Below are 114,435 nucleotides of genomic sequence, written 5' to 3' on the forward strand. Positions count from 1 at the left end.
CGGCGACGGGCAAGCCGATCGTCGTCGTGCTCAAGAACGGCCGCGCGCTCGCGCTGGCGGGCGCGGTCGCGCAGGCGCCGGCGATCCTGGTGAGCTGGTTCCTCGGCACCGAAACCGGCACCGCGCTCGCCGACATCCTCTACGGCGCGCACAGCCCGTCGGGGCGCCTGCCGATCAGCTTCCCGCGCGCGGCGGGCCAGGTGCCCTATTATTACAGCCACAAGCAGACCGGGCGCCCCAATCCCGACGGCCCGCTCGCCGAATACAAGACGCACTATCGCGGCATCCCCAATTCGGCGCTCTATCCGTTCGGGCACGGGCTGACCTACAGCCGGATCGACTATGCCGATCTGCGTCACGAACCGACGCTCGCCTGGGACGGCACGCTCACCGTCGAGGCGACGGTGCGCAACACCGGGTCGCGCGCGGCCGAGGAGGTGGTTCAGCTCTATATCCGCGATCGCGCCGCCAGCATCACGCGGCCGGTGCGCGAGCTGAAGGCGTTCCGCAAGGTCGCGCTCAAGCCGGGCGAGGCGACGACGGTGCGCTTCACGCTGCGCCGCGACGATCTGCGCTTCGTCGGTCGCGACAATCACTGGACGGCCGAACCGGGCCGCTTCGACCTGTGGGTCGCTCCCTCAGCGGAGGCCGACGGGCTGCACGGCAGCTTCGATCTGGCCGCCGCCTGACCCACGGTCCCCCGCCTCGCCGCCGCCCCCCTGGCGGCGGGGCGGGTTCGGGCCGGGCGGGTTCGGGCGCACTGCCCTCCTGCCCGCCCTCCTGCCCGCCCTCCTGCCGCCGGCCTTCCCGCCGGCCTGACCGCGCGCGGGGTCAGCGGCGCAGCGGGTTGGCGAACATCAGCGCCACCGATGCCGCGATGCCGGTCAGCGGCACCAGCGCCACCGCCAGCGCCAGCGCGGCGATCGTCGCGGGCGCCTGCGCGCCGTGGCCGTGCCAGCCGATCGCGCTCAGCACCAGCCCGAACAGCCCCGTCGCCAGCCCCATCGCGATGCGCTGGAGCAGCGCGGCGAGCCCGAACACGCCGCCTTCCAGCCGCATCCCGCTCGCGCGCGCGCCCCATTCGACCGTGTTGGGCAGCATCGCCCAGAACACGATGTGCATCCCGATCAGCAGCAGTTGCGCCGCCGCCAGGAACAGCCGCATCTCGCCGACGCGCTGCGCCGGGGCCAGCGCGAACCCCGCCAGGATCAGCATCAGCGGCACCGCGACGAGCATCCAGGTCAGGGTGCCGCCCGCGCGGCGACAGATCAGCGTCCACACCGGCACCGCCAGCGCCGCGACCAGCCCCATCGTCGCCAGCGCGCCCTGCCCCGCCGCCTCGTCGCCCAGCGCGTATTTGAAATAATAGAGCACCGACTTGGACAGGAAGGTCGCGGCGATGATCACCGCCACCATCGCGGCGTTGAGCGCGACGAAGGCGCGGTTGCCCGCCAGCGCGGCAAAGGTCGCGCGCAGCGACGGCGCGGCGGGACGCGCGGCCTCCGCTGCCGCCCCCGCTATCTCTGCCGCCCCCGCTGCCTCTGCCGCTGCCGGGCCGCTCGCGTCATCGGCGGGCACGCGTTCGGGCACCCCGCGCGCGACCGCGATCAGGATCAGCGTTCCCGCCGCCGCGAACAGCATCGCCGCCGCGGCATAGGCGGGGGCGCCCTCGCTGCCGGTCAGCCATCGGCCGATCGGCACCGTCCCCAGGCTCACCGTCACCATCGCCGCGGTGCCGAACGCCATCCGCATCCCCGCGATCAGCGCGCGGTCGCCGCTGTCGTCGCTCACGCGCGCGGTCATCGCCAGATAGGGGATGTTGACCGCGGCATAGGCGGTGCGGAACATCAGGTGCGTCGCGAACACGACGATCCCCGCCGCGCTCCCCGCCCAGCCGGGGGGCAGATAGGCAAGCGCAAAGCTCAGCCCCAGCGGCGCCGCGCCGATCATCAGGTACCGGCGATAGCCGCCGTCGCGGTGCCGGTCGGCCCATACCCCCACCGCCAGGCTCGCGACGCCGTCGAGCACCAGCGCGGCCATATAGGTCAGCGACGCCCATCCCACCGCCAGCCCCAGCGCCTCGGTGTAATAGAACAGCAGGAACAGCATCGCGCTCTGCCAATAGAGGTTGAACGCAAAGTCGCCGAACGCGAACAGCACCAGCGCCGCGCGCGGGGTGCGCGGAGCGTCGCTCATCGCGCCGCCACGCCAGGAATCGGGGCATGGACCGCGCGTTCCTCCGAACGGCGGCAATCGGCACCGGAACGGCACGAAATGGCGATGATTTTGCTCCCGAAACCCTGTTTTCGCCGGCGAACGACGTCTTTCGTCCGCCCATTGAGCCCATGATGACCGCCCCCGCCCCCGCTGACAACCGGGGGCGATCGACGCCGCGCGCCTATCCCATGGCAAGGCCCGGCCGGCCGGCATGCACCGTGAAATCGGCAAGCCGGTACGCCCCGCTTTGCGGATCGGCGGGGTTTTCCAGCCCCACGAAGCGCACCGCGCACTGATCGGCAGTGATCGTCGCCGAGGCATAGCCGCGCACCTGATTCTCGCCATAATGAAACCCGGCGACACGACCGACGGTGCGCTTGAACAGCGGATCGTGGTTCTTGCTCGTCATCGATCCCCCGACGAACTCGGCCGCGATCGGCGCCGCCTCCGGCCGATCGGGATCAAGCAGATCCGCCGCGGCAAAGGCATGGATATCGCCGCTGAACACCAGCGGATTCGCGATTTTCGCGTCCCGCCAATGCCGCAGGATACGCTCGCGCGCCGCGGGATACCCCCCCCAATTGTCGAGCGTGTAGAGATCGGGGGCCGAATCGGGATGCTGCGGGTTGAGCCGCGGGCAATCGGCCATCAGCGTCTGCTGCACGAGCACGTTCCAACGCGCGCGCGACGTTTCGAAGGCGTGGTTCAGCCAGCGCTCCTGCGCCGCCCCCAGGATCGAACGCTTCGGGTCGCGCCGTTCCGGGCAGTCCGGCACCATGGACAGGTAACGCCGGTGCTGCGCTTGCAGTTCAGGCGGCTGGCAAGGACGCGGGCTGCGATACTGGCGGTCGTCGATCAGCTGGAACGCAGCCAGGCTGCCCCATTTGAGCGTTCGGTACAGCGGCATCGCCGCCCCGTCGGGCCGGTTGGCGTACCGCAGCGGCATATGTTCCCAATAGGCCCGATAGGCAGCCGCCCGGCGGCGCAGGAACGCCGCAGGATCGCCATTGCCTTCGTCGAGGTCGTTCGCATAGTCGTTCGCGACCTCGTGATCGTCCCAGATCACGGCCCACGGCGCCACATGATGCGCCGCCTGCAACAGCGGGTCGCGCTTATAGGTCGCATAGCGCACGCGATAGCCTGCCAGGTCGAAAGGCTCGGGATTGAGGTGGATTCGAACGTCCTGCGACGGTGCATTTTCGTAGATGTAATCGCCAAGAAATAGCACCAGGTCGGGGGCTTCGGCCGCGATTAGCCGATGCGCGGCATAATGGCCCGCCTCGAACTTCTGGCACGAGCCGAAGCAGAGCCGCAACCGATCCACGCTTTCGCCGAAAGCGGGGGCAGTGCACGTCCGCGCGACCGGGCTCGCCTCGCCATTGGCGATGAACCGATACCAATAATGGCGTCCCGGCCGCAGCCCTCGAACCTCGACATGGACCGAATGTGCCCAACGCGGTTCTGCCCATGCCGTCCCATGCGCGATCAGCCGGCCGAACCCGGGATCCTCGGCGACTTCCCAGCGCACCGCCACGGCACGGGCAGGCATGCCGCCATCGTCGGCAAGCGGCTCGGGGGCAAGCCGGGTCCACAAGACCATGCCGTCCGGCATGGGCTCGCCCGACGCCACGCCCAGCGAAAACAGCGACGCCCCGGAAAAACCGGCGGCACGCGTCGCCGTGAGGATCAATCCCGCCGAGCCCGTTGCGCCGAAAGCGCGTAGCACCCCGCGACGATCAAGCCGGGTTCCGGAATCGTCTTGCATTGCAGCTGTCCTTATCGATGGAGCCGGATCTGGTTGCCGTGCCGTTCCGCACGCAGCCCGAAATTCAGCCGAACGGCGTCGAGAAATTCGGCGGGATTGTTCGTCAGAAAGCGGCCGCCCAGCCGCAGCCGGGCCGCATCCGGGTCGGCCAGGACGATGGGGGTGCGCAGATAGCGGTTATATTCGTCCACCGCCTCTGCCAGCGTCTGCCCATCGAAGATCAATTCGCCTTCAAGCCACGCGGCGCGGGCACGGATCGCATCCTCGGCAACCGGGCGCAGCGACGCCTTTCCAGCTTCAGAAACCGAAACACCCTGTCGCGGCTTCAACCACAGCGGACCGGCCGCGCCCCGCCGCGCGACCAGTTCAGCGCTGCCATTGATCGCGACAATGTCCGCCTGACCCGACGAGAGCAACCGCACGTCGAAGGCGCCGGCACCGAAGCGGATCGTCGCGGGCCCGGCGTGGAGCGCACAGCCAAGCGCGCCGGCAGCCAGATCAATATGCAGCTGGCCGCGATCGAGCCGGATCTCGATCCCCTCATCGCCGCGCCACCAGCGGAGCCGGCTGGAGGTATTCAGATCAAGGCAAGCCGCCTCGTCGACATAGAAACGTTTACGCTCGCCGATCGCGGTCTCGACATCATGGGCAGCGGCGCGCTGGATCGCGATCACCGCTCCGGCGGTGGCAGCGACAGCGCCGAGCCCGGCGGCCCGGAGCAGACGGCGACGTGCCGGACGCGGTGGGAGATCCTCGCCGACGACGCTTTCGTCTGCACGCGACACGCCGCGCGCATGCGCGAGCCGGTCGAGCTGGCGCCAGCTCTGGTTGATCCGAATGAAGGCGATGGCATGTGCCGGATCGGCGGCGCGCCAGGCTTCGAACGCCGCTCGGTCCGCGCGGCCGCAATCGAGCGCCGCCAGCCATTCAGCCGCTTCCTCCTCGATCCGCTCCTGATCCTGCCGCTCGCTCAAAAAGAACTGCCCGCCCGCCGATGTCCCGATGATCTATGTCCGATGCGCGACATCGGCGAAACCGCCATCGCGCATCTCAGGCTTTTCGCTTGGCCCGCGCCGGCACGCGGGGCGGCGCGCCCTCGGGCGCGACGGCGGCCATTGCCCGGGTCAGCGCCAGCGCGCCGCGAGCGAGATGCTTTTCGACCGTCGAAAGGCTGATGCCCAGCCGCGCCGCGATCGCACGCGGCGGCATTTCCTCGAACTTGCGCAGCAGAACGACGCGACGGCACATCGGCGGCAATGCGTCCACCGCGGCGATCATCCGAGCCAACTCCTCCCGCCCGGCGACAACGGCAAAACTGTCCGGCGCGGGGTCGGGGAACTCCAGTTCCTCGAGCGCGGCGAACTGCCGCATCGGCACGATGCGCGCGCGGCGCATCCGCTGGAGGGCGCAATTGCGGATCGTCCGCACCGCATAGGCTGAAGGATTGGCGATGCCTTCCCACGCCGACAATGCAAGCAGCTGCGCATAGGCCTCGTGGAGCAGGTCGCGTGCCTCTTCCTCGCCGGGCGCCCAGCGCCGCGCCTGGCGCAGCAGCTCGGCCTCATGTGGCAGAATGGAGGACGCAAACCATGCGTCGATCGGGCGAAGCCAGGACATGAAGACGCCTGCGAAGGGAAGAATGGTCCTGCCTAGGCACCGATTGATACGGCGCTGTGACAACCGGCGTTTTCGCAGCGGAAATCGTTGCCTTGCCGCCCGCAGGAGCGGCAAGGCAACAGCCCTATTTTGCCACGCGCGGCTTGAATACCAAGCCCAACCAAAGGGTGCGGCCGACCGGATATCGGGTCTGGAGCAGTTCACGATCCTGGCCAAGATGCGCCTTGAACGGCGCCTTGGTCAGATTCTGGACCTGTGCGGTCGCCTGAATCCAGGGTTTGACGTAGACGCTCGCCTGCAAGTCGATCTGGTCGCGCGTGTCCTGCCAAACATCGCGCCATGCCGCACCGGAATCGACTGAGACCGGCGACGCGCCGATATGGTTCCAAGCAAAGCGCACATTGGCCGGCCCGCTCGAATAGAAGATCGACGCGTTGTAGATGTGCCCGGGCTGATTGAACAACGCCCCGATACGACGGGTCGCGCCATTGCCCATGATGAAATCGAACCGGCCGTCGAGCCAGGTGGCGTTGAGCGAAACCCCGAGGTCCTTTAGCGGCCCCGGAAGGAACCCGAGCTTGTCCTTGATCGCCTGGATCTCCAGGCCCTTGACCGTCGCCGAAGACGCGTTGACCGGCTGTGACACCGTCGCACTCTGGTAGGTCGTGCCTTCGAAGGCATAATTATTATAGGTGATCGTCTTGTTGAAGATCTCGTCCTTGATATCCTTATAGAATATCGCCGCCGACACGAGACCTCCCGCGCCGACATACCATTCGGCTGCCATGTCGTAGTTCCACGCGCGCCGCGGCTTCAGGCCCGGGTTGCCCTGACTGATGCTCAAGATGCTGGCCGGCGATCCGTCGGGGTTGGTGACGGCGTTGACCGAATAGGTGGTGGTGGCACCATATTGCCCGTAATCGGGGCGGCCGATCGTCTCGCTGACGCCCGCACGAAGCTTGATCCGCTTGTCGACGTCCCAGACAGCGACGGCAGAGGGCAGCGCATATTCATAATCGCGGCGGCGATGGATCAGCGCACCCGTACCGTTGGCATGCGTGGTGACGTCCACCGTCGCACGATCATATCGCACGCCCGCCTGGATGTTGAAGGCCGCACCACGCAGGCGAATCTGGCCATAACCGGCCGTCACCGACTCCCGCAGGTCGAAATAGGCGTTGTTGCCGTCGGCGACCCGTGCGTTGTTCTGGCGAAACCATTCGGGATGCGCGTTAAGTACGCCTTGCGCCTTGGCAGCGTCGATCAGGTAGAAGTTGATGCCGGGCGCCATGATCGGAACCAGCACGGTCGGCCGGGCATATTGGTCCAGATTGCCGATCGACACCGCCGACGCGGCATCCTTTGCAAACCATTCGCGATAGTTGAGGTCGTTCTCGACCTTGGTGAGCGTCTGGTTGACGCCCAGGTTAACGCCCCAACCGCGATCATGCTCGCCGAAATTCCAGCCAAGATCGCCGCGCAATGTGCGTACCGTGTTCCGGACATCCGATATGATGTTTCGCCAATAGCGCGGGCCGTAGTTGGCGGGATCGGTCGCGGCCGCGGCGTCGTTCATCGCCAGGACCGGAAGGCCGTCGACCACGCGGTAGCTATAGCCATAGGCTGGCTGGTTCGAGGTCGCGGCCGAGGCGGCGGTGATCACCATGCCGGTGTTCCACTTATACATCCAGCGGTTCTGGTTGTAATGCGCGTCCGAATCCGACACCCCGACGCGCAGGTTCAGCCGATCCGCGATGGCGTAGCGCGCGTGGCCGTTGAGAAACCAGGTCCGCCGGGTCTCGGGCTGCGCGACAAGGCCGAGCTGATAATTGCCGCTGTTGAGCTTTCCGGTGTCCGGCGTGGCGCCGGGAGTGTAGGCTGACGCAGGAAGCGCGAGTGCCTCGTAGCGGTCCTCGTCCGAACGCTCGTGATAATAGCCTGCAAAGATCGACGCTTCGAACCGATCGTCCGGGCGGAACTCGATCTTGCCGTTGGCACTATAGCGCTCACGCTGCACGTCAAACGCATAGTCCTGCACCCTCACCGGGACAGCGCGCCCGGTCGACACAGCGAAATTGGCAGTCTGGGCGCCGGCGGCGGTATAATAGGTCCAGCCCGCACCGCCGGTATCGCCGGGCAGGCTGGCCAGGGCAGAGGCCTGCAACCGCTGATATTCGCCCGATAACACGATGCCCAGCGTATCGCCGATCTGTGCGGCGCCCGTCGCGCTCGCCCGGATATTGGCGCGCCGATCAGGCACGACCTTGCCGTCCTGCGAGGTGCCGCCGGCAAGAAACTGCGCGGTCAGGAAATTACCCGTGTCGAAGGCGCTCTTCGAGACGAGGTTGATCTGCCCACCCAGCGCGTGCGGATCATACTGCGCCGTGACGGTCTTGATCGCCTGGATTTCGCTCACCAGCGTCGCCGGGAGCATCGCAAGCTGCGCACCGCGGTAGCTTGCATCGGCGCTGGCGACTTGCGCTCCGTCCACCGTCACCAGATTGTACCGGCTGTCGAGGCCGCGGATCGTGACATATTGGTAATTGTCGTGCCCGCGCGTCGAATCGCGTTCGGAGATTACCGAAAGGCCCGGAATGCGACGTGCCGCCTCGACGATATTGACGTCGGGCAGTTGCGCAACCTCGTCCTGACTCACCGCGTCGATCAATTGGTCGCTGTTACGCTTGCTGGCAAGCGCACGGCGGTTTGACAGGCGATAGCCGGTGACAAGGATCTCCTGCCCCTCTTCCGCTGCCGCAACCGGCTCGACGCCCCCCGTCTGCTGCATGGCCGCGACGAGAACGATATGGTCGGGCGCCGATACCGCAATCCTGAGTTCGGTATCGGCGATGAGTTGCCGCACAGCTTCGGCGACGGTCATCTGCCCGCGAAGCGGCGCGACGCGACGGATCGACGCGCGATCATAGGGAAAGGCGATCCGCACGCCCGATTGCCGCGCCACTTCGTTCAACGCCGCGGCGAGATTCCCTGCCGACACATCGAAACGAACCCGCTGGATCGCAGTCGCCTGCACGCCGACCGGCACGGCCATCGCGGCAATACCCGAAAGCAGTGCCACGCAAATCGAACGACGAAACATCGGCGAACCCCTCCCTGACGACCCATTGCCGCCCTTGCCGAACCGATGCGCGAGCCGACGAGAACCGCCACCTGCCGCGCAAAGAAATTGCGGGCTTGCCGCAAGGCGGGGGCCAGCCGCGAAGGGCTAAGAAAAGCTGCGGTTCGCCGCAATCGGCCGGGCGAAGCATCGACTTCGCCCGGTTCGTTTTTTATCCCCATACGGACCGGGCGCGGACCCGCCCCAAGCGTGAAGGAGGTGCCCCATGTCGTTGCGGTTGCTCGTTTCCTTCGGCCTCGCGCTGGTCGCGGCGCCGGGCGTGGCACAGGCACAGATGATCAGCCCGATGCTCTATGAAGGGCCGCGGATCGCGCTTCAGGACCATGCCGACCGCTTCGCGCCCGACGCGGGCGAGCCGCGGGCGCGCGCGCAGGCTGCGGTCGATCCGGCCGCGCTGCGCTATACGCCGTCCAGGGCGCGCCGGGCCGCCAATCTCGCCCGCTTCGTCAGCAAGACGCGCGCGGCCGATCCGGCCGGGGCAGCCGACCTCGAACGCATGTTCGCCGGCGGCGACATCATCGAGAAGATCGGAGGCGCGCTCGCCCCCTATGGCATGCGCGTCGACAATCTTGCCGATGCCTATACGGTCTATTGGGTCAATGCGTGGCAGGCGACGCGCGGCACCAACGCCGAAACGTCGCGCGCGACCAATGCCGCGGTGCGCGCGCAGGCGGCGCGGGCGCTGGGCGCCACGCCCGAGGTGATGCGCGCCGGCGACGCGACGCGGCAGGAACTGGCGGAATCGCTGTTGATCCAGGCGGCGCTGATCGACGCGGCGGTGACGCAGGCACGCGGCAATCCCGAACGGCTCCGCGCGATCGGCAATGCCGTCGCCAAGGGCGCGCGCACGATGGGGCTCGACCTGCAGGCGGTCGAGCTGACCGAAGCGGGCTTCGTGCCGGCGCGGCGAACCGGTCGGGCGGAAACCCGCCGCGCCCCGCAGCCCGCGACGACGGGAAGCGGCGCCCGCTATGCGCTGCTCGCGGTCGCGGCCGGCGGCGCGGGCGTCGGCGGGTGGATGCTGCGCGGGCGCGCGCGCGCCGCCTGACGGGCCTCAGCCCGCGGCGGGCGGCGCGATCAGCGTCGGGAGGAGCGAGACGAGCAGATCGCGCGCGGCCTTGTCGTCCTGACCCAGCATCCGGCGCAGGTGCGGCCCGATCAGCGCATCGCCGAACGCGACGATCGCGATCAGCAGCACGATCGAACGGATGCGCGCCTCGCTGTCCGGCCCCTGCGCCACGCGCGCGCGCACCGCGCCGACCAGATCGTCGACGGCACCCCCAAGCGTCTGAAAATGCTCATGTTCGCGCGCGAGCACCAGCCATGCGGCAAGCGGCGCCGCGCCGCCTTCGCCAAAGGCTTCGAACACGCGATCGACCAGCCGCGCGGGGGCGTCGGCATCGACGCCGATCGCGCTGACCGCATCGCCGAGCGCGTCGCCCAGATCGCGGATCATGCGTTCCATCAGCGCGGTCTGAAGCCCCGCCGCCGAACCGAAATGATGGATGACATTGGGGTGCGACATGTCGATCGCGCGGCCGACATTGGCGAGCGTCACCGCCGCCGGTCCCTGGGCGATCAGCAACGCGCGCGCGGCCGCCAGCCCTTCCTCGCGCGCCTGTTCGGCGCTGCGCTTGCGGCGCTTGACGCGCCCGTTGCCCCCCGTCCGCGCGGCCGCCGCCGCGGCGCTGCCCTGATCACCGTCCATACGCCGCTTGTGCCGCGTTCGACGCGCGGTTTCCATCCCGCAGCGCCCCGGAGGCGCCCAACGGCAAGACGAATGCCGCAATCGCCGCCCCGAAACCGCCGTTCGACGGCCCGGCCGCGTCCAAACCGCGCAATCCGCAGCGCAATTCGCGCCGTTCGCGCGAACGCGATGACGCACGACCGCGGCTCGACCGCGATTCCGCCGTTTCGGAGACTTTCGCATCCATTTCGGATGAAAAAACCGAATCGTCAAAAAATCGATCCCCCCTCCCCGCCGCGTCCCGCGTCATACGGTGGGGGTCGAGCGTGCTCACAACCGACCCCAGGACGGGGCAGCAATAAGGACGCCCCGCACCACCAAGGAGAGGAAACATGATCAAGAAGATCCTGATCGCCGGCGCCATGGCTGCGTCGGCCGCGTTTCTGGTTCCGCAGGCCTCGGCGCAGACCTTCTCGCCGACCGGGTCGTTCACGCTCGCCAACACCGGCGGCGCGATCAAGGTGCAGAAGGGCATCACGCTGAGCTGCAATCTGAGCGGCGGCGGTTCGGTCGATGCCTCGGGCAACGCCAGCGTCACCAGCCTGGCGCTGAGCGGCGGCACGCTGAACATTTGCGGCAGCATCTCCTTCACGGGCACGCCCTATGTGGTGAGCGGCGTGTCGCCGAGCACGGTGACGATCAACGGCATGGTGGTGACCGCGATCACCGGCAACTGCGCCGGCAACCTGACCGGCAGCTACAACCAGTCGACGGGTATCCTCACCTTCACGGGCGCGACGCTGCCGTCGACCTCGGGCGGCAGCCCGTGCACGATCAACGGTCAGGTCAAGATTTCGCCGACGCTGACCTTCTGATCGCGTGAATGCAGGCGTCGGCCGGGTTGCGCCCCCACGCGACCCGGCCGGCGTCGGCTCCCCTTCGATCCCCTTGCCCGGGCGGCAACCGGGGACCGGCATGCGGCGCACGCGCTTTGCGACCCGGCGCGCGCGCCCCCGGCCCTCGCCTGTCCGGGCCTTTTTTGTTCGAGCGCGCGGTCATGCCCGCCCGCAGGCCGCGATCCGGAGCGCAGGCCGAACCGGCGCACCGACCGCGCCGCGCCCCGCATCCAAGGGAGACGAACGCATGATCCGCGCGACCTGGATCGCCGCCGCAGCGATTGCCGTGTCACCGGCGCTTTCGGCAGCGGCAGCACCGGCGGCGGCGCAGGCTTTCTCACCCGCGGGGCCGTTCAGCTTTACCAACATCACCCCGATCACGGTGAGCGCCGGACTGACGCTGACATGCGACCTGTCGGGCACCGGCATCGTCGATGCGTCGGGAAATGCGGCAGTTACGAGCGCGACCTTTTCGCCGACGGCGAGCCTTTGCCCGTCGGTGACGGTGACGAGCCTGCCGGTGGCGGTGACCGGCTCTGCGCCCGCCGCGACGGTGACGCTCAACGGCGTGATGGTGACCGCGATCACCGGCCGCTGCTTCGGCAACCTGACCGGCAGCTGTAGCGCCGTGTTCGGGATCGTCACCTTCACCAACGCGTCGATCCCGTCGATCTCCGGCGGCGCCGCATGCCGGATTTCGGGCAAGCTGCGCGTCACGCCCGCGCTGACCTTCTGACCGGACGCGGGCGGCGGCGCGAACGACCGTCAGGCGACGCCCAGCCGACCGCGATCGCCCGCGCGCGGCGGCGCGGCGGCCTCGTCGGCAGGGATGAAATCGGCGAGGTCGGCCGCCTCGAAAAAGGGTCGGATCTCGATCTCGGCATGGCCGGTGCCGGGATTGGGGCAGCGCTGCGCCCAGTCGAGCGCCTCGTCCATGTCGCGCACCTGCCAGATCGCGAAACCGGCGACCAGCGCCGACGCGGGCGTGAACGGGCCGTCGATCACCTCGCGCCGATCGCCGTCGAAACGGACGCGCTTGCCAGCCGCGCTCGGACGGAGCCCCGCGGCGGCGACGAACACCCCCGCCGCGACGAGTTCGTCGGTAAAGCGGTCCATCGCCGCAAAGGTCGCCAGTGCCTCGGGCGTCGGGTCGAGCCCGGCTTCGGTGCCGTCATTGGCCTTGAAGAACACGATCACGCGCATCGTCGATCCTCCCGTCGGCGCCGCCGATGCCGGCGGCATCCCCGCGACAACGCGCCGAGGATGCGCGCGGCTGCACAATCGCGCAAGCATCGGATCGGGGCGGAGGCGGTGCGAACGGTTCGCAGGTGGCGGGAGCGCGATGGCGGGAAGATACGCTATTGCTAGTCATTTGCAGTCCGCGAGGGCGTGGCGGATGCGGCGGGGCGGCGTGACGGGCCGGATGGCGGGGGATGGAGCGGATAGCAGCGGGATGGAGCGGACGGCGCGCGGCGCGATCCCTGTGACCTATCCGTTCGCTTCGACGCCTTTGCGAAAGCGCGCATCCGAGCCTTTACGGGCTTCGAGGCGGATGCGCCGATGCGCCAGCCCGAACGTCAGCGGGACGCCGACGACAATGGTGCCGACGATCGCTTCCGGGACGCCGGGTCGCCATCCGGAAAGCAGGGCACCGCCGTAAACAAGGATGAAGAACAGCGTCCATGTGAACGCTGCGGCTTCTTTCGCGACCGACGGCCGCCCGGCGTAGCAGCGCCGATGCGCGACGCGCCAGAACATAGCCCTCATGCCGTTCCCCCCGATGCATTGCCATGCAGCATTGTCGCGGTTTCCCGTTCGACCATCAAGCCGATCGGGCGACCGGCATTGCGCGAATAGATTGGACGGGGTGATCGCCGTCGCCGGTCACCCCTTTTCGGAGGAGCTATCCCATCGGAGGGCCAAGAAGAGCGACGTCCCCGGTCTCGTCTGCCGCAATCGTTACACGCCGAGTTCGAAGTGTGGCCGGGGAGCCGTCCCCCCACTCTTCGACGAGGCGCGTCTTCGTCATTGGGCGCGAGCCGCTTTATGCGCGATGCGCGCACCGCGATCGTGGCGGTGCCAGCCCCTGGACGATGCAAAGGATAGGATGGATGTTTGGCAAGAATCTGATCGCCGGCGCCATAGCAGCGTCGGTCGCGCTTCTCGTTCCGCAGGTCTCCGCGCAAACCTTTTCGCCGACCGGGCCGTTCACGCTCGCCAACGTCAGCGGTCCGGTCATCGTCTCGAAGGCCGTCCCGTTGAGTTGCAGCCTGACCGGCGGCGGCTCAGTCGATGCTTCGGGAAATGCCACCGTCACCAGCATTCTTTGCGGGGCCAGTTACTTTTCCGGTTTTCCCTATACGGTCAGCAGCACTGCACCGGGAACGATTACCATCAACGGCGTTATCGTGAGCGGGGTGTTCGGGGGTGAGTGCGCCGGCAACCTGACCGGCGCATACGACGCCTCCACCGGCATCATCACCTTCAAGGGGGCGACATTGCCGCCGACAACGGGCGGAAACCCCTGCAAACTTTACGGCTCCGTGCGAATTTCGCCGGCACTGACTTTCTGATCGGTGGAGCGGGTGAAGGCCGGGGGATGGGGGGCCCCGCCCCTGCGCTGCCGGTGACGCCGATGAACGAAAGCGGGGGAGCGGCTCGACGGCGCTTGTGCGGCGGCGCCGGGTGGCGGACAAGGTGTTCGCAGCCTGAAAAGCCTGTTGATGGGCAAGCGTGGAGGTTTCGGTGTCGCTTCGGTGCTTTTTTGCGGCATGGGTCACCGCGTGGGTCACGGCGATATTCCTGCCGAGCATGATGATCGCATTCCTTGGCCTTTCCCCGGCGGCAGCGGCGCTGGGAACGGGATTGACCCGGCTGGGCGCAACCACATGGAAGGTTGCCGACGATGTCGGGCCGGCCGTCAAGCTGATGATCGGCGGCCTGCTCCTGGCCGGCCAGTTCGGGCTGGGACGGATGCCCCCCACCACATCCGGCGCGCGCTATGCGGCCAGCATGGCAATCGGCGTGGTCGCGGTGGCGGCGGTTATTGCATGGGCGCCGATATCCTTGTCACGCGGCTTCGCGGCAGCGTTGACGGGTACGCGATTTTCCGCGTCGACCACGCCGATCTACTTGCTTGGCGGCGCGCTTGCCGGTTTTCTGTTCGTTGTGAGCGCAGACCGATGTGCTCGCCTGCGCATCGACCGGGACTCCGTTCCGCCGCCGCCGGGGTGAACCCGGCACGGCGATCGCGCACAAGCCGGCCGGCGCGGCGGGAATGTCGTCGTCATCGGTCCAATGGCTGAGGCCGTGCCATGCCCTGCGCTCGGCGTCGCGCAGGCGACATCACCGCCGTCGATGACGGGCCGCAGCATCGCGATCGGGAAAGTCACAGCGGCAGACTGCTGCATCCAGGCCGTCCGCAATGCCGTTCATGGGCGCGGGCGTGCCGGCAGCCCTCCCGGCGGGTGCGGCGAGGTGCGATGCAGGCGCAGGCGGCGGACCGATGCAAGCGTTCGCGGGACGCGCCGGGGCAAGCGGCGCGGCACGCCATGTCGACGACCGTGATGGAAGATGCCGTCGCGACGAAGCCCGTCGCCGAACGCGGCCACGACGGGTGCGACGACGTCTCTTTCCTGCCGCACGTCCGGCGGCACCGTCCGGCCGGTTGGAGCTGCCCCCGCGCGGAACGCCCGGAGCGTTCCGGGTTATCGGCCCGGCGCCACGATGCACAGCTCCGCCGACGATCCTAATGGCGATGCCCTGAACGTTCAACCGCCGGCGCGCTTGCGTCGGTGAGGCCGCCCCCCGCGCCAACGCCCGCAACGTAACCGGTTATCGGCCGGCAGCCTCGATGCGCGGCCTCGCGAAAAGGATAGAATGGCGCCGGCTTGCCTTCAAGTCGGCACCGCGGCGGCGTCATCGCCTTGCTGCGCTGAACGCAAAGCATAACCCCCCGAACCACGACATATCCGGCCTGCGCCCGCGGTCACGGTGGCGTCCTGCGCGCGGCGGAGAAGGATCGGCCCCTGCGCGAAGGCGCGGTGCGATCGACCGTGGCGGGCCTCGTCGGCAACGGCGAAAGCATCCGATTCGAGCGCCCGACCTGCGGCGTCGAGGGTCGACGCGGCGAGGCCAGCGCGCCCATCGCGCAGCCGGGCGGGCCGGTCGCCCGGGCAGCTTGTCGGCGGCCGCGCGTGAACGGCGCCTTCATCGGCGGCCGCGCGACCTGTTTCCGGGACGGCGGGCGGGCGATGCGGATCGCGGATGGGCGGCGACGGCGCGTCGACAGGTCGACACGTCCTCACCCGCCGAAGCCGGGCGGTCGGGGACGGCGCAGCGGGGCGAGGCAGGCGGGTTGGCGGAACGGGGAGGAGCGCGGCGGCGGCCGGACGGCCGGGCTCGTCGCGGATGAGGCGGCAGCGTGTCGGTGAATGTGCCGCAATCCTTGCCATTGCGTGTCGACGCCGCGAGTGCGAACGCGCATATCGGGTCGGGCGGCGGCAGGCGAAGGGGGACGCGAATGAACGGCGACAGCGGGCGGACGGCAGTGCGGCAACGGGACGGACGCGGCGCGCGGCGGCGATCGGCGCGCGGCGGGGAACGGGGCGCACCACCGATCGTCGCGGCGCTGCTGGCGGCGCTGGCGCTGGCCGGAACCGCGCCCGCGGCGGCGCGGCCGGCGGGTGCTGCCGGGACGGCGGCGGGCGCAGCGGCGGCGGGCACAGCGGCGGGCGATGCCGCGGCGGCGCGGGCGATGGCGGCGCGGGTGACGATCCGGCGCGACGGGCACGGCATCGCGCATATCCACGGCAAGAGCGACGCCGATGCGGTGTTCGGGATGAGCTATGCCCAGGCCGAGGACGATTTCGCGCGGATCGAGCGCAACTATCTGGTCGCGCTGGGGCGGCTCGCCGAGGCCGAGGGCGAGACCGCGCTGCGCCAGGACCTGCGCCAGCGGCTCTATGTCGACGAGGCCGATCTGCGCCGCGACTATGCCCGCGCGCCGGGCTGGCTGCGCGCGCTGATGGATGCGTGGGCGGCGGGGCTCAACCACTATCTGGCGACGCACCCGGCGGTGAAGCCGCGCGTGCTCACCCGGTTCGAGCCGTGGATGACGCTTGCCTTTTCGGAGGGGAGCATCGGCGGCGACATCGAGCGCGGGATCGAGCTGGCGCCGCTGGGCGCGCTCTATGGCCTCGACGCGGGCGGGCAGGTCGCGATGCGCGCGGCAGCGCCGGGCGTGGCGGGGATGCCGGGCGTGGCGGGCGTGCCGGTGATGCCCGAGCCGCAGGGATCGAACGGCATCGCGGTCGCGCCGGGGCGCACGCGCGACGGCCATGCGCTGTTGCTCATCAACCCGCACACCTCCTTCTATTTCCGGTCGGAGGCGCAGGTGACGAGCGATGCCGGGCTCGACGTCTATGGCGCGAGCACCTGGGGGCAGTTCTTCGTCTATCAGGGGTTCAACCGCCACGTCGCGTGGATGCACACGTCGAGCGGGGTCGACAATATCGACGCGTTCGCCGAGACCGTGGCCGAACGCGACGGCAAGCGCGTCTATCGTTACGGCGACGCATGGCGGCCGGTGCGCGAGCGCGCGATCGTGCTGCGCTATCGCACCGCGACCGGGGCCATGGCCGAGCGGCGCGTGACCGCGCTGTTCACGCATCACGGCCCGATCGTGCGGCGCGAGGGCGACCGGATGATCGCGGCGGCGATGATGTGGCGCCCGCTCGCCGCACTGGAGCAATCCTATCTGCGCACGCGGGCGCGCAGCATCGCCGCGTTCGTGCGCGTTTCGGAACGCCGCGCCAATTCGTCGAACAACACCATCCTCGCCGCCGCCGACGGCAGCATCGCCTATCTCCACCCGCAGTTCGTGCCGGTGCGCGACGACCGGTTCGATTATCGCCGCCCCGTCGACGGCAGCGACCCGGCGACCGACTGGAAGGGGCTGCACCGGCTCGACACGCTGCCGATGCTGGTGTCGCCGAAGAGCGGGTGGATCGCCAACACCAACAACGCGCCGTGGAGCGCGGCGGGCGCGTCGAGCCCGCGCGCGGCCGATTTCCCGCGCTATATGGACCAGTTCGGCGAAAACCCGCGCGGCATCCATGCGACGCGGCTGCTGGCGGCGGCGGACGCGCTGACGCCCGACACGCTGCGCGCGCTGGCGTTCGACCCGGCGCTGCCGCTGTTCGAGGCGCAACTGCCGCGGTTGCGGCGGGCGTTCGACGCGCTTCCCCCCGACGATCCGCGTCGCGCGACGCTGGCCGAGCCGGTCGCCGCGCTCGACCGCTGGGACCGCAAATGGGGGCTCGAATCGACCGCGATGACGCTCGCCGCCGCCTGGGCCGAGGCGCTGTGGCGGCGCGAGCTGCCCAAGGCCAATGCGGCGACGATGCCGATCTTTGCCTATCTCGACACGCGCACCGCCGATGCCGACCGCGTCGCAGCGCTCGACGAGGCGGTGGCGCGGCTGACGCGCGACTGGGGGAGCTGGCGCGTGGCGTGGGGGCGCGTCAACCGCTTCCAGCGGATCGACAACCGCATCCCGCCGCATTTCGACGACGCCGCGCCGAGCATCCCGGTGGCGTTCGCGTCGGGCAATTTCGGGTCGCTCGCGTCGTTCGCGACGGTGCGCCCGGCCGGGGGCAAGTGCCAATATGGCGTGAGCGGCAACAGCTTTGTCGCGATCGTCGAGATGGGGCCGCGCGTGCGCGCCTGGGGCGTTTCGGTGGGCGGCGAGAGCGGCGACCCGCAATCGCCGCATTTCGACGACCAGGCGCGTCTTTATGCCGAAGGGCGGTTCCGGCCGATCCTGATCGACGAAGCGGCGCTGCGCGACCTGCCCGCCTATCACCCCGGCAGCACGCCGCCGGGGCGGGCAGTGACCAACATCGTTCCCCCGCCGACACGCTGCGGCGACGATTAACGGGCGACGACGACTAAAGAGCGGCGACGACGGCGGCGCGGCGGCGGACGGCTGGCGCGACGCGCGGCGGCGGACTATCGCGCTGCGGACCCGCGCGGGGCGGGACGAGGGAGCCGATGAACCGATCGCGATTGCTGGGGGTGCTCGCCGTGGCGGCGATGCTGGTGCCGGGGACGGCATGGGGCGAGGCGCGGTTCGACGCGCGGACGCGGATCTTCCGGCTCGACGGCGGCGGCGTCACCTATGCCTTTCGGATCAACGCCGCCAACATGCTCCAGTCGGTCTATTGGGGCGCGCGGCTGGGCGAGGACGACCCGCTGGCGGCGCCCGAGCTGACCGGGCACAGCGGTTTCGACGTCGTCACCAACGTCGTGCCGCAGGAATATGCCGGACAGGGCGGCGGCCTGTATGCCGAACCCGCGCTGAAGGCGACCTGGCCCGACGGCAATCGCGACCTGGTGCTCGTCTATCAGGACCACCGCATCGAGAAGGACGCGATCCGCGTCACGCTGCGCGACATCGACCGCGCGCTGCGCGTGACGATCGACTATCGCATCGACCCCGACACCGGCGTCGTCGCGCGATCGGCGGTGATCGAGAATGGCGGCCCCACCGACGTGCGGATCGACCAGGCGGCGGCCGCGGGGCTGACGCTGCCCGTCGCGCAGGATTACCGGCTGCATTATTCGACCGGGCGCTGGGCCGCCGAATGGACGCGGCAGGAACGCCCGCTGCGCGCGGGCGCGACCGTGCTGGAAAGCCGGCGCGGATCGACCGGCAGCCAGAACAATCCGTGGTTCGCGATCACGCGCGCGACGACGACCGAGGAGAGCGGCCCCGCCTGGATCGGCGCGCTGGCGTGGAGCGGATCGTGGCGGATCACGATCGACCAGGACGTGACCGGGCGCGTGCGGATCGTCGGCGGGTACAATCCGTTCGATTTCGCCTATCGGCTGAAGCCGGGGATGCGGCTGGAGACGCCGACGCTCTATGCCGGCTATTCGGACGAGGGCATGGGCGGCGCGTCGCGGCTGTTCCACCGGTTCCAGCGCGACCATGTGCTGCCGCGCCGCGACGGGCGCGTGCCGGTGCGCAAGGTGCTGTACAACAGTTGGGAAGCGACCGGGTTCGACGTCGGCGAGGCGCGGCAGATCGCGCTGGCCGAACGCGCCGCGACGCTGGGCGTCGAGCGTTTCGTGATGGACGACGGCTGGTTCGGCGCGCGCAACAGCGACCGCGCGGGACTGGGCGACTGGCAGGTCAGCCCGAGCAAGTTCCCGCACGGGCTGAAGCCGCTGATCGACCGGGTCAAGGCGCTGGGCATGGATTTCGGGCTGTGGGTCGAGCCCGAGATGGTCAACCCCGACAGCGACCTGTATCGCCAGCACCCCGAATGGGTGATGCAGTTCCAGGGCCGCCCGCTGACGCAGGGGCGCAACCAGCTGGTGCTCAACCTTGCCCGCACCGACGTGCGCGACCATGTGCTGAAGGTGCTCGACGACCTGTTGCGCGGCAACGACATCGCCTTCCTCAAATGGGACTATAACCGCAACTGGTCCGAGCCGGGCTGGCCCGACGCCGACGTCGCCGACCAGCAGACGCTGTACGTCGCCTATGTCCGCAACCTCTACTGGATCATCGACGAACTGCGGCGGCGCCATCCGGGCGTCGAGATCGAGAGCTGTTCGGGCGGCGGCGGGCGCGTCGACCTGGGCATCATGGCGCGCACCGACCAGGTGTGGCCGTCGGACAATAGCGACCCGCTCGACCGGCTGGAGATCCAGGACGGCTATAGCCAGGCCTATACCCCCGCCGCGATGATGGCGTGGGTGACCGACAGCCCCAACTGGGTCAACGGACGGCGCACGACGCTGGGCTTCCGGTTCCTGTCGGCGATGCAGGGCGGGCTGGGCATCGGCACCAACCTGACCAGGTGGGGCGACAACGAGTTCGCGATCGCGCGGCGCTATATCGACACCTACAAGCGCATCCGCACGACGGTGCAGACGGGGGCGCTCTATCGGCTCAACCGGCCGGGCGACGCCGACGCGCGCTGGACGACGCTGTACGTCGCGCCCGACCGGCGCCAGGCGGCGCTGTTCACGCTCGTCGGATCGACGCACAAGCTCGACACGATGGCGGCGATCGCGCTGCGCGGGCTCGACGCCGCGGCGCATTATCGCATCGAGACGATGGACGGCCAGCCGCTGCCCGCCACCGTCCCCGAACGCGCGAGCGGCGCCTATTGGATGCACCACGGCGTCGACGTGACGCTGCGCGGCGACTTTCAGGGCATGGGATTCATCCTGACGCGCGTCGGGGGGTGAGCGGGCGCGCGCGCCCCGCCCGGCCCGCGCCGCGGCAAGGTGTCGTCGCCCCTTGCGAACACCCCCGCGGCAACCGTGCCGACCGGCGGCGGGCGAAGGTTCCGCGCCGCGATCAGCCCGGCGTCGCGACGGCGCCGAGCCCCCGTACCAGCGCGTCGAACACGGTGCGGTAGCGCGCGCCGTGGCGCAGATCCTCATGCATGACGATCCAGGCCGACAGCGCAAGGTCGAGCGCGTCCGGCAGCACGCGGACGAGCGCCGGATAGCGCGCGGCGATCGCCGTCTGGCAGATGCCGATGCCGAACCCGGCGCGGATCGCCGCGAAATGCGCGGCGTCGCCGTCGACGCGCAGCGCGAACCACGAGCGGTCGATCCCCGGCAGGTGACGCATCGCCGCGCGGATGAAGGGGGTTTCCTGATCGAAGCCGATCAGGTCGTGGCCGCGCAGTTCGTCGAGCGACGCCGGCGTGCCGCGGCGGGCCAGATAGTCGCGATGCGCGTGGAAGCCGATCGGAAACGTCCCCACCCGCCGCGCGACGAGCGCCTGTTGCGCGGGTTCGACCATCCGCACCGCAATGTCGGCGCGCCGCTGAAGCAGGTCGTCGACCGCGTCGGAAAGGACCAGTTCGATCACCAGGCCGGGATGCGCGCGGCGCAGCCCGGTGAGGATGGGCGGAAGGTGCATGACGCCGACCGCCTGGCTGGCGCTGATCCGGACCACGCCCTGAACCGCGTCGGGGCGCCCGGTTCCGGTGCGCTGCAACGCCTCGGCCGCGGCGACGAGCGCGTCGGCATGCGGGCGCAGCGCCTCGGCCCGGTCGGTAGGCGACAGGCCGCGCGGCGTCCGCACGAACAGCGCGCCGCCCAGCGCGGCCTCGAGCGCGTCGATGTGGCGCGCGATGCTGGGCTGGGTCAGCCCGAGCCGCCGGGCGGCGGCCGACAACGACCCTTCGCGCAGCACCACGGCGAAACTGCGATAGACGTCCCAACTGGGCGAGCTGCTCATCGAAATACGTATAGCCGATATTCCCATTTCGGCAATTTCCGTTGATCTGACAGCGCCGCATTTGCGTCCCCATCGAACGGATGGAGGCGACGATGACGGAACCAGCGATGACGGAACCGACGGCAACGGAACGGACGGCGACGGAACGGACGACGGCGGAACGGACGACGGCGGAACGGACGGCGTTGATACTGGGCGCGACCGGCGGGATCGGCGGCGCGATGCTGCGGCGGCTGCGCGCCGGCGGATGGCGCGTCCGCGCGCTGACGCGGCGGCCCGCGGCGCTGGCGCCAACATGCGAGGCGATCGAAGGCGACGCGATGGACGCGGGCGCGGTGCGCGCCGCCGCACGGGGCGCGACGCTGATCGTTCATGCGGTCAATCCGCCGGGTTATCGCGACTGGGACCGGCTGGTGCTGCCGATGCTCGACAACAGCCTGGCCGCAGCGCGCGACACGGGCGCGCGCATCCTCCTGCCGGGCACCGTCTACAACTATGCCCCCGACATGGCCGGGCCGATCGGGGAGACGGCGCCCCAGCAGCCGGCGACGCGCAAGGGCGCGATCCGCGTGATGCTGGAACGGCGGCTGGAGGACGCCGCCGCCGCGGGGCACGCACGGGTGCTGATCGTCCGCGCGGGCGATTATTTCGGCCCCGGCGCCGCGAACAACTGGTTCGCGCAGGCGCTGATCGCGCCCGGCGCGCGGCCGCGGGTGATCCGCAACCCCGGCAGGCCGGGCATCGGCCACCAATGGGCGTACCTGCCCGACGTCGCCGAGACGATGGCAAGACTGATCGAGGGACCGCCCCTTCCCGACTTCGCGCGCTTTCACATGGACGGGCATTGGGATGCCGACGGCACGCAGATGGTGTCGGCGATCGCGACCGCGCTCGGCGCCCCGGCCGTCCCGATCCGGCGGCTGCCATGGTGGCAATTGCGGCTGGCGAGCCTGTTCGCCACGACGCCGCGCGAGCTGATGGAGATGCGGTACCTGTGGCAACGACCGCTCCGCCTCGACAATGCGCGGCTGGCGGCATGGCTGGGCGCCGAACCGCACACCCCGCTGGCGGCGGCGGTGCAGGCAACGCTGACCAGCCTGGGCGCGGCGCGCGGATGTCCCGGAGCGACGACATGAGCGCGCACGGCGACGCTATCGCCGCGCGCGTCGGGCTTGCTAAGGCTGGGGCAACGCCCGTCGGACCGAGTCGGGCAAGGGGGTCGCCAACAACCGGAGTTCATCCGCATGTCGCTTTCGGAACGTCATTCGCGCGCGCGCCATATCGTGCGCCGCGCCATCGCCGCGCTGATGCTGGGGGGGCTCCCGGCCGCCGCGGTCGCGCAGGGCTATTCGCCGCGCGAGACCTTTGCGCCGTTCGACATGGGGCAGCCGGTCAACGCCTATCGCTCGGCCAACGGGCTGCCCGGTCCCGCCTATTGGCAGAACCGCGCCGATTACCGCATCCACGCCACGCTGGACGAACAGGGCGGCCCGGCGCTCAGCGCGACCGAGGAGATCCGGTACACCAACAACAGCCCCGACACGCTGACGGTGCTGTGGCTGCAGCTCGACCAGAACCTGTACCGCGCCGACAGCCGCGGCGGCTATGCCGGCGGACGCGCACGGCCGGCATCGACCGAGGGTTTCGTCATCGACAGCGTCGAGGTGGCGAGCGGCAAGGGCGCGTTCGTCCCCGTCGCCACGCTGATCGACGACACGCGGATGCGCGTCGACCTGCCCGCGCCGCTGGCCGGCAAGGGCGCGGCGGTGACGTTGCGCATCCGCTATCATTTCACCATCCCCGGCGAATGGGGCGGCCGCATGGCGTGGGGCAAGGCCAAGGACGGCCCGATCTATGACCTTGCCCAATGGTATCCGCGCATGGCGGTGTATGACGACGTGCGCGGGTGGGACACGCTGCCGTACCTCGCGCAGGAATTCTATCTCGAATATGGCGACTTCGATTACTGGGTGACGGTGCCGAGCACGATGCTGGTCGCCGGATCGGGCGAGCTGGTGAACCCCGAAGCGGTGCTGACCGCCACGCAGCGCGCGCGGCTGGACAAGGCGCGCACCAGCGACGCGACGGTGATGATCCGCGCGCCCTCCGAAATCGCCGACCCCGCCAGCCGGCCGCGGCGCGACGGCACGCTGACCTGGCATTTCCGCATGAAGAACACGCGCGACGTGGCGTTCAGCGCGTCGCCGGTGTTCGCGTGGGACGCGGCGCGCATCAACCTGCCCGACGGCAAGTCGGCGCTGGCGATGTCGCTCTATCCCGCCGAGAGCCAGGGGCGCGATCGCTGGGGCCGATCGACCGAATATCTGAAGGACGCGGTCGAGAATTTCTCGAAGCGCTGGTTCCCCTATCCCTGGCCCGCCGCGATCAACATCGCCGGGCCGGCGAGCGGGATGGAATATCCGGGCATCGTGTTCGACGGGATCGACGATGCGGGCAAGGACCTGTTCTGGATCACCGCGCACGAGATCGGCCACAACTGGTATCCGATGATCGTCGGTTTCGACGAGCGGCGCGACGCGTGGATGGACGAGGGATTCAACACGTTCATCGACGTGTATGAATCGGACGATTTCAACCATGGCGAATACGGCCCCAAGCGCGACAGCGAGTTCGCGCGCGGCGGCGGCAATCCGGTGGACGAGATCCTGCCGGTGCTCGCCGATGCCGCGGCGCCGCCGATCCTGAGCCGCGCCGACACGGTGACCGAGAAATACCGCCACGCCGTCACCTATTTCAAATCGGCGCTGGGGCTGAAGCTGCTGCGCGAGGAGATCCTGGGGCCGGCGCGGTTCGACCCGGCCTTCCGCCGCTTCACCGCCGCCTGGGCGTTCAAGCATCCGAAACCCGCCGACTTCTTCCGCGCGATGGAAAGCGAGGCGGGCGAGGATCTGAGCTGGTGGTGGCGCGGCTGGTACGCGAACAACTGGACGCTCGACCTGGCGGTGGAGAAGATCGCGCCGGTGGGCGGCGACCGCGCCCGGGGCACCGCGATCACCGTCGCCAGCCGCGACCGGCTGGTGATGCCGGTGACGCTGCGCGTCGCCTTTGCCGACGGCAGCCGGACCGACTATCGCCTGCCCGCCGAAAGCTGGATCCGGCAGGCGGCGACGACGATCACGATCGCGCCGGGCAAGACCGTGGTGCGCGCGACGCTGGACCCCGAACACCGCATCCCCGACCGCGACCGGTGCAACGACCGCCGGGCGGCGAGCGCGGGCTGCCGTCCCCGCCCCCCCCCCCCCCCGCGGCGCCGTGCCGCCGCGGGGGTTCAGCAGGGGCCGATCACGATCGTGTCGGCGCGATGCGTGACGCAGCCGCCCGCGACCGCCGCCGCCGCTGCGGCGAAGCGTTCGGGTTCGTTGGCGCGGAACAGACCGACCACGGTCGCGGCGCCGATCGCGGGATCGTCGACGCGGATCCGGACGCGGTTGACGCGGTTGAAGCGGCGCACCGCGGTCGCGATCGGCACGTCGTCGAACGCGAACTGGGCAAGCGCGGGCGAGGGCAGCGGCGCCGGGGCCGGCGACGACGCGACGGCGGGGTGCGGTTCGAGCGTCATCCGGTCGCCGGCATGGAGCAGCACCGCCTGGTCGCGCTCGTCGCCCGCCCAGACGAGCACGCTGCCGCGCTGGACGCTGACCGCGCCGCCCTGCGCCCCGGCGCGCGCAACGGTGTAGATCGTGCCCGTCGCCTGCGCGAAGGCGCGCCCCGACTGGACGACGAAGGGGCGGCGATGATCGGGCGCGACGACGAAGCGCGCCTCGCCGCGCAGCAGCGTGATGCGGCGCGAATCGGCGAGCATCTGGACGCGGATCTGCCCGCCGGGCGAGACCCAGGCGACCGAGCCGTCGCCGAGATCCTGGCGCCGCGGCGCCGCCGCCGCGACCGTCGCCGCGGCGGGCGTGCGCGCGGCCGGCCGCGACGGATCGGCATCGACGAGGAGCAGCGCCCCGGCGACGCACGCAGCGAGCGCCCCGGCACCGGCGGCGATACGCGCGCTCCAGCGACGCGACGGCGCCGCCCAGCGCCCCCCCGCCCGCCGCGGCGCCGCCGCGCGACGCGGATCGAGCACCGCGCGTTCGAGCGCATGGAGCCCGGCGCGCGCGCGCAGATAGGCACCGCGATGGCGCGCGTCGGCATCGAGCCAGCGCGCGAGCGCGGCCTGGTCGTCGGGCGTCAGCGTGCCGTGCGCGCGACGGACCGCCCAGCGCATCGCCTGTTCGTCGATGGGGTTTGCGGCAGTCGCCTCAGTCATCGCCCCTCTCCTCTCCCAAGGAGGCGCGGGCATCCTGATCCGTCAATGCGGCCAGTATCTTGCGGAGCCCGCGCACCAGGTTGTTCTCGACCACATGCTCGCTGACGCCCAGCGCGGCGGCGGTCTCGCGCTGCGACAGGCCGTGGATGCGGCGCAGCTCGATCACGCGGCTGCAGATCGACGACAGCCCGCCGAGCAGCCGCTGGACGCGTTCGAGCTCCTGGCTCGATTCGACCATGCGGTCGGGCGAGGGGCGGTCATCGACCACCTCGAGCCAGTCGATCTCGGTCAGGAAGCGGATATTGTCGGCCTTTTCGCGGCGCAGGCCGTTGAGCACGACCGACTGGACCGTCTTGAAGAAATAGGAGCGGCCATTGGCGATGTGCGCGACCGAGCGGAGCTGGGCGATGCGGCAATAGGCCTCCTGGATCGTATCGTCGATGTTGACCGCATTGCCCCAGCGCCGCGCGAGCCATCGGCGCACGAACGCCTCGTGCGGCAGGATCTCGGCCTCGACCCAGCGGGCGAGGCGGTCGTCGAAACCGGCATCGCGGTCGCCGGGCGACGGATCGGCAGGCTCTTCCGGGGGCATATCAAGCGGCTCTCGCATCACGCGCAAACACCCCTGCATGATAGACGACGGACGTGGCAAGGCGGGGAAAGGGTTGCCCCCGCCCCGCCCGACCCCGCCCATCAGGCGCGATCCGTCACAGCTTGACCTTCACGTTCGCGTGAACGTAGCGGCCGATATTGTCGTAATAGACCGAGCCTTCGTAAACGCCCGGCCGCGCGGGCGGATAGACGTTGAACAGGTTGTTCACGCCCAGCCCGAAGCTCATGCCCCGCCCCAGATCGTAGCGGATGCTGAGATCGTTGTAGACGCGCGCCGGGATGCTGTTGTTGTCGTAGGATTCCTTGGACTGGGCATTGACGTCATAGGTCGTCGCGCTGACGAAGCGCGTGTCGAGCCCGATGCTGACGCGGCCGAGATCATAGCCGGTGAACAGCGTGCCGCGGAAGCGCGGGTCCGAATAGCCGCCGTCATATTTGACGTCGCCGGTCGCCATGCCCGGCGTCGTTTCGACCACCTGGCGCAGCAGATAGGTGCCCTTGAAGTCGACGTGGAGCGTGCCCGGCCCGACGCGGCGGTGATAGCGCGCGCCGAAGTCGATCCCGCGCGCCTTCATCCGCGAGGCGTTGATGTTGAACGAGCGCACCGCGGTGGCGTGGCCCGCCGCGTCGCGATCGACCTGGCGGCAGAACACGTTGTTGATCGTCGGCAGGTCGACGCACAGGTTCATGATGTTGAGGTAGCTGAACTGGGTGATGACATCGCGGATGTCGATGTCCCAGTAATCGGCGGTGAGATCGAAGCCGGGCAGGAACGCCGGCTGAAGCACCACGCCGAGCGTCAGGCTGTCCGAGGTTTCGGGCTTGAGGTCGGGGTTGCCGCCGGTGGTGCGCGCCGTGCCCACCGAATAGCGCGCAAGCGGCGTCGCGATGCCGAGCGCGCGGCAATTGGCCGCCCGCGTCGGGTTCTGGTCGTAAAGGCCCGCCGAGCAGGGATCGTCGAAGAAACCGGCATAGGAGATGCTCTGCGGCGAATAGAGCTCACCGAAATTGGGGGTCCGCACGCTGCGCGACCGCACGCCGCGCAGCGTGAGCCCGCGCACCGGCGCCCAGGTGCCGCCCAGCTTCCAGGTGTGCGTGCCGCCGACGGTGCTGTAGTCCGAATAGCGATACGCGCCCTCGACCTCGAGCCGCTCGGCAAAGCGCACGCCGCGGAGCAGCGGGGCGACCAGCTCGCCATAGAGCTCGGACACGCGGATCGACTTGTCGAGCTCCGGATGCGCGGGCGCGTCCGAGCCGCCATAGGTCAGCTCGCCGTTGAGCGCGAGCGGATCGTCGGTGGTGCGCAGCGCGTCGCGGCGATGTTCGGCGCCGACCGCGAACGACAGGTCGCCATAGGGCAGCGACACGAGCCGGCCGTTGAGGCTGGCACCGTAGATCGTCTGGGTGTTGATCCGCTTTTCCTGGCGGTCGTGCAGCATGTACGCGATCTGCGCCTGGCTGGCGGGCGCGGTGCTGAAGATGTCGAACGGCACGCAGCCCGCGGCGCGCGCGGCCGCATCGCGGCAGACGGGCTGGCCGCTGACCGGATCGGCGACGACATCGCGCGCGGCAAGCCAGTGCGGCATATAGGGCAGGTTCGCGCCGACCACGTCGTCGCGCGTGCGGCCATATTGGAAATAGGCCTCCCACTTCACGCGATCGGCGCTGCCGCCGCTGAGATTGGTGAAGAAGGTGAAGCTTTCGCGATCGTGGCGGTCCTGCTCGATCGGGAAATTGGCATAGGCCCGGTCGATCGACAGCGCGGTGAGGCCGTTGTCGACCATGATCTTGCGCACCGCGGCGGGCAGATAGGGATTGTCGAGATAGGCGGTCGACCCGCCCGCGCCGCTGAACCAGAAACGGCGGCTGTCGTCGCGCCAGTAATTGCCGTTGCCGTCGAACTGGGTACGGCCATAGTCGAGCCGCGCGCCGAAATTGACGTCGCTGGTGACGGCATAGTCGAAGCGGCTGATGAAGGCATAGCTTTCGAGCGGGCCGCGAAGCTGGTCGTTGTCGTAGAGGTTGCGCCCCTCGCCCCCGTCGCCGTCGGCGAACTCGCCCGTGGTCGAGGGCCGGTCGGCCGGGCGCGCGACGTGCGGCACACCGCCGTCGACCACCCAGGACTGGCCGTTCAGGTAGAAGGTCGGCGTGTACATGTAATAGACTTGGCGATTGTCATACGCCGTGAAGCGGTCGGGGATGCCGTCCTGCGCGCTGGTATTCTTTGGATTGCCGAGGAAGGTGATGAGGTGGCGCGCAAAGGGCCGGTCCATCGCGTTGATCGCCGACACCTTCGAATAGGTGCCGCCGATCGCGATATGGCCGCGATCCTCGGCAAAGGCGCCGCCCGCCGAGACCGACAGCGTGTACTGATCGCCGTCGCCATATTGCGACACGCCCGCATCGGCCGAGATGTTGAGCCCGGTAAGGTCGCGCTTGGTGATGATGTTGACCGCGCCGGTGACGGCGTCGGCGCCATAGATCGCCGCGGCGCCGCCAGTGATGACCTCGATCCGGTCGATCATCGCGGCGGGGATCATGTTGATGTCGACCGCCGACGAGCGCGCCGAGCCCGAGACGCGGCGCATCCCGTCGATCAGCGTCAGGCTGCGGTTGGTGCCGAGGTTGCGCAGCGACACCGCCGCGATGCCGCCGTCCCACGACTGGCCATAGGCGGTGGCGAGCCCGAGCCCCGGCCCGATCGCGGGTTCGCGCATCAGCGCGTCATAGGCGCTGTTGCGGCCGAGGCTGCTCGCCTGATCCATGCTGACGACGCTGACCGGCATCGCCGAGCTGAGTTCGGGACGCGCGATGCGCGAGCCGGTGACGACGATCGTTTCGCCCGACGCGGTTTCGTCGCCGCGGACGAGGACGACGACCTTGCCGTCGTTCGACTTGACGCTGAGCCCCGTGCCCGCGAGCAACTGATCGAGCGCGGCGCGGGTGTCGAGCGTGCCGCGCACGCCGTTGGTCCGCACGCCGTCGGCATCGCGGCCCGACACGAGGATCTGGAGATCGGCCTGCTGGGCGAACTGCCGGATGCCCGCCGCCGCGGGCTGCGCCGCCACGTCGAAGCGATGCGTCTGCGCCTGCGCGGCGGCCGGTGCGCAGACGGCGCAGACCGGAACAATCAGAGCGGTGGCGGATTGGAGAGCTCGGAAGCGCATTGCTGGTCCCTGTGCAATAAACTGGCGACCCCAAGACAATGCTCGCACGCACTTCCGTCACCGGATCAAATATTAAATATTTGCAGCTTTTTTATTACAATTCTGTTTCATAGTCCTCTCGCAAAGAAACGTGCGGCTTTACAGCGGGATGCCGAACGCTGTCGCGCGATCAACAGCATCGCACCGGCGACGATGCACGATCGGCGACGCACGGGCGCGCCGCGCTTCCCACCGGCGCCGACCATGCTAAAGCGCAGCGATGGATCGTCGTACCCTGATGCGCCGGACCGCCGCGGCGGTGCTGGCGGGCGCCTTGCCCGTTTCGCCGCTGTTCGCGCAGGACGAGGTCGACATCTCGCCAAGGGCGGTCGCCGAGGATCCGGTGGCGCCGCGCAGCGGGGCGGCGCCAGGGGTGGGCGACGTCACCGTCGTCACCTTTTTCGATTACAACTGCCCCTATTGCCGACGGATGGAACCCGCGCTGGCGGCACTGACCGCCGCCGACCCCAAGGTGCGCATCGTCTATCGCGACTGGCCGATCCTGAGCCCCGCGTCGCGCGAGGCGGCGCGGCTGGCGATCGCGAGCCAGTGGCAGGACCGCCACGGCGCGTTCCACGCCGCGCTGATGGCGACGCGCGGGCCGGTGGGCGGGGCGAGCATCCGCGCCGCCGCCGACCGCGCCGGGGTCGACTGGGCGCGGCTGCAACGCGACGTGAAGACGCGCGGCGCGACGATCGACGCGCTGTTGATGCGGACCGAGGCGATCGCGCGCACGATCGGCTTCAACGGGACGCCGGTGCTGATCGTGGGGTCGCAGATCGTGCCCGGTGCGGTCGACCTGGCGATGCTGCGCCGGCTGGTCGCCAATGCCCGCGCCGAGGGCCGCCGGCGCCGCTGACGCACGCAGCCCGGCCGGACGACCGATTTTCGCGGGCACGCCCCTTGCAATTATGATACAATGTATCATCTGTGGCGCGGTGCCGGTGCGGGCGCCGGGTTGCGGAAGGGACAGGCGGATGCGCGACGACGCGCGGACGAACGACGGGACGGCAAGGGAAACGGGCGGAACGGACGGAACGCGCAGACCGGGCGGACCGGCCGGCGCGACCGGCGCGGGCTGGGACGCGCGGCTCGACGGGCTGGCGATCGGGGCATCGGCGCTGTGCATGCTCCACTGCCTTGCGCTGCCGCTGGTGCTGGCCGCGCTCCCCGCGATCGCGGCGCAACTGGGCGGCGGCGAGGGTTTTCATGCGGCGGTGCTGGTCCTCGCGCTGCCGACGAGCGCCTGGGCGCTGATCGGCGGGTGGCGGCGGCACCGCGCGGTGCTGCCGCTGATGATCGGTGCGGCGGGGCTGATGCTGATGGCGGCGGGCGTCGCGCTGGCGGTGCCGGCCGCGCTGGAGACGGGCGTGACCGTGCTGGGCAGCCTGATGCTCGCGGGCGCGCATATCGGCAACTGGCGCGCGCGGCGCGCGCACGCCGCCGCCTGCGCCGCGGGCTGATGGCGGCGCCGGGTGCAGCATGGTAGGGGCCGCGCCATGACCGCCGTTCCGCCCGATCCCGCCCTGTGCCCCACCCCGCTTGCCGACCGGATCGGCGACGTGCTGCGCATCGCCGCCGCGCGCGAAGTCATGCCGCGCTTTCGCCGGCTGGGCGCGGGCGAGATCGAGGAAAAGGCGCCGGGCGACCTGGTGACGATCGCCGACCGCGAGGCCGAACGCGTCATCGCCGAAGGGCTCGCCGCGATCCGCCCCGATGCGCGCTTCGTCGGCGAGGAAGCGTGCGCGCGCGATCCGGGACTGCTCGCCGGGCTCGACCGCGGTGCGGTGTGGATCGTCGACCCGATCGACGGCACCGGCAACTATGCCGCCGGGCGCGAGCCCTTTGCGCTAATGGCGGCGCTGGTCGAGGACGGCGTGACCCGGGCGGCGTGCATCCTCGATCCGGTCGCCGACCGGCTGATCGCCGCCGAGCGCGGGTGCGGCACCTGGATCGACGGCGTGCGGCGGATACCCGATGCCCCCGGCGATGCCCCCGGCGCGGCGCCCGACCCGGCGACGCTCACCGGGATCGTCAGCGACTTTTCACGCCCCCCGGCGATGGCCGAACGCGTCGCGGCGCTCGCCGCACGGACGGGCGCGGTGGTGCCGACGCGGCGCTGTGCCGGGCATGAATACCCGCTGGTCGCGCAAGGGATGCGCGACTTTGCGCTTTATTGGCGGACGCTCGCCTGGGACCATGCGCCGGGCGTGCTGCTGCTCGAGGAAGCCGGCGGCGTCGCGGCGCGGATCGACGGCAGCTCCTATCGCCCCGCCGATGCCAGCGCGCCGATCCTGATCGCACGCAACCCGGCGGTGTGGGCGACGGTGGCGGCGATCCTCAACGGCTGACCCGGCCGAACCGGCTCAGCCGGCCTTGGCGAGCCGGTCGAACGCCTGGAGCCGCGCGAGCAGCGCGGGCATGTCGCGCAACGGCACCATGTTGGGGCCGTCGCTGGGCGCGACGTCGGGATTTTCGTGCGTCTCGATGAACAGCGCGGCGACCCCCACCGCGATCGCGGCGCGCGCGAGCACCGGCACGAATTCGCGCTGCCCGCCCGAGGTTTCGCCCTGCCCGCCCGGCTGCTGGACCGAATGCGTCGCGTCGAACACGACGGGAAAGCCCGTCTGGGCCATGATCGGCAGCGCGCGCATGTCGCTGACCAGCGTGTTGTAGCCGAAGCTGACGCCGCGTTCGCACAGCATCACGCGGTCGTTGCCGCTCGCGACGAGCTTCGCGGCGACGTTCTTCATGTCCCAGGGCGCGAGGAACTGGCCCTTCTTGACGTTGACCGCGCGGCCGGTGTGCGCCGCGGCGACGAGCAGATCGGTCTGGCGGCACAGAAAGGCGGGGATCTGGAGCACGTCGACCACCTCGGCGACGGGCGCGCACTGGGCGGGTTCGTGGACGTCGGTGATGACCGGGCAGCCGAAGCGTTCGCGCACCTCGGCAAAGATGCCGAGCGCGCGGTCGAGCCCGATGCCGCGCGGCGAGCCGATCGCGGTGCGATTGCCCTTGTCGAACGAGCTTTTGTAGATGAGGCCGATGCCGAGCGCGCCGCACATTTCGGTGAGCGCAGCCGCCGTTTCGAGCGCGTGATCGCGGCTTTCCATCGCGCACGGCCCGGCGATCAGCACAAAGGGGCGGTCATTGGCGATTTCGAGCGCGCCGATCCGGATCGTCCTGGTCATTGATGTCCCCTGCGGCCCCGGACGGGCCGACCCCAGTGTTTCAGAAAGCGCCGCATTCGGCGAGGATTTCGGCGACGTCGCGCCCGCGCGCGGCATACATGCGGATCCGCGCCTCGTTGGTCATCACATCCCACGCCGCCGCCTCGACCGCGTCCCATTCGCCGCGCGGCACGACGACGACGCCGTCCTCGTCGGCGAACACGACGTCGTCGTTGGCGATGGTGACGTCGCCCATGCGGATCGGCCGGTTCATCGCGCCGACGGTGCCGTCGAGCTTGATGTCGTTGCAGTTGGTGACGCGCGCATAGACCGGGAAGCCGAGCGCGCGGACATCGGCGGTGTCGCGCGTCGTCCCGTCGATCACCGCGCCCACCGCGCCCGAGCGGATCGCGAGATTGGCGTTGAGGTCGCCGAAATAGGCGCGTTCGGGAACGTCGGTCGCGACCATGATGACATCGCCCGGCCGCACGAAGCGATAGGATTCGAGCGCGCCATAGATGCCCTTCCACGCATCGGGCGCGTCGTCGGGGCCGAGCCGGCGCAGTTCGAGCGTCTTGGCGCGGCCGAACAGCTTGCCGCCGCTGGTCGGGCGCAAGGCGGGCGGCAGCACCACCTTCATGCCCCGGTCCTTGCAGATATCGGCGAGGACGGTCGACGAAAGATGCGGCATCATCGCGCGGAACCGCGTCACCTCGGCCGCGCGCTGCCCTGCCGCGATCGTTTCGGCGATCACCAGGTCGGCGCCGCGATTGATGTCGATCTGTTCGATCGGATCGAGGTCGAACAGGATCGGCCGCGTGCCGAACCGCCGCGTCGGCACCGCGCCCGAGGGCGGCCGGCGGACGATGTAGAGGCTCATCGCCTCGACCACCGTCGCGGGCAGGTCGACGCTGTTGGGGATGCGGCCGGTGCCATAGGCGGGGACGCCGCCGTCCCAGCAATATTGCTTGGCGCGGCTGACGCCGATCAGGCTGTCGGCATCGGGATCGGCGAGCAGCGCGGCGATCGCGCGGCCGATCGTCGCCGCCGACACGAACGGCGCGGTGCACAGCAACTGAACCCACAGATCGGCGTCGGGCCGCTGGCTGCATTCCCAGGCGAACATCTCGTGCCCGTCGGTCGCGTTGCTCGCGAGCGCGGCGGGGCGGACGAGCCGCGTCACCGGCAGGTCGGTCGCGAGTTCGGCGATCGCGTCGCTTTCGGTGTCGAGGCAGACCTCGGTAATCGCGGGGCAGTCGAGCGCCTGGCGCAGCTTGCGCTTGAACAGGTAATCGCCGTCGAGAATGGCGACATTCTTGCCGGGAACCCGCTCACTGTTGCCCTTGGCGGGAACGAACGCGACGATCTTCATCAGTTCAGCCTTGCAGGAGGTCGTTGGCGTGGATCATGCCGTGCAGCCGGCCCGATGCGTCGACGACGGGAAGGACGAGCCAGGCGCCCGCGCCCTGGCTGCGCATCAGCAGCACGTCGCCGACATTGGCGTCGGGGCCGATGACCTGGGGGGCGGGCTGCATGATCTCGCCCGCGGTGGCACGATGTGCTTCGGGATGCGCCTGAAGGTGGCGGCGAACGTCGCCGTCGACGATCAGCCCGAGCAGCCGGTCGGCCGCATCGACGACGCAGGCCGCACCCAGCCGCTTGCTCGACATCACCGCGAGCAGGTCGACGAAGCCCGTGGCCGGGCCGACGCGCGGCAGGTCGTCGCCCTGGCGCATGAAGCTGGCGACCGGGATCATCTGGCGCCCCAGCAGTCCGGCGGGGTGGTGGCGGAGGAAATCGTCGCGCGTGAAGCCGCGCGTCCGGCTGGCCGCGACCGCGAGCGCGTCGCCGATCGCGAGGTGGAGCGTCGTGCTGGCGGTGGGCGCCATGCCGATATGGTCGGCCTCGCGCGCGACCTCGGCGAGGATCAGGTGATCGACCGCGCGCGCGAGCGGCGATCCGGCACGGCCGATAATGCCGATCAGCGTGCAGCCGCGCGCCTTGAGCAGCGGCAGGATGCGCACGATCTCGTCGGTCGCGCCGCTGTTCGACAGGAGGAGCACCAGGCTGTGCGGCGCGACGGCGCCGAGATCGCCGTGCGCCGCCTCGGCCGCGTTGACGTAGAGCGCGGGCGTGCCGAGGCTGGAAAAGGTGGCGGCGAGCTTGGCGGCGACATGCCCCGACTTGCCGACGCCGACGAGCACGACCGGCTGGCGCTGCGCCGCGATCAGCGCGATCGCGTCGGCGACCGCGGCGGGCGGGGCGCGCAGGAAATCGGCAAGCGCGTCGCGTTCGGCGGCGATCACGTCGCGGAACCAGGCGGTGCCGAGGTCGGCGGCGAGCGGGACGCCCGCAAGCGCGGCGTGCGCGTTCATGCGGCGACTCCCGGCAAAGCCTCGAACCGCGCGAAACCGGCGGCCCAGCGATCGGGCGCGACCGGGCGATCGAGGCGGTCGATCAGGTCGTCGGCGGTGAAATCGGACGCCTGCGGATCGAAGATCTGGTTGGCGACGTGAAAGGCGAACCAGCGGCGGGCGGCCTCGCGGTCGGGGCGCCGGGCGGCACCCGCCGCGACATCGGCGAGCAACGGCGCGAAATCGGCATAGGCGTTGAGCCACGCCCCCGTCCGGAAACGCGAGCGGCGCAGCAGCGGCGTGCCGAAAAAGGCGGCGAGCGAATAGGCCTTGGAATCGCCGACGATCATCGCATCGGCATCGCGCGCGAGCAGCAGCGTCGTGCTTTCGCCGGCGGGCGTAGTGCCGGGCAGCATCCGCATCCGGTCGCCATGCGCGGCGATCGTCGCCTCCACAGCACGATTGTCGACATACAGGACATTGAGCGGGTGGTTGGTGAAGGCCAGGAAGATGCGCGGATCGAGTTGTGCCGCAAGCGCGTCGACGAAACAGTGGTTGGGGCGCGCATCGACGCGGTGGAGGGGGAAGAAATTCTCCTCATGCTCATATTCGAGCGGGACGGCGAGCACGGGGCGATCGTCGGGCAGACCGGCCCAGTCGCGAAAGGCCGCCCGGTCCGCGGCTGTCGGCGCGGCGAGCGGCGCCAGCGCATCCCAGGCGCGTGCGATCCCGCGATCGAGCGCCGCACAGGCGGCGGCGTCGAGCGGCGGGAGCAGGCCATGGTCGAAGGGCCGGTGCTGAAGGATCACCCAATGGGGCGGAATCGCGAGCGGCGCGGCGCCGCTTTCCATCAGATAGCGCACCGTGCCCGGAAAGCGCGCGACGGTGTCGCAATCCGCAGCGCGCACAAGCACATAGTCGGGAGCGAGCGCGCGCACGAAATCGACGATGGCGTCGCGCTCGACGGCGTCGGTGCGCATCGAGGGGTGCGCGTCGTCGTCGGCGAGATGCCATTCGATCCCCGGCAGATCGGCACAGGCCGAAAGCTCGCGCGGGCCGATGCCGGTGCCGCACCACGGCACGGGCGCGAGCACGTGGACGCTGTGCGCCGGGGCAAGGACGGCGAGCAGCGGCCGGACCACATTGTCGAACCACCAGGGCGTGATGACGGGAAGGTAGAACAGAATCTTCAAGCGAACGCCTACGCCTACACAAACGCGCCTTTTCGGGGGAAAAGCGGCGCCTACTATCTTCCTTGTTATAGAGGCGCGGACGCCGCGCCGGCCGGGCGGGTGAGAAATCTTACGGAGCGATCCGCAACCCGCCGCCACCGCCCCTGCCCCCGCCTCAATGGCCGTCGGCAACCGCCCGTTGCGCGGCGCAATCCGCCGATCGGCGGCCCCGGCATGGCGAAAGGCCGCAATCGGGGGCGCAAAACCCGCCGTTCGGCGGAACGCGATGACGCGGCGGTGATTACCGGGTGCGCGGGGTCGCCGCGGGCGTGGCGACGAAGCGGCGATCGAGCAGCGTGCGCCGCGCGACGCGTGCGTCGAGCGCGTCGGCGATGACGGTCAGCGCCGCATCGAGATCGTGCCGGCGTCCGCACAGGAAGATGTCGATGCACGCGGTGCCATATTCGGGCCAGGTGTGGATCGAGATATGCGATTCGGCGAGCAGCGCCACGCCGGTGACACCCTGCCCCGGACCGAAGCTGTGCAGCCGGACCTCGAGCAGCCGCGCATGCGCCGCCGCCGCCGCGGCGACGAGGCACGCCTCGACCCGGCCGACATCGGCAAGCCCGGCGGCATCGCACAGGTCGGCGATCAGATGGCTGCCTTCACGCGCGAGGGTCATAACAGGCTTTCATGGGCATGGCCGAGCCGCGTCATCGCCGCCTCGGCGGCACGGACACCGCGGTCATGCGCCTCTTCGAACAGCGAGAGGCCGCTGAGATCCGAATGGGCGAGGAACAGCGGCGGCGCGACCCCCGCGCCCGCCGCAGCCCCGCGCGCGAGAAACCCCGGCGTCGGCCGGATCATCGCATGTCCCCAGCGCCAGAGGTCGATCGTGCGGATCGCATCGTCGAGATCGGGGTGCATCGCGAGCAGGTCGTCGCGCACGATCCGCTTCCAGTCGTCGGCGCTGCGTTCGAGCAGCAGGCGGCGCCCGACCGCCGGCGGCATGTCCGACAGCGGCAGATACCAGGTCAGCACGCTGGCCGAGGCGATCGCCGCCGGCCCCTGATGCGTCGCCACGACATAGCCGAGCGCGTTGCTGGTACTCGACACATTGTCCCATGCGAGCGGCACCCCCGGCCCGCCGGGCAGCCGGTCGACCGTGACGTTGGCGACGAGCCACGGCGCATAGCTGAACGCCGGCATCGGCGCGACCGCCGGGCAGACGCGGGCGGCGACGAAATGCGGCATCGCCAGAATCGCGGCGCGCGCGGTCGTGCGCACCGTTTCGCCGCGCCGCGTGTCGAACGCATCGACCACGACGCCGTCGTCGCGACGATCGACATGATGGACGATCTGCCCCGGCACGATCCGGTCGCCGCCGAATTCGGCGAGCCGCCGCACCAGCCGCCCGTTGCCTTCGGGCCAGGTGAGCTGGTTGTCGCCCGCACCGTTCGCCGCCCAGCCGCGTCGCGCCGCGAAATAATGGATGCCCGCCCAGGCCGAGACCTCGCCCGGCTCGGTCCCGTAATCGTCACGCATGGCGTAGCGGACATGCGCGCGCAGCACGGGCGAACGCCACCCCTGCCCATCGAGCCAGCGTGCAAAGTCGATCGCGTCGAGCGCGACAAGCGCCGGATCCTGCGAACTGTACGCAAGCGGCACCGCAAAGGCCGGGCGCCCGTCGGCGCCGACCTGACGCGAAAAGGCGGCCATGCGCGCCTGGAACGCGGCGAGATCGGCGCGGTCCTGCGCCGTCAGGCCGGTGCGCGGGATCAGCCCTTCCTGCCAGCGGCCCTGCCAGAGCAGCCGCTCCTCGAGATCGGCGCAGAGCTGTTCGGGATCGTAGACCGGCACGCCGTCGACATCGCCCACGATCATCCCGAGCCGGCGCAGCAGATGACGCAGCGCGCGCGATTCACGATTGGGAACGGGCAGGTAGTGCGCGCCGAGCGGATAGGCCGAAACGGCATTCTGCCCGCTGCGCGCATTGCCGCCGACGCGATCCTCGAGCTCGAGCAGGCGGAAGCGCGTGAACCCCGCCTCGGCGAGCCGCCAGCCCGCCGACAGCCCCGCGACGCCGCCGCCGGCGATGACCAGGTCGACCGTTTCGAAACGCGTCGGCGCCGGGAAGCCGCCGCGGCGCAGCCGGTGCCCGCGCGCGAAATCGGCGCCGCCGAGCGTGCCCGCCGGCAAGCGCGCCGCCGCCCCGCCGAATGCGGCGGCGAGGCCCGCCGCCCCCGCGGCCACGACGCCGCCGAGCCCGAGCAATGCGCGACGGTCAGCCTTCATAGCGGCTCCACGCATCGGCGAATTCGCGCACGAGCACCTGGTTGTCGAGGCGGTTCACCGGCGTCGGGCGGCGCGCCATGTCGGGCGGAAAGTCGAACAGCGCGGCGTCGCCCGCAGGCGTGAGGAACCGGCCGCCGGGCAGAATATGCGCCCGCGCGGGAACCGGTCCCGCCGCCGCGAGCACGAACCCCCATTCGCCGAAGCTGGGCACATAGACATGATAGCCGCGCGTCCGGAATCCGGCCGCCTCGAGCGTCGAGGCCACCGTCCAGAAGGCCATCGGCGCGACGAGCGGCGACGTGCTTTGCACCACCACCATCCCGCCGGGCGCGAGCAGCCCGCGCACCGCCCGATAGAAGCTGTCGGTATAGAGCTTGCCGACCGAATAATCGACCGGATCGGGGAAATCGATGATGACCGCGTCGTAGCGCGCATCGGCACGCCGAACGGCCTCACGCGCCCAGCGGAAGCCGTCGGCATTGACGACGGTGATCCGTGGATCGGTGAGCGCACCGCGATTGAGCCGCGCCAGCATCGGCGTGCGCGCGAACAGCGCGGTCATCTGATCGTCGAGATCGACCAGCGTCAGCCGGCGCACTTCGGGATGGCGCAGCACCTCGCGCGCGGCCAGCCCGTCGCCGCCGCCGAGGATCAGCACGTTGCGCGGATGCGCGACGCGCCCGAGCAGCGGATGCACCAGCGCCTCGTGATAGCGATATTCGTCGCGCGACGAGAATTGGAGATTGCCGTTGAGGTAGAGCCGCAGATCGTCCTGCTGCCGCGTCAGCACGATGCGCTGATAGCGGGTCGAGACGGCATAGATCACGGGTTCGTGATAGCTGGCGACTTCGGCCCAGCGCTGAAGCCGGTCGGCCGCGACGAACCCCGCCGCCAGCGCGAGCAGCACGAGCAGCGCCGTCAGCTTTTCCGCGCCGAAGCGCGCCGCGCGCGGCATCGCCAGCAGCAGCGCCAGCGCCACCGCGGCATTGAGGATGCCGAACAGGAAGCCCGTCCGGATCATGCCGAGATGCGGCATCAGCAGCAGCGGGAACAACAGGCTGGCGACGAGCGCACCCACATAGTCGAAGGTGAGCACGTTCGACACGGTTTCGCGGAAGTCGAAACCGCGCAGGATGCGGATCAGCAACGGGATTTCGAGACCGACGAGGAAGCCGATCGCCAGCACGAGCCCGTAGAGCGCGATGCGGAAATGCTCGACCAGCGGAAACAGCAGGAACAGCGCGCAGGCGGCGCTTCCCCCCAGCGCGGCGATCAGCAGTTCGACGCGGATGAACAGCCGCAACGCGTCGCGGCGCACATAGCGCGAGCACCAGCTCCCCAGCCCCATCGCGAACAGATAGGTGCCGATGATCGTCGAGAATTGCGTGACGCTGTCGCCCAAGAGATAGCTGGCGAGCGTGCTGGCGAGCAGTTCGTAGATCAGCCCGCACGTCGAGACGACGAAGGCCGATGCGAGCAGCGTCGCGGCAGGCGCGCCGATCCGCGGCGGCGCGCCGTCGCCATCGTCAGCCATGGATGGCCGCGGCAACGATGATCGCCAGCCCGACGGCCACCGCGCCCGAGAAGATCGCGACGGCGACGTTCTGTTTGTCGCGGATCTCTTCCCACAGCTTTCCGGGCGTGAGCAGGTCGAGCACGACGAAGCCGACGACGAAGACGAGGATGCCGATCACCGCATAGAGCAGCGTGGCGAGTAGCGCGGGCAAGGTGGTGACCATGAGCGTCCTATTTGTGATGGGGACCGTAATAGCCGTGGCCGCCGCCGCCGACACCATAGCCGCGCTCGCGCCCGCCATCGGCAAAGGGCGACCAGGCGAAGGTGCCGGTGAGCGCGAACAGCGCGATCACGGCGGCGCACCACAGCGCATAGAGGAACAGGCGAAGGGTCATGCCTCGTCTCCCGCCGGCGCGAAATCGCTCTGCGACAGGCGCGCGCGTTCGAAGCGCCGGTGCAGCGCGAACCCGACCAGCCACGGAAGCGCGATCAGGATCAGCGCGATCAGCACGTTCGAGGCGAACAGCGTGCCATAGCGCACCGCGATCGTCACCCGCGGCGCCTTGTCACCCGCCATCCAGTCGGGATCGTTCCAGCCGGTGCCCGTGCCGGTGGCGGTGGCGGTGGCGGTGGCGGTGGCGCGTTCGGGCCAGCGATTGCCCTTGTAGTCGATGACGAGATCGTAGGTGCCCGCCGGAACGCCCGCGATCGAGACCGACGATGTGCGATCGCCCTCGGTCCAGGTGCCGTCGGAATCGACGCCCGCATAACGTTCGGCCGCGCCGCCGGCGACAAAGCTGCGCTGGCTGGCGCGATCGACGAGGCGATAGTCGAGATCGACCCAGCCGTTTTCGAGATCGGGCACCTCCGCCCGGATATCGACGCGCTGATAGGGCCGGTCGAAGCGGATCGGACCGAGCGTCGCGGTCTGCTCGTGCCCGTCGGGCGCGATCGCAAGGCTGCCCCGCGCCGCCCAGCCGCCATGGCCGAGCACGACCGCCAGCAGCAACAGCACGACGACCGCGACGCCCATCACCGTTGCCGCGGCGGCCGGCCAACGCCCCCAGGGCGACGGCTGGTGCCCGAGCGGCGGCCAGACCGGCCCCGCAGGCGCGACGCCGAATGCCGCCGCGACCTCGCGCGGGGGCAGGAGTTCGTTGCGGGTCCAGTTGACCTCCGCCCCGTCGCTTTCGCGCGAAAGCATGACGCCGGGGCGGACATAATCGGCCGTGTCGACGACGTCGCCGACGCGCACGCGCCAGTAGAATTCGCCGACGACACGCCGGACGGTGGCGGAGCCGACGCAGAAATGGGCATAGCGATGCCCGTCGAGGTCGACGCCATGCAGCCCCGCCGCGCGCGGCATCCGCGTCAGCATCGTGCCGAAGCTCCAGCCGTTGCGCACGTTCGTCAGCCAGCGATAGCCGTGATAGGGGTTGAAGAGCAGATACTCGTCCCACCCCTCGCCCTGCTGGACGCGCATCAGATAGCCGATCACTTCCCATTCGACGCCGCGCAGCGTGCCGCGCGTGCCGAGCGGGATATCGAGCGTGGTCGCCAGGCGATGCTGATCGGCGACGCGCTTTGCGATCGCATCGGTGACGTCGAGGATCGCGCCGCAATAGCTGCACGCGACATGGACCGTATATCCGGCGGCCCGCAGCGCGACCGTGCCGCCGCAGGACGGACAGGCAAGCGCGCGGACGGCGGGCTCGGGCGCGCCGGCGGGCGGCAGCTCGGGCGGGGCGGCGGAATCAGCGGCCATAATCGGGCATCCCCCACCCCTCGATCACGCGCATCCCCTGGGGCGCGAGCGCGGCAAGCTCGACATAGCGCCCCTCATAATAGCTGACGCCGCGCGTATCGCGCTGAAGGCAGGCACATTCGCCCGCGGGACCGCGCAGATCGACGCTGTAGAGCCGCCACGCGGGCGCGGCGGCGAAGGGCAGCTCGCCTTCGGACGCGACGCACAGCACCTCGCGCGCGTCGACGATCGTCATCATCGCCTGCCCCAGGCAGACCTTCGTGCCCGGCGTTGCCGCGCGCCCGGCCGCGACGGCGTCGAGCGCGGCGGCGCGCCCGGGCTCGAACGGGCGTTCCCACAGCAGCATGAACTGGCCCATCGCCTCGCCCAGCCAGGCCGAACCGCCGTCGTCGAACAGCAGCAGCCATTCGTTCCAGGCGCCGTCGGTCCAGCTCCAGCGGACGCGGCCGATCACCTCGAAGCCCCGGTCATCGGCACGGCCGCGCATGCCGATCCGGACCGGGCTGACATCGAACGGGAGCGCCGCGCTGTGCCCCTGTTCGGCAATGCCGGCGTCGGTGCGGACGAGCAGCGTGCGGCAATAGTCGCACACGCGCGCGGGAAGCGCCGGCGAGCGGAACACCACATCGGCGCCGCAACTCGGGCAGGGAACGTGCAGGCTCATCGTCGACTCAGCGGATGCGTGCGAGCAGCTCGGCCTTCTTGGCGTCGAACTCGTCCTGGCTGATCGCGCCGAGCGTCAGCAGCCGGTGGAGCCGTTCGATCTGGGCATAGGGATCCTCGCCCCCGCCAGAGGCGGGCGCGGCGGCGCCGGCCATCCCCTGGGCGATCGCCATCCCCGCCGCCATGCCCGCGCCCGCCGACGCGACCCCGCCGGGCTGATCGGCGGCGCGCTCGATCGCCTCTGCGCTCTGGAACCGCGCCAGCCGGTCGAGATCGCCGACGACGCGCATCGCGCTGGCCTTGTCGAGATAGGCCTGTACGGCCTCCGGCAGCGACAGGCTTTCGATATAGAAGCTGGTGCAGGCGAGGCCCCATTGCGCAAAGGCCGGGGCGACGGCGGCGGCGAGGCTTTCCGACAGCGCGGCCTGATTGGCGGCGAGATCGACAAAGGCGATGTCCGCGCCGCCGAGCGCCGTCGCGATCGCGGTGGTGATCGCCGCGCGAAGCTGAGGCTCGACGTCGCCGGTGGTCAGCCGGTCGAGCGACCCCATCAGCCTGACCGAAAAGGCGGCGACGTCGTCGATCCGGAAGCTGTAGCTGCCGAAGGCGCGGACGCGCAGCGGGCCGAAGTCCTTGTCGCGCACGGTGATCGGCTGGGCCGTGCCCCATTTGAGTCCGGCCTGTTCCTTCTGGCTGAAGAAATAGAGATCGGCCTTGAACGGCGAGGCAAAGCCCTTGTCCCAGTTCATCAGCGCGGTGAGCAGCGGCAGATTGCCGGTTTCGAGCGTGTAGCGGCCGGGCAGGAACGCGTCGGCAAGCTGGCCCTCGTTGTGCAGGAACGCGACCTGGCCCGGGCGGACGGTGAGTTGCGCGCCGTTCTGGATCTCGCGATCCTTCATCGGAAAGCGGATCGCGAGCGTGCCGGGCTCGTCCACCCAGTCGATCACGTCGACGAACTGCTTCGAGAGAAAGTCGAACAGGCCCATAACATCCCCCAATACCGGGCCGAGCATAGTCGTTCGCACGCGATTTCAAAGCAAAAGCGGTTGTTCGGCATCCGGAACCCGCAATCGGGCGCGCAAAACCCGCCGTTCGGGGGAACGCGATGACGCGGCGGTGATTGCCGGGTGTGCGGGGTCGCGGCGGGGGTGGCCAAGGGGGGGCGATGTGCCTATGCCCCGCGGCCGGGCGCGCCGCGACCGGTGGCGCGCGGGGAGACAGCGCGATGGCGGGCACGAACGACGACACCAGGACCAACCCGGCAGCCGAACCGGCGGCGACGCGGGCGGATGACGCGATCGAGCGTCCCGACCGCCGCGCGCTGCTGGGCGCGATCGGGCTGGCCGGGCTGGCGGCAGCGGCGAGCGGCCCCGCCGCCGCCGCGCCGACCGCAGCGGCCGCGCCGGCCGCGCCGACCGGGCCGCGCGACGCCCGGATCGACCGGATCGACACGGTGGTGGTGATCTATGCCGAGAACCGCAGCTTCAACAACCTGTTCGCCGGCTTTCCCGGGCTGGCCGAGCCGCTGTCGCGCGTGAGCCCCGCCCGCGCGGCGCAGCGCGACCGCGACGGCACCCCGCTGAAGACGCTGCCCCGGATCTGGGAGGGAATGGTGCCCGACGCGCAGGTCGTCGAGCATCGCCGGTACAAGATCGGCCCCGACGACCTGCCGCCGCTGCCCAACGCGCCGTTCGCGCTCGCGACGCCCGAGGGCGACCCGTTGCCGCACGGCGTGGTGACGCGCGACCTGATCCACGCCTTTTACCAGAACCAGCTCCAGATCAACGGCGGCCGCAACGACGGCTTCGTCGCCTGGGGCGACAGCGGCGCGCTGGTGATGGGGCATTATGGCGAGACGTCGGCCAAGCTGCGGCTGTGGCAGATCGCGCGCGAATTCACGCTGTGCGACAATTTCTTCATGGGCGCTTTCGGCGGATCGTACCTGAACCACCAGTATCTGATCGCCGCGCAGCCGCCCTATTACCCCGATGCCGACAAGAGCCCCGCGCGCGGCCGCATCGCGCAGGTCGAGGGCGACGACCCCAGGGGCATCCGGCTGAAGCTGAAGCCCGGATCGCCCGCCAGCGCGATCGACGGGCCGCCGCAGTTCGTGCCGAGTTCGCTGACCCCCGATTTCTGGTCGGTCAACACGATGCTGCCGCCCTATGCCCCCACCTATCAGCTCGATCCCGACCGGCCGGGCTATGCCGACTGGAGCGACGCCAAGACGATGGTGCCGCAGCACCACGCGACGATCGGCGACCGGCTGTCGGCCAAGGGCGTCGACTGGGCCTGGTATGCCGGCGGCTGGGGCGCCGCGCTGGCCGGCCATGCCAATGACGACGGCTTTCCCAGCCGCCCCAATTTCCAGCCGCACCATCAGCCGTTCAACTATTTCGCGCAATACGCCCCCGGCACGCCCGCGCGCGCGGCGCACCTGCGCGACGCGGGCGAGGGCGAGACGCCGCGCACCAACCATTTCCTGGCCGACGTCGCCGCCGGGCGGCTGCCCGCCGTCAGCTTCTACAAGCCGCAGGGCAACCTGAACATGCATGCGGGCTATTCGGACGTCGAGGCGGGCGACCAGCACATCGCGGTCGTCGTCGACGCGCTGCGCCGCAGCCCGCAATGGGAGCGGATGCTGGTCGTCATCACCTTTGACGAGAATGGCGGCTGGTGGGACCATGTCGCGCCGCCCAAGGGCGACCGCTGGGGCCCGGGCACGCGCATCCCCGCGGTGATCGTGTCGCCCCATGCCCGGCGCGGCCATGTCGACCACAGCGTGTACGACACCGGGTCGATCGCGCGGTTCCTGACGCGCCGGTTCGGGCTGGAGCCGCTGCCCGGACTGATCGCGCGCGAGCAGGCGATGATCGCCGCGGGCGGACCGCCGCCGGGCGACCTGACCGCCGCGCTGGCGCCCTGATCGGCGGGCGGGCGGCACCCGCGGCTTGAGCGACGGCGATGGCGCCGCGCTTCGGGTCGCGGGTCCGAAGCGCGGCGCCGGGGGGCCTGGCCGGTCAGACCGGGATCAGGCCCCGATCAGCGCACCGTCAGAAGCGCGCCGCCAGCCGGACATAGCCGAAGCGATCGGGCATGTCGTAGGTGGTGGGATCGAACCCGCCGCAGCTGAGGCAATCGGGCGCCTGGCGTGCGAACAGGTTGTTCACGCCGAGCGTCAGCGTGAAGCGTTCGTTCCACACCGGCGGCGTCCAGCCGAGCTGGAGGTCGGTGTAGAAGGTGTTGCCCATCACGTGATCGTTATAGCCGGGTTCGGTCACCTTGCTGACGAAGCGGCCGGTCACCGCCGCGTGGAAGCGATCGTTCGACCAGTCGAGCACGATGTTGCCCTTGTAGCGCGGATAGGCTTGCGACCCGCGTTCGAGCCCCTTTTCGCTGATCGTCGTCGGCCCCGTCGCCGAGGGCAGCGTGGTGGCATATTCGAGCAGGATGTTGCTCGACCAGGTCACGCCGATCGTGCCGCCCGCGACATCGGGGCTGCGATAGGAGAGGATGATGTCGACCCCCTCGCTCTTGATCGACGCGATGTTCTGAAGAACGCCGTTGATCCGCGTGATCGTCCCCGACGCGGTGCGCGGGATCGCGGCGCAGGCGATCGGGTCGGCGCGCTGGGTGCAGTTGGCGAGCAGCACCTGCGCGTCGATCGAGGCGATCGCGTCGTCGACCTTGATCGTGTAATAGTCCGCCTCGAGCGTCAGCGCGCGCGCCCAGCCGGTGTTGGTCGCCCAGGACGGGCTGTAGACACCACCCACGACCCAGCTCGTCGAGGTTTCGGGCTTGAGGTTGCGGTTGCCGCCGGTGAGGATGCCGATCTGGCCGTTCGACTGGACATAGCTGCCGTTCGCCGGAACGCCCTGGGCGATGCAGTTCTGGATCACGGTGTTCGACACGCCCGAGTTGCGGAAGTCCGAGCACGGATCCTGGACGCTGCCGTCGAAGCGCGACGGCGCGCCGAACAGCTCGCCGATGCTGGGCGCGCGGAAGCCCTGGGCCCAGGTGCCGCGCAGCCGCAGGTCGTCGACCGGCTTCCAGCTGAGCCCGGCCTTGAGCGTCGTCTTGCTGCCGCTGGTCGAATAGCTGGAATAGCGCGCCGCGAACGACGCCTCGAGCAGCGAGAAGAACGGCACGTTGCGCAGCAGCGGCGCGTTGAGCTCGCCATAGACCTCGTGCACGTCGAACCGGCCCTTTGACGGCTGCGCCGGAATGTCCGAGCCGAGCCCCGCCGCGACGATGGGATCGGGATCGAACGAGCCCGAATTGCGGCGATATTCATAGCCGAACGCGGTGCCGAGCGGCCCGCCCGGCAACTGGAACAGGTTGCCCGACAGGTTGAAGGTCGCGTCGACCATCGACTGTTCGGAGCGGTCGCGCTGGATGAAGGTGACATAGTCGATCATCGCGGGCGTGATCGAGCCGTTGCCGCCGAAGATGTTGAACGGCACGCACGCGCCGGTGCATTGCGACACCGGCCCCAGCGCCGTCGCCAGATTGCCCGCATGGACGTTGCGGTTCATCGACTGCTTGGCGTGGTTTTCCGCATAGATCAGCGTCGTGTCCCAGTACCAGGTGCCGCCGCCGATCTGGAGCTGACCGTCGAAGCCGCCGGTCATGTAGAAGGTGTCGACCGTCTGCGAGAAATGGCGCGGGCCGATTTCGAGGAAGCGGCGCGCGATATAGTTGTAGTTGGCCGGCGTGCCGTTGCCGCCCGCGCTGAGCGTCACCCCGAACGGGTTGTAGGGGTTGGTCGCGTCGATCGAGATCGTGTCGAGCAGGTTGCCGTTGCCCGCGTCGGGACCGACGAACAGCGGCAGCGGCGCCGCCTGGTTGTCCGACGTGCGCCGGTTGAGCACGACCTTGGCGTTGAAGTTGACGTTGTCGGCGATGCGCTGACGGAAGGTGAGGAAGCCGCCGTAACGCTGATAGGGCGTGACCAGATAGTTGGCCGGGCGGAAATTGTAGCGATCGGCGTTGGTGAACGCCTTGAACGAGCTGCCCGCGCCGGTGGGATCGAGCGGATCGAACACCGGCCGCCCCGCGACCGGCGCCTTGAGCGTCAGGTTGAGCGGATCGCCGTTGAGCGGGTTGGAAATGATGAAGCGGCCGTTGGCGCTCGCCGAGCTGCAATTGCTGTCGCACGCGGTCTGCCCCGGCGTGGGATAGGCATAATGCGCGCGGTCGCCCGCGAACACGCTGTCCTGCTTGATGTAATTGCCGCCGATGACGATCGAGGTGCCGCTGTCCTTGCTTTCGGTGCCCCAGCTCAACTGATAATTCTGGGTGACGCCGTCGCCCTGTTCATAGGCGCCGACCTGCGCCGTGGCGAGGAAGCCGTTCTGGCGCTTCTTGGTGATGATGTTGACCACGCCCGCGATCGCGTCGGAGCCATAGGTGGTCGACGCGCCGTCGCGCAGCACCTCGACCCGGTCGATCATCGCTTCGGGAATCGCGTTGAGGTCGACCGCGCCCGGGATGCCGCTGGCGGCGCTGCCGTTGATGAAGCGCAGCCCGTCGACGAGCACCAGCGTGCGGCGGCTCGACAGATAGCGCAGGTCGATTTCGGCCGAGCCCGCGCCGACGCCGCCGCCGTCGGGCGGATTGCCGTTGTTGCCCGAACGGTTGAAGCGCGAGTTGAGGCCGCCCGCGCTGCCGGGCAGCCGCTGAAGCACGTCGGCGATCGAGGACAGGCCGGTGCGCGCGATGTCGGCCTGTTCGACGCCGGTGACGGGCGCGGCCTGATCGAGCGGATCGCGGCGGATGCGCGAGCCGGTGACGACGATCGCCTCACCCTGCGCGGCGGTTTCGCCGGGTTCGGGCGCCGCGGCGGGAACCGACTGGGCGCTGGCGCCGGAAGCGAGGCCGCCCGCCAGCGCAAGGGCGAACAGCCCCGTGCCGGCACGCAAGCCGCGCCGCGAAACGAAGTAACGACGGATATTCATTTCAACCCCCTTGTGGTTGTTTTTTCCTGTTCCTCCTTCGGTGTCCTGCGATCGTTTCTTTTTATCTTGTTCTTGTTTTAATTCACTCTTGTTCTGTTTTGTTACAATTCGTACCCAGACGACCCTGTACTATTCTGCCGGTGCGACCCGGGGGTCAATAGCTGCCGAGTTCGACGCGGACCATTTGCGCCGACCCGTGGAAATTGATGCCGTAATCGGTCTCGTCGCCGTTGAGCCAGCGGCGCGGACGCCACTGGCCGTCGACATAGTCGCCCTCCTCGACGCGCAGGAGCTGGCCGTGGCGGCCGTCGACTGCGGTGCGTTCGAGCTCGATCCGCGCGTCGATGCCGGTGAGCAACAGGCTGTCGTCGGGCAGGCGGATCACCATCGCGCGCCCCGACTGGGCGGGCGAGTTGGCGAGGATCGCGGGCGTGTCGCCCCAGGCGGGCGGGCCGAAGGCGATGTTGGCGCGCCACCCCTGTCCCAGATCGAGCGACTGCTTGGCGCGGCCCGGCGATTCGACCGCGGCGAAGAGGCGGCCGTCGAACGCCGCCTGGCCGATCAGCGCGCGGATCGGGTCGAGCGCGGCGAAATTGGCGCGGTGCGCGGCGACCGCGGCATCCTGTTCGGGCGAGGGCGGATTGTCGATGCCGAACACCGAAAAGCCGATCCCGCCATGCGCGAGGACATAATAGAGGAACGGCGCCGTGCGCGGATTGAACCCCGTTTCGGACACCCAGGCGGGATTGTCGCGCCGGGCATATTGGCCGATCACCTTGGCGAATTCGCCCGCATCGTCGGCATAGAGATCGGTGCCGATGAAATCGACCGACGGGCTGGCCGCGCGCCAGAGATCGAGCATCGTCCACACCGCGCCGCCGCTGGGATAATCGAACCCCGGGTTGCGCTTGTCCTTATAACGCAGCCAGGTGTTGACGTAGATCGGGAGCGGGTAGACCGCCTTGCCCGCCGCGGCGACCGCGTCGATGTAGCGCGCGGTGGCATAGGCGGCGAACGCCTCGTCGGCGTCGGCGCCGAACACCTCGCGCCAGCTTCCCGGCCGCCGCCCCAGCCGCGCGACGAGGTCGGCGGGCACCGGCGCGGCGAACGCGGCCTGCGCCGCCGGGCCGAAATCGCGCACCGAACCGATCGAGCCGGGCTCGTTCTCGACCTGGACGAGGATGACGGTGTGGCGCGCGCCGTCGACCTTCCGGAGATGCGCGAGCAGCGCGGCGAAGGCACGCCGGTCCGCCGCGAGCGTGGCGGGGGCGTGCGGCGACATCACGTCGATCGGCTCGCCGCGCGGATCGGTCATGCGCGGATAGGTGACCGGATCGGTCTTCATCCAGCGCGGGACATAGTGCATCTGGCCGTTCTTCCAGGTGCCGAACCACAGGATCGCCAGCCGCTTGCCGGTCGCCCGCGCACGCGCGATCAGCGCGTCGAGATTGGCGGTGTCGTAGCGGCCGGGTTCGGGCTCGAACTGTTCCCAATAGACCGGCGCCTCGATCGTGTTGGGCGCGAGCGCCTCGGCCGCCGCCCAGGCGCGGTCGAGCGTCGCGGGCCAGGCGCTGCTGTTGTGGAGCTGCGCGGCGAGGATGAAGAAGGGCTTGCCGTCGACGAGCAGCATGTGCCGCCCGTCGCGCGAGACCAGCCGCGGCAGATCGGCAGCCGCGCGGTCGGCCGCCGGCGCGGGCGCGCGATCGGGGGCGCCGCGCGCCGCGGCGGGCATGGCGGCGGCGACGAGCGGGAGCAGCGCGGCGGCGGCGACTGCCAGGCGGCGGAGGCGGCCGGGGCGGCGGGCAGCGATCACGGCTGGTCCCCCAGCAGCTCGTCCTCGATCAGCGCGGTCGGGATCACGCCCGCATCGAGGAAGCGCGCGAACACGTCGCGCATGTCGAGCCCCTGCCCCGCGCGATCGGCGCGTTCGGACAGCCGCGCGACGAGATGGTCGAACTGAAGCTTGCCGACGATATAGCTGGTGCCATAGCCCGGCTGGCGCAGGTAGAGGAGCTGTTCGAAACCGACGAGCGGGCTCGCCGGATCGGACCAGCCGCGCGGCGTCCAGCGCGCATGGAAGCGCCCCGCCTGTTCGAGATCCCATTCGTTCGCCTGGACATGCAGCGAGGCGAGCCCGCGCGCGGCGCGGTTGGCGAGCATGATATAGACGATCTCGCGCCCGCGCGGCAGATCGTCGTAGAGGCCGGCGTGCATCGCCAGCTCCTCGAGCGCGGTGGCGAACCCCTCCGACCGCGCGTCGTACATGTTGAACAGCGGCGCCGCGGCGCGCACCGGATCGGGATGCGGCTGTTCGCGCCGGCGCATCAGTTCGACCCAGTGGTAGAAGTGCGAATAGAGCGGCATCGGATCGAGCGCCGCGCCGTGCCCGAAAAAGTCGCGCCGGTCGGGCGCGGTATAATCGAGCAGCCGCGCCTGGAGCGCCGCGCGATAGGCGGGGCGATCGTCCATCAGCCGCAGCGAGACGAGGAAATCGCCGAGCCGCGTCAGCCGTTGCTGCGACCAGGCGCGATAGGCGGCGGGATCGTCGCGCGCGACGAGCGGCGGCAGGTCGCGGTTGCGCAGCTCCTCGAGCCGCAGCCCGGTGATCGCGCGGTCGAGCTCGCGCCGGAGCAGCGCCACCTGCTGATCCCAGCCATAGGGGACGAGGTGGACGTTCGCCTCGTACCAGTCATATTGCGCCTTGCCGACGCCCGACGGGCCGGTTTTCGACGGCGCCTGCGCCGCCACCCAGTCGCGGAACGCCTCGGTCGCGACGCGCGCATCGCGCACCGCGCGGCGCAGCGACCCCGGCGCCCCCGCAAGAGAGGCGGTCGGATCGCCTTCGAGCGTGTGGAGCCGCAGCGTCCCCGCCTCGAGCGCGGCGAGCGTGTCGACCTGGCCCTGGAGCGCGCGGCCGGCATAGCGCCACAGGTCGCGCGCATTGCCGTCCTTGAGGTTCGACCGCGCCTGTTCGAGCAGCGCGGGAACCGCCGCGAGCCGGCGCGTCAGCGTCGCGGCGTCGTCGCGCGACAGCGGGAAGCGATAGCGGAACAGGTCGATCGCGGGCGCGGTGGTGCCTTCATGATCGGGCACGTCGCTCATTTCCGCCCAGACATTGGCATAGAAGCCCGGATCGCGCGCGAACGGCCGCAGCACGTTGAGATCGAAGTCGAGGCCGTTCATCTCCGCCTCGATCAGCCGCGCGTCGATGTGCATCGCGCGCGTCCAGCCCGACCGGTCGAGCGCGCGGAACCGCGTCCGCATCCGCGCAAGGTCGCCGCGCTTGCGCTCGATCGCGGCGGGCGTGAAATCGGGAACGCCACGCGTGACCTCGGGCGCGGCAACCTCACGCCATTCGGCGAAGAAACGCGCCAGGTTGGTCTGGCCGACCGGCCCCGCCTGGGGCGCAACGATCGCTGCACCGAACATCAAAGCCGCCTGCCACATCGTGCGTTCCGCGCCCCATTGTTGCAATCTTATGTCGCAGTGCAGCGTATACGATATAAACCGACGATCAAGCGCGAATGACCGATGGCGGCCGTTTTCGTCAGGTTCGCGATGCCCCCGCCATGTTACGGATGCCCCGCGCAGGCACCGGAGGGCGAAAAAGGACGGCATGGCGATCGAGCAGACACGCACCGCAAGCGGCGCCGCGCCGCGGGAACCACAGGGGTTGCACGGGCCGCAGGGGCAACGGGGGCCGCAGGGACTGAGCGAGGCCGAGGCCACGGCGCGGCTGGCCGCCGACGGGCCGAACGAACTGCCGCGCGGCAAGCGGCGGACGCCGTGGCGAATCGCGCTGGAGGTGCTGACCGAGCCGATGCTGGCGATGCTGCTGGCCGCGGGCGGCATCTATTTCGTGCTGGGCGACCATGGCGAGGCCGCGATCCTGCTGGCCTTTGCCAGCCTGTCGATCGCGATCACGATCGTCCAGGAGACGCGCACCGAGCATGTGCTCGAAGCGCTGCGCGACCTGTCGGCGCCGCGCGCGCTGGTGATCCGCGACGGCGCGACGGTGCGCGTGCCGGGACGCGAGGTGGTGGCGGGCGACCTGATCCTGCTCGACCAGGGCGACCGGGTGGCGGCGGACGCGCGGCTGATCGAGGCACAGGGGCTGGAGGCCGACGAATCGCTGCTCACCGGCGAATCGGTGCCGGTGCGCAAGCGCGCCGCGCAGCCCGGCGATGCCGACGACGCCGCGCCCGGCGGCGACGACCTGCCGCAGGTGTTTTCGGGATCGGTGGTGACGCGCGGCAGCGGGCTGGCGCAGGTGACGGCAACCGGGCCGCGCAGCCGGATCGGCGCGATCGGCCGCTCGCTCGCGACGCTGGAGACGAGCGCGCCGCGGCTGCAGCAGGAAACCGCGCGGATCGTCGCATGGTGCGCGGCCGGCGGGATCGGCGTCGCACTGGCGGTGGTGCTGCTCTATGGGCTGACGCGCAGCCACTGGCTCGACGCGCTGCTGGCGGGGATCGCGATCGCGATGTCGCTGCTGCCCGAGGAGTTTCCGGTGGTGCTCACCATCTTCCTCGCGATGGGCGCGTGGCGGATCGCCAAGGGCGGCGTGCTGACGCGGCGGACCGCCGCGATCGAGACGATGGGCGCGGCGACGGTGCTGTGCACCGACAAGACCGGCACGCTGACGCAGAACCGGATGACCGTGGCGGCGATGTGGCAACCCGATGCCGGGCACGCGGCGATCGACGCGGACGGCGCCGCCGAACGCCATCGCACGCTGCTCGCCACCGCCGCGCTGGCGTGCGCGCCGGTGCCGATCGACCCGATGGAAATCGCGTTTCACGCCGCGGCGCAGCGCGCGGGCTTTGCCGTCCCCGCCGCCGACGGGCTGGTGGCGAGCCACGCGCTGCGCGCCGACCTGCTCGCCATGTCGAACCTGTGGGCAGGCGATGCCGCCGACGGCAGCCTGCGCGTCGCGACCAAGGGCGCGCCCGAGGCGATCGCGCGGCTGTGCCGGCTCGACGGCGCCGAACGCGCCGCGTTCGATGCGGCGGCGCGGACGATGGCGGCACAGGGCATGCGCGTGCTGGGCGTCGCCACCGCCGACGCCGCGCCCGAGGCCGCCGCCGACGCCGCAACCGCCGCGCACGACCGCTATGCCTTTCGCCTGCTGGGGCTGACCGGGCTGCTCGACCCGTTGCGCCCCGGCGTTCCGGATGCGGTCGCGCAATGCCGCTCGGCGGGAATCCGCGTGGTGATGATCACCGGCGACCATGCCGCGACCGCGCGTGCGATCGCCGACCAGGCGGGCATCGCCGACGGCGCGCTGATGACCGGGGACGAAGCGGCCGCACTGTCCGACGCGGCGCTGGCGGCGCGGGTGCGCGACGTGTCGGTGTTTGCCCGCACGATGCCCGAGCAGAAGCTGCGCATCGTCACCACGCTGAAGGCCGCGGGCGAGGTCGTCGCGATGACCGGCGACGGCGTCAACGACGCCCCCGCGCTGAAGGCCGCGCATATCGGCATCGCGATGGGCCGCCGCGGCACCGACGTCGCGCGCGAGGCCGCCGACCTGGTGCTGGTGGAGGACGATTTCACCGCGATCGTCGGCGCGATCCGCACCGGGCGGCGCATCTATGACAATATCCGCAAGGCGCTGGGGTTCATCTTTGCGGTGCATGTGCCGATCGCGGGGCTGGCGATCCTGCCGCTGTTGCTGGGGATGCCCGTGCTGCTGGGGCCGCTCCAGATCGCGCTGCTCGAGATGGTGATCGACCCGGTCTGTGCGCTGGTGTTCGAGGCCGAGCGCGAGGAGCACCGGCTGATGCAGCGCCCGCCGCGACCGCCGGCCGAACGGCTGTTCTCGATCGAGAGCATCGTGCGCGGAGTGATGCAGGGCGGGCTGGCGCTGGCGGTGCTCGGCGCGCTCTATCTGGGCGGGATGGCGACGGGGATCGCACCCGAACGGCTGCGCGCGCTGAGCTTCTTCGCGCTGCTCGCCGCGACGCTGGCGCTGGTGCTCGCCAACCGTTCGTTCAGCACGTCGCTGCGCCACGCATTGCTGCGGCACAACGTCACCTTTCGCTATGTCCTCGCCTTCGTCGTCGCGGGCGCCGCGCTGATCCTGACGGTGCGGCCGGTCCAGCACGTGCTGGGCTTTGCCCCGCTCGCCGCCGGCGAACTGGCCCTCGTCGCGCTGACGGGCGCGGCGGTGCTGATCGGGTGCGAGGCGATGAAGAAGGTGGCGGGAAGCCCGCGCGGGAAGAAGCCGGCGCCGGGCTGATCGATCGGCCGCACGGCGCGTTTCCCGCTCCAGCCCCGTCAAAAGCGGTTGACTTCCGCTTACATTGACATCAATGTCAATTTAAACGGCTGGAGAGAATGTCATGCCTTTCTGGATCGCGGCGCTGGTCGTCGGCGGGTTCGGCCTGGCCTTTGTGCAGGCGGCGGCGTGGTTGTGGCTGGCGGCGCTGGCGCTGTGGGTGGCGGCGGGCGTCGGCCTGGCGCTGATCGGGATGCCCGTGGCGGGCGTGCTGGCGGCATTGCTGGTGCCGGTGGCGGTGATCGCGGTGCGCCCGGTGCGGCGCGGGCTGATCTCCCGCCCGTTGCGGCGCGTCTTTGCGCGGATCATGCCGCGGATGAGCGCCACCGAACAGGCCGCGATCGACGCGGGCACGGTGTGGTGGGATGCCGAGCTGTTCGGCGGGCGCCCCGACTGGCAGCGGCTGCTGGCCACCCCCGCCCCCGCGCTGACCCCCGAGGAGGAGCGGTTCCTCGAGGTCGAGACCGAGCGGCTGTGCGACCTGGCCAGCGACTGGGAAAGCACCGCGGTGTGGCAGGACCTGCCCCCCGCCGCCTGGGCCTATGCCCGCGAGAAGGGCTTTCTGGGGATGATCATCCCGCGGCAATATGGCGGCCTGGGCTTTTCGGCCTATGCGCACAGCCAGGTGATCCAGAAGCTGTCGACGCGCTGTTCGGCGGCGGCGGTTTCGGTGATGGTGCCCAACTCGCTGGGGCCGGCCGAGCTGCTGCTCCATTACGGCACCGAGGCGCAGAAGAACCATTATCTGCCCCGGCTGGCGCGCGGCGAGGAAATCCCGTGCTTTGCGCTGACGAGCCCCTATGCCGGGTCCGACGCGGCGTCGATCACCGACACCGGCGTGGTGTGCCGCGGCACATGGCAGGGGCGCGAGACGCTGGGCTTCCGCGTCACCTGGAACAAGCGCTATATCACGCTGGCGCCGATCGCGACGGTGCTGGGGCTGGCGTTCCGCGTGCGCGATCCCGAGGGGCTGCTGGGCGGCGCCGAGGACCTGGGCATCACCTGTGCGCTGATCCCGCGCGACCATCCGGGGGTGAACATCGGCCGGCGCCACTGGCCGCTCAACGCCGTGTTCCAGAACGGCCCGACCTCGGGCGAAGACGTGTTCGTGCCGATCGACATGGTGATCGGCGGCCGCGAGCAGGTGGGCAATGGCTGGCGGATGCTGATGGAATGCCTGGCCGCGGGCCGCGCGATCTCGCTGCCGTCGTCGAATGTCGGCATGTCGAAGCTCGCGGTGGGCAGCGTGAGCGCCTATGCCGCGATCCGGCGCCAGTTCAACGTGCCGATCGGCAATTTCGAAGGCGTCCAGCAGCCGCTGGCGCGGATGGCCGGGCACCTTTACGCGATCGACGCGACGCGGCGGCTCGCCGCGGCCGGGCTCGACCAGGGCGAGAAGCCGTCGGTCGTCTCGGCGATCGCCAAATACCACGTCACCGAGCGCGCGCGGATCGTCGTCAACGACGGCATGGACCTGATCGGCGGCAAGGGCATCTGCATGGGACCGGGCAATTTCCTTGCCCGCGCCTATCAGCAGATCCCGATCGCGATCACCGTCGAGGGCGCGAACATCATGACGCGCACGCTGATCATCTTCGGCCAGGGCGCGATCCGGTGCCACCCCTATATCCTGACGCTGATGCGATCGGCCGAGGGCGAGGGACGCGCGGCGCTGGTCGCGTTCGACCGCGCGCTGTTCGGCTATTTCGGCTTTCTGGCGCGCAACGCCGCGCGCGCGCTGTGGTTCGCGACGCCGTTCGCGGCGATGACCCCCGGCCCGCGCGGCGCGGCGGGGGCGATGGCGCGGCATTATCGCGCGGCGACGCGGCTTTCGACCGCGCTCGCGCTGGCGAGCGACATTTCGATGGCGACGCTGGGCGGCACGCTGAAGCGGCGCGAGACGGTGACGGGGCGGCTGGGCGACATGCTGTCGCAGCTTTTCATCCTGTCGGCGGTGCTCAAGCGGTTCGAGGACGAGGGCCGGCCCGCCGCCGACCTGCCGCTGGCCGAATGGGCGGCGCGCGACGCGATCGCCCGCGCCGACGAGGCGCTGCGCGCGGTGATCGCCAACCATCCGAGCCGCGCCGCGGCGCTGGCGCTGCGCCTGCTCGTCCGCCCGCTGGGCGGGCAGGCGCACGGCCCCGACGACCGGCTGGAAGCCGCGGTCGCGCAGCTCGTCCAGACGCATGGCGGCGCGCGCGACCGGCTGCTCGCCGGAAGCTGGACGCCGCGGATGGAAGTCGACGCCATCGCCGCCACGCACGTCGCGTTCGACCGCTATCCCGCCGTCGCCGCGATCGAGCGGCGGCTGCGCGACGCGATCCGCGCGGGCCGGATCGCGCGGCTGCCGCAGGATTTCCGCCAGCTCGACGGCTGGGCCGCCGCCGCCGAGGCGGCGGGGCTGATCGACGCGAGCGAGCGCGCGACGATCGCGGACTTTGCCCATCACGCCAACCTGGCGATCCAGGTCGACGATTTCCCACCCGATTTTGCGCTGGCGGAGGGAATCCGCCAACGTCATGCGCACGCGCAGCAGGGCGCGGCGCTTCCGGAGGCTGCTGAATAATGAACGACCGTTACCTTGCCTTTGCCAATTCGGGCGTCGGCCACTGGCTGACCGGCGCGCTGGGCCTGCCCCAGCCGGTGCCGATCGACCGCGATCCCGCGCGGATGACGCACCAGGTGCTGATCGCCGCCGCCGGTGCGGGGCGGCTGGCCGACCGGCTGGCGCGCGAGGTGACGGCACTGGGCATGGTGACGGTGGGCAACGACCTGCCCGGCGGCGAGACCGCCGAGCCGATCGACGCGCTGATCGTCGACGCGACCGGGCTCGACCGCATCGCCGACACCGCGATGCTCCACGCCATCCTGCACGCGCGGGTGCGGTCGGTGCGCCCCAACGGTCGCATCCTGGTGTTCGGCACCGACCCGGCCGAGGCGCCCGACGGCGAGGCGGCGGCGGTGTGGCGCGGGCTGGAAGGGCTGACCCGATCGCTCGCAAAGGAAGTGCGCCGCGCGATCGCGGTGCAACTGGTCCATGTCCCCGCGCAGGGCGAGCCCGCGCTGACGAGCACGCTGGCGTTCCTGCTTTCGGGGCGCTCGGCCTATGTCTCGGGCCAGGTGGTGCGCGTCGGCCCCGCCCCCGCAGCGGGCGCGGCGGCCAACGGCGCGGCGCGGCGCGTGCTGGTGACGGGCGCGTCGCGCGGGATCGGCGCGGCGATCGCCGAGACCTTCGCGCGCGGCGGCGACCATGTCATCGCGCTCGACGTCCCCGCCGCCGAGGCGGCGCTGACCGAGCAGGCGAAGCGGCTGAACGGCAGCGCGATCGCGATCGACATCACCGCCCCCGATGCGCCCGCGCGGATCGCCGCCGACGCCGCAACGCGCGGCGGCTATGACGTCGTCGTCCACAATGCCGGGATCACGCGCGACAAGACGATCGCGCGGATGGATGCCGAGCGCTGGAACGCGGTGATGAACGTCAACCTGGGCGCGCCGATGCGGATCACCGACGCGCTGATCGCGGGCGGCCAGATCCGCGGCGGCGGCCGGATCGTCGCGGTATCGTCGCTGAGCGGCATCGCCGGCAATCTGGGCCAGACCAACTATGCCCAGTCGAAGGCGGGCGTGATCGGATGGATCGGCCACCTTGCCGCGCAACTGGCCGGTCAGGGGATCACCGCCAACGCGGTCGCCCCCGGCTTTATCGAGACGCAGATGACCGCCGCGATCCCGTTCATGATCCGCGAGGCGGGCCGGCGGATGAACGCGATGGGCCAGGGCGGCCAGCCCGAGGACGTCGCCGAGACGATCGCCTGGCTCGCCGATCGCGGCAGCGGCGGCATTTCCGGGCAGGTCGTGCGCGTGTGCGGCCAGAGCCTGCTGGGCGCATGATCGCGGCGGCGGACCTGAGCCGCGGCGCGGCGGCAAGCGCCCCCTCCCCCGCGCGCGTGCTGCTGGCGGGGCTCGCCACGCTGGGCCGGCGCACGCCCGCGCTGCCGCGGCTGCCCGACGCGCTGCTGGTGCGGCGCGACGTGGCGATCGACGCCGACGCGGTGGCGGCCTATCGCACGCTGTGCGGCTATATTCCCGAACAGGGGGTGCCGCCCGCCTTTGCCCATCTGATCGCCTTTCCGCTGCACCTGCGGCTGATGATGGCGCGCGGCTTTCCCTATCCGCTCGCCGGGCTGGTCCATATCGCCAACCGCATCGTCCAGCACGCGCCGCTGGCGGCGGGCGACCGCATCGACCTGGGCGTGCGCGCGGGCGGATGGCGCAAGCATCCGCGCGGCCAGGCGTTCACGATCGAGGCGAGCGGCGTACGCGACGGCGCGGTCGTGTGGGCGAGCGAGAGCACCTATCTGCGGCTGGGCGTCCACGACCAGCGCGGCCCCGCGGTCGCCGCGCCGCCGGGCGACCCCGCGCGGATGACCCCCGTCTGCGCCATCGCCGTCCCGCGCAGCGTCGCCCGCGACTATGCGCGGCTTTCGGGCGACCGCAACCCGATCCACATGTCGTGGCTGGGCGCGCGGCTGTTCGGCTTTCCGCGCCCGATCGCGCACGGCATGTGGACCAAGGGCCGCGCGCTCGCCGGGCTGTTGCTGCCGGGCGGGCCGGACGCGCTGACGATCGACGTCGCGTTCCGCGCGCCGATCCTGCTGCCCGGCCGCGTCGCGCTGACGGCGCGCGTCGAGCAGGGCGCCACCGATTTCGCCGTGACCGCCCCCGGCGGCGAGCGGCTGCACCTGCTGGGCCGGATCGCGCCCGGCACCTCCCCTTCCTCGTTCCGAGAGGCCGACCATGCTTAGTGCCAGCGCCCCCCGCCGCGTCGCGATCGTCGGCGGCAAGCGCATTCCCTTTGCCCGATCGAACACCGCCTACGCCGAGGTTTCGAACCAGGCGATGCTCACCGCCGCGTTGCAGGCGCTGGTCGACCAGTTCGGCCTGGCCGGCGAGCGGCTGGGCGAGGTCGCGGCGGGCGCCGTGCTGAAACATTCGCGCGACATCAACCTGACGCGCGAGGCGGTGCTTTCGACCAGCCTATCGCCCGAAACCCCCGCCTATGACCTGCAACAGGCGTGCGGCACCGGGCTGGAGGCGGCGATTCTGGTCGCCAACAAGATCGCGCTGGGCCAGATCGACGCGGGCATCGCCGGCGGCGTCGACACCACGTCGGACCCGCCCATCGCGATCAACGAAGGCTTTCGCCACGCGCTGCTCGCCGCCAACCGCGCGCGGTCGCTGGGCGGCCGGCTGAAGGCGCTGGCGGGCATTCGCCCGGGGATGCTGGTGCGCCCCGAACTGCCGCGCAACGCCGAGCCGCGCACCGGCCTGTCGATGGGCGAGCATTGCGAGGCGATGGCGAAGCGCTGGGGCATCGGCCGCGCCGAGCAGGACGCGCTGGCGGTGGCGAGCCATCGCAACATGGCCGCCGCCTATGACCGCGGCGATTTCGACACGCTGGTCACGCCGTTCCGCGGGCTGACGCGCGACAACAACCTGCGCCCCGACAGCAGCATCGAGAAGCTGGCCAAGCTGAAGCCCGTGTTCGACCGCGAGCACGGCACGCTGACCGCCGGCAATTCGACGCCGCTGACCGACGGCGCGGCGGTGGTGCTGCTGGCGAGCGAGGAATGGGCAAAGGCGCGCGGGCTGCCCGTGCTGGCCTATCTGCGCGCGGGCGAGACGGCGGCGGTCGATTTCGCGAGCGGCGACGAGGGGCTGTTGATGGCGCCCGCCTATGCCGTGCCGCGGATGCTCGACAAGCTGGGGCTGACGCTCCAGGATTTCGACTTTTATGAGCTGCACGAGGCGTTCGCGGCGCAGGTGCTGTGCACGCTGAAGGCGTGGGAAGATCCCGGTTTCGCGCGCGACCGGCTGAAGCGCGCGGCGCCGCCGGGGGCGATCGACCGGGCGCGGCTGAACGTCCATGGCAGCTCGCTGGCGGCGGGCCATCCCTTTGCCGCGACCGGCGGGCGCATCCTGGCGAGCCTGGCCAGCATGATCGACCGCAAGGGCGGCGGACGCGGATTGATCTCGATCTGCGCCGCGGGGGGCCAGGGCGTCGTGGCGGTGGTCGAGAAATGACCCGGGAGCCGGTTTCGCAACGCGATGCGGACCGGCTCCGGTCCGACCGCTTCTGGACCCGCCATTACCGGCCGGGGGTGCCCGCCACGATCGACGACCAGCTCGACGCGGCGGGCAGCATGGCCGACATGTTCGAGCGCGACGCGACGCGCTATGCCGACCGCGAGGGCTTTGTCAGCCTGGGCACCGGCCGCACCTATGGCGAGGTGCTGCGCGGCGCGCGCGCCTTTGCCGGCTGGTTGCAGGCGATCGGCATCGCCAAGGGCGACCGCGTCGCGCTGATGATGCCCAACTGCCTGCAATATCCGGTGGCGCTGTTCGGCACGCTGTTCGCGGGCGCGGTGGTCGTCAACGTCAACCCGCTCTACACCGCGCGCGAACTGGCGCACCAGCTAAAAGACAGCGGCGCGCGCGTGCTGGTGGTGATGGACCTGTTCGCCGCCACCTTTGCCGCGATCCGCGACGAAACCGCGGTCGAACATGCGGTGGTGACCGGCATGGGCGACATGCTGGGCGCGCTGAAGGGCCGGGCGCTGGCGCTGACGATGCGGCTGGCCGGACAGGCGCCGCCGCGCTTTCCCGAAAAGGGCATGGTGCGCTGGCGCCGGATGATGGCGCGCGCGCGCCGCCTGCCCTATCGCCGCGTCGCGATCGCGCAGAGCGACCTGGCGTTCCTGCAATATACCGGCGGCACGTCGGGGATCGCCAAGGGGGCGATGCTGACGCACCGCAACGTCGTCGCCAATGTGCTGCAGGGGCGCGCCTGGGTGATGTCGCAGATCGACGATACCGAGGTGCTGACCAACGTCACGCTGCTGCCGCTCTATCACATCTTCTCGCTGACGGCGAACCTGCTGATGTTCAGCGGGATCGGCGGGCGCAACGTGCTGATCGCCAATCCGCGCGACACCAAGCGCGTGCGCTGGATCCTGCGCAACGAACGGTTCGCGGGGTTTGCGGGGGTCAACACGCTGTTCGCCAGCCTGTTGCAGGACGAGGCGTTCCGCAACCGCGACTTTTCGGCGCTCAAGCTGACGATCGCGGGCGGCATGGCGACGCATGCCGACGTCGCCGCGCAATGGGAGGCGATGACGGGCAAGCCGCTGGTCGAGGGTTACGGCCTGACCGAATGCTCGCCGGTGGTGTGCATCCGCCCGGTCGATTTCGACGCGCCCGAGGTGATGGGGCACAACGGCGCGGTGGGGCTGCCCGTCCCGTCGACCGAGGTGCGGATGCGCCGCGACGACGGGAGCTGGGCCGCGATCGGCGAGCCGGGCGAGCTGTGCGTGCGCGGGCCGCAGGTGATGGCGGGCTATTGGCGCCAGCCCGAGGAGACCGCGCGCATCCTGTCGCCCGACGGCTGGCTGGCGACGGGCGATGTCGGCGTGATGGACGCCGACGGCGAGGTGCGCATCGTCGACCGGATCAAGGACATGATCCTGGTGTCGGGGTTCAACGTCTATCCCGCCGAGATCGAGGCGGTGATCGCCGCGCACCCGCACGTCGCCGAAGTGGCGGTGGTGGGCGTCGCCGACCCGGTCAAGGGCGAGCGCATCCGCGCGGTGATCCACCCCGCGCACCCCGCGCTGACGCCCGACGCGGTGCGCGCCTGGTGCCGCGAACGGCTGACCGGATACAAGATCCCGGCGATCGTCGAGCTGCGCGATACGCCGCTTCCCAAATCGAACGTGGGCAAGATTCTGCGCAGGGAGGTGCGATGATGGCAGGCATGGGGGGGACGGACGCCGATGTGATCGTGATCGGCGCGGGGCTCGCGGGGCTGGTCGCCGCGGGCGAGGCGGTGGCGAGCGGCGCGTCGGTGATCGTCATCGACCAGGAGCCCGAATGCAATATCGGCGGCCAGGCCTTCTGGTCGCTGGGCGGGCTGTTCCTGGTCGACAGCCCCGAGCAGCGCCGGCTGGGCATCCGCGACAGCCATGCGCTCGCCTGGCAGGACTGGATGGGAACCGCCGGGTTCGACCGGCCCGAGGATCACTGGCCGCGCCGCTGGGCCGAGGCCTATGTCCGCTTTGCCGCGACCGAGAAGCGCGAATGGCTGCGCCGCAACGGCGTGAAGGTGATGCCGATCGTCGGCTGGGCCGAACGCGGCGACGGGCGCGCCGACGGGCACGGCAATTCGGTGCCGCGCTTTCACATTGCCTGGGGCGCGGGTCCGGGCGTCGTCGCCCCGTTCGCGGCGCGCGCGCGCCAGGCCGAGCGCGACGGACGGCTGCGCTTCCTGTGGCGGCACCGCGTCGACGCGCTGGAGACCGAGGGCGGCGTGGTGACGGGCGCATCGGGCACCGTGCTCGCGCCGTCCGACGCCGAACATGGCGCGCCGAGCAACCGCGACGCGGTGGGCGGTTTCAGCCTGCGCGCGCGCCACGTCATCGTCGCGTCGGGCGGGATCGGCGGCGACCTGGACCTGGTGCGCCGCAACTGGCCGCAGCGGCTGGGCACGCCCCCCGCCTTCATGGTGCGCGGCGTCCCCGCGCATGTCGACGGGCGCATGATCGGCATCGCCGAGGCGGCGGGCGCGCGGCTGATCCACCCCGACCGGATGTGGCATTATGTCGAGGGGCTGCGCAACTGGCGGCCGATCTGGCCCGACCACGGCATCCGCATCCTGCCGGGGCCGTCGTCGATGTGGTTCGATTCGCGCGGGCAGCGGCTGCCGGCGCCCTTCTACCCCGGCTATGACACGCTGGGGACGCTCAACCACCTGATGCAGGGCGGGCATCCGCATAGCTGGTTCGTGCTCAACCAGTCGATCATCCGCAAGGAGTTCGCGCTGTCGGGGTCCGAGCAGAATCCCGACCTGACCAGCCGCGACTGGCGCCGGATCTTCTTCAGCCGCGCGCTGGGGCGCAGCGCGCCCGAGCCGGTCGAGGCGTTCAAGCGCCACGGCGCCGATTTCGTCGTCGCCGACGACCTTAACACGCTGATGGAGGGGATGGCGGGGATCGCCGACGGCGTGGCGTTCGACCGCGCGGCGATGCGCGACGCGATCGAGGCGCGCGATCGCGAGCTGGGCAACCGTTTCTCGAAGGATTTCCAGTTGATGGGCATCCGCAACGCCCGGCTGAGCCGTGCCGAGAAGCTGGCGCGCACGGCGCCGCCGCGCCCGCTGCTCGACCGCGCCAACGGGCCGCTGATCGCGGTGCGGCTGAACATCCTGACGCGCAAGACGCTGGGCGGGCTCGAGACCGATCTCGACGGCTGCGTCCAGCGCGCGGGCGGCAACGCCGTGCCGGGGCTGTTCGCCGCGGGCGAGGCGGCGGGGTTCGGCGGCGGCGGGATGCACGGCTATCGCGCGCTGGAGGGCACGTTTCTGGGCGGATGCCTGTTCAGCGGGCGGGCGGCCGGACGCGCGGCGGCGCGCGGCTGACCGATCGGCGGCAGGCGCCGGGCGGGATCGCCCCGCCCGGTTGCCAGTTGTCCCCCGGCACCCTATTGTCGGGAGCGGAGGTCAGGATGCGCGTCAACACCGCCAGGTCGATCGAAACCGCCAACGCGGTCTATAGCCGCTTCGGGAGCTGGAAGGCGGCGAAGGATTCGGCGCGGTTCGAGGACGGCAAGTTCATCGTGCGCGGCGCGACCTTCGGTGCGGGCGCGGCGGCCGGCGGCGAGCGCCGGACGGAGAACGGCCAGACCGGCATCCGGTGAGTTTCAGCTATACCCTGTTCCTGGCGCTGCTGCTGATCGCGCCGGGTCTGGGCGTATGGGCAGGGCTGCGCGCGGGCGAGCGATCCGAACTGATCTCGCAGGCGCCCGAAAAGCCGGGATCGACCTTTAGCCTGATCGTCATCGTCTTTGGCGCGCTGGTCGGCCATATCGTGCTTTCGGCGCTGTTCGCGGTGCAGGCGAGCCTGTGCCGGTGGAGCGGCGCGTGCTGGCGGCTGTCGTTCGATCCCAATGTCTATCGCGTCATCCTGACCGGCGGCCATGCGGGGCGGATGCCGGGCGACTGGGCGTTCCTGTCGTGGTTCGTCTCGCTGTTGCTGCCCGCGATCATCGTCGGCGCGATCACCTGGTGGGCGAGCGGATGGCGCCGGGTGCGCGACCTGCGCGAGACCGCGACCTTCGGCTGGCTGAAGCGCTGGGTCGACCTGGCGCGGCCGGCGAACAGCTTCATCATCGCCTATGTCGTCACCACGCTGGAGCATGACGGCGCGCATGTCGCCTATGAGGGGATCGTCGAGAATATCGCGCTCGACGACAATCGCGCGATCACGATGCTGGTGCTGAGCCGGTGCGACCGGTTCCTGGTGCGCGTGAGCGCCGACCGGGTCGAACGGATCGAGGGCGACCATGCGCCGATCCCGCTGATCCAGCTTGAGGCGCGCAACTTCATCAACGTCGCGCTGGAGGTGTTCGAGGCGGTCGACATGCCGCGCGACGAGGCCAGCGCCGACGGCGCGGGCGGCTGATCGCGCGCGTCAGGCGACCGAGGCAGCGCGCGCGTCGGCGGCGAGCAGCGCGTTGCCGATCCGGCGATAGAAGCGGCACACGCTTTCGATTTCGGCGCGCGCGACGCGGATCGTCTGCCCCACCGGTACGCGCGCGAGCCGCCCCGCGGGGTCGCCGGACACGGGCCAGCCGATCGTCATGCTGCGCCCGCCGCGCAGATCGCCGCGACGGACGACGCCCGCGCAGAAGAACAGGCAGTCGCGCGTGCGCCCGAGCGCGCGCAGCCGCGCCTCGTCGGCGGGCGGCACGCCGAGCGGCGCGCGCAGCACCGCGAGCCGGGCCGAGGTCGACAATCGTTCGGGCGGCGCGGGCCGCCCCTGGCGCATGGCAAGCGCATCGAGCAGGTGATTGAGGAACCGGTCGAGCTCGCGAAGGCCGTTGGCGATCACCAGCGGACGCAGCGCAGGCATCGCCGCGAAGGCGGACGGCAACGGCCCGTCGATCCCCGCCGCCCATTCGGCAAAGCGCAGCGTGCCGCGTTCGAGCGTCGCATGGCGGATCGCGACCAGCGCATCGGCATCGTCGGCCGGGGCCGGCAAGGCACGGCCGGAGCGCACCAGAGCGAGGGCGGGGGCGAGCGGCCGGGCACCGGGCGGTGGAACGAGCGGGTCAGATACGGTCAAGCCAGGTCTCCGGCCGACGTAAGCGGGAGCGCGCGGTCTCTCAGCCGCTGGCGCCTACGGGGCCGATCTGCCAGCGATATGAGCCATATAGATCATGCTGCGGTGCGGGAAAAGCATTTGTCGTCGCGAAGTGTGCCGGACGGCTCAATCGAGCCGGTCGAGCAGCTCCTGCCAGCTGGCGTCGGACGGCGGCGGGCGGAAGCTCGCCTCGATCATCGTGCCGAGCACATCCTCGCGCGTGCCGATGCCGAAGGTGCGGCGTACCGCGCGGTGAATCGATTCGACGAGCTGGTGCCGCCGTTCGCGCAGCTTGATGAGTTCGCCCCCCGGGAAGGTGATCGCCGCGCGCAGGCCGCCCACCGACGAGATGTGCCCGAGCGACCGGCGCGTCGCGGTGAGGATGTGCGTCACCACCTCGCGACTGGCGACCGAACCGGGTTCGCGCACCACCGCGAGCCGGTGGAGCGTGTAGAGCCCCAGCGCGGCGGAGATGAGGAAAAAGAACTCCCAATGGGTGAAGGTCACGCCGAGCTCGGTCGCACCCGACGGGCTCGTCCAGCCGAGCGTCAGCCGCAGCCGCCGCGTCGCGAAGAAATCGCTCGCCCAGCCGCCGACCACCGGTGCGATGCCGGCGGCGATGGCGCCGATGATCGCGCTCGACGCCATGAAGCCGGTCGCGCCGCTGGGCGGGCTGAGCTTGAGGACGATGTTGCCCGAACCGAGGCCGACCCCTGCCCCGGCCGCCCCCATCGCGACGTGGAGCAGGACGAGATAGGCGGCACGCCAAGCCTCGCCCGGAACGTCGCTGGTGAACGCCATGCCGGCGATGCACAGGATATAGAGCGGGGTGGCGACGCCGAGCACCGATTTGTTGGTGAAGCGGTCGGCAAGCGCGCCCCAGCCGCGGATCACCGCCAGGTTGGCCATCTGGCTGATGAAGCTGAGGATCAGCACGAACCCCATGCTGAAGCCGAGTTCGCGCACGAAATAGACGGTGAAGAAGGGCGTGGCGAGGTTCACCGCGAACTGCCAGCTCGCCAGATAGCCGAGCAGGAAACGGAAATTGCGGTCGCGCAGCGGCTCGACGAGCAGCCGGTGGATCGCCACGCCTTCGCTGTCGGGCGCCATGCGCGGCTCGGGCACGCGCGCGAGCGCCGCGGTGCTGACCAGCCCGCAGAGAAAGCCGAAGCCGTAGAGCGCGGCGAAGATGCGGTCGCCGGTTGCCTGGTCGGCCCCCGCGCGCTGAAGCGCGAGCGCCCCGCCGACGGTCGCGATCGCGCTGACCGCCGTGCCGAACAGCGTGCGCCGCGCGAAGAACGCGCCGAGCTGGTTCGAGGGGACGAGGTCGCGCATCCAGCTGTTCCAGCTGCACGCCCCCACCGCATTGAGCCCGTAATGGAGCACCGCAGCGGCGATCAGCAGCGCCGCGGCCAGCCGGCGGTCGGGGATGAAGGGGATGGCGGCATAGATCGGCAGCGCGAGCCGCGCGAGGAACACGCACGCGACCGAGATCCGCCGGCGCGTGCGCAGCCGCTCGACGAGCGTGACCGCCGGTGCCTGCAACACCTGGGTGAACAGCGGGATGGCGGCGAGCACGCCGATTTCGAGCGTGCTCGCCCCGATGTGGAGCGCGAGCGCGAGCAGCACGACGCCGCTGTTGAGCGCGCCGATCGCGGTGGCGAACGACGCGTCGACGAGCAGATAGCGCAAGCCGCGGCGAAGTTCGGCTTCGCTGACCTTGTCCTGCGGATCGAACATCCGTTGCGACGGCGCGCGCCGGTGCGATCCCGCACCACGCGCTCCGCCTTAACCGATCATGCCGCCTGGATCGCCGGATAATCGCTCGCGGCCGCATCGGCGCCGGCCGGCCTGTCCGCCGCATCGGCCCAGCGCGCCGCGAGGCGACGATAGGTGGCCAGCGCCTGCCCCACCACCTGATCCATGTTGTAGTAGCGATAGGTCGCCAGCCGGCCGACGAAGCTCACATCGGGCTGGGCGAGCGCCAGTGCCTCGTACCGCTTGAACAGCGCCTGGTTCTCCGGTCGGGGGATCGGATAATAGGGATCGCCCTCTGCGCTGGGATATTCGAAGGTGATGCTCGTGCGATCGCCGGTCTGGCCGGTGAGGTGCCTGTATTCGGTCACGCGCGTGTAGGGCACGGTTTCGGACGGATAGTTGACGACCGCCACGGGCTGATATTGCGGCTGGTCGACCGTTTCGTGCCGGAACCGGAGCGAGCGGTACGGCAGCTTGCCGTAGCAATAGCCGAAATATTCGTCGATCGGGCCGGTGAAGACGAGGTGGCCGTGCGGATAGGCCTCGCGCGCCTCATGGAAATCGACCCCGAGCAGCAGGTCGATGTTCGGATGATCGAGCATCCGTTCGAACATGCGGGTATAACCCTCGGCCGGCATCGCCTGGAACTTGTCGGTGAAATAGCGATCGTCGGTGTTGGTGCGCGTCGGCACGCGCGACGTCACCGACTTGTCGAGTTCGGACGGGTCCATCCCCCATTGCTTGCGCGTATAGCCGCGGAAGAACGTCTCGTAGAGGTCGCGGCCGATCGCCGAGACGACGACGTCCTCCGACGTGCGGACGGCCGACACCGGCTCGGCGCGCGAGGCGAGGAAGTCCGCGGCATCGTCCTCGGTCCGGAGGTCGAGGCCGTACAGAAGGTTCAGCGTCGTCCGGTTGATCGGCATCGGCACCAGCTTGTCGCCGACCGATGCGAGCACGCGGTGCTCATAGGGCCGCCATTCGGTGAAGCGCGATAGATAGTCGAACACGTCCGCCGAATTGGTGTGGAAGATGTGCGGGCCATATTGGTGGATCAGCACGCCCGCCGCATCGAGCCGGTCGAAGGCATTGCCCGCGACGTGCGGGCGGCGATCGACCACCAGCACGCGCTTGCCGGCATCGGCCGCCAGCCGTTCGGCCATCACCGCGCCGGCAAAGCCCGCGCCGACCACCATGACGTCATAGGCGCGGGGACGATCGCCCGGCCAGACCACCGGCGAGACGACGGGGTGGACATGCCGGCTGCGCGCCATCGCCGTCTCGATCCGTGCGGACATGGCGGCGAAGCTGCGATCCCAGCTGTTCGTTTCGAGCATCGCCTCGACCGGGGCCAGCCAGTCGGCCGTTTCGCGCAGCGCCAGCGCGGCCTCGCATCCCTCAACAAAGGCGGCGGGCGTTTCGGCGATGCACACCGCCGCCATCTCGCCATAATGGCGCACGACGTCGATGATCGGCGTCGAGACGACGGGGCAGCCCGCCGCCAGATATTCGGGCGTCTTGGTGGGGCTGATGAACCGCGTCGCCTCGTTGATCGCGAAGGGCATCAGCGCGACATCCCAGCCGCGCAGATAGTCGGGCAGCGCGTCATAGGATTTGCCGCCGAGATAATGGAGATTGGGGCGGCGCGGCAGGTCGGCCTCGGCGATCTTGACCACCGGGCCGACGATCACGATCGACCATTCGGGCCGCGCGTCGGCGAGCGCCGCGATCAGCGAAAGGTCCATGCGCTCGTCGACGACCCCGTAAAAGCCGAGGCGCGGGCCGGGAATCCCCTGCTGGTCGGCGGGTTCGGGCCCGACGGCGCGGGCGGAGGCGAAATGCGCGGCGTCGACGCTCGACGGAAAGGGATGGACGCTCGGGTGGCGTTCGCGCTTCGCCTCGTACAGGCTGTACCCGCCGGTGAAGACCAGATCGGCCTGCTGGAACAGCCGCTGTTCGAGCGGCAGCAGTTCGGGCGGCGCGCCCTTGAAGTTGGCGAGCTCGTCCATGCAGTCATAGACGACGCACTGCGCAGGAACATGCTCCGAAAAGGGGAGCATCATCGGCGTGTAATACCAGCGAAGGAGCGGCCCACCGGGCTGTTCGGCGACGGCGGCGTCGAGCAGCCGGCGCAGCGCCTCGACCTCGGCAACGGGCGCCATCCCCGCCGGAAGCTGCGGCGTCGCGACGGTGACGCCGGTTTCGGCGCAAGCAACCACTTCGAGCCGCGGCGTATCGGCGCCGTAAACGGGTTCTTCCCAGAACAACACGCGCCAGTCACGCGCGAAGCGGCGCATCAGATGCTGCGGCCGCTGAAAGACGAAATTCCAGCGCAGATGACTGAAGCAGAGCAGCGTGCCCTTTGCGTCCTGCGCCTGTGGATTGGAGAAGAACGGGGCTTCTTCGCGCTGCTGACGCATACCGGGAACCTTGCTGTTGGATGAACACCAAGTACAACCCGGGCCGGGACGCGAAGGTTCCTGAACCCGCTTTAATCGCAATAACTTAACCTATGTTATCGCGTGCATCCGGTCGCTGCCGATGCAACCGGCGCGGCCCCCGGCGGTTGTGCCTGCATCGTTGCGGGAGAGGATCATGGGGCAGCCGGGACTTGAACTCTGGGGCGGCCCGGAATGCACGGTCAACCGCGTCGGCGACGGCTATGGGGACCAGTTCGAACGATGCGGCCATGCCCGGCGGCCCGACGATCTCGACCGTTTTGCCGAACTCGGCATCCGCGCGATCCGCTATCCGGTGCTGTGGGAGCGGATTTCGCCCGAACGCCCCGACCGGTGCGACTGGGCGTGGACCGACGCGCGGCTGCACGGCCTGCGCGCGCGCGGGATCGACGTCATCGCGGGGCTGGTCCATCACGGCAGCGGCCCGTCCTACACCAGCCTGCTCGACGACGAGGGGTTCGCCGCCGGGCTGGCGCGCCACGCCGCCCATGTCGCCGAACGCTATCCGTGGATCACGCGCTGGACGCCGGTGAACGAGCCGCTGACCACGGCGCGCTTTTCCGCACTCTATGGCCATTGGTACCCGCATGCCCGCGACGAGGGTGCCTTCTGGCGCGCGTTGCTCAACCAGATCGACGGCGTGCGGCTCGCGATGGCGGCGGTGCGGCGGATCAACCCGGCGGCGCAACTGATCCAGACCGACGATCTGGGCCGGACCTATGCCACCGCCGAGGTGCGCGGCCAGGCGGCGTTCGACAATGTCCGCCGCTGGGCAGGCTGGGATCTGCTGTGCGGCCGGGTGACGCCCGGCCATCCGCTATGGGCGCACCTGGCCCGATACGGCCTGACCGAGCGGCTGCGCGCGATCGCCGACGCCCCCTGCCCGCCGGACATCATCGGCATCAACCATTATCTGACCAGCGACCGCTTTCTCGACCATCGGCTGACGCGTTATCCGCCGCACGTCCATGGCGGCAACGCCCGCCAGCGCTTTGCCGATGTCGAGGCGATCCGCGTGCTCGAGCCCGGCCCGCAGGGGCTGGCGGGCGCGATCGACGAGGCCTGGGGGCGTTATGGCCTGCCGATCGCCATCACCGAGGTGCACAATGGCTGCACGCGCGAGGAGCAGTTGCGCTGGCTCGCCGAGGCGTGGGACATTGCCGAGGCAGCGCGTGCCGGCGGCGTCGACCTGCGCGCGCTGACCGTCTGGTCGCTGCTCGGCAGTTGCGGATGGAACACGCTGCTGACCGGCCGCGGGCTCTACGAACCGGGCGTCTATGACGTGAGCAGCGGCACGCCCCGGCCGACGGCGCTCGCCGCACTGATGCGCGCGCTGCCCGCGGGCGCCGAGCGACACCCGCTCGTCGCAGCGGCGGGGTGGTGGCGGCGGCCGATCCGCATCGAGCATCCGCCCGTCCATCGCCCGGCACCGGCCACGGCGCACCGGCGGATCGAGGCCACCCCCGCCGACGTGCCGCCCCTGCTGATCCTGGGCGCGACCGGAACGCTGGGCCAGGCGCTTTCGCGCGCGGCGACGCTTCGCAACATTCCGCATGTGCTGACCGGCCGCGCGACGATCGACCTCCGCAATCCGCAAAGCATTGCCGCCGCGCTGGACACGCATCGCCCCTGGGCCGTGGTCAACGCGGCAGGATGGGTCCGCGTCGACGACGCCGAGGACGCGCCCGAGGCGTGCATGGCCGCCAACGCCGAAGGTCCGCTGACGCTCGCCGCCGCCGCGGCTGCGCGCGGGATACCGACGGTGCATTTTTCGAGCGACCTCGTGTTCGACGGGCGATCGGATCGCCCCTATGTCGAGCGCGACGCGCCCGCGCCGACGGGCGTCTACGGCACCAGCAAGGCCTGGCTGGAGGCCGGGCTGGCGCGCATCGACGGCGCGCATCTGATCGTTCGCACCGCCGCGTTCTTCTCGCCGTTCGACCCGCACAATTTCGCACATGCCGTCGCGCGCACGCTCGCACGCGGCGCGCGCTTCCGCGCCGCCGACGACCTGATCGTCACGCCCACCTATGTCCCGCATCTGGTGCACGGCGTGCTCGATCTGCTGATCGACGGGGAGACGGGGATCTGGCACCAGACCAGCGGCACCGCGCTGTCCTGGGCCGATTTCGCGAAACGGGTGGCCGAGGCGCTGGGGCTCGACGCCGGCCTGATCGATGCGGTGCCGGCCGCCGAACTGGGGATGCGCGCGCCGCGCCCGGCGATGGCCGCACTGGGAAGCGAGCGCGGTGCGCCGCTGCCGCCGCTGGCGCAGGCGCTCGCCGACTTTGCCGCGCGCTGGACCACGGCCCAGGGGGCAGCGCGCTGCGCCGCCGCCTAGCTGCGGGTGATTTCGCGATTTTCCAGAATGTTACGGCTGCGACCGACCGCCCGCCGCGCATCCGGTGCGTTCCAGCCGATCGGCGTGTGCGCCGGGGTCGCGCCGATGCCGCAGTACGATAGGATGCGGCCGGGTCGATCACCAATCGCACGACGCCGCCCCGATGCAGGACGGTGCCAAACGGGGAGTTTGGAACGATGGCCGTTCCGATCGGCGATGCCTTTGTCATCAACAGCGACCGCGATTTCCTGCTGCAATATCATCCGGTGATTACGGGCACGCCGCAGGGCGGGCTGGTCGTCGCGTGGGAGAGCATCCTGCCCGATCCGGAGGGGATCGAGCCGACCTATGACGTCACCGCGCGCGCGATCCTGCCCGGCCAGGCGATCGGCGGCGAGTTCGTCGTCAACACGATCCGCGAGGACGCGCAGTTCGATCCCGCCATTACCGCCCGCCCCGACGGCAGCTTCGCGATCGTCTATAGCAGCGGCGAGGAAAACCACCTCGAGGGCACGTCGATCAACACGCGCTACCTCGACGCCAACGGGGTGATCGCCGGGCCGGAATATCGCACCGGCTATGACTATTACCACCGCGAGGCGCGAACCGCCGCGTTCGGCGACGGCAGCGTGGTGAGCGTGTGGCACAGCGAATATGGGCTGGAGGGCGAGGTTCGCACCCCCGACGGCAGCGGGGTCGCCGGAACCTTCGCGATCGATTATGTCGGCGGCAGCGCCCCGCACAGCCTGGCCGCGCTCGACGGATCGCGGGCCGTGCTCGCCTGGATCGGCGCGGAGGGCGGCGACGAACCCGACCCCGATGCCGGCCCGGAGCCGATCGTCTTTGTCCGGTTCGTCGACAAGGACGGCGTCGGCGAGTCGATCGCGCTGACCGGCCTGCCGCCCGGCGAGGAGATCGACGCGACCGCGCTGGACAACGGCAATTTCCTGCTGGTCGTCCAGTCGGGCGGCGAGCTCTACAGCCTGGTGGTGGGCGATGACGGAGTGCCCGTCGGCCCGCTCCACCTCTTCCCGACGGCAGGGATGCATCGGCAGGACAGCGTCGACGCGACCCGCCTCGACAATGGCCGTTATGTCGTGGCGTGGCGCGATCAGCCCGACGACGGCCAGCCCGACACCGTCCACGCCCAGGTCTTTACCGCCGACGGCACGCCGCAGGGCGACGAGATCGTGGTCGCGTCCGCAGACGGGCTCGGTGCGTCGCGGCCGAGCATCACCAGCCTGGGCGGCGACCGTTTCGCGATCGCGTTCACGAGCGGCGGCGACGGCGGGCCGGGCGACGAAAGCGACGTGCGCGTCCAGATCTTTGCCGCCGACGGCGCGCCCGCCACGCAGACGATGCTGGGCGGCGACACGGCCGACCGGCTGGTCGGCGGCTTCGGCAACGACCAGATCGACGCGGGCAAGGGCAATGACAGCGTGTTCGGCGGCTTCGGCGACGACCGGATCGACGGGCAGAAGGGTGAGGACCGGCTGTACGGCGGCGGCGGCGACGACCTGATCCTGGGCGGATGGCAGAACGACCGGCTGTGGGGCGAGATCGGCAACGATACGCTGATCGGCGACGTCCGCACGCTGGGCGCGGGCAGCCGCGGCGGCAACGACCGGATCGACGGCGGCGAGGGCGACGACTGGCTCTATGGCGATGCGCAGACGCTGCTGGGCGGCGCGCGCGGCGGCGACGACCAGCTTTACGGCGGCGACGGCGACGACCACCTCTATGGCGACGGGCGCGACGGTGCCGGGCTGGCCGGCGGCAATGACGTGCTCGACGGCGGGGCAGGCAACGATACGCTGTGGGGCGGCGGCGGCAACGACCGTTTCGTATTCCGCGCGGGCGACGGCAACGACGTCATCCACGATTTCGGGCACGCGCCGGGCGATTTCGACCTGATCGACCTGCGCGGCACCGGCGCGACCGCCGCAAGCCTGACGGTGCGGCTGGTCGACGGCAACAGCGTGATCGACTATGGCAGCGGCACGATCACGCTGGTCGGCGTGCAGTCGGTCGACGCGAGCTTCTACCTGATCTGACGCGGCGGCTCAGACGGCGGCGCCGACGAGCCGCCCCACCCCCGCCGTGATCGCCATGGCCAGCGCGCCCCAGAAGGTGACGCGCACCATCGAGCGGAGCGGCGGGGCGTTGCCCGCGATCGCGCCGAGCGCGCCCAACAGCGCGAGGCAGACGAGCGACGTCGCCGCCACCGCCGGCATCACCGCCGCCGACGGCGCGAGCACGCCCGCCGCGAGCGGCGCCGCGGCGCCTGCGGTAAAGGTCGCGGCCGAGGTGAACGCCGCCTGGAGCGGGCGCGCGGCGACCGTTTCGGAAAGCCCGAGCTCGTCGCGGGCATGCGCGCCGAGCGCATCGCGCGCCATCAACTGCGTCGCCACTGCATCGGCAAGCGCCGGATCGAGCCCGCGCGCGACATAGATCTGCGCCAGCTCGGCCTGTTCGAACGCCGGGTCTTCGGCCAGTTCGCGACGTTCGGTGGCGAGATCGGCACGTTCGCTGTCGGCCTGCGAGCTCACCGAGACATATTCGCCCGCGGCCATCGACATCGCCCCCGCCACCAGCGCGGCGACGCCGGCGAGCAACACCGCCTCGCGGCTCTGCGCCGAGGCGGCGACGCCGACGATCAGGCTGGCGGTCGAGACGATGCCGTCATTGGCGCCGAGCACCGCCGCGCGCAGCCAGCCGATCCGGGCGACGGCATGACGCTCGCGGTGATCGACGCGCGCCGCGACCGGATGGCGGCTCATCGCGCCACCGCGGGCGTGCGCGCATGACGGGCGACGAGCGCCCCGGCCAGCCGCCACGCGACCAGCGCGACCGCCGCGCCAAGCAGCAGATCGGCGAGGTAATGCGTCCCCTCGACCGGCGTCGACAGCAGCATCGCGCCCGTGATTCCCGTGAGAACCCAGCGCAACGGGCCGCACCGCCAGGCCGCGGCGATGTAGAGCGTGCCCGACGCCGCATGGAAGCTGGGCGCCGACACCAGCCCGCGGAGCTGGCCCAGATCGACGAACCGCTCGCCATGGTGGCGCAGCACCGGGATCAGATCGGGCTGCCACAGCTCGCTGGTCGGCATATAGGGGATCGGCCCCTTCCACAGCAGCGCGAACGGGCCGATCGCGGGCATCCAGTGGAACAGCGCCAGCGTCAGGATCGCGGCGAGCCAGAAGGCGGCGAGGAAATGGTGCGCATCGCGGCGGCGGCCGGTGGCGGCGAACCAGGCGAGCAGCGCGGCGGGGGTGAGATAGATGCTCTGATACGCCGCGATGCCGAGGAGCTGGAGCGCGCGGTGCTCGGCGACGAGGCGATACCAGGCGAGCCAGTCGAAGCGCAGCGCGGCGTCGACGCGCTGGAGCGCGGCGTCGGCAAAGCCCTGCGACAAGGCGGCGATGGGGTAGCTGCTGACCGCGCCGGTGAGCGCCATCGCGGTGAAAAGCGTATAATATTCAACACCATGCGCCAGCGAAACGCTCCAGCGCCGGCCGTCGCGGGCGCACCAGGCGCGGACCAGCGGGCCGATCATCAGCACCAGATAATAGGGAATGTTGCTGCGGCTGAACGGATCGACCGCGAGCCCCGCGGACCAGAGCAGCAGCGTGCACCCCGCCAGGCTGGCGACGACCGCCCAGCGCACCTGCGCCGCGCTGAACCCCAGCGCATGATGCCCGCTTTCCGTAGCGTCCGCGACCGCGCCTGCGCCGAGCCCGGGCGCCAGCGGGAGCGCGCGGGCGGGCTGGATCACCATCGCCGCGGCTCCGGCCGGAGGAGGATCGGGAACGGGGTTGGACCAAGCGACGCCATGGCCGACCCTAACCCGCAAATCCCCCCGCGCCTAGCCGGTCAGACGCCCCAATGACGCGCCCGAACGCGCCGTTGCGGGGCAAAAGCGTGCGGATCGCCGCAAAAATCGCGCAAGGGGCGTCGTTCGCGCGCCGCAACGCGCCGTTCGGCGACACGCGATGACGTGCCCCCGATTCCCGGCCGCGCCGCGCCCCCCGCCGCGCCTCCCGCCGCGCCCCTGCCCCCGCGGTCAGAGCCGGATCAGCCGGTTGCGCGCCGACGGCAGCTTGCCCTTGAACATGCGGAACAGCGTCCATTCCTCGATGATCTTGTCCTTGGCGAGATAGCACAGCCCGACCGCATCGCCCGAAGGCAGCCGGGCGATCACGCTGCGCCCGCCCATCCGCGCGCAGAACACCGAGGCGGGATTCGCCATCGCGCCCGCCTCTGCAGGCACGAGCAGCACCGCCCCCGCCGCAACGGCGAGGAGGCAGGAAAGTCGGGGAAGCCGGGACATGCGATCCATCCATCCAATCGTTTCGGATGCGTTCGCGCATAGCCCCGCGCGGCTGAACGCCCGGCAACGGCACGGCGCCGGCGATCCCCCGCGCGCACAGGCCCCCGGCGCAGGGCGCGCGGGCGGACCGCCCGGCGCCGGTTCCCGAAAGCGCCGCCACGCGATATGGCACCGGCCGGACACGCCGGAGCGACCCGCCGCCGCCTGCCCGGACCGAACCCCATTCGACGCGGGGTGACAGCATGGCCGTTCCGCAGAACAAGCAAGAATTGCTGCAGGCGATCCACCGCAGCTTCGACAAGCTGCACCGCGCGCTTGCCGAGGTGCCCGACGCCGCCGCCGGCGACAGGCAGCTCGAGGGGCACGCCAAGGGCACGATGATGCGCGTTGCCGATCTGGTCGCCTATCTGCTCGGCTGGAACGAACTGGTGCTCAAATGGCTCGACCGCGACGCCGCCGGCCAGCACATCGACTTCCCCGAAACCGGCTTCAAATGGAACGCGCTCGGCCGCCTCGCACAGAAATTCTACCACGACCATGAAGCGCTTCCCTATCGACAGCGCGTCGAGCGCCTGGCGGCGGCCAAGGCGGCGATCGTCACGCGGATCGAGGCGCTGGACAACGACGCGCTTTACGGCCGGCCATGGTATGGCAAGTGGACGATGGGGCGGATGATCCAGTTCAACACATCCTCACCCTATGACAATGCGCGCGGCCGGCTGCGCAAATGGAAGGCGGCGATGGCGGCGACGGCTCCGGCGTGAGGGTGAAAGCGGGCTTTGCAGGGCTTGGCTTTGGTGGGGCGGGACGGGATTTGGGACGTTGCAGTCATTCCCAGGCCAGCGTCGAAATGGCGGCGTTCAGCCAAACACCAGACGTTCTGCGAGACAGCAAATGGTGGCAGGGAGCAGGCAACGCTGGCCGATAGGCGACAGTCCCGCTCAGGGTGAAGTTGCGGGGATAGCTGACATTCACTCGAAGGCGCTGCCGGCACCAGTCGGCCCATTCAAGACATTCATCGGCAAAATTTCTCCCCCCACGAGCAGACTGTCAGTTAATGAGACAGAATTCCTAAGGTCTGGCTCGTAACGGAATGTTCGGTTGCATATGTGTAATTTCGACATGCCGGTTATTCGCAATATGCTCAATGCGGCGAGCTTCGACCACTTCCAGATTGAAATGCGCTTCCCGTCAAAGCGATTACATCTAGTCAGATTCCCATGAGAGCGTCAGGAAGGGTAGGAATGGCAGCCGACCTCACATCCTATCAGCAGCGGGTCGAGGAGTGGCTCGAAGCATGCTTCCCTCCATCAGTGCGATCGGATCGGGCGGAACGTACGCATCGTTTTCTGGAAGAAGCCTTGGAACTCGCCCAGGCGAATGGCTGCAGCCATGACGATGCGGTTGCGCTGGTCCATTACGTCTTCGGTCGTCAAAAGGGAGAGCCTACACAGGAAGTCGGAGGCGTAATGGTCACGCTAGCCAGCCTTTGCAGCGCCACGGGAATCCATATGGACGAAGCTGGCGATGTCGAGCTAGCACGCAATTGGGATCGTATCGACGCGATCCGCGCCAAGCAGCAGGCAAAACCTCACGGATCGCCGCTGCCGCAATGAAAGCTGCCGCCGTCGACCTCTCGCTTGCCGAGGGCAAGCCGGCAGATTTGCCTTATCGCCGATCTGGGGCTCAGCCTTGATCACGATTTCCTTTGAGGATGAGCAACTTCACGACACGTGCGTCGATCTTAGCCGAGCGGAAGCCGCGTACGGTAGTTTGCACGCGGCTGCGTTGGTGACGTTCATATCGGATGCCCGTGCTTTCGAGAATGTGCAGGAGCTGATCGACTTCCCTGGCCAAGAAATTAAAATTTTGGAGGACGATTCACTTTCCGTCGCGATTGGTTCAGGGTATTGCGCGGCGCTTGTCGTGGTCGCCAAGCGTTTCGATCGCGACGCAATGGGCCGTGTAATTTGGTCGAGCGTGACGAGGTTAAAGCTGGTGACAATGTCGAGGGTGCCTTGAAGCAAGGACAGGAATTCACTCCTGACTGGTTCTCAAAGCCTGGCGACTCGTTGCGCGCACTGATGCTTCGACAAAACCTTTCCGCCCTCGAAGTTGCCAGCCATCTGATCGGCGGCATGATCACGCTGCGCGGCCTTCTAGATGGATCCAGCGCCGTCGATAGAGAGCATGCGACGGCACTCGCTGGAGCGGTAGGCGGCACCATGTCATTCTGGCTCAAGCGGCAAGAGCAGTATGAATCAGCGCTGGAACGAGCCGTTGATCGCGCCACGGCAGTGGAAGCCGACGATTGGCTCCTTCTTCCCGTCCCCGGCGAAAAGCCCAGAGGTCGACTGACATCCGAAAAGCGCCGAGACGAAGTGCGTCGGCGCCTGCGATTCTTCAACGTCGGCACCATGGATGCGTGGCAGGCCCGTTACGGGAAGATCTGCACCAACACGCTGTTCCGCACGTCCGCAGCTTTTGATTCGGCCGATGGCGCTGTGCTCATGTGGCTGCGCGATGGCGAATTGAGTTCCGATCTAGTATCCACTAAGCCGTGGAATGTTGGCAACTTGCAGGATCGTCTTGATACGATCCGCAAGCTCTCAAAGCTGAAGCGCCCCGAAGCGTTCATGCCCAAGCTCAAGGAATTGTGTGCCGAAGCTGGCGTGGCTGTCGTCGCCAAGAAAGCGCCGCCGGGATGCCGGGCTTCCGGCGCCAGCCGATTCGTTTCCCCTGACAAGGCGATGATCCTCCTGAGCTTCCGCGGCCGTTCCGATGACACGTTCTGGTTCACGGTGTTCCACGAGATCGGCCATCTAATTCTGCACGGCGCCAAGACATTCGTCGATTCGGAAATGGGCAATAACGACGTGGACGAGAGCGAACGTGAAGCGAATGAGTTCGCTTCTGACCTCATCGTGCCTCCGGCGCGTAAGGAAGAATTTCGGGAGCTGCCGGCCGAAAAGTACGAGGTTACGCGTTTTAGCGTGTCAATTGGCGTATCACCTGGACTGACCGTTGGTCAGATGCAGCACCGCGCTATGATCAAGCCCGATCAGCTCAATTATCTGAAGCGCCGCTGGCAATGGGACGAACTGGCAGAGGTGATGGACTGAGTCTCCCTTCGGATGTCTCAGCCCACGTAGTGCACGAAGTTTCTAGGGCTCTTTTGCCAGTTACACAGCGCATCTTCCATGACCGCCATCCCGACCTTCAATCGGACGTCCAGTACGTCCAGCTCCTGTTGTACCGCCTGATGACGAGTGCCGCTGGTGCGCGACCCGTCGATGAGGAGGCGAGCGCCATTTCCCGGACCGGTTGCGCCGTGGATATACGCTGAGCCCGCCTTGATCGGCGCAAGCCCGTAACGGCCGATCAGCGAAAGGTAGTCGAACTTTGCCAGGCGGCCAAACGAATTGATCGCGAGGCGCTGGTACAGATAATCGAAGATGGTGTGCGGGTTGTTGCCTGCGGCAACGACAGCCCTGGCGAAGAATGCCGCATGTCCTGCCGGCCCGATCCATGCCAGATAGTCTGAAACAGCACGTTGCATCGGCCGCTTCGCAGTCGGACGCAGGCTCTCGTACTTGCGGTGATTCCCGAAGTTGCCCCCGACGTTCATCCAGTTGGCAGTGAGCCAGTTGTTGAAGGCGGCGGGATTGGCGGAGACGGTTGGCCAGTCCCAGATACCTCCACCAAGCTGTCCGTAGACGTCCTGAAGGCGGCGCCATCGGGAGTCGGGCCGGCGGGCAAAGTGCGTCATCAGGAAGATAAGCCAGCCAGCCTCATCAACATTGCCTTGCTGCATGTGAAAGGCGACCGCCCGTTCGGCATCGAAGGAGGCATGGTTGGGATCCGCCCGATTTGCTGCAATCCCGCCGCGTTGGACCACCCGATAGTAATCCTCACGCCGCAGGCTGGCGATGAACTGATAGGCCAGCGTTTCTATGGTCTTGTCGTCCGGCAGACCCTTAAGTCCTTGGGCAGCTTTTGCAGCTTTGAGTTCAGCGACGAGGCGTTGATGTTCTGCATTCCGTGACGGCCACATTGGTAATTCGATCCTCATGCTGCTTGGGGTTCGCCGGCGTCAGGCGCGCGGCTCTTAAGATGAAGTCGGCCGTCCAGATATGGGCCATAGGAATCGTAGGCGAGTTCAGCCTTCAACTCTTTCAAACGCTTGGGATAGTCGGCTACCCATTTCCGCGCCCAGAAAGCCTGGAGTAAACGAACGATATCCGCCCAGTATGGGTCGTCGATCTCGTCTGCTGCCATGAGATTTTCACCAGCCCGCAGCCGACGCTCGATGTCGAGGAAACGAGCGACCATGTCGAACGGATTGCCCGCTGGCATCGGCGGCATTTCACGGGTTTGCTGGAAGCCCTCAACGACGTAGGCCTTCATATCATCCAGCTTGTCTTCGTAAACATGCATGCTGCCGACATACTGGTGGTATTCACCCATCTCGACGCCCAGCCGCCTTGCCATCATCTCCTGCAACATGGTGAAGCAGAACACGTCGTGGGGCAGGCCAAAAAAGGCATCGTTCGAGCGCAGTGTGGCGGACATGTGCAGGTGGTTATCACGCAGGTGGAACTGCATCGTGGTCGTGCAGGGGATTTCCTTATGCCGTGTGGTAATGTCCTCGGCGTTGAACAGTTGGATTACTGCTCGCCGCGATCCGGGCTTGTCGGTCAGAAGCTGGTGGATGCTGTCGAACTGGTTAATGCCGTCACGAAGAGAGAGCAGCCGAGGGCCGTAAGCGCCCTCCAGGATCCCATCGACAGCATCTTCGGCATAACGAGTAACATATGGCTCGATGAATTCGAGAGTGTCGGAGCCAGAAAGGTACCAGAGCAATTCGCCCAAGGCGCTGAACGGCTTTCCCCGATTCTCGGAGATGCTAATCCGCGCGCGCGGTTTGGTAATATGAAGAGTTACGCTAAGCAATTCACGGGTATCGCCTCGCGTACCTGTGTGCTTTTGGCCATCCTTAGCGAGTGCGCTGTAAAGTTTGTGCAATACTGCATCAAGACTGTCGCCAGTGAATCGCATAATCGATCGCCAGCAAAGCCGACGTCCCAAGCCATTATATGTCATTCATTTTTCAGCGGACGAAGATCTACGTCAACAGGATATTTAGTGATCACTAACGATAGATCACCCTCTTATCTCCGTCCGAAAGCCGCGTTTCGCCTCCCCAAAATGTCTGCCACTTTCTCAGCTATCGCCACCTATAGCGAACGGCCCGGGAGGTCCCAGCCTCGAGCATATGCAGAATGTCCGCTCATCGGTGTGCTGATTTCTCAGTTGAGCGGCTTGGATGGGCGCGTTGCGACCGAGCAGGGTGCGGTCCGCCGATTGGCGGGTTTTGGCACAAGCCGACGTCCCCGCACCTCCCGACAAACGACGCATGTTGGTCGTCAGCCGCCACCCGGCAGCCTTTGCCGGACGGCCGCTTTGCGCAGGCCGCCTCCGGAGCCGAGACAGCAGTCCGCCCCTTCGCCAGCATTCAGGGCGCGGACCGAAAGCGGCCATGGCTGCGTTCACGGTCTGGAATCGGTCCCGCCCGACGGGGCGGTGACGACGCGCGCTTCTGCGGAAAGGCCGTTTCCGGGGTGAGCGCAACGACCGCCGAACGGAAGCCGGGGCGCGACGGCCGGGCCGCGCCCCGGAACGATGCTAAAGCGTTGCCGACGCCATCAGCGCGCGCGCGTCCTCGACGAGGAGGTCGAAATAGTGCAGGCGCGGCGCGTCGAACGTCACCAGATAGAGCTTGCCGTCGACGATCGCGGCGCGTGCCTCGCCCTTGCGGATCATCCCGTCATTGTCGGTCGACTGATAGGCGAAGCGCACGCCGTCGCGGCCGAGGAACTTTTCCGCCGTCGTCGCGCTGATCTGGAAATCGCGGGCATCCTTGCCGGCGCGATAGGTGCGTTCGAGCAGCTCGGGCACTTCGGCGAGCAGCAGATCCTTGCGGAACTTGGGCAGCGGCGCCTTTTTCTTGCTGCTTTCGCGCATCAGCGGCTCGCCCGGCTCGATCGCGGCGTAGAAGGTGACGTCGTTCAACTGCTCGCCGTCGAGCGTCCAGCTTTCGGCATGCTTGCCGATGCGGGCGCGCAGCCGGTTCCAGTCGCGCGTCGGCGTGACCGTCAGCTTCGAATCGGCGACGGCGACGGGCTGGCCCTTTTCCGCCAGCCGGTGCGCGTCGGCGGGAACGGAAAGGACGGCGACGGCAGCGAGCGCGATCGCCGCGCGGAGCGTGCGGAACTTGGTCATTTGGTCGTTTCCCCCGGAATCAACATCTTGATCATGCCCGCGTCCACGGCATCGGGACGCAGGCGGAGATAGGTCTGCAGCGAGGCCGTCGCCTCGCCCGGCCGCCCCGTCTTCATCAGCGCCAGCCCCAGCCCGCGATGCGCCTCGGCCAAGCCCGGGTCGAGCTTGACGGCATTGGCGTAGAAGTCGGCCGCCGCGATCAGATCGCGCGGGTTGCCGCGGGTGCGGTACAGGTCGCCGCGCTTGAGCCACAGCGTCGCCGTCCAGCCCGGCGCGGCGAGGTTCTGGATCAGATAATCGCTGGCGCCGAAGTCGTTCAGCTTGATCTGGTCGTCGAGGAACTGGCCGAGGAACGGCGCCAGCGCGGCGCGGTAACGATCGCTGCCGTCGTCGCGCCCCTGGGCATCGGGCGCGGCAAGTTGCGCGAGATAGGCGGCGCGCTCGGCATCGGGCGGATGCGAATCGGCGAAGGCGATCGACTTGAAATTGGGCTTCTTCAACCCCTTGGCGCTCGCCGACGCCTCGGCCTCTTCCATGACGCGATGCCACACCGCAGACGCCGCCTGGGGCTGCAGACGGCTCTGGTTGAGATAGGCGATGCCGAGCCGGTCGGCCTCGCGCTCCTGATCGCGGCCGTAGCGGTAGAGCTGGCCATAAAGCGAGAGCTGGAAGCTCTGATACCCCTGATAGCCCTGATACCCCTGATAGCCGGGGCCCATCGACACGAGCAGCGCCATCCAGGCCGCGGCGTCCGACGCCGAGCGCCGCGCCTTGAACCCTTCCAGCCCGTGCCGCCGTTCGAAATGGCCGAACTCGTGCCCGAGCACCATGCCGAGCTCGGCCTCGTTGCGGACGCGCAGGAAAAGCCCGGTGAACACGCGCATCGTGCCGTTCGGCGCCATGCTGGCGTTGAAGATCGGCGCCCGGATGACATAGATCCGCGCCGACGCGCAGCGATCCTGACCGACGGTGTCGCACAACACCTTTTTCAGATAGCCGGTCAGCCGTTCGTCGCGGACGAGCAGCGACGAGGCGGCAAGCGCGCGTTCGTCCTCGTCATACTGGCTCCAAAGGCCGATCTCGTCGACGCCCTTGGGCTGATAGACGCCCTGATAGGGCGGCGGCATCGTCGCCTGCTGGGCGGCGGCCGGGGCCGCGAGGCCCAGCGCGAGACCCAGCCCGGCGGCGAGCGCGGGCATCCGGCGCGGGCTCACGGCTTGGGCTGCGCTTGCGGCTGCGGCTGCGGCTGCGGCGCGGTGCTGCCGGGGAAATCCTCGAGCAGCTGATGGACGCGCTTTTGCGACCCTTCGGGATCGCGCACGTCGCCGCCCATCGCGGCATCGGCGTTGAGCCAGAGCAGATCGCCCGTGCGCAGATCGACGAGCCCGGCATAGCCCTGATGCATGCCCGACTTCACCGCGATGCCCGGCCCGAGCAGCGCGAGCACCTGGAGCACCTTGCGTCCGGTCGAGCCATAGGCATCGCGCGTGAAGAGGAAGAGGCCGTAATCGGCATCCCTGGCCCCCGGCAGATCGGCCACGCCCTTGCCCAGCGACCAGTCGAACACCGCGTTCTTGTTGTCGCGCTTCTTGGTGGGAAGTCGATTGCCGAGGAAGAACTGATACTGGATCACGGCATCCGACACGGCGGCGAAAAGCTGCATATGCTCCTGAAGCTTCTGCGCGTCGTCGCCATAGACTTCGGGCGCCGCGACGACGACGTTGCCGAGCGACGCCTGCGCCTTTTCAAGCGCGGCCTGGATGTTGGCCCGCGCCTTTTCCGTCCATTCGCCGTTGGGTTCGAACATCCCCGCGGTCGACTGTGCGCCGACGCTGATCGACGGGCGGAACACCAAGATGCGCTTGCCGCTGCCTGCCGCGAGTTCGAACCCCTGGCGCGTCGCCGAGCGTTCCTGTGCTTGCGCGACACCGCCCGCGAACAGCGTAAGGCAGACCGCCAGCGCGATCGCCCGAATAAAACCGGTCATGAAGCCCCCTTTGACCGCGCCCCCTGCGCGACACATCGGTTTAATGCTTGCCGGAACAATCAATCAACTGGATTTTTCTTGCATTCGTTCTTGCGCAATCTTGTTTATCTGGTCAGCGACGACACATGACGCTACGGAAAACGGCGCCGGGCCGGCGGGCAGCGCGACGGCGGCGATCAGGACGGTCGATAGAGCTGGTCGCGGCAGCGCATCAGGAAATCACGGACATGGATGACCGACTCGGCCTTGGTCGCGCCGGCATAGAACCAGTCGTCAAACGCATCCGCCGCCTCGCACGGCGGCGGTTCGAAATCGAACAGCCGTTCGCCGCCGCTTCGCAGCGCCCCCGAGAACACCGCTTTCTGATATTCCAGCTCGAGCTGCCATTCGGCGCGGTAGCGCGCCTCGACCACAGCGATGTCGCGCTTCGTCGTCGGCTGCCACCATCGCTTGCCGCGACGCGCGAGGTGGCGGATCAGCCGCTTGCGGCTGGCGCGCCATTTTTCGGGATCGTCGGTGAGCGCGACCGGCCGTGCCCGCCTGGGTGCATCGGCGCTCCCCGCCTGCTCCGCCATGGCTTCGCGAAACCGCGCGCGCAACGCGGGCCATTGCAACGCGTCGACTGCGGCCACGCCGAGGGCGAGGTGCGGGGCAAAATTGTCGCAATACTGCACAAAGCCGCCGTTGCTCACCTGACCGACGATGTCGGACCACATCATCAGCGTGCGCTGCGCCGGGGTGAGCTGCAGATGGCCGGGATGGTCATAATGGTCCCACCCCTCGACCGCCGTTACGGCGGGCACATGGATGAGGGCTTCGCCCGTCATCCACCAGCCGTCGTCGACATGGCCTGCCGCCTGCTCGAACGCGGCGTCGGTCATCTCAGGGCGCGTATCGGTCATATCCACTCCATCGGGCCGGATCATTGCTCCCCGCCGGATCGCGCCGATCGTTTGCGTTCGCGTTCGCGCAGCATCGCCTGTTGCCAGCGGCCCGGCGCCTTGTCGGTGCGATGGGTGCAGCCCGGCCAGCAGCAGGGGCGCTTCTTTCCCTCCCCCAGCGACGCACAGGTGCGTTCGATGCGGCGGCAGCGCGTCGCGGGCTGTTTTGCGTCCTCGATCCAGCAGATGAACTCGTTGCGACCGAGCGCCGTCAGCGCCGCCCAGTGCGCAAGCAGCGCGGCGTCGGCGCGCAATGCCTGTTGAAGATCGTCGGGCGCGTCGTGCACCGTGCCGTGGGGAAAGTCGGGGCTCATCACCGCTCCGTTGCCGAACGCGTCGCCACGTTACCGCCAGCGGCACCGCCCCGGCAAGCACCGATGGGCACGGGGCGGGCGATCAGTGTCGCGGGCCGGACGGCAGGAACATCATCGAGAGAATGAGCGCCGAGAAGATCAGCGCGACGATGAAGCCCGCGATCATGCGTTGATGCGCCGCCCGCTCCTCGATGCTGGTCGGACGATAGGAAAAGACGCGGGCGCCGAACAGGATCGCGGCGTCGGGAACGGCGAAGAAGAGGACATCCCCCTTCGACGCGGGCAAATGGGCGAGCGGCGAAAAGAACAGCCCGACATCGAACAGCAGGACGAGGAGAAAGCCGATCCGCGCCCAGCGCTCGTCGCGGTGCTCGCGGCAATAGCCGGCGACAAAATAGAGGCAAAATCCCGCCATGACGACGCGGTAGCTCGTCTTGAACGGAATACCCGCCCGCTGTTCGAGCGTGATCGCCACAGCCAGAAAGGCGACGAGGCCGTGCATGGCCAGCAAGAAGCGGCGCAGCGCGGTCTTGCAGCCCGGAGCGGCGGCGGCCTGTTCGATTTCGGTCATCGATGGGTGGCGGTGCCGGTGGTGCGCAGTACGTCGATCCTCCTTGCACGGATGCCGGGTGATGGCACCGAAGACCCCGCCGGAGGCGATGGCTTCGCCGCCCCCTATTTCCCCTTTGCCCCCGCGACGCGGGCGGCGCGGAATTCGGAGCCGGGTTTCCATTCGGGCCAGCGGTCGGACCGCGCGAGGTCGGCGCCGATCGTGCCGATCGCGTCGATGTCCTGCACCGCGCCCGCCAGGTTCCATTGGGGCGTCCACGCGTCGCACGCCTGGTGATAGCATTGGCCGGTATAGGCATCGATCCACGCCTGGCCCGCAGCGGCGCCACCGTCGACCAGATCGGACGCGCCCGCGATCCCCATCATCAGCAGCGTCGGCACGCCGCGCTTGGCGAAGGAGAAATGGTCGGCGCGGTAGAACAGGCCGCGTTCGGGCAGCCCCTCGGGCGTCACGCGCCGTCCCTGGCCTGCGGCGACGCGGGCGAGATCGTCCTCGAGGCTGTTCTGCCCCTTGCCCACCAGCACGACGTCGCGCGCGCGGCCCGCGGTCTGGAGGATGTCGATCGTCAGGTTGGCGACGGTGTCGGCCATCGGCACGACAGGGTGCAGCGCATAATATTCGGAGCCGAGCAGCCCGCGTTCCTCGGCCGTCCAAGCGGCGAACATCACCGTGCGGCGCGGCGCCGGCGCCGCCTTCATCGCGCGCGCGATTTCGAGCAGCCCGGCAATCCCCAGCGCATCGTCATTGGCACCGGCGCGGTAGATGTGACCGGCCGCATCGGGCTTGCCCGCGCCATAGGCGTCCCAGTGCGCGCCGAACATCACCACCTGATCCGGACGTTCGGTGCCCGGAATGCGCGCGAGGACGTTGAAGCTGTCGACCTGTTCGTGCGTAACCGGCACGTCGGCGGTGAAGCGCACGCCGGCGAGCGGCACCGGGCGGAAATCGGCCCGCCGCGCCGCGACGCGCAACCGGGCGAGATCGAGCCCCGCCGCCGCGAACAGCCGCGTCGCGGCGTCGCCCGACAGCCAGCCCTGAAGCGCAAGGCTGGTCCATTGCGCCGCGGGACGGACGATGTCGTAATTCTCGCCGCCGCTGCTGACCACGACGTTCCAGCCATAGCCCGCGCCCGCGGTATCGTGGACGATGAGCGCGGCAATCGCGCCGCGCCGCGCCGCCTCCTCGAACTTGTAAGTCCAGCGGCCGTAATAGGTCATCGTCCGCCCGCCGAAGCGCCCCGCGACGGGATCGCCCGGCGCGGCGGCGAAATCGGGATCGTTGACGAGGAACACCGCGACCTTGCCCTTGAGGTCGACGCCCTTGAAATCGTCCCAGCCGCGTTCGGGCGCGGTGACGCCATAGCCGACGAAGACGAGCGGCGCGTCGGCGATCTGCGCATCGACAGGTCGAATTGTCGACACATAGACATCGCGTCCCTGCTCGGCGGGGAGCGGCCCCGCAGGCGCATCGAAACGCATCGCGCGCGGCGTGCCGAGCCGGGTGTGGACGAGCGGCACCTTCTGCAGCCAGCGGCCGTCGGGGCCGGCGGGTTCGAGCCCGAGCGCCTGGAAGCGCGCGACGAGCCAGCCGAGCGTGCGATCCTCGCCGCGCGTGCCGGGCGCCCGCCCCTCGAACAGATCGTCGGTGAGCGCGCGGACGTCCGCAGTCACGCGCGCGGGATCGGCGGCGATCACGGGCGTCGATGCGGGCGTCGATGCGGGCGCCGGAACGGCCGGCTGGGCCGACGCGGGCGTGGCGGCGGCACCGAAAGCGAGAAGCGCGGCAAGCCGCAGGGGAAGCGCAGTCATGGCCGCTGATTAAGAACCGTCGGCGGCGCGGCGCAAGCACGCAATCGCCGGCGCGCGGCGCGCGACGTCCCGCCGACGCGTCAGTCGCGCAGCCGGTCGTCGAATTCGGCGCGCGCCGCCGCGACGCGGGCATGGTTGGCCGCGGCCCATTCCCACAGCCCGCACAGCGCGACGCCCAGGCTCTCGCCCAGATCGGTCAGCCGATAATCGACGCGCGGGGGCACGACCGGATGGACGGTGCGGCGGACAAAGCCGTCGCGCTCCATCTGGCGCAGCGTCTGGGTGAGCATCTTCTGGCTGATCCCCTCGGCCAGCCTGCCGATCCGCGAAAAGCGCAGCTCGCCATGTTCGGCGAGCAGTTCGAGCACCAGCAGCGTCCAGCGGTCGGCGACGCGCTCGATGATCGCGGTGGCAAAGGCGTCGACCTCCGGCGCGCTGTCGGGCCAGGGCCTGGCGCCCACGGGCTGATCGCTCACATCACTCTCCGCCGGGTAACTGGGGCACCGCGAAGTGCCTTCTTCCACGCCCCGAATATCGGCATAAATGACGCGCTGACAACCGCATGAGGACACGGCACATGAAGGTCAGCGACAATTGCATTCTCATCACCGGCGGCGGATCGGGCATCGGCGCGGCGCTGGCGCAGCGGCTGCACGATCGCGGCAACCGCGTCATCGTCGCGGGGCGGCGGCAGGACGCGCTCGACCGGACGATCGCCGGACGCGCGGGGATGACCGCGATGACGCTCGACGTCGACGATCCCGCCGCGATCGCCGATTTCGCACGCCGCGTCGTCGGCGAGCACCCGACGCTCAACGTCCTGATCAACAATGCGGGCATCATGCGGTTCGAACCGCTCGACCGCCGGCGCGAACTGGCCGATGCCGAGGCGACGATCACGACCAACCTGCTCGCGCCGATCCGGCTGACCGACGCGCTGATCGACCATCTGACGGCGCAGGCCGATGCCGCGATCGTCAACGTCACCTCGGGACTGGCGTTCGTGCCGCTGGTGGCGACGCCGACCTATAGCGCGACCAAGGCGGCGCTGCATTCCTATACGGTGTCGCTGCGCGCGGCGCTGGCGGGCCGCGTCGAGGTGATCGAGATCGCGCCGCCCGGGGTACAGACGGCGCTGACGCCGGGACAGGAGACGCGGCCGGGCTATCAGCCGCTCGACGATTTCGTCGACGAGACGATCGCGCTGCTGGCGCAGCAGCCGACCCCGGCCGAGATCCTGGTCGAGCGCGTCCGGCCGCTGCGCCATGCCGAGGCGGCAGGACGCTTCGCCGAGGTGCTGGCGCAGATCAACGCCCCGCGCTGAACCGGGGTTCGCCGGGCCGGGCAGCGGCGGGGGCATCGGGCGGCGGGGAGCACCGCCGCCCGCGCATCGTCAGTTGCCGAGCTGATAGCTGCGGCTGATGCGCAGCCGGACGATGTCGTCGGCCGCGAAGATATAGGTGTGCTCGCCCGAATAGTCGCGGGCGATGATCGCGCCCGGGATCGCCGCGCCGTCGGCGAACCGCGTGTGCCACGCCGCCTTGTAGATCGACAGCGGCCCCCGCGCGCCGAGCAGTTCGATCTCGACCGATCGCCCCTCGGTGCCGTTGAGGAAATCGATCATGTTCTGCGCGATCTCGCGCTTCACTTCGTCCATGAATCCTCCGTTCGCAACTGGGAGAGCGGGCGGATTCGTCCCCGGCGCCGATCCCGCTTCCCCGGCGGCTAGCTTTAGCCGGTGCGTCTCACGATTCGCTTAACGCGGCCGGACCGCGACATGCTTGACCCGCAGCGGCGGCACGGGCACGCCGTCGCCGCGTAACGGAGGGGATGAAATGGCAGGAGGACTGGTCGCGCTGCTCGACGATGTCGCGGCGCTGGCGAAGCTGGCGGCGGCGTCGATCGACGACGTGGCGGGCGCGGCAGGCCAGGCGGGCGTCAAGGCGGCCGGCGTGGTGATCGACGATACGGCGGTGACGCCGCGCTATGTCGTCGGGCTGTCCCCCGACCGCGAGCTGCCGATCATCGCCAAGATCGCGCTGGGATCATTGCGCAACAAGCTGTTGCTGATCCTGCCCGCGGCGCTGGCGCTGAGCGCGCTGGCGCCCTGGGCGATCACGCCGATCCTGATGCTGGGCGGCAGCTATCTGTGCTTCGAGGCGGCGGAGAAGATCGTCGAGGCGCTGTCAGGCGGCCATGCCGCCGAGGAAGTGGCGGCCATTGCCGACCCGGCCGAGCTCGAGGCGCGGCAGGTGAGCGGCGCGATCCGCACCGACTTCATCCTGTCGGCCGAAATCATGGCGATCGCGCTGGCGAGCCTGCCCGAACTGTCGCTGGTGCTGCGCGCGATCGCGCTTGCCGCGGTGGGCGTGGCGATCACCGTCGGCGTCTATGGCGTCGTCGGGCTGATCGTGAAGATCGACGATATCGGGCTGCACCTCAGCCGCAAGCCGTCGGCCGCGGCGCAGGCGACGGGGCGGATGCTGGTGCGCGCGATGCCGGTGCTGCTGGCCGCGCTGTCGCACATCGGCGTGGCGGCGATGGTGTGGGTGGGCGGCGGCATCCTGCTCCACGGGCTCGCGAGCTTCGGGCTCGACACGCTGCCGCACGGCGTCGAGGCGGCGGCCGAGCGCGCGGCGCACGCCCTGCCCGCGATCGGCGGGCTGGTCGCATGGGCAGTCGAGGCGCTGGGCGCGGCGGTGCTGGGCCTGATCGCGGGCGGCGTGATCGTCGGCGCCGTCCACCTGCTGCCCCGGCGCAACCGCGCCGCGCACGGCTGAACGCCCGGCGGGGTTCAGCCCCGCCCCGCCCCCGCGGCATATTCGTCGAGCGCGTGTTCGAAGCTCGACAGCGCGCCGAGCGCCCACAGCCGATGCTGTTCGGCGTCGCGCCCCGCGTCGTCGGCGAAGCCGAGCGCCGCGGCGACATGCGCGCGATAGTCGTTGAGCCGGGCGTGAAGGTCGCCGCGGGGGCCGACGCAGCGGTCGGCAAGATCGCGCAGATCGTTCGCCAGCGTCGCGGCCAGCGCCTGAAGTGCGGCGCGTTCGAAAAAGCTGTTCGCGCGCCGCGCCTCGAGTACCAGATCATTGGCGGCTTCGATGATTTTTTGCGCTGGTTTCAACGAATTGCCCCCCGTTCATTAGACTATCGAAACAAGTTCCGGTGGCGCTTAGCGGGGTGCGGCAGCTTTGTATACCATCGCCCCGTACCAAATCGCACCGGACGGCGGCGCCGGTTGCACCGCGGCGGGACAGCCCGATTCCGTAGAGTTGCGGGCGGGAAACCCCCGGAATCGCGCGCGGCGGCGCCATGGGCTATTCAAGGTTCAGCACGGACATCGTTCCGATTGTGGGCGGGGCATCAAAGCCGGGTGGCACCTCACTCCCTCCGGGGGCCACCCGGCGCCTCGCCGCGCTGCCATTCCCCCTCTTTTTGCGACATCGCGGCACGGCCGCCGGGCGACGCGCCGTTTCGGCCTGCCGCAGCCGCGCCACGGCAGGCCGATGCGCGGGACCGTGCCGGAACAGCGATCATCCCCAAGGGTTCGGTTTGCACGGCCCCTGGAGGATCGACCATGCGCATCTTGCTGCTTTCCGGCACTTTTTTGCTCGCTGCGACGCCGATGGGCGCCGCCGCGCAATCGGCGCCCGGCGCCGCGCCGCCCCCGGCCATGCCCGATGCGGGCGACATGGCCGTGCCGACCGCCGCGCTCCCCTTCCTGACCCAGGCGGGGGCGAGCGACCTGTACGAGATCCAGTCGTCGCAACTGGCGCTGACCAAGGCGAAATCGGCGCCGGTGCGCGCCTTTGCCCAGCAGATGATCGACGACCATCGTGCGACGACGCAGCGGCTGACGCAGGCGGCGACCGGCGCCGGGCTGGTCGCGCCGACGCCCGCGCTGCTGCCCGACCAGGTGGCGATGCTGGCGCAGCTTCGCGAGGCGCCCGCCGACGGTTTCGATGCGCTTTACCTGGACCAGCAGCGGACGGCGCACCGCCGCGCGCTGGCGCTTCACCGCGGCTATGCCGCGCGCGGCGACACCCCCGCGCTGCAACGCGTCGCGGCCGCCGCGGCGCCGATCGTCGCGCAGCATCTGCAGCATGTCGAGAAGCTGGCGCGCTGACCCGCAGCGCGCACGTCGGGAGAACGGACATGGAAACGCGCAGGATCGGGCTGGGCCTCGGGCTGTTTTCGGTGGCGCTGGGCGCGGTGGAAGTGATCGCCGCCCGCCGGATCGCGCGCGGCTTGTCGGCCGGGGCGCATCCGGGCGTCGTCGCCGCGTTCGGTGCGCGCGAACTGGCGGCCGGGGCCGGACTGCTGACGCGTCCGGCCCACCGGGCGATGGTGTGGAACCGTGTCGCGGGCGACGCGATGGATATCGGCGCGCTGGCGCTTGCCGCCCGGCGTGCGCCGCGCAACCGCGCGATATGGGGAGCGCTGGGCTTCGTCGCGGCGGCGACACTGGTCGACGTGCTTGCCGCGCGTCGGCCGCGCGATACCGGCACCGCGCCCGCCGGCCCCGGCGAGGCACGAATCCCCGAACCGGCCCGGGCGATCGGCGCGGACGCGGCGGCACGCGCCGACGCATCCTCCGGCACCGGTGGCGCAACGACGATCGAACCCGCGCACATGCCCGCCACGCAGGCGCCCGCGGTCGCCTGACCCCCCGGCAATGGCCGCGCCGACGCCCCCCGGTCCCCCGCCCCCCAGCCCGGAGGCGCCGCATCGCGACCGGCCGCGCGGCGGCACGGCGCTGCTCATCATCGACATGATCAACGATTTCGACTTCGCCGGGGGCGAGGCGCTACGCCCGCGCGCCGAAGCCGCGGCGGCGGCGATCCTGCGGCTGCGCGACGCGGCCGCGGCGGCGGAAATGCCCGTCGTCTACATCAACGACCATTTCGGCGAATGGCATTCGGAACGCACGCGCATCGTCGAACGCGCGCGGGCCGGCGGCAATCCGCTCGTCGAGCGGCTGCGCCCGCGCGACGACGACTATTTCATCATCAAGCCGCAATTTTCGGGCTTCTATGCCACTAACCTGCCCGTGCTGTTGCCCAAGCTGGGCGTCAGCCGGCTCGTGCTCACCGGCGTCGCGACCGATATCTGCGTGCTGTTCACCGCCGCCGACGCGCATATGCGCGATTATGCGCTGTGGGTGCCTGAGGATGCCGTGGCCGCCGAGGACACGGCACGCGGCGCGGCGGCGCTGTCGATCCTGCGCGAGACGATGGCGGCCGAGACCCGGCCGAGCGACGCGCTGACGCTCGCCGACTGGGGCCGCGCGCTCGACGCGGCGGGCGCGCGATAGGCGGCCGCAGGCGACCGCCACCGCTTTGCGTCTAGCCCTGCCGCGGGTCGCCGCCGCCCGCAGTGGCGTCGTCGTCGAAATCCTCGCCCGGATTGCCGCCGCCGGCCCCGGCGCCGCTGCCCAGCACGGCGCCGGTTTCGGGGTCGATCGCGGCGCGACGACCGGCCTGCGGCGGCAATCCGGTGCGCGTCTCCGGCGCGGCGGGCGAAGCCGGAGCGGGCGTGCCATGGACGCGGCCATGCCCCTGGTCGACCGCGTCCTGCCGTTCGCGCGCGACGTGATAGTCCTGCCCCGAATAGCCGCCGAAGCTGTCAAAGGCGTTGGCCGGATGGGGGCGGCCGGGATCGACGTCCGGGCGACGACGCGTCTCGGGCGCGCGCGGGTCGGAGGGGGGCTGGATGTCGTCGGTCATCGCGGCAAACTCCTTGTCGCGGCAAGAAACGCGACGCGCCGCGACGCCGTTCCGCCGCCGGGCTCAGCCGAAGCTCGTGTCGAGGAACATCATCGCGGCGAGTCCGGCCATCAGCCCGGCCGAAACACGCCCGCCGCCCGCGATCCGCTGATGCGCGTCGGGGATGATGTCGGACGCGACGACATAGACCATCGCTCCTCCCGCGAGCCCGAGCCCCCAGGGGAGGAACGCCGACGCCACGCTGACGATGCTCACCCCGATCAGCCCGGCGACGGGCTCGACCAGCCCCGAGACGGCGGCGGCGAGCACCGCCGGGATACGCGCGATGCCGATACTGGTGAGCGCCAACGCGACCGCGAGCCCTTCGGGGACATTCTGGATGCCGATGCCGAGCGCCGTCATCCGGCCCGCGGCAAGGTCACCGCCGCCGAAGCTGACGCCGACCGCCATGCCTTCGGGGAAATTGTGGAGCGTCACCGCCGCGACGAACAGCCCGACCCGCCGCACGCTCGCCGCCGCGATACCCGGCGGGCCGAGTCCCAGCCGGTCGAGCGGCGGCACCCAGTCGTTGAGCCGCGCGATCGCGAGCGCGCCGAGCAGCACCGCCGCCACCACCTGCGCCGACGCGAGCGTGCGCGACGCCCCCTGCGCCTGCGCCGCCTCGATCGCGGGGAGGATGAGCGAGAAGAACGACGCCGCCAGCATCACCCCGGCGGCAAAGCCGAGCAGCAGATTCTGCTGCGCGTCGCTCGGCCGGCGCATGAACAGCACGGGCACCGCCCCGAGCGCCGTCGCCGCCCCGGCGGCGAGCGATCCGAGCGCGCCTGCAACGATCACCGGGTCCATCCGCCCTCCGCCAAGGCACCACGGCGAGATACCGCGTGCCGTCGCAAACGGATCGCCCCGCCCGCCGTTCCGGTGCCCCGCCCCACGCCGTCGGTTTCAAGGCAAGGAACGGGACGCCGTGCGGCGGCGGCGTGGCTAGCGGTCCGGCTCCACATGAGGGAGTTGAGGCATGAAACTGATCGAGGGCAAGGTCGCCATCATCACCGGCGCGAGTTCGGGCATCGGCGCGGCGGCGGCGCGGCGATTTGCCGCACATGGCGCCGACCTGGTGCTCGTCGCGCGGCGCCGGTCGCAGCTCGACCGGCTGGTCGGCGAGCTGGAGGCGCAGGGCACGCGTGCGGTGGCAGTGGCGGGCGACGTCGTCGATCCTGCGACGCACGACGCCGCGGTCGCGGCGGCGCGAACCGCGTTCGGCCGGCTCGACATCGCGTTCAACAATGCCGGGCTCGTCGGGACGATGGCGCCGCTCGCGGCGATCACCCCCGCGCAATGGAGCGAGGTGCTGGCCGTCAACCTGACCGCCGCATTCCTGGGCGCGCGCGCGCAGATCCCGGCGATGTGCGAACAGGGCGGCGGCGCGCTGGTGTTCACGGGCAGCTTCGTCGGCAACAGCGTGGGGTTGCCGGGCATGAGCGCCTATGCCGCCGCGAAGGCCGGGCTGATGGGGCTGGTGCGCGGCATCACCGCCGATTACGCGGCCGCGGGCATCCGCGCCAACGCGCTGCTTCCCGGCGGCACCGCGACCGAAATGGCGGGCGACGCCGCCCAGCGCGAATGGGCGGCCGGGCTCCACGCGATGAAGCGCATCGCCGATCCCGACGAGATCGCGCAGGCCGCGCTGTTCCTCGCCAGCGACATGGCGAGCTTCGTCACCGGATCGGCGCTGTGGGCCGACGGCGGCAACGCCGCGGTCAAGCTGTAGCGGCGGTGCGGGCGGCGCCCGCGGCGGGCTCAGCTGGGCGACGCCGCCGATCCGGCGAGTAGCCCGCCGTCGAGGTTGATCTCGGCGCCGGTCAGATAGGTCGCCTCGTCCGAGGCGAGCATCACCGCCACCGCCGCCACCTCGTCGGGCGTGCCGAACCGCCGGAGCGGCGTGTCGGCGACCAGCGCGCGCATGCGTTCCTCGCGATCGGGGCCGGTGCCCAGCATCGGCTCCCACATCGGCGTCAGGATCGCGGCGGGGTGGATCGAATTGCACCGGATGCGCCAGCCCTGCTGCGCGCAATAGAGCGCGACGCTCTTGCTGTGGTTGCGCACCGCCGCCTTCGACGACGCATAGGCGGCGGCACCCGGAATGCCGACCAGTCCCGATCGCGACGAGATGTTGATGATCGATCCCGTCCCCGCGCGCTTCATCGCGGCGATGGCATAGCGACAGCCCAGAAAGGTGCCGTCGAGATTGACGCGGTGGACCGCGCGCCAGCCCTCGAGGCTGGCATGTTCGGGATCGTGGCGGCCGGCCCCCGTTTCGAACCCCGTCACCCCGGCATTGTTGACGACGACATCGGCGACGGGGACGGCGCGGGCCAGCCGCTGCCAATCCCCCTCCTCGCGCACGTCGAGCGCGATGAAGGCGCACCCGATCGCCGCGGCGCTCGACGTACCAGCGGCGACGTCGATATCGGTGAGGAAGACGCGGGCGCCTTCCTCGTGAAACCGTGCCGCGATCGCACGGCCGATGCCCCGTGCGGCGCCGGTGACGACGCACGTCTTTCCATTCAGTCCAGGCATGATGTTCCCGTATCCAGATCCAGTCGACGGACCGCGCCGGACGCGGCGCAGTCGGCGTTCAGTCGGTGTCCGCGTTCAGCGGTGACGCTGGATCATCTGGCGGGAACTCCTTGTTTCGCCGCGAGTCTATCGCTGCCGTCCGGCCGGCGCAAGCGCACCGGCCGGACGACGGAACCGGCCCGCCGCAGCCGTCAGTCGCGATCGGCGGGTTCGGGCTGCTTGACGCGGCCGGCGCCGGGACCGGCGCCCAGCTCGGCACCGGTCAGCGGATCGGCATCGGGGTCCGACCGGCCGCGCGCGGCGAGCTGGGCCAGCGCGGCGCGGTCCGACCCGTTCAGCTCGACGCTGGCGCTGCCGTCGCGCCCGTCGATCGGCATCGTCTGTTCGAGGTCGTCGATGCGGTCCCATTGCTCGCCCGAATTCCACGGCCCCTGCATGTCGCCGTCGCCCTGCGACGTGTTCACATAGACATTGGCATATTGCTCCATCCCCGGCAGCTTGCCCGGCGGGAAATTGTCCTCGATCGAATAGAGCGCCTTTTCGAACGATTTCTGGTGCGCGACCTCGCGCGTCATCAGGAAGCCCAGCGCCTCCTTGATGCCCGGATCGTCGGTGATGTTGATCAGGCGTTCATAGACGATCTTCGCCCGCGCCTCGGCCGCGATGTTCGACCGCAGGTCGACCGTCGGTTCGGATCGCGAATCGATATAGGCCGCCGTCCACGGCACGCCCGCCGAATCGATCAGCGCCGGGCCGCCGCCGAACAGCAGCGCTTCCTTGGCGCTCGTCCCCGTCTGGCCCACCATTGCGAACAGCTCGGCCTCGGCCTGCTGCGCCTCGGAAAGCTGCGCCCGCGCGCCCTTGTTGAGCATGGCGACGATCGACCCGATCACCTCCAGATGGCTCAGTTCCTCGGTCGCGATGTCGAGCAGCATGTCGCGGCGGCCGGGATCCTCCTCGCCAAGTCCCTGCGTGAAGTAACGCATCGCCGCGGCAAGCTCACCGTCGGCGCCGCCGAACTGTTCGAGCATCATGCATGCGAGCCGCGGATTGGGTTCGGACACGCGCACCGTGTATTGAAGTCGCTTGTTGTGCATGAACATGGGAAGCACCTCCTGGTTCTTCGCATTCAACCGTGCGGCGAGGATGGCCGTTTCGTGCGCTTCGGCATGAAATGATAAAATCAATCGCGCATCGCCGCGTTCGCGGCGCTTGATCGGTTCAGTCGATCAACGCTGATCTGCATCATTAAACCAGATCATCGTCACGAAGCGGCAATGCCCGGACGCCCACCGGACCACGATCATGCGAAGGGTGACGTTACGGAAACCAGTGCGCGCCACCGATTTAGGTCCGTTTCGTAACAAATTGTTTCTGGAGCGTCATAAACACTTATGTAAGATGCCTTCGCTATCGGAGCGACCATGGCAAAGAAGGGGAGCTTTGCAGGCGCGGCAATGACGCTGCGTCGCGATCGGCGCGGCGCGGTGAGCATCATCGGCGCGTTCGCGCTGGTGGGCGTGATCGGCTTTGCCGCGCTCGCGGTCGACATCAACCGCGGCTATGACCAGCGCGTCACCAACCAGCGCGTCGCCGACATGGCCGCGCTTGCGGCGGCGCTGGCGTACCGCAACAACGGCCAGCCGACGGTGCTACAGCCGACCGCACAGGACATGGCGGTCGCCAACGGGCTGGACGGTGCGACGGTCACCGCCGAGCTGGTCGACAACGTGCCCACCGCGGGCAGCAAGGCCGTCAAGGTCCGCATCGTCAAGCCGGTGCCGATCGCGATCGGCACCGCGCTGGGGCTGCGCGGCAGCTATGACGTCGCCGCGACGGCCTATGCCGCGGTCAGCACCGTCTCGATCGCGCCGCCCTGTTTCCTGTCGCTCGCGGCATCGGGCGTGGGCGTCAGCACCTCGGGCGGGGCGACGATCGACACGCCCGACTGTTCGGTGGCGGCGGTGAGCGCGATCGAGAACAACGGCACGCGCATCGCGGCCAAGAACATCATTTCGGGATCGGGATCGATCACCAACAGCTGGGGCACGCTCACCGCCGACCAGATCCGCTATTCGGGCAGCTTCACCAACCCGTCGTGGAACGGCAACATCCCCTCGGCGGACAAGATCGTGCGGATCGCGACGCCGCTCGCCGACCCGCTGGCCGACAATGCCGACCTTGCCGCGGCGCGCACGCTGCTGGGCACCAGCGTCGCGCCGCGGACGCTGGCCGATCCGGTGACACCCGCGGGCAGCGACTGGATCATCAGCTGGTCGCCATCGGCCAACGTCCAGGGCTTCCGCCAGGGAAACTCGGCAAATTTCGTGATCCCGGCGGGCAATTACACGATCGGACAGCTCTTCATCGACGGCGGGCTCAACGTCCGCTTCGCGAGCGGATCGCGGATCACCGTCGCCAAGGGCATCTGGGTCGGCGGCGGATCGACCGTCGAATTCGGCGATGTCGACCTGAAGGTGAATGGCGGGTTCAACAGCGGGTCGAGCGGCATCCGCTTCGGCAACGGCAGCTTCGCGATCGGCAGCGGCGTCGTCAACCTGGCGGGCACCAACGTGTTCGGCGACGGCGACGTCACGATCAATGCGGGCGTGACGGTCAGCGGCGGGACGACGCTGCGCATCGGCAAGGGCAACCATGCGTTCCAGAGCATCTATGTCGGCGGCGGCAGCTGGATGACGCTGGGCGACGGCGATCTCGACGTGCGGGCGGGAATCAGCATCGCGGGCAGCTCGACGCTGGCGGCGGGCAACGGCGCCTATCGACTGGGCCGCAACGGTGCGGGCAACGCGATCGACCTGTCGGGAAGCGCGGTGATGCTGATGGGCGACGGCAGCTTCAGCGCCGACGGCTCGATCAACACCGCCGGCGGCAGCCGGCTTGTCTTCGGCCGCACGCCCAACCATCTGATCAACGGCAATCTCTCGATCGCGGGCTCGGTGCTGTTCGGCACCAGCCGCTATACCGTCGCGGGCAACTTCACCAACGGCACCGGCGGGACGGTGTGGCCCTATACCTCGCCCGTCACCGGACTCACCTATGGCAACACGCTCGAAGGGGTGAACGTCGCGGGCTATGACATGGCGGGCGTCAACGTGTCGTTCGTGCTGGGCGGCACGGTCAACCTCGCCGGGGGCGCCCGCACGTTGCTGATCGCGCCGTCGACCGGGGTCAGCGGCGGCGCCATCGCCGACCTGTTGATCGACAGCCAGACGAGCAGCGCGACCAACTGGGGCGCGGGGGCGCAGAATGTGTTCGTCGGCGCGGTCCATCTGCCCAATTCGGACCTGACGATGAGCGGCGGCAGCACGACGCTGTCGGCGGGGCAGTGCTTCATGCTGATCGCCAACCGCATCACCGCGACCGGCGGCGCGGCCGCGGGATCGGCTTGCAAGAGCATCACCGGCGGCAGCGCGGGCGGCAGCACCCAGCAGATCCGGCTGGTACGATGATGCGATCGCTCCCCCCATCGCTTGCGGCCCGCCTGCGGAACGACCGGCGCGGCGTCGCCACGACCGAGTTCGCATTGCTGACGGTGTTCTTCTTCTTCACCATCCTCGCCGCGCTCGACATCGCCGGACTGTACATCGCCCGCACCCAGCTCGGCACCGCCGTGGCGGGCGCCGCCAACGCCGCCTTCGCCAACCGCGATGCCGTCAGCTTCGCCAACCTGCCCAGCTTCGTCACCCAGGCGGCGCAGGCCCCGGCAGGAACGCCGGTGACGGTGACGGTCGGCTGCAACGGCGGCACCAACAATTGCACGAACGGCAGCGGCCGCGCCTGCACCTGTCTCGGTCGCGACGGCCGCTATGTCGGCGCGAGTTGCAGCGCGCCCTGTTCGGGCAGCAACATGTCGGCAGGCGCCACGGCGGGCTATTATCTGACGATCCGCGCCAGCTATCCCTATCGTCCCGTGCTGCTGCCGCACGGCATGCTGGGCGATGCGACGGTGACGCAGAGCGCGACGGTGCGGCTGCAATGATCCGATCGCCCGCCCGCCATGCCGTCGCCATGCTCGCCCGTTGCCGCCGCGGCGTCACCGCGGTCGAATTCGCGCTGGTGGCGCCCGTGTTCCTGATGCTGCTGTTCGGGCTGATCGAGGGCGGGCGGATGCTGTGGCTCAAACAGACGCTCAACGAGGTCGCGTTCAGCACCGCGCGCTGCATGTCGGTCGGCACCGACTGCCCCACGCCGGCGCAGCAACAGGCCTATGCCGTTGCGCGCGCGGCCGGTTATGGCGTGACGCTTGCCGCGGCCGACGTCGCCATCGCGGCGAACACGAGTTGCGACGGCAATGCCAATGCCAACCGCATCACCATCACCCGCCGCTTCAACTCGCCCGTCCTGGGGCTGCTGCCGATGCTGCCCACCACGGTTGCCGCGCACGCCTGTTTCCCGACGCTGGGCTGAACGCGGCCGGGGGTCGGCCCCTGCGCGATACCACCCTATCGCGCAGGCCCACGCCGCCGCACCCGCAGGCCCGGCGGCGCGGGAAAGGCCTCCCTTCCCCCTGAGGCGCGGGCGGCTAGCCGCGCCGGATGACAGGGTGATGACGCAGGCGCCTTATTCCGCCCGGGCAAGCTCGGCCGCGCGCCGCCGCGTGCGCGAAAAAATGTCCCAGGCCGCGATGAACATCGCCGCGATCACCGGGCCGATGACGATGCCGTTGAACCCCATGATCTCCAGCCCGCCGAGCGTCGTCACCAGCACCACATAATCGGGCATTCGGGTATCGCGACCGACGAGGATCGGACGCAGCACATTGTCCACCATGCCGATCACGAACAGCCCGCAGAACACGAGGATCAGCCCCTTCACGATCGCCCCGTTGGCAAGCAGCCAGATCGCGACCGGCACCCACACGATGCCCGTTCCGATTGCCGGAAGCAGCGAAAAGGCCGCCATCAGCACGCCCCACAGCAGCGCGGCTTGGATGCCCAGCGCCGCGAAAACCGTGCCGCCGATCGCCCCCTGGACGACCGCGACGACGAGGCTGCCCTTCACCGTCGCGCGCACCACCGCCAGAAACTTGTCGACCAGCGCGTCCCACAATTCGGGCGACAGCGGAACGGCGCCGCGCACCCGCGCCGACAGCGGCTCGGCATCGCGCAGCATGAAGAAGCTGAGATAGAGCATCACGCCGAGTGCAACGACGAACGAAAACGCGCCCTGCCCCACGCTCAGCGCCTGTCGCGCGATGCCCTGGATGCTGTTCATCAGCCCGCTCGTCAGGCGATCGCGCACCGCGCCCAGGTCATCGAGGCCGCTGCGCGCCAGCATCTCGCGCAGGAAATCGGGCAACGCCGCCTGTACCCGGTCGAACACGGCGGCGGCATCGACCTGATCCGGCTGCAGCCGGGCATAGAGGTCGCCGAGCTGATCGACCACCAGCGCGCCCAGGACCAGCGCCGGCACGATCACCGTCGCCACCAGCGTCAGCAACGTCAGCCCGGCGGCCAGATTGGCCCGGCGCGGCATCCGCGCGCGGATCGCGCGATGCAGCGGGGCGAACACCACCGCAGCGATCAGCGCCCACAGGATCGCGCCGAACATCGGCTGCACCACCCAGCCGAAGGCAAGCGTCACGACGACGATGAGCAGAAGAAAGGTGCGGTCTTCGAGGCGGCTGGAACGGGTGGGGAGGCGATCGGGCATCGGCGGGCAATCCATGGTTGAAACGGGCCGGAACGTTGTGGTGGCAATCCCACGCCGCGCGGCGAAAGGAAACCGGGCAGCGACGCCCCGTCAGCGCCGGGCGGCGAGCGTGGCGGCAAGCACCGTCTGCAGCTCCTCGATCCGGAACGGCTTGCGCACCAGCGTGGCGCCGGCGCCTGCGACGCGCTCGATCGCGGCGGTGTCCGAATAGCCGCTGGCAAAGACGATCGGCAGATCGGGCCACCGCTCCCACGCCGCGCGCGCCACCTCCGCACCGTTCATTCCGGGCATGGCGAAATCGAGCACGACAAGATCGGGTCGAACCCGCTCGAGCGCGGCGAGCCCGCTGGGTCCGTCGGCGGCCTGCTCGGCGCGATAGCCCAGCGCTTCGAGCGCATCGACCAGCACGTGCCGCAGGTCGTTGTCGTCGTCGATCACCAGCACCGTCGCGGGCTGCGCCTCGGTCTCGCCCGCGTCGTCGCATGCCTCGGCCTCGCCGTCGGGGACCGCATCGCTGCGCGGCAGGATCAGCCGCACCGTCGTTCCCGCGCCCGGCGCACTGGTGATCCGCGCGATGCCGCCCGCCTGGCGCGCGATGCCATAGACCTGGCTGAGCCCCAGCCCGGTGCCCTTGCCCACGCCCTTGGTCGTGAAAAAGGGATCGAAGGCGCGCGCCGCCGTCTCGGGCGGCATCCCCGCGCCATTGTCGCGCACCGACAGCTCGACATAGTCGCCGGGACCGAGTTCGGGATCTTCCTCGACCACAAGCGGGCGCATCGCGACCGTCACCTCGCCGCCCTCCGCCATCGCGTCGCGCGCGTTGATCGCCAGGTTGAGCACGGCCATTTCGAGCTGGGTCGGATCGGACATCACCGCCAGCCGCGCCCCGTCCAGATCGACGTGCAACCGGATCATCGGGCCGAGCGCGCGTTCGAGCATCGGGCGCATCGCCTCGATCACCGACTGGACGAGAACCGGCTTCAGTTCGATGCGCTGCGCCCGGCTGAACGCCAGCAACTGCCCAGTCAGCTTGGCGCCGCGTTCGGCGATCGTCATTCCATTCTCGGCCCAGCGCTGGACGCGCTCGGCCGAATCGGGGCGGCGGCGGATCAGGTCGAAATTGCCCATGATCGCGGCAAGCAGATTGTTGAAATCATGCGCGATGCCGCCGGTGAGCTGGCCCACCGCCTCCATCTTCTGCGCCTGACGCAGCGCCTCTTCGGCACGGACGCGCGCGGTGACGTCGCGCGCGCTGCCGATGATCCGGCGGATGCTGCCGTCGGGCTCGATCACCGGCACCAGCACGGTGTCCCAGTGGCGCACGCCCGCCGGGAAATCGAGCACCTCGCGATACGAGATCGGATGACGCGCGGCGATCGCCCGGCGGTAATTGGCGGCGACAGCGCTCGCGGCCGGCTCGGGAAGCTGGGCATGGAGCGGCTTGCCGCGGATCGCCGCGGTGCTCAGTCCGGTCGCGGCCTCGTGCGCGGGGTTCAATTCCTCCAGCGTCAGCCCGCCGTCGGCATCCACGCCGACGACGAACAGCGCCTCGGCGGTATTCTCGAAATAGGCGCGGTACATGGCGTCGGCCTCGCGCCGCGCCGCCTCCGCCGCCTCGGCGAGCGCACGCGCCTGGCGCTCGTCCGCATACCGGCGCCGCTCCTCGACATCGAGCAGCACGCCGGGGAAATATCGCGGCGTGCCGTCGGGATCGCGGTCGACGCGGCCATTGGCCTCGATCCAGTAATAGCGGCCGTCGGCGCGGCGCACGCGATACTGATGGGCATAGCGACCGCCCTGCGCGATCGCGGCGTCGATCGCGGCGATCAGCCCGTCGCGATCATCGGGATGGACGTTGCCGATCACCTGCTCGAGACTCAGCCCCTCGCGTCCGAGCGCGGGGTCGATGCCGAAGGCGGCCGCGAACTGTTCGTCGACACTGAACCGATCGCTCGGCAGGTGCCAGAACCAGGTGCCGATGATCGCCCCCGCCTCGTGCGCGAGCTGGATGCGCTCGGCATTGAGCCGTGCCTGCGCTTCGCTTTCGCGCAGCCGGCGCTGCATCAGCACCGCCTCGGTCGTCTCGACGACGATCGCCAGCACCCCCGCGGGCCGACCGCTTTCGTCGAGCACCGGCGAATAGTCGAGGTTCATGAACACCTGCTCGGCCGCGCCGTGGCGATAGAGCGTCAGTTCCTGATCGCGATAGGCCAGTGTCCCGCCGGCCAGTCCCACCTTCATCACATGATCGTTGAAATCGGCGACTTCGGGCCAGCCTTCGCGAACCGGACTGCCGAGCAGTTGCGGATGCCGCCCGCCGGCGAACGCCGAATAGGCGTCGTTATAGAGCATGATGCCCTCGACGCCCCACAGCATGACGATCGGCACGGGCGAACGCAGCAGGATGGCGGTCGCGGTCTTGAGCGACTGGGGCCAGCCGGCGATCGGCCCCAGCGGCGTCCGCGACCAGTCGCGCGCGGCGATCAGCGCCGCACATTCGCCGCCGCCCGCCAGAAAGGCGTTCAGCCCTGCCCCCGTCTCTACCGTCACCCCGGTTTCACCGTGCCCCTGGCCCAACTGGCACCTCCAAGTCGCCCAACCCTGGATCGGCCCCCGCCGGCAGCCTTTGGGTGTAGCGCAACTAAAGGCGCAGGGGAACGGGTTGTTCCGTCACATCAAGGGTTTGTCACGGCGGCGGGCGCGGCCATCACGTCCGGGCAGCGATGGCGCGCAGGATCGCGGCGCCATAGGAAGACTTGGCAAGCGCCATCGCCTGCGTGCGGGCGTTCTCGACGTCGATCAGCCCCAGATGCAGCGCGATTTCCTCAAGGCAGGCGATCTGGATGCCCTGGCGATGCTGGATCGTCCGGACGAATTCCGCGGCTTCGATCAGGCTGTCATGCGTGCCGGTGTCGAGCCACGCAAAGCCCCGCCCCATCTGTTCGACGCGCAACCGCCCGGCGTCGAGATAACGGCGGGCAAGGTCGGTGATCTCCAGTTCGCCGCGCGGCGACGGACGGAGCGCAGCGGCATGATCGGACACGGCGCCGTCGAAGAAATAGAGCCCGGTCATCGCACAGTTCGACCGGGGCACCGGCGGCTTTTCTTCCAGACTGTCGATCCGGCCGTCGGCATCGAAACCGATCACGCCGTAACGCCGCGGATCCTCGACCTGGTAGCCGAAGATCGTCGCCCCGCCCTCCGCCTCGATCCGCGCCGCCGCCTGCCGGCACATTGCGACCAGCCCGTTGCCATAGAAGATGTTGTCGCCGAGGATCATCGCCACGGGCGCGCCCGCGAGCCAGTCTCGGGCCAGCGTGAACGCCTGGGGCAGTCCTTCGGGCCGCGGCTGCACCAGGAAATCGATCGACAGCCCCAGCCGGCTTCCGTCGCCGAAGAGGCGGCGGTAATTGTCGACATAATCGGGGCTGGAGACGATGAGGATCTCGGTGATCCCGGTCAGCATGAGCACCGACAACGGGTAGTAGATCATCGGCTTGTCGTAGACGGGCAGCAACTGCTTGTTCACCACCAGCGTCGCGGGGTGCAGGCGCGTTCCGCTGCCCCCGGCAAGCACGATGCCCTTCATGCGCCGGCTCCCCCGCCCAGTCCGCGGCGGCGCTGCGCATCGCCGTGCGCGTCGAGCCAGTCGCGATGCTCCAGATACCATCTGACGGTCGCTTCCAACCCCGCCTCCAGCGTCCATTGCGGCGACCAGCCGAGCTCGTCCCGGATCCGGGCTGCGTCGATCGCATAGCGCTGGTCATGACCCGGCCGATCGGCGACGAAGGTGATGCGCTCGGCATGGGGGCGGCCGTCCGGACGCGGCGCAAGCCGGTCGAGGATCGTGCACAGCAGCCGCACCAGGTCGATGTTGCGCCGCTCACCGTCGCCGCCGACCGCATAACGCCGGCCGGGAACGCCGGCTTCGAGCACGCGACACAGCGCGCGGACATGATCGTCGACATGCAGCCAGTCGCGCACTTGCAGCCCCTGGCCATAGACGGGAAGCGGCGCACCGGCGAGCGCGCGACCGATCGTCAGCGGGATCAGCTTTTCCGGAAACTGCCACGGACCATAGTTGTTCGAACAGTTGGTGATGAGTACGGGCAGACCATAGCTGTGCCCCCACGCCGCCACGAGATGATCGGACCCGGCCTTGGTCGCCGAGTAGGGCGACCGGGGGTCATAGGCGCTGCCCTCGTCGAACCGCCCGGTGTCGCCGAGCGACCCGAACACCTCGTCGGTCGAGATGTGGTGAAAGCGAAACCGCTCCGCCGCATCGGCCGGCAGGCCGTCGCGCCATGCCCGCGCCGCCTTGAGCATCTGATAGGTGCCGACCAGGTTCGTGGTGACGAACGCATCGGGATCGTCGAGCGACCGGTCGACATGGCTCTCGGCGGCGAGATGCGAGATCCAGTCGGGGCGAAAGTCGGCAAAGGCGCGCGTCAGTGCGTCGCCGTCGCGAATGTCGAGACGCAGGAAACGGAAGCGAGGATTGGCGGAAACCGGCGCCAGCGTCGCCAGCGATCCGGCATAGGTCAGCGCATCGACCACGAGCACCTCGTGCGCGCTGTTTTCGATCAGGTGGCGCACCAGCGCCGAGCCGATGAAACCCGCGCCGCCGCTCACCAGAATACGTTTGGGAGACGCTTCGGGCGCTACCATGCGATTGTCCTCCGGACTGCAACGCCGTTGCGACTAGCCGAAAAGGGTTAACCGCTGCTTTGCCCGCCCGGCCCTGCCACGCCCCTACGTGTCTACACGCCGACACCCCGACATGTCGCCGTGTCGGCGATCAGAACCCGCCGTGCAGCCGCAGCGCGAGGATGTTTGCGGGTCCGCGGTCGCGATTATAGCCGGGGTTCGCGACATGCTGGTAATCGAAGGACAGGTCGATGCCGGGCCGGGGCTGCCAGTCATAATAGGCCTCGACGATCTGCTCGTCGCCGGGATGGGCGAGGCCGCGATCGCCCACCAGCACGCCGATGCCGCCCGCGGCAAGGTAGCGCTGATGCGTCGCCCCGATCGCGTTGACCACGCCCGCCAGCCCGATCCGGTCGTGCGGCCTTCCCCACCCCTTGCCGTCGAGCGACAGACCGAACGCGAGCGAGCGGTCGATATCGGTGAAGTCATAGGGTTCAATCGCGGGATCGGCGGTGCCCGCGCGCACGAACAGGCCCAGATGGTCACCCAGTTGCTGTTCGAGATTGACCGACATCCCCGCGCGCGTCGTCGTGCGCCGCACCTGCGCCGTGTCGGGCGCGCGCCCCGCCCCCGCCAGCGCCAGGGCATCGTCGAACCGGCCGAACCGGCCGCGGTTGCGGAACAGCGTGACGCGCACCGCACCGGGGTGCCCGGCGATCCGGTGGCGGTGTTCGATCTCACCGACGAGCTGGTTCTGCCCGAAATCGCGTTCGAGCGTCTCGCCATTGGGCACGCGGCTGAGGTTGAAGGCGCCCACACGCAGCGTCCATGCGCCCGTCACCCATTCGGCGGCGATGCCCGTGCTATAGCCCCAGGCGTCGGCGGCATAATCGAAACTGCCGGTGTCGACGAGCGACCAGTTGAGGAAGTCGCCGCGCGGATCGTGCGCATAGCGATTGGTGTCGAACACGTCGCCCACGCCGAACTTGCCGATCGTCAGCACGACCCGGTCGGCGGTGACGCTGCCCGCGAGCTGGTTGGGCGCTGCCGCCACGGCCTCGGCCGGGCCCCCGAGCGCGATCGTCTGGCGCAGGAACAGCCGCTGGAGCCGCAGATAGGGGTGCGCCTTGCCCACCTTGTACGCCTCGGCGCTGGGAAAGCCGGCGACGCCCAGCGTGTCGGACAGCCCGAACCCCTGATCGACTTCGGGGTTCACCCACAATTCGGCGCCCGCCCAGGGACTGACCCCGGCATAGAGCGTGGCGTCGATCGTCTCGCGAAACTGGCGGGGCGTCAGGCTGTTGGGGCCGGTGCTGTCCGAATGGAAGCCGCCGACGCCCTGGGCCACCAGCGTCGCCTGACCATGCACCGCCCAGCGTTGGCCGTCGGGCGCCGGATCGTCCTGCGCCGCCGCGGGCAGCGGCGCGAGCGCCAGCCCGAGTGCGAGCCATCGCCCGCGCGCCGCATGGCGCTCGCGACGGAGAGGAAGCGGCAGGCGAAACAGGGAGAGACGCATCGGGACACCATGGCAACGGGGCGCCGCCCCCTACCCCAACCCGGACGCCGGGGGAAGCCGGCGCCGTGCGGGCGATCTGCCCGGTCGCGCAACGATCCGCGCGCCGGGGTCTGGCGGATGCACGCCCCCGTTCCTAGCTGAGGACGGCAATTCCCCCCAATGACCCGCAAAGGCCAATCGCAATGAAGATCCTGATGGTTCTCACCTCGCACGACCAGCTCGGCGATACCGGTCACAAGACCGGCTTCTGGCTCGAGGAGTTCGCCGCCCCCTATTACCGCTTCAAGGACGCCGGGGCCGAAGTGACGCTTGCGTCGCCTGCAGGCGGTCAGCCGCCGCTCGACCCCAAGAGCGACCTGCCCGACTTCCAGACCGAGGCGACGCGCCGGTTCAAGGACGATCCCGCCGCACAGGCCGCGCTCGCCGCAACGGTGCCGTTGGCGACGATCGATGCGGGCGATTTCGACGCCGTCTTCTATCCCGGCGGGCACGGGCCGCTGTGGGACCTGGCCGAGCTCGACAGCTCGATCGCGCTGATCGAGGCCTTCGAGCGCGCGGGCAAGCCGATCGGCTTTGTCTGCCATGCGCCGGGCGTGCTGCGCCACGTCAAGGCGGCCGACGGCACCCCGCTGGTGCAGGGGCGCCGCGTGACGGGCTTCACCAATGGCGAAGAGGCGGCCGTGGGGCTGACCGACATCGTGCCCTTCCTGGTCGAGGACGAGTTCCGCCGGCTGGGCGCCAATTATGAGAAGGCGGGCGACTGGGCGCCGTTCGCGATCACCGATGGTCGCCTGGTGACCGGACAGAACCCCGCCAGTTCCGAGGCGGCCGCCGACGCGCTGCTGGCGCTGCTGCGCTGACCGCAGCGCCCTTCCCCGCCGGCCGGAGGCGCACGGCCCGCCGGCGGGGCAAGGCTCAGAACAGGCGCGTGAGCAGGTAGAACAGCGCGCCGACCGCCGCCGATGCGGGGATGGTGATGATCCAGGCGACGATGACGTTGCTCGCCACCCCCCAGCGCACCGCCGAGGCGCGCCGCGCCGTGCCCGCCCCGACCACAGCGCCGGTGATGGTGTGCGTCGTCGACACCGGAATGCCCAGCCAGGAAGCGCCGAACAGCACGATCGATCCCGCCGCCGACGCGCTGAAACCCTGATGCTGCGACAGCTTGGTGATGCGCGAGCCCATCGTTTCGATGATCTTCCACCCGCCCGACAGCGTCCCCAGCGCGATCGCGATATAGCAGGCGATCGCCACCCAGTGCGGCACCTCGAACTTCCCGTGCAGATAGCCGGTCGAATAGAGCAGCACCGTGATGATCCCCATCGTCTTCTGCGCGTCGTTGAGCCCGTGGCTCAGCGAATAGGCGCCCGAGGAAATCAGGTGGAGAAAGCGGAAGCTGCGCTCCGCCCCGCGCGAATCGGCGCGACGGAACAGCCAGCTCGTCAACAGCATCACCGCCATGGCCAGGATCATGCCGATCGTCGGCGACAGCACGATCGCGATCAGCGTCTTGTTGAGCCCCGCCCATTTGACGCCGCCGAGCCCGGCATGGGCGATGCCCGATCCGATCATCCCGCCGACCAGCGCATGGCTCGACGATGACGGAATCCCCTTCAGCCAGGTGACGATGTTCCAGAACATCGCCCCCACCAGCGCGCCGAACACCACCGCGGGCGTGATGAGGTTGCGCTCGATCAGCCCCTGCCCGATCGTGTCGGCGACCTTGTGCAGGCTGGGAAAGGCGACGGTGAGGAAATAGGCGGCGAAGTTGAACGTCGCCGCAAAGGCGACGGCGTGGACCGGCTTGAGCAGCCGCGTCGCCACCACCGTCGCGATGGAGTTGGCGGCGTCATGCAGGCCGTTGAGGAAGTCGAAGGCCAGCGCGACCAGGATCAACCCGATCAGCAGCGGAAGCGCGAGTTCGTGCATTTTGGTGCGGCCCGATCAGGCGTGGTCGATCACGATGCCGTCGATCTCGTTCGCGACATCCTCGAACGCGTCGACGATCCGTTCGAGATGCTTGTACACCTCGCGCTGGACCGAAAAGAGCAGCGGATCGCTCGCTCCCAGTTCCCTGAAGCCGCGCTTCAGCCCGGCACGGTGAATGTCGTCGGCATGGCTCTCGATCCGCACCAGCCGTTCGGTCAGCTCGTGCAGCCGCTTGCCGTTGCGCCCGACGTCGCGAAGCAGCGGCATCGCTTCGCCCACCAGCCGGGCAGCGTCGACGATGATCGCGACCATGTCCTTCATTTCCTGTTCGAACTGCGTGACTTCGTACAGGTCGATCGCCAGCACCGCCGCCTGCATCTCGTCGATCGCATCGTCGAGCGAGCCGATCAGCGAGGTGATCGCGCCGCGGTCGAACGGGGTCAGGAAGGTCTCGCGTACCGTGCGCAGCATTTCGCGCGTGATCTCGTCGGCATCGTGCTCGCGCTCGATCACCTCGCGGATATGATCGCGGCCGCCGTCCTGCACCAGCCGCGCCAACGCATCGGCGCCGGCCGCGACGGTTGCGGCATGGGCCTCGAAAAGCTCGAAGAAATTGCCCGTCTTCGGCAGCAGCCGCTGGAACCAAGCAAACATGGAAGTGACTTTCGATTTATGGGCAACGGCGGCCAGGATGCCGGTGCGCTGGGTTGCTGCCTTGAATTCGGATTGGCCGAACGACCGGATCAGGTCGCGCAGATCGGGCTCGTCGACCGCGGCGGCGGCATCGGCGAGGCTGAACCACCGCCGCTCGCGCTGCGACTGCTCCTTCCACGCCGCCAGTTCGGTGTTCACCGCCAGCGGAAAGACGTCGACGTCGATCATCAGCGACGCGCCGTTCTTGCGCCGCTTGCGATAGCGGTACGAGCCGAGCGCCGTGGGGCAGACGAGCCCCAGCACCCCCGCCTCCTCCTGCGCCTCCAGCGCGGCCGCACTGTGCGCCGCCATGCCCGCCATGGGGTTTCCCTTGGGAATCACCCAGCGCCCGCTGTCGCGGGAGGTGACGAGCATGATCCGCACGGGCGCATCGACGCCCGGCCCATCGGTGCGGTACGGCAGGGCGGCAATCTGGCGAATGGCGGGGCGCTCCCTGGGGCGGCACGGTGAAGACGGATCGGCCGGTCGGCGCAAGCGCGGCGCCGTCGGGCGCGCCGCTTCCGTCCAGGGCGACGGCAGCCTTGCGCCGCCCCGGACAGCGGCTACTGTCACAAATCCGTTACCAGTCAAGCGTTCGAGGGCCGATTTCCGCCATGTCCGGGTTCCCGCCTGTTCGATCGCCCTGCCGCGCCGCCGCCGCAGCGGTGGCCGCCGCGCTCGGAACGCTTGTGGCGATGCCGGCCTGTGCCCAGCGGGAGGACGAGCAGCTCTGGCTGCAAGTCAATGCCAATGTTCCGCTTTCCGAAACGACCCGGCTGACGGTCGAGCAGATTGCGCGCTTCGGTGATCGCGACGGCGGGCTGTTCCAGACCGAATTCGGCGGGCTGGTCAGCCGTCGCGTCGGCCGGCGGTTCGAGGTCGGCATCGGCTATCGCCGCGTGGGCGCGCATGGCGGCAACCGCGCCGCGGACGAGGATCGCCTGCGCCAGCAGGTCGTCGGCAATTTCGGCCGGCTGACGGTGCGGCTTCGCCTCGACGAACGCTTTCACCCCGACGGCCCCGAGATCGGGTTCCGGCTGCGTCCGCAACTGCGCTACGCCGTGCCGGTCGGAGCGCACGGCGCCGCGCTGTTCGTCAGCCATGAAAGCTTCTACCTGCCCAACGCGACGCGCTGGGGGCAGCGCCAGGGCTATGAACGGATGCGCAACCTGATCGGTGCGACCTTGCCCATCGCGCGCGGCCTGAGCGCCGACATCGGCTATCTCAACCAGTTCCGTCCGGCGCGGCGCGGCGTGCGCGCACAGATGGACCATGCGCTCGCGATGCAACTGACGATCCGCCTCGGCCGCGATTCGGCCGGTCGCTAGGCTTTGCCCGATCCTGCCCCCTCGCCCGGCGTGCCATCGGCTTGCCAGTACGGCTTGAGCCTGGCTTCGAACCGGCGAAGCTCCTCGTCCAGCAGCGCGACCTTGGCGTCGTTCTCCTCGGCGATCGCCTGCCGGATCCGCGCACAAAGCTCGGCGACGGCCTGGCGGGCATAGGCGACGGCATTGGGTTCGCGATCGATCACCTCCGTCGCGCGTCCCGCCAGCGAAGTCAGCAGCGCCAGCGCCTCGGCATCGACCGTTCGCGGTTTCTGGTCGAGCAGGCACAGCGTGCCCAGCGCGAAGCCGTCGCCCGTGACGAGCGGCGCGGCATAATAGGCACGGACGTTCATCTCGATCACGGCCGGGGCAAACTTGAAGCGCGGCTCGCGCCACGCATCGGCGACGCAGAGCGGGGCAAAGCCCGGGATCTGGATGGCCGCGTCGCAAAAACTGTCGGGTCGGGCGAACTCGCGCGGATCGAAGCCATAGGCCGCGGCCAGCCACAGGCGCGTTCGATCGACGATCGAAACGGCGGCGTATGGAAATCCGGTCGCGGCGGCGACGCGCTCGACGATGCGCGAGAGCTCGGCGTCACCTTGCATCCCGAACACGCCGCTGGTCAGGACGCGAACCTGACGCCGGACCTCGGCCGCGCTCTCGACGGTGCTGTCGCAGTTCTGGTGCATCATCCCCAATGCTCGCGATCCCGAACGACGGCGCGGCAAAGCCTTGCCGTACAACGCGGAATATCGGGCGGATGCTGCCGCAATCGGTGCGGGCGCGCAATGCCGAACTTGGCGCGGCGGCAGGGCTGCCCCGGCGCACCGGGATCAGGGCAGACGGTCCGAACGGCGCGCGATGGTCAGTCGCCGATCGGGCTTTCGCCATATTTGCGCAGCACGTCGTTGAAGGCCTCGGCCATCAGCGCCTGGAGGCTGCGCCCCTGGCGGCGGGCGAGCATGTGCATCGCAAGCGACATTTCGGGCGAGAAAAAGCCCGCGATCTGCTTGCGGCCCTCGCGGCTCGCGGGACGGCCGCTTTCGCGCGGCGCTGTTTCCCCGCCGGCGACGGGCGCGGCCGCGATCGGTGCGGGCGGCGCGGTGCGGAGATTGGCGAAGCTGGGTTTGCGGCTCATGCACTTGCCTTTCGCTTGCGGGGTGTCGGCATGCCGATCTGTCGACATGTCCACTTGTAGAGTTCGCGAACCTCGTCGGCCGCCTTGCCGGTCGGCTCGGCCTCCAGCACGGTGCGCCCCACCGCGCTCGCGTGGCGATAGATGGCGCGGTCGGGAAGCAGCACCGGGCACGGCGGCGCACCGAAGCTATCGACCAGTTCGCCCGCCTCCTGATAGACCCGCGGCGCATTGGGCGCGCCGGCGGTGAAGACGACGAAGCCGGGCTTGCGCAGCAACTGGACCAGCTTGGCCGAGGTCTGGATCGCCGAAAGGTCGAACGCGCTGGGGCGGCACGGCATCAGCACCAGGTCGGCGATCTCGACCGCGGC

The 114,435-nt window shown here is 69.6% G+C and carries 99 protein-coding genes and 1 pseudogene (2 of these 100 cut by a window edge); 40 read left to right on the forward strand and 60 right to left on the reverse strand.

Annotated features, from left to right (window positions below):
- Positions 1-689, forward strand: partial view of a glycoside hydrolase family 3 N-terminal domain-containing protein gene (locus ACT3CF_RS07435; RefSeq protein ID WP_478421613.1) — the final stretch only. It extends 1,597 nt beyond the left edge of the window; 689 of the gene's 2,286 nt are visible here — the last part of the coding sequence; its start codon lies beyond the left edge, outside the window; its stop codon occupies positions 687-689.
- A gap of 142 nt (positions 690-831) precedes the next feature.
- On the opposite strand, the gene ACT3CF_RS07440 is transcribed toward ACT3CF_RS07435, so the two are convergent.
- From ACT3CF_RS07440 to ACT3CF_RS07460, 5 genes are all read right to left on the reverse strand, one after another.
- The gene (locus tag ACT3CF_RS07440; protein ID WP_478421614.1) at positions 832-2,196 is read right to left on the reverse strand and encodes an MFS transporter; all 1,365 of its coding nucleotides are present in this window, start codon (positions 2,194-2,196) and stop codon (positions 832-834) included.
- 202 nt (positions 2,197-2,398) lie between these two features.
- A complete protein-coding gene (locus ACT3CF_RS07445) occupies positions 2,399-3,982 on the reverse strand; it encodes an alkaline phosphatase D family protein (protein ID WP_478421615.1) in 1,584 nt (527 codons plus the stop codon).
- Between the two features lie 11 nt (positions 3,983-3,993).
- A complete protein-coding gene (locus ACT3CF_RS07450; protein ID WP_478421616.1) occupies positions 3,994-4,956 on the reverse strand; it encodes a FecR family protein in 963 nt (320 codons plus the stop codon).
- A gap of 76 nt (positions 4,957-5,032) precedes the next feature.
- A complete protein-coding gene (locus ACT3CF_RS07455) occupies positions 5,033-5,713 on the reverse strand; it encodes an RNA polymerase sigma factor (protein WP_478421617.1) in 681 nt (226 codons plus the stop codon).
- Positions 5,714-5,723: 10 nt separating this feature from the next.
- Positions 5,724-8,699, reverse strand: a complete 2,976-nt coding sequence (locus ACT3CF_RS07460) for a TonB-dependent receptor (RefSeq protein WP_478421618.1) — start codon at positions 8,697-8,699, stop codon at positions 5,724-5,726.
- A 244-nt stretch (positions 8,700-8,943) separates the two neighbouring features.
- On the opposite strand from ACT3CF_RS07460, the gene ACT3CF_RS07465 reads away from it, so the two are divergent.
- Positions 8,944-9,786, forward strand: a complete 843-nt coding sequence (locus ACT3CF_RS07465) for a DUF6683 family protein (protein ID WP_478421619.1) — start codon at positions 8,944-8,946, stop codon at positions 9,784-9,786.
- Positions 9,787-9,792: 6 nt separating this feature from the next.
- Here the strand turns inward: ACT3CF_RS07465 and ACT3CF_RS07470 are convergent, their stop codons facing one another.
- Both ACT3CF_RS07470 and ACT3CF_RS07475 read right to left on the reverse strand, forming a co-directional pair.
- Positions 9,793-10,446, reverse strand: a complete 654-nt coding sequence (locus ACT3CF_RS07470; RefSeq protein WP_478421620.1) for a TetR/AcrR family transcriptional regulator — start codon at positions 10,444-10,446, stop codon at positions 9,793-9,795.
- The gene (locus ACT3CF_RS07475; RefSeq protein ID WP_478421621.1) at positions 10,436-10,759 is read right to left on the reverse strand and encodes a hypothetical protein; all 324 of its coding nucleotides are present in this window, start codon (positions 10,757-10,759) and stop codon (positions 10,436-10,438) included. The genes ACT3CF_RS07470 and ACT3CF_RS07475 overlap by 11 nt, the downstream gene beginning before the upstream one ends.
- A 58-nt stretch (positions 10,760-10,817) precedes the next feature.
- On the opposite strand from ACT3CF_RS07475, the gene ACT3CF_RS07480 reads away from it, so the two are divergent.
- Both ACT3CF_RS07480 and ACT3CF_RS07485 read left to right on the forward strand, forming a co-directional pair.
- A complete protein-coding gene (locus tag ACT3CF_RS07480; RefSeq protein ID WP_478421622.1) occupies positions 10,818-11,300 on the forward strand; it encodes a hypothetical protein in 483 nt (160 codons plus the stop codon).
- Between the two features lie 268 nt (positions 11,301-11,568).
- Positions 11,569-12,057 carry a hypothetical protein gene (locus ACT3CF_RS07485; RefSeq protein WP_478421623.1) on the forward strand — a complete coding sequence of 163 codons (489 nt, stop codon included), beginning with the start codon at positions 11,569-11,571 and terminating at the stop codon, positions 12,055-12,057.
- A 29-nt stretch (positions 12,058-12,086) separates the two neighbouring features.
- On the opposite strand, the gene ACT3CF_RS07490 is transcribed toward ACT3CF_RS07485, so the two are convergent.
- Both ACT3CF_RS07490 and ACT3CF_RS07495 read right to left on the reverse strand, forming a co-directional pair.
- The gene (locus tag ACT3CF_RS07490) at positions 12,087-12,524 is read right to left on the reverse strand and encodes a YciI family protein (RefSeq protein ID WP_478421624.1); all 438 of its coding nucleotides are present in this window, start codon (positions 12,522-12,524) and stop codon (positions 12,087-12,089) included.
- A gap of 285 nt (positions 12,525-12,809) precedes the next feature.
- Complete coding sequence (locus ACT3CF_RS07495; protein WP_478421625.1) at positions 12,810-13,079, reverse strand: hypothetical protein; 270 nt, start codon at positions 13,077-13,079, stop codon at positions 12,810-12,812.
- A gap of 353 nt (positions 13,080-13,432) precedes the next feature.
- On the opposite strand from ACT3CF_RS07495, the gene ACT3CF_RS07500 reads away from it, so the two are divergent.
- From ACT3CF_RS07500 to ACT3CF_RS07515, 4 genes are all read left to right on the forward strand, one after another.
- Positions 13,433-13,894 carry a hypothetical protein gene (locus ACT3CF_RS07500; protein ID WP_478421626.1) on the forward strand — a complete coding sequence of 154 codons (462 nt, stop codon included), beginning with the start codon at positions 13,433-13,435 and terminating at the stop codon, positions 13,892-13,894.
- 160 nt (positions 13,895-14,054) lie between these two features.
- The gene (locus ACT3CF_RS07505; protein WP_478421627.1) at positions 14,055-14,555 is read left to right on the forward strand and encodes a hypothetical protein; all 501 of its coding nucleotides are present in this window, start codon (positions 14,055-14,057) and stop codon (positions 14,553-14,555) included.
- A 1,288-nt stretch (positions 14,556-15,843) separates the two neighbouring features.
- Positions 15,844-18,258: a penicillin acylase family protein gene (locus ACT3CF_RS07510; protein WP_478421628.1), complete on the forward strand. Its 2,415-nt coding sequence runs from the start codon at positions 15,844-15,846 to the stop codon at positions 18,256-18,258.
- A 116-nt stretch (positions 18,259-18,374) separates the two neighbouring features.
- A complete protein-coding gene (locus ACT3CF_RS07515; protein ID WP_478421629.1) occupies positions 18,375-20,585 on the forward strand; it encodes an alpha-galactosidase in 2,211 nt (736 codons plus the stop codon).
- A 112-nt stretch (positions 20,586-20,697) separates the two neighbouring features.
- On the opposite strand, the gene ACT3CF_RS07520 is transcribed toward ACT3CF_RS07515, so the two are convergent.
- Positions 20,698-21,591, reverse strand: a complete 894-nt coding sequence (locus ACT3CF_RS07520) for a LysR family transcriptional regulator (protein ID WP_478421630.1) — start codon at positions 21,589-21,591, stop codon at positions 20,698-20,700.
- 107 nt (positions 21,592-21,698) lie between these two features.
- On the opposite strand from ACT3CF_RS07520, the gene ACT3CF_RS07525 reads away from it, so the two are divergent.
- Together ACT3CF_RS07525 and ACT3CF_RS07530 are read left to right on the forward strand one after the other, a co-directional pair.
- Complete coding sequence (locus tag ACT3CF_RS07525) at positions 21,699-22,727, forward strand: NAD-dependent epimerase/dehydratase family protein (protein ID WP_478421631.1); 1,029 nt, start codon at positions 21,699-21,701, stop codon at positions 22,725-22,727.
- A 108-nt stretch (positions 22,728-22,835) separates the two neighbouring features.
- Positions 22,836-25,289, forward strand: coding sequence for a M1 family metallopeptidase (locus tag ACT3CF_RS07530; RefSeq protein WP_478421632.1), 2,454 nt, complete (start codon positions 22,836-22,838; stop codon positions 25,287-25,289).
- Here the strand turns inward: ACT3CF_RS07530 and ACT3CF_RS07535 are convergent.
- From ACT3CF_RS07535 to ACT3CF_RS07545, 3 genes and pseudogenes are all read right to left on the reverse strand, one after another.
- A pseudogene (locus ACT3CF_RS07535) lies at positions 25,289-25,900 on the reverse strand (FecR/PupR family sigma factor regulator); the annotation flags it as partial. The gene ACT3CF_RS07530 and the pseudogene ACT3CF_RS07535 sit on opposite strands and share 1 nt — an antisense overlap.
- The gene (locus ACT3CF_RS07540; protein ID WP_478421633.1) at positions 25,860-26,459 is read right to left on the reverse strand and encodes an RNA polymerase sigma factor; all 600 of its coding nucleotides are present in this window, start codon (positions 26,457-26,459) and stop codon (positions 25,860-25,862) included. The gene ACT3CF_RS07540 and the pseudogene ACT3CF_RS07535, both read right to left, overlap by 41 nt.
- Positions 26,460-26,574: 115 nt before the next feature.
- Positions 26,575-29,646 carry a TonB-dependent receptor domain-containing protein gene (locus ACT3CF_RS07545; RefSeq protein ID WP_478421634.1) on the reverse strand — a complete coding sequence of 1,024 codons (3,072 nt, stop codon included), beginning with the start codon at positions 29,644-29,646 and terminating at the stop codon, positions 26,575-26,577.
- 259 nt (positions 29,647-29,905) lie between these two features.
- Between ACT3CF_RS07545 and ACT3CF_RS07550 the strand changes: the two genes are divergently transcribed.
- The 3 genes from ACT3CF_RS07550 to ACT3CF_RS07560 all read left to right on the forward strand — a co-directional run bounded on the left by ACT3CF_RS07550 (position 29,906) and on the right by ACT3CF_RS07560 (position 32,036).
- On the forward strand, positions 29,906-30,544 hold the full coding sequence (locus tag ACT3CF_RS07550) for a DsbA family protein (protein WP_478421635.1): 639 nt from the start codon (positions 29,906-29,908) through the stop codon (positions 30,542-30,544).
- A gap of 118 nt (positions 30,545-30,662) precedes the next feature.
- Positions 30,663-31,148 (forward strand): MerC domain-containing protein, encoded by a 486-nt coding sequence (locus ACT3CF_RS07555; RefSeq protein WP_478421636.1) that lies wholly within the window; start codon positions 30,663-30,665, stop codon positions 31,146-31,148.
- Positions 31,149-31,184: 36 nt separating this feature from the next.
- Positions 31,185-32,036, forward strand: coding sequence for an inositol monophosphatase family protein (locus tag ACT3CF_RS07560; protein ID WP_478421637.1), 852 nt, complete (start codon positions 31,185-31,187; stop codon positions 32,034-32,036).
- Between the two features lie 15 nt (positions 32,037-32,051).
- Here the strand turns inward: ACT3CF_RS07560 and kdsA are convergent, their stop codons facing one another.
- The 12 genes from kdsA to ACT3CF_RS07620 form a co-directional block, all read right to left on the reverse strand.
- Positions 32,052-32,876, reverse strand: a complete 825-nt coding sequence (gene kdsA, locus ACT3CF_RS07565) for a 3-deoxy-8-phosphooctulonate synthase (protein ID WP_478421638.1) — start codon at positions 32,874-32,876, stop codon at positions 32,052-32,054.
- Between the two features lie 40 nt (positions 32,877-32,916).
- Positions 32,917-34,227, reverse strand: coding sequence for an RraA family protein (locus ACT3CF_RS07570; protein ID WP_478421639.1), 1,311 nt, complete (start codon positions 34,225-34,227; stop codon positions 32,917-32,919).
- Between the two features lie 4 nt (positions 34,228-34,231).
- Positions 34,232-35,230, reverse strand: coding sequence for a KpsF/GutQ family sugar-phosphate isomerase (locus ACT3CF_RS07575; protein WP_478421640.1), 999 nt, complete (start codon positions 35,228-35,230; stop codon positions 34,232-34,234).
- Entirely contained in the window at positions 35,227-36,402 is a 1,176-nt protein-coding gene (locus ACT3CF_RS07580) for a hypothetical protein (RefSeq protein WP_478421641.1), read from the reverse strand. The genes ACT3CF_RS07575 and ACT3CF_RS07580 overlap by 4 nt, the downstream gene beginning before the upstream one ends.
- A gap of 280 nt (positions 36,403-36,682) precedes the next feature.
- Complete coding sequence (speD, locus tag ACT3CF_RS07585; protein ID WP_478421642.1) at positions 36,683-37,063, reverse strand: adenosylmethionine decarboxylase; 381 nt, start codon at positions 37,061-37,063, stop codon at positions 36,683-36,685.
- Positions 37,060-38,676 (reverse strand): FAD-dependent oxidoreductase, encoded by a 1,617-nt coding sequence (locus ACT3CF_RS07590; protein WP_478421643.1) that lies wholly within the window; start codon positions 38,674-38,676, stop codon positions 37,060-37,062. The genes speD and ACT3CF_RS07590 overlap by 4 nt, the downstream gene beginning before the upstream one ends.
- Entirely contained in the window at positions 38,666-40,210 is a 1,545-nt protein-coding gene (locus ACT3CF_RS07595) for a polyamine aminopropyltransferase (protein WP_478421644.1), read from the reverse strand. The genes ACT3CF_RS07590 and ACT3CF_RS07595 overlap by 11 nt, the downstream gene beginning before the upstream one ends.
- A complete protein-coding gene (locus ACT3CF_RS07600) occupies positions 40,203-40,415 on the reverse strand; it encodes a DUF350 domain-containing protein (RefSeq protein WP_478421645.1) in 213 nt (70 codons plus the stop codon). The genes ACT3CF_RS07595 and ACT3CF_RS07600 overlap by 8 nt, the downstream gene beginning before the upstream one ends.
- A 7-nt stretch (positions 40,416-40,422) precedes the next feature.
- Complete coding sequence (locus tag ACT3CF_RS07605; RefSeq protein ID WP_478421646.1) at positions 40,423-40,587, reverse strand: hypothetical protein; 165 nt, start codon at positions 40,585-40,587, stop codon at positions 40,423-40,425.
- Positions 40,584-41,957, reverse strand: coding sequence for a DUF4178 domain-containing protein (locus ACT3CF_RS07610; RefSeq protein WP_478421647.1), 1,374 nt, complete (start codon positions 41,955-41,957; stop codon positions 40,584-40,586). Before ACT3CF_RS07610 ends, ACT3CF_RS07605 begins: the two co-directional genes overlap by 4 nt.
- Complete coding sequence (locus ACT3CF_RS07615) at positions 41,947-42,621, reverse strand: DUF4178 domain-containing protein (protein ID WP_478421648.1); 675 nt, start codon at positions 42,619-42,621, stop codon at positions 41,947-41,949. Before ACT3CF_RS07615 ends, ACT3CF_RS07610 begins: the two co-directional genes overlap by 11 nt.
- 7 nt (positions 42,622-42,628) lie before the next feature.
- Positions 42,629-43,606, reverse strand: coding sequence for an SPFH domain-containing protein (locus tag ACT3CF_RS07620; RefSeq protein ID WP_478421649.1), 978 nt, complete (start codon positions 43,604-43,606; stop codon positions 42,629-42,631).
- 239 nt (positions 43,607-43,845) lie between these two features.
- Here ACT3CF_RS07620 and acpA point away from each other — a divergent pair, with 239 nt between their 5' ends.
- Entirely contained in the window at positions 43,846-45,546 is a 1,701-nt protein-coding gene (gene acpA, locus ACT3CF_RS07625; protein ID WP_478421650.1) for an acid phosphatase, read from the forward strand.
- Between the two features lie 127 nt (positions 45,547-45,673).
- On the opposite strand, the gene ACT3CF_RS07630 is transcribed toward acpA, so the two are convergent.
- The 3 genes from ACT3CF_RS07630 to ACT3CF_RS07640 all read right to left on the reverse strand — a co-directional run bounded on the left by ACT3CF_RS07630 (position 45,674) and on the right by ACT3CF_RS07640 (position 52,006).
- Positions 45,674-48,577, reverse strand: a complete 2,904-nt coding sequence (locus tag ACT3CF_RS07630) for a TonB-dependent receptor domain-containing protein (RefSeq protein WP_478421651.1) — start codon at positions 48,575-48,577, stop codon at positions 45,674-45,676.
- Positions 48,578-48,731: 154 nt separating this feature from the next.
- Positions 48,732-50,390: a DUF5597 domain-containing protein gene (locus ACT3CF_RS07635; RefSeq protein ID WP_478421652.1), complete on the reverse strand. Its 1,659-nt coding sequence runs from the start codon at positions 50,388-50,390 to the stop codon at positions 48,732-48,734.
- Complete coding sequence (locus ACT3CF_RS07640; RefSeq protein WP_478421653.1) at positions 50,387-52,006, reverse strand: DUF885 family protein; 1,620 nt, start codon at positions 52,004-52,006, stop codon at positions 50,387-50,389. Before ACT3CF_RS07640 ends, ACT3CF_RS07635 begins: the two co-directional genes overlap by 4 nt.
- Positions 52,007-52,193: 187 nt before the next feature.
- On the opposite strand from ACT3CF_RS07640, the gene ACT3CF_RS07645 reads away from it, so the two are divergent.
- The 9 genes from ACT3CF_RS07645 to ACT3CF_RS07685 all read left to right on the forward strand — a co-directional run bounded on the left by ACT3CF_RS07645 (position 52,194) and on the right by ACT3CF_RS07685 (position 65,374).
- The gene (locus ACT3CF_RS07645) at positions 52,194-54,818 is read left to right on the forward strand and encodes a cation-translocating P-type ATPase (protein WP_478421654.1); all 2,625 of its coding nucleotides are present in this window, start codon (positions 52,194-52,196) and stop codon (positions 54,816-54,818) included.
- Positions 54,819-54,921: 103 nt separating this feature from the next.
- Positions 54,922-57,423, forward strand: a complete 2,502-nt coding sequence (locus ACT3CF_RS07650) for an acyl-CoA dehydrogenase (protein ID WP_478421655.1) — start codon at positions 54,922-54,924, stop codon at positions 57,421-57,423.
- On the forward strand, positions 57,423-58,751 hold the full coding sequence (locus tag ACT3CF_RS07655) for a 3-oxoacyl-ACP reductase (RefSeq protein ID WP_478421656.1): 1,329 nt from the start codon (positions 57,423-57,425) through the stop codon (positions 58,749-58,751). Before ACT3CF_RS07650 ends, ACT3CF_RS07655 begins: the two co-directional genes overlap by 1 nt.
- Entirely contained in the window at positions 58,748-59,665 is a 918-nt protein-coding gene (locus tag ACT3CF_RS07660) for a MaoC/PaaZ C-terminal domain-containing protein (RefSeq protein WP_478421657.1), read from the forward strand. Before ACT3CF_RS07655 ends, ACT3CF_RS07660 begins: the two co-directional genes overlap by 4 nt.
- Entirely contained in the window at positions 59,658-60,944 is a 1,287-nt protein-coding gene (locus ACT3CF_RS07665) for an acetyl-CoA C-acetyltransferase (RefSeq protein ID WP_478421658.1), read from the forward strand. The genes ACT3CF_RS07660 and ACT3CF_RS07665 overlap by 8 nt, the downstream gene beginning before the upstream one ends.
- Entirely contained in the window at positions 60,941-62,665 is a 1,725-nt protein-coding gene (locus ACT3CF_RS07670; RefSeq protein WP_478421659.1) for an AMP-binding protein, read from the forward strand. The genes ACT3CF_RS07665 and ACT3CF_RS07670 overlap by 4 nt, the downstream gene beginning before the upstream one ends.
- The gene (locus ACT3CF_RS07675; RefSeq protein ID WP_478421660.1) at positions 62,662-64,332 is read left to right on the forward strand and encodes an FAD-binding dehydrogenase; all 1,671 of its coding nucleotides are present in this window, start codon (positions 62,662-62,664) and stop codon (positions 64,330-64,332) included. Before ACT3CF_RS07670 ends, ACT3CF_RS07675 begins: the two co-directional genes overlap by 4 nt.
- Positions 64,333-64,418: 86 nt before the next feature.
- Positions 64,419-64,610, forward strand: a complete 192-nt coding sequence (locus ACT3CF_RS07680; RefSeq protein WP_478421661.1) for a hypothetical protein — start codon at positions 64,419-64,421, stop codon at positions 64,608-64,610.
- The gene (locus ACT3CF_RS07685; RefSeq protein WP_478421662.1) at positions 64,607-65,374 is read left to right on the forward strand and encodes a hypothetical protein; all 768 of its coding nucleotides are present in this window, start codon (positions 64,607-64,609) and stop codon (positions 65,372-65,374) included. Before ACT3CF_RS07680 ends, ACT3CF_RS07685 begins: the two co-directional genes overlap by 4 nt.
- 9 nt (positions 65,375-65,383) lie before the next feature.
- On the opposite strand, the gene ACT3CF_RS07690 is transcribed toward ACT3CF_RS07685, so the two are convergent.
- The 3 genes from ACT3CF_RS07690 to glf all read right to left on the reverse strand — a co-directional run bounded on the left by ACT3CF_RS07690 (position 65,384) and on the right by glf (position 70,233).
- Positions 65,384-66,037, reverse strand: a complete 654-nt coding sequence (locus ACT3CF_RS07690) for a hypothetical protein (RefSeq protein ID WP_478421663.1) — start codon at positions 66,035-66,037, stop codon at positions 65,384-65,386.
- A gap of 144 nt (positions 66,038-66,181) precedes the next feature.
- Positions 66,182-67,795, reverse strand: a complete 1,614-nt coding sequence (locus ACT3CF_RS07695; protein WP_478421664.1) for an MFS transporter — start codon at positions 67,793-67,795, stop codon at positions 66,182-66,184.
- A gap of 56 nt (positions 67,796-67,851) precedes the next feature.
- Positions 67,852-70,233 carry a UDP-galactopyranose mutase gene (gene glf / locus ACT3CF_RS07700; RefSeq protein ID WP_478421665.1) on the reverse strand — a complete coding sequence of 794 codons (2,382 nt, stop codon included), beginning with the start codon at positions 70,231-70,233 and terminating at the stop codon, positions 67,852-67,854.
- A gap of 175 nt (positions 70,234-70,408) precedes the next feature.
- Between glf and ACT3CF_RS07705 the strand changes: the two genes are divergently transcribed.
- Positions 70,409-72,613, forward strand: a complete 2,205-nt coding sequence (locus ACT3CF_RS07705; RefSeq protein WP_478421666.1) for a sugar nucleotide-binding protein — start codon at positions 70,409-70,411, stop codon at positions 72,611-72,613.
- A gap of 197 nt (positions 72,614-72,810) precedes the next feature.
- Positions 72,811-74,667 carry a calcium-binding protein gene (locus tag ACT3CF_RS07710; protein ID WP_478421667.1) on the forward strand — a complete coding sequence of 619 codons (1,857 nt, stop codon included), beginning with the start codon at positions 72,811-72,813 and terminating at the stop codon, positions 74,665-74,667.
- Between the two features lie 9 nt (positions 74,668-74,676).
- On the opposite strand, the gene ACT3CF_RS07715 is transcribed toward ACT3CF_RS07710, so the two are convergent.
- From ACT3CF_RS07715 to ACT3CF_RS07725, 3 genes are all read right to left on the reverse strand, one after another.
- A complete protein-coding gene (locus ACT3CF_RS07715; protein ID WP_478421668.1) occupies positions 74,677-75,393 on the reverse strand; it encodes a VIT1/CCC1 transporter family protein in 717 nt (238 codons plus the stop codon).
- A complete protein-coding gene (locus ACT3CF_RS07720; RefSeq protein WP_478421669.1) occupies positions 75,390-76,391 on the reverse strand; it encodes a phosphatase PAP2 family protein in 1,002 nt (333 codons plus the stop codon). The genes ACT3CF_RS07715 and ACT3CF_RS07720 overlap by 4 nt, the downstream gene beginning before the upstream one ends.
- A 285-nt stretch (positions 76,392-76,676) precedes the next feature.
- Positions 76,677-76,943, reverse strand: a complete 267-nt coding sequence (locus ACT3CF_RS07725; RefSeq protein WP_478421670.1) for a DUF333 domain-containing protein — start codon at positions 76,941-76,943, stop codon at positions 76,677-76,679.
- Between the two features lie 242 nt (positions 76,944-77,185).
- On the opposite strand from ACT3CF_RS07725, the gene ACT3CF_RS07730 reads away from it, so the two are divergent.
- The 4 genes from ACT3CF_RS07730 to ACT3CF_RS07745 all read left to right on the forward strand — a co-directional run bounded on the left by ACT3CF_RS07730 (position 77,186) and on the right by ACT3CF_RS07745 (position 80,065).
- Positions 77,186-77,707, forward strand: a complete 522-nt coding sequence (locus tag ACT3CF_RS07730; RefSeq protein WP_478421671.1) for a ClbS/DfsB family four-helix bundle protein — start codon at positions 77,186-77,188, stop codon at positions 77,705-77,707.
- A 480-nt stretch (positions 77,708-78,187) separates the two neighbouring features.
- On the forward strand, positions 78,188-78,559 hold the full coding sequence (locus tag ACT3CF_RS07735) for a hypothetical protein (RefSeq protein WP_478421672.1): 372 nt from the start codon (positions 78,188-78,190) through the stop codon (positions 78,557-78,559).
- A gap of 76 nt (positions 78,560-78,635) precedes the next feature.
- A complete protein-coding gene (locus ACT3CF_RS07740) occupies positions 78,636-78,965 on the forward strand; it encodes a hypothetical protein (protein ID WP_478421673.1) in 330 nt (109 codons plus the stop codon).
- Positions 78,914-80,065 (forward strand): ImmA/IrrE family metallo-endopeptidase, encoded by a 1,152-nt coding sequence (locus ACT3CF_RS07745; protein ID WP_478421674.1) that lies wholly within the window; start codon positions 78,914-78,916, stop codon positions 80,063-80,065. The genes ACT3CF_RS07740 and ACT3CF_RS07745 overlap by 52 nt, the downstream gene beginning before the upstream one ends.
- Positions 80,066-80,082: 17 nt before the next feature.
- Here ACT3CF_RS07745 and ACT3CF_RS07750 read toward each other — a convergent pair whose 3' ends face one another.
- From ACT3CF_RS07750 to ACT3CF_RS07795, 10 genes are all read right to left on the reverse strand, one after another.
- Positions 80,083-81,015, reverse strand: a complete 933-nt coding sequence (locus tag ACT3CF_RS07750) for an alpha-glutamyl/putrescinyl thymine pyrophosphorylase clade 3 protein (protein ID WP_478421675.1) — start codon at positions 81,013-81,015, stop codon at positions 80,083-80,085.
- The gene (locus ACT3CF_RS07755) at positions 81,012-82,001 is read right to left on the reverse strand and encodes a thymidylate synthase (protein WP_478421676.1); all 990 of its coding nucleotides are present in this window, start codon (positions 81,999-82,001) and stop codon (positions 81,012-81,014) included. Before ACT3CF_RS07755 ends, ACT3CF_RS07750 begins: the two co-directional genes overlap by 4 nt.
- Positions 82,002-82,628: 627 nt before the next feature.
- Positions 82,629-83,225: a hypothetical protein gene (locus tag ACT3CF_RS07760; RefSeq protein ID WP_478421677.1), complete on the reverse strand. Its 597-nt coding sequence runs from the start codon at positions 83,223-83,225 to the stop codon at positions 82,629-82,631.
- The gene (locus ACT3CF_RS07765) at positions 83,222-84,439 is read right to left on the reverse strand and encodes a M48 family metallopeptidase (protein WP_478421678.1); all 1,218 of its coding nucleotides are present in this window, start codon (positions 84,437-84,439) and stop codon (positions 83,222-83,224) included. Before ACT3CF_RS07765 ends, ACT3CF_RS07760 begins: the two co-directional genes overlap by 4 nt.
- A complete protein-coding gene (locus ACT3CF_RS07770; RefSeq protein ID WP_478421679.1) occupies positions 84,436-85,212 on the reverse strand; it encodes a hypothetical protein in 777 nt (258 codons plus the stop codon). Before ACT3CF_RS07770 ends, ACT3CF_RS07765 begins: the two co-directional genes overlap by 4 nt.
- 176 nt (positions 85,213-85,388) lie before the next feature.
- Positions 85,389-86,114: a DMP19 family protein gene (locus tag ACT3CF_RS07775; protein ID WP_478421680.1), complete on the reverse strand. Its 726-nt coding sequence runs from the start codon at positions 86,112-86,114 to the stop codon at positions 85,389-85,391.
- Positions 86,115-86,134: 20 nt separating this feature from the next.
- On the reverse strand, positions 86,135-86,467 hold the full coding sequence (locus ACT3CF_RS07780) for a YdeI/OmpD-associated family protein (protein WP_478421681.1): 333 nt from the start codon (positions 86,465-86,467) through the stop codon (positions 86,135-86,137).
- Between the two features lie 82 nt (positions 86,468-86,549).
- A complete protein-coding gene (locus ACT3CF_RS07785; RefSeq protein WP_478421682.1) occupies positions 86,550-87,038 on the reverse strand; it encodes a hypothetical protein in 489 nt (162 codons plus the stop codon).
- 104 nt (positions 87,039-87,142) lie between these two features.
- On the reverse strand, positions 87,143-88,846 hold the full coding sequence (locus tag ACT3CF_RS07790) for a M28 family metallopeptidase (RefSeq protein WP_478421683.1): 1,704 nt from the start codon (positions 88,844-88,846) through the stop codon (positions 87,143-87,145).
- Between the two features lie 80 nt (positions 88,847-88,926).
- Positions 88,927-89,307, reverse strand: coding sequence for a winged helix-turn-helix transcriptional regulator (locus ACT3CF_RS07795; protein WP_478421919.1), 381 nt, complete (start codon positions 89,305-89,307; stop codon positions 88,927-88,929).
- 116 nt (positions 89,308-89,423) lie between these two features.
- Between ACT3CF_RS07795 and ACT3CF_RS07800 the strand changes: the two genes are divergently transcribed.
- Positions 89,424-90,170, forward strand: a complete 747-nt coding sequence (locus tag ACT3CF_RS07800) for an SDR family oxidoreductase (protein ID WP_478421684.1) — start codon at positions 89,424-89,426, stop codon at positions 90,168-90,170.
- A gap of 69 nt (positions 90,171-90,239) precedes the next feature.
- Here ACT3CF_RS07800 and ACT3CF_RS07805 read toward each other — a convergent pair whose 3' ends face one another.
- Positions 90,240-90,503 (reverse strand): hypothetical protein, encoded by a 264-nt coding sequence (locus ACT3CF_RS07805; RefSeq protein ID WP_478421685.1) that lies wholly within the window; start codon positions 90,501-90,503, stop codon positions 90,240-90,242.
- A gap of 178 nt (positions 90,504-90,681) precedes the next feature.
- Here ACT3CF_RS07805 and ACT3CF_RS07810 point away from each other — a divergent pair, with 178 nt between their 5' ends.
- Positions 90,682-91,626, forward strand: a complete 945-nt coding sequence (locus tag ACT3CF_RS07810; protein WP_478421686.1) for a DUF808 domain-containing protein — start codon at positions 90,682-90,684, stop codon at positions 91,624-91,626.
- A 14-nt stretch (positions 91,627-91,640) separates the two neighbouring features.
- Here the strand turns inward: ACT3CF_RS07810 and ACT3CF_RS07815 are convergent, their stop codons facing one another.
- Entirely contained in the window at positions 91,641-91,967 is a 327-nt protein-coding gene (locus tag ACT3CF_RS07815) for a hypothetical protein (protein WP_478421687.1), read from the reverse strand.
- A gap of 453 nt (positions 91,968-92,420) precedes the next feature.
- Between ACT3CF_RS07815 and ACT3CF_RS07820 the strand changes: the two genes are divergently transcribed.
- From ACT3CF_RS07820 to ACT3CF_RS07830, 3 genes are read left to right on the forward strand one after another with little or no spacing between them, the layout of a single operon-like run.
- The gene (locus ACT3CF_RS07820; RefSeq protein WP_478421688.1) at positions 92,421-92,969 is read left to right on the forward strand and encodes a DUF4142 domain-containing protein; all 549 of its coding nucleotides are present in this window, start codon (positions 92,421-92,423) and stop codon (positions 92,967-92,969) included.
- A 29-nt stretch (positions 92,970-92,998) separates the two neighbouring features.
- Positions 92,999-93,508, forward strand: coding sequence for a hypothetical protein (locus tag ACT3CF_RS07825; RefSeq protein ID WP_478421689.1), 510 nt, complete (start codon positions 92,999-93,001; stop codon positions 93,506-93,508).
- Between the two features lie 10 nt (positions 93,509-93,518).
- Positions 93,519-94,157, forward strand: a complete 639-nt coding sequence (locus ACT3CF_RS07830) for a cysteine hydrolase family protein (RefSeq protein ID WP_478421690.1) — start codon at positions 93,519-93,521, stop codon at positions 94,155-94,157.
- A 31-nt stretch (positions 94,158-94,188) separates the two neighbouring features.
- On the opposite strand, the gene ACT3CF_RS07835 is transcribed toward ACT3CF_RS07830, so the two are convergent.
- Both ACT3CF_RS07835 and ACT3CF_RS07840 read right to left on the reverse strand, forming a co-directional pair.
- Positions 94,189-94,569 (reverse strand): hypothetical protein, encoded by a 381-nt coding sequence (locus tag ACT3CF_RS07835; RefSeq protein WP_478421691.1) that lies wholly within the window; start codon positions 94,567-94,569, stop codon positions 94,189-94,191.
- A 63-nt stretch (positions 94,570-94,632) separates the two neighbouring features.
- Positions 94,633-95,415, reverse strand: coding sequence for a ZIP family metal transporter (locus ACT3CF_RS07840; protein WP_478421692.1), 783 nt, complete (start codon positions 95,413-95,415; stop codon positions 94,633-94,635).
- A gap of 169 nt (positions 95,416-95,584) precedes the next feature.
- Between ACT3CF_RS07840 and ACT3CF_RS07845 the strand changes: the two genes are divergently transcribed.
- Positions 95,585-96,337 carry an SDR family oxidoreductase gene (locus ACT3CF_RS07845; RefSeq protein WP_478421693.1) on the forward strand — a complete coding sequence of 251 codons (753 nt, stop codon included), beginning with the start codon at positions 95,585-95,587 and terminating at the stop codon, positions 96,335-96,337.
- 29 nt (positions 96,338-96,366) lie between these two features.
- Here ACT3CF_RS07845 and ACT3CF_RS07850 read toward each other — a convergent pair whose 3' ends face one another.
- Together ACT3CF_RS07850 and ACT3CF_RS07855 are read right to left on the reverse strand one after the other, a co-directional pair.
- Entirely contained in the window at positions 96,367-97,146 is a 780-nt protein-coding gene (locus ACT3CF_RS07850) for an SDR family NAD(P)-dependent oxidoreductase (RefSeq protein ID WP_478421694.1), read from the reverse strand.
- Between the two features lie 191 nt (positions 97,147-97,337).
- A complete protein-coding gene (locus ACT3CF_RS07855; protein ID WP_478421921.1) occupies positions 97,338-98,249 on the reverse strand; it encodes a manganese catalase family protein in 912 nt (303 codons plus the stop codon).
- Between the two features lie 321 nt (positions 98,250-98,570).
- Here ACT3CF_RS07855 and ACT3CF_RS07860 point away from each other — a divergent pair, with 321 nt between their 5' ends.
- The 3 genes from ACT3CF_RS07860 to ACT3CF_RS07870 are packed head-to-tail and all read left to right on the forward strand — an operon-like array spanning position 98,571 to position 101,574.
- The gene (locus ACT3CF_RS07860; RefSeq protein ID WP_478421695.1) at positions 98,571-100,616 is read left to right on the forward strand and encodes a hypothetical protein; all 2,046 of its coding nucleotides are present in this window, start codon (positions 98,571-98,573) and stop codon (positions 100,614-100,616) included.
- Positions 100,613-101,146, forward strand: coding sequence for a TadE/TadG family type IV pilus assembly protein (locus tag ACT3CF_RS07865; protein WP_478421696.1), 534 nt, complete (start codon positions 100,613-100,615; stop codon positions 101,144-101,146). Before ACT3CF_RS07860 ends, ACT3CF_RS07865 begins: the two co-directional genes overlap by 4 nt.
- Positions 101,143-101,574, forward strand: a complete 432-nt coding sequence (locus ACT3CF_RS07870) for a TadE/TadG family type IV pilus assembly protein (protein ID WP_478421697.1) — start codon at positions 101,143-101,145, stop codon at positions 101,572-101,574. Before ACT3CF_RS07865 ends, ACT3CF_RS07870 begins: the two co-directional genes overlap by 4 nt.
- A gap of 153 nt (positions 101,575-101,727) precedes the next feature.
- Here ACT3CF_RS07870 and ACT3CF_RS07875 read toward each other — a convergent pair whose 3' ends face one another.
- The 5 genes from ACT3CF_RS07875 to ACT3CF_RS07895 form a co-directional block, all read right to left on the reverse strand.
- A complete protein-coding gene (locus tag ACT3CF_RS07875; RefSeq protein WP_478421698.1) occupies positions 101,728-102,819 on the reverse strand; it encodes an AI-2E family transporter in 1,092 nt (363 codons plus the stop codon).
- Positions 102,820-102,909: 90 nt separating this feature from the next.
- A complete protein-coding gene (locus tag ACT3CF_RS07880) occupies positions 102,910-105,396 on the reverse strand; it encodes a hybrid sensor histidine kinase/response regulator (protein ID WP_478421699.1) in 2,487 nt (828 codons plus the stop codon).
- A 130-nt stretch (positions 105,397-105,526) separates the two neighbouring features.
- Positions 105,527-106,408 (reverse strand): glucose-1-phosphate thymidylyltransferase RfbA, encoded by an 882-nt coding sequence (gene rfbA, locus ACT3CF_RS07885; protein WP_478421700.1) that lies wholly within the window; start codon positions 106,406-106,408, stop codon positions 105,527-105,529.
- Positions 106,405-107,487, reverse strand: a complete 1,083-nt coding sequence (gene rfbB / locus ACT3CF_RS07890; protein WP_478421701.1) for a dTDP-glucose 4,6-dehydratase — start codon at positions 107,485-107,487, stop codon at positions 106,405-106,407. The genes rfbA and rfbB overlap by 4 nt, the downstream gene beginning before the upstream one ends.
- Positions 107,488-107,617: 130 nt before the next feature.
- The gene (locus ACT3CF_RS07895; protein ID WP_478421702.1) at positions 107,618-108,982 is read right to left on the reverse strand and encodes a carbohydrate porin; all 1,365 of its coding nucleotides are present in this window, start codon (positions 108,980-108,982) and stop codon (positions 107,618-107,620) included.
- A gap of 182 nt (positions 108,983-109,164) precedes the next feature.
- Between ACT3CF_RS07895 and ACT3CF_RS07900 the strand changes: the two genes are divergently transcribed.
- Positions 109,165-109,842 carry a type 1 glutamine amidotransferase domain-containing protein gene (locus ACT3CF_RS07900; protein WP_478421703.1) on the forward strand — a complete coding sequence of 226 codons (678 nt, stop codon included), beginning with the start codon at positions 109,165-109,167 and terminating at the stop codon, positions 109,840-109,842.
- A 55-nt stretch (positions 109,843-109,897) separates the two neighbouring features.
- Here ACT3CF_RS07900 and ACT3CF_RS07905 read toward each other — a convergent pair whose 3' ends face one another.
- Both ACT3CF_RS07905 and ACT3CF_RS07910 read right to left on the reverse strand, forming a co-directional pair.
- Entirely contained in the window at positions 109,898-110,911 is a 1,014-nt protein-coding gene (locus ACT3CF_RS07905) for an inorganic phosphate transporter (protein WP_478421704.1), read from the reverse strand.
- Between the two features lie 15 nt (positions 110,912-110,926).
- Entirely contained in the window at positions 110,927-111,982 is a 1,056-nt protein-coding gene (locus ACT3CF_RS07910) for a DUF47 family protein (RefSeq protein ID WP_478421923.1), read from the reverse strand.
- A 317-nt stretch (positions 111,983-112,299) separates the two neighbouring features.
- On the opposite strand from ACT3CF_RS07910, the gene ACT3CF_RS07915 reads away from it, so the two are divergent.
- Positions 112,300-112,932, forward strand: a complete 633-nt coding sequence (locus ACT3CF_RS07915) for a DUF2490 domain-containing protein (RefSeq protein ID WP_478421705.1) — start codon at positions 112,300-112,302, stop codon at positions 112,930-112,932.
- Here the strand turns inward: ACT3CF_RS07915 and ACT3CF_RS07920 are convergent.
- From ACT3CF_RS07920 to parA, 3 genes are all read right to left on the reverse strand, one after another.
- Entirely contained in the window at positions 112,929-113,621 is a 693-nt protein-coding gene (locus tag ACT3CF_RS07920) for a GAF domain-containing protein (protein ID WP_478421706.1), read from the reverse strand. The genes ACT3CF_RS07915 and ACT3CF_RS07920 overlap by 4 nt on opposite strands.
- A 173-nt stretch (positions 113,622-113,794) precedes the next feature.
- Entirely contained in the window at positions 113,795-114,067 is a 273-nt protein-coding gene (locus ACT3CF_RS07925) for a ribbon-helix-helix domain-containing protein (protein ID WP_478421707.1), read from the reverse strand.
- On the reverse strand, positions 114,064-114,435 hold the 3' portion of the coding sequence (parA, locus tag ACT3CF_RS07930; protein WP_478421708.1) for a ParA family partition ATPase. 282 nt of this gene lie beyond the right edge of the window; 372 of the gene's 654 nt are visible here — the last part of the coding sequence; the start codon falls outside the window, past its right edge — the gene reads right to left on this strand; it ends in the stop codon at positions 114,064-114,066. Before parA ends, ACT3CF_RS07925 begins: the two co-directional genes overlap by 4 nt.

Source organism: Sphingomonas chlorellae, from assembly GCF_056485145.1.

Bases quoted from the DNA above. Each gene is read 5' to 3' on its own strand.
- ACT3CF_RS07440 (WP_478421614.1), bottom strand. From the start codon at position 2,196: ATGAGCGACGCTCCGCGCACCCCGCGCGCGGCGCTGGTGCTGTTCGCG.
- ACT3CF_RS07445 (WP_478421615.1), bottom strand. From the start codon at position 3,982: ATGCAAGACGATTCCGGAACCCGGCTTGATCGTCGCGGGGTGCTACGC.
- ACT3CF_RS07460 (WP_478421618.1), bottom strand. From the start codon at position 8,699: ATGTTTCGTCGTTCGATTTGCGTGGCACTGCTTTCGGGTATTGCCGCG.
- ACT3CF_RS07465 (WP_478421619.1), top strand. From the start codon at position 8,944: ATGTCGTTGCGGTTGCTCGTTTCCTTCGGCCTCGCGCTGGTCGCGGCG.
- ACT3CF_RS07470 (WP_478421620.1), bottom strand. From the start codon at position 10,446: ATGGACGGTGATCAGGGCAGCGCCGCGGCGGCGGCCGCGCGGACGGGG.
- ACT3CF_RS07480 (WP_478421622.1), top strand. From the start codon at position 10,818: ATGATCAAGAAGATCCTGATCGCCGGCGCCATGGCTGCGTCGGCCGCG.
- ACT3CF_RS07485 (WP_478421623.1), top strand. From the start codon at position 11,569: ATGATCCGCGCGACCTGGATCGCCGCCGCAGCGATTGCCGTGTCACCG.
- ACT3CF_RS07490 (WP_478421624.1), bottom strand. From the start codon at position 12,524: ATGCGCGTGATCGTGTTCTTCAAGGCCAATGACGGCACCGAAGCCGGG.
- ACT3CF_RS07495 (WP_478421625.1), bottom strand. From the start codon at position 13,079: ATGTTCTGGCGCGTCGCGCATCGGCGCTGCTACGCCGGGCGGCCGTCG.
- ACT3CF_RS07500 (WP_478421626.1), top strand. From the start codon at position 13,433: ATGTTTGGCAAGAATCTGATCGCCGGCGCCATAGCAGCGTCGGTCGCG.
- ACT3CF_RS07510 (WP_478421628.1), top strand. From the start codon at position 15,844: ATGAACGGCGACAGCGGGCGGACGGCAGTGCGGCAACGGGACGGACGC.
- ACT3CF_RS07515 (WP_478421629.1), top strand. From the start codon at position 18,375: ATGAACCGATCGCGATTGCTGGGGGTGCTCGCCGTGGCGGCGATGCTG.
- ACT3CF_RS07520 (WP_478421630.1), bottom strand. From the start codon at position 21,591: ATGAGCAGCTCGCCCAGTTGGGACGTCTATCGCAGTTTCGCCGTGGTG.
- ACT3CF_RS07525 (WP_478421631.1), top strand. From the start codon at position 21,699: ATGACGGAACCGACGGCAACGGAACGGACGGCGACGGAACGGACGACG.
- ACT3CF_RS07530 (WP_478421632.1), top strand. From the start codon at position 22,836: ATGTCGCTTTCGGAACGTCATTCGCGCGCGCGCCATATCGTGCGCCGC.
- ACT3CF_RS07540 (WP_478421633.1), bottom strand. From the start codon at position 26,459: ATGCCCCCGGAAGAGCCTGCCGATCCGTCGCCCGGCGACCGCGATGCC.
- ACT3CF_RS07545 (WP_478421634.1), bottom strand. From the start codon at position 29,646: ATGCGCTTCCGAGCTCTCCAATCCGCCACCGCTCTGATTGTTCCGGTC.
- ACT3CF_RS07550 (WP_478421635.1), top strand. From the start codon at position 29,906: ATGGATCGTCGTACCCTGATGCGCCGGACCGCCGCGGCGGTGCTGGCG.
- ACT3CF_RS07555 (WP_478421636.1), top strand. From the start codon at position 30,663: ATGCGCGACGACGCGCGGACGAACGACGGGACGGCAAGGGAAACGGGC.
- ACT3CF_RS07560 (WP_478421637.1), top strand. From the start codon at position 31,185: ATGACCGCCGTTCCGCCCGATCCCGCCCTGTGCCCCACCCCGCTTGCC.
- kdsA (WP_478421638.1), bottom strand. From the start codon at position 32,876: ATGACCAGGACGATCCGGATCGGCGCGCTCGAAATCGCCAATGACCGC.
- ACT3CF_RS07570 (WP_478421639.1), bottom strand. From the start codon at position 34,227: ATGAAGATCGTCGCGTTCGTTCCCGCCAAGGGCAACAGTGAGCGGGTT.
- ACT3CF_RS07575 (WP_478421640.1), bottom strand. From the start codon at position 35,230: ATGAACGCGCACGCCGCGCTTGCGGGCGTCCCGCTCGCCGCCGACCTC.
- speD (WP_478421642.1), bottom strand. From the start codon at position 37,063: ATGACCCTCGCGCGTGAAGGCAGCCATCTGATCGCCGACCTGTGCGAT.
- ACT3CF_RS07590 (WP_478421643.1), bottom strand. From the start codon at position 38,676: ATGAAGGCTGACCGTCGCGCATTGCTCGGGCTCGGCGGCGTCGTGGCC.
- ACT3CF_RS07595 (WP_478421644.1), bottom strand. From the start codon at position 40,210: ATGGCTGACGATGGCGACGGCGCGCCGCCGCGGATCGGCGCGCCTGCC.
- ACT3CF_RS07600 (WP_478421645.1), bottom strand. From the start codon at position 40,415: ATGGTCACCACCTTGCCCGCGCTACTCGCCACGCTGCTCTATGCGGTG.
- ACT3CF_RS07605 (WP_478421646.1), bottom strand. From the start codon at position 40,587: ATGACCCTTCGCCTGTTCCTCTATGCGCTGTGGTGCGCCGCCGTGATC.
- ACT3CF_RS07610 (WP_478421647.1), bottom strand. From the start codon at position 41,957: ATGGCCGCTGATTCCGCCGCCCCGCCCGAGCTGCCGCCCGCCGGCGCG.
- ACT3CF_RS07615 (WP_478421648.1), bottom strand. From the start codon at position 42,621: ATGAGCCTGCACGTTCCCTGCCCGAGTTGCGGCGCCGATGTGGTGTTC.
- ACT3CF_RS07620 (WP_478421649.1), bottom strand. From the start codon at position 43,606: ATGGGCCTGTTCGACTTTCTCTCGAAGCAGTTCGTCGACGTGATCGAC.
- acpA (WP_478421650.1), top strand. From the start codon at position 43,846: ATGGCGGGCACGAACGACGACACCAGGACCAACCCGGCAGCCGAACCG.
- ACT3CF_RS07630 (WP_478421651.1), bottom strand. From the start codon at position 48,577: ATGAATATCCGTCGTTACTTCGTTTCGCGGCGCGGCTTGCGTGCCGGC.
- ACT3CF_RS07640 (WP_478421653.1), bottom strand. From the start codon at position 52,006: ATGTTCGGTGCAGCGATCGTTGCGCCCCAGGCGGGGCCGGTCGGCCAG.
- ACT3CF_RS07645 (WP_478421654.1), top strand. From the start codon at position 52,194: ATGGCGATCGAGCAGACACGCACCGCAAGCGGCGCCGCGCCGCGGGAA.
- ACT3CF_RS07650 (WP_478421655.1), top strand. From the start codon at position 54,922: ATGCCTTTCTGGATCGCGGCGCTGGTCGTCGGCGGGTTCGGCCTGGCC.
- ACT3CF_RS07655 (WP_478421656.1), top strand. From the start codon at position 57,423: ATGAACGACCGTTACCTTGCCTTTGCCAATTCGGGCGTCGGCCACTGG.
- ACT3CF_RS07660 (WP_478421657.1), top strand. From the start codon at position 58,748: ATGATCGCGGCGGCGGACCTGAGCCGCGGCGCGGCGGCAAGCGCCCCC.
- ACT3CF_RS07665 (WP_478421658.1), top strand. From the start codon at position 59,658: ATGCTTAGTGCCAGCGCCCCCCGCCGCGTCGCGATCGTCGGCGGCAAG.
- ACT3CF_RS07670 (WP_478421659.1), top strand. From the start codon at position 60,941: ATGACCCGGGAGCCGGTTTCGCAACGCGATGCGGACCGGCTCCGGTCC.
- ACT3CF_RS07675 (WP_478421660.1), top strand. From the start codon at position 62,662: ATGATGGCAGGCATGGGGGGGACGGACGCCGATGTGATCGTGATCGGC.
- ACT3CF_RS07680 (WP_478421661.1), top strand. From the start codon at position 64,419: ATGCGCGTCAACACCGCCAGGTCGATCGAAACCGCCAACGCGGTCTAT.
- ACT3CF_RS07695 (WP_478421664.1), bottom strand. From the start codon at position 67,795: ATGTTCGATCCGCAGGACAAGGTCAGCGAAGCCGAACTTCGCCGCGGC.
- glf (WP_478421665.1), bottom strand. From the start codon at position 70,233: ATGCGTCAGCAGCGCGAAGAAGCCCCGTTCTTCTCCAATCCACAGGCG.
- ACT3CF_RS07705 (WP_478421666.1), top strand. From the start codon at position 70,409: ATGGGGCAGCCGGGACTTGAACTCTGGGGCGGCCCGGAATGCACGGTC.
- ACT3CF_RS07710 (WP_478421667.1), top strand. From the start codon at position 72,811: ATGGCCGTTCCGATCGGCGATGCCTTTGTCATCAACAGCGACCGCGAT.
- ACT3CF_RS07715 (WP_478421668.1), bottom strand. From the start codon at position 75,393: ATGAGCCGCCATCCGGTCGCGGCGCGCGTCGATCACCGCGAGCGTCAT.
- ACT3CF_RS07720 (WP_478421669.1), bottom strand. From the start codon at position 76,391: ATGGTGATCCAGCCCGCCCGCGCGCTCCCGCTGGCGCCCGGGCTCGGC.
- ACT3CF_RS07725 (WP_478421670.1), bottom strand. From the start codon at position 76,943: ATGTCCCGGCTTCCCCGACTTTCCTGCCTCCTCGCCGTTGCGGCGGGG.
- ACT3CF_RS07730 (WP_478421671.1), top strand. From the start codon at position 77,186: ATGGCCGTTCCGCAGAACAAGCAAGAATTGCTGCAGGCGATCCACCGC.
- ACT3CF_RS07735 (WP_478421672.1), top strand. From the start codon at position 78,188: ATGGCAGCCGACCTCACATCCTATCAGCAGCGGGTCGAGGAGTGGCTC.
- ACT3CF_RS07750 (WP_478421675.1), bottom strand. From the start codon at position 81,015: ATGAGGATCGAATTACCAATGTGGCCGTCACGGAATGCAGAACATCAA.
- ACT3CF_RS07755 (WP_478421676.1), bottom strand. From the start codon at position 82,001: ATGCGATTCACTGGCGACAGTCTTGATGCAGTATTGCACAAACTTTAC.
- ACT3CF_RS07760 (WP_478421677.1), bottom strand. From the start codon at position 83,225: ATGACCAAGTTCCGCACGCTCCGCGCGGCGATCGCGCTCGCTGCCGTC.
- ACT3CF_RS07770 (WP_478421679.1), bottom strand. From the start codon at position 85,212: ATGACCGGTTTTATTCGGGCGATCGCGCTGGCGGTCTGCCTTACGCTG.
- ACT3CF_RS07775 (WP_478421680.1), bottom strand. From the start codon at position 86,114: ATGACCGATACGCGCCCTGAGATGACCGACGCCGCGTTCGAGCAGGCG.
- ACT3CF_RS07780 (WP_478421681.1), bottom strand. From the start codon at position 86,467: ATGAGCCCCGACTTTCCCCACGGCACGGTGCACGACGCGCCCGACGAT.
- ACT3CF_RS07785 (WP_478421682.1), bottom strand. From the start codon at position 87,038: ATGACCGAAATCGAACAGGCCGCCGCCGCTCCGGGCTGCAAGACCGCG.
- ACT3CF_RS07790 (WP_478421683.1), bottom strand. From the start codon at position 88,846: ATGACTGCGCTTCCCCTGCGGCTTGCCGCGCTTCTCGCTTTCGGTGCC.
- ACT3CF_RS07800 (WP_478421684.1), top strand. From the start codon at position 89,424: ATGAAGGTCAGCGACAATTGCATTCTCATCACCGGCGGCGGATCGGGC.
- ACT3CF_RS07805 (WP_478421685.1), bottom strand. From the start codon at position 90,503: ATGGACGAAGTGAAGCGCGAGATCGCGCAGAACATGATCGATTTCCTC.
- ACT3CF_RS07810 (WP_478421686.1), top strand. From the start codon at position 90,682: ATGGCAGGAGGACTGGTCGCGCTGCTCGACGATGTCGCGGCGCTGGCG.
- ACT3CF_RS07820 (WP_478421688.1), top strand. From the start codon at position 92,421: ATGCGCATCTTGCTGCTTTCCGGCACTTTTTTGCTCGCTGCGACGCCG.
- ACT3CF_RS07825 (WP_478421689.1), top strand. From the start codon at position 92,999: ATGGAAACGCGCAGGATCGGGCTGGGCCTCGGGCTGTTTTCGGTGGCG.
- ACT3CF_RS07830 (WP_478421690.1), top strand. From the start codon at position 93,519: ATGGCCGCGCCGACGCCCCCCGGTCCCCCGCCCCCCAGCCCGGAGGCG.
- ACT3CF_RS07835 (WP_478421691.1), bottom strand. From the start codon at position 94,569: ATGACCGACGACATCCAGCCCCCCTCCGACCCGCGCGCGCCCGAGACG.
- ACT3CF_RS07840 (WP_478421692.1), bottom strand. From the start codon at position 95,415: ATGGACCCGGTGATCGTTGCAGGCGCGCTCGGATCGCTCGCCGCCGGG.
- ACT3CF_RS07845 (WP_478421693.1), top strand. From the start codon at position 95,585: ATGAAACTGATCGAGGGCAAGGTCGCCATCATCACCGGCGCGAGTTCG.
- ACT3CF_RS07850 (WP_478421694.1), bottom strand. From the start codon at position 97,146: ATGCCTGGACTGAATGGAAAGACGTGCGTCGTCACCGGCGCCGCACGG.
- ACT3CF_RS07855 (WP_478421921.1), bottom strand. From the start codon at position 98,249: ATGTTCATGCACAACAAGCGACTTCAATACACGGTGCGCGTGTCCGAA.
- ACT3CF_RS07860 (WP_478421695.1), top strand. From the start codon at position 98,571: ATGGCAAAGAAGGGGAGCTTTGCAGGCGCGGCAATGACGCTGCGTCGC.
- ACT3CF_RS07865 (WP_478421696.1), top strand. From the start codon at position 100,613: ATGATGCGATCGCTCCCCCCATCGCTTGCGGCCCGCCTGCGGAACGAC.
- ACT3CF_RS07870 (WP_478421697.1), top strand. From the start codon at position 101,143: ATGATCCGATCGCCCGCCCGCCATGCCGTCGCCATGCTCGCCCGTTGC.
- ACT3CF_RS07875 (WP_478421698.1), bottom strand. From the start codon at position 102,819: ATGCCCGATCGCCTCCCCACCCGTTCCAGCCGCCTCGAAGACCGCACC.
- rfbA (WP_478421700.1), bottom strand. From the start codon at position 106,408: ATGAAGGGCATCGTGCTTGCCGGGGGCAGCGGAACGCGCCTGCACCCC.
- rfbB (WP_478421701.1), bottom strand. From the start codon at position 107,487: ATGGTAGCGCCCGAAGCGTCTCCCAAACGTATTCTGGTGAGCGGCGGC.
- ACT3CF_RS07895 (WP_478421702.1), bottom strand. From the start codon at position 108,982: ATGCGTCTCTCCCTGTTTCGCCTGCCGCTTCCTCTCCGTCGCGAGCGC.
- ACT3CF_RS07900 (WP_478421703.1), top strand. From the start codon at position 109,165: ATGAAGATCCTGATGGTTCTCACCTCGCACGACCAGCTCGGCGATACC.
- ACT3CF_RS07905 (WP_478421704.1), bottom strand. From the start codon at position 110,911: ATGCACGAACTCGCGCTTCCGCTGCTGATCGGGTTGATCCTGGTCGCG.
- ACT3CF_RS07915 (WP_478421705.1), top strand. From the start codon at position 112,300: ATGCCGGCCTGTGCCCAGCGGGAGGACGAGCAGCTCTGGCTGCAAGTC.
- ACT3CF_RS07920 (WP_478421706.1), bottom strand. From the start codon at position 113,621: ATGATGCACCAGAACTGCGACAGCACCGTCGAGAGCGCGGCCGAGGTC.
- ACT3CF_RS07925 (WP_478421707.1), bottom strand. From the start codon at position 114,067: ATGAGCCGCAAACCCAGCTTCGCCAATCTCCGCACCGCGCCGCCCGCA.